The following is a 115,343-nucleotide window of genomic DNA, read 5'->3' as shown; positions in this document are numbered from 1 at the left end:
GTTCTGCATCCGCTATGCGAGTGCCGTCTCCGCGTCGACGCACGATTAACCCCAGATCCTGCAACTGACCCAGTGCGCTTTGCACTGTGCCGAGTGAAAGCTCAAGGCTTCTCGCCAGCTCGCTTTCTGATGGTAACCGTTCTCCAGGCTTGACCTTTCCTTCCCGTATAGCTGCCATCAAAGCTAGCCGCAGTGCAGTACGCTTGGTTTCTTGTGGATTGCGGTGACGCTCTTCTTTTAGTTTCTGTATTAATAAAGAGCACAGGGCAGCATCCTGATTTTTTTTAGTCATGCCGATTTGTTACTCTCCTTTTGGCTTCGCCATATTGCACGTGAAAGAACGGCGATTGTAAGTAGCAAGAATACTAGTGCTAATGGGCTCGCCAGAATTGAGATCCCTTCTACTTGATGAAGCAAGAGAGCTTGGCGTAAAGAAGTTTCAAACATTCCTCCTAATAGAAAACCGATGACAGTGCACACAATTGAAATTCGCGCACGAGTAAAAAGAATACCTAGACCCGCAAAAGCTAACATTACACCGACGTCCCAAAGCGATTGGGTCGGAAGGTAAATACCAAAGATACAAAACATGAGCACTGGCGGCAAAATCAGGCGACGTGGATAACGAGCAAACTGCACCCATAGTGATAAACCCGCCCGGCCAATTATAAGGTGGAAAATATTCGCCAAAATCATGGAGGCGAAGAGTCCATAAATAAGCTCCCCATGCATGCTCAGCATGAAAGGCCCCGGTACAACACCATGCATAACTAGGGCGCCAACAAGTAATGCTGCCGCGATATTGCCAGGAATGCCAAGTGCGATTGTTGGAATCAGGTTAGAACCAACCACAGCGCTATTGGCGCTTTCTGTAGCAATGATACCCTCGGGCTCTCCTTTACCAAAGTTATCGCCGTTTTTGGAAGCACGTTTAGCGGCTGAGTAAGATAGAAAAGAGGCTAAGGTTACGCCTAGCCCTGGTAGCATCCCAACAAGAGAGCCAGTCAATGCCCCTCGGATTAGCGTGCGCCAGTAAGAGAAAAATTCACGTGCAGAAACAGATCGGCCTGCTTTCGTATCAGCTTGATTCGAGGCGAAGTCATCTTTTTCACGCCGGGTGATGAGATCAGAAAGCTGAATAACCACAGATGAGAGTGCAAGCGCGCCGATTGCCAAAGCTGACAGTGAGAGGCCATCTTCTAATTTAAGTTGACCAAATGTGAAGCGAGAAGTGGAGGCAACGGGGTCAAGGCCTATCGTTGAGAGTAGAATACCAAAGAAGATACCTATTCCACTTTTTAAGGGTGAATCTCCTGCAATTCCAGCAATTAATGCAAATGAGAATAACAATACAGCTGTATATTCTACTGGCCCAAACTGCAATGCGAAGGCGGCAAAAGGCACAACAAGGACGATGAGTAGTAAATCAGAAATCGTATCGCCGGTAACCGATGAAAAAAGCGAGAATTTCATTGCACGAAAAGCTTCTCCGCGCTTAGCCATAGGGTAACCATCCCAGGCCGTTGCTGCTGCCTCGGGTGAGCCGGGAGAATTTAACAGAATAGCCGGAATGGCCCCACCGGATGTCCCTCCTTTATTGACTCCTACTAGGAAAGCAATGGCAGCTAACGGGGACATGTAAAAGGTTATCGGTATCAGTACCGCCATGGCGGTTACACTGCCGAGTCCAGGCAAAACACCAATCACAATGCCTAAGGCAATTCCTAAAGCGATGAACAGTAAATTCATCGGCTCTAACGCTGCTGCGAATGCCTGTAAGATAATATCTAACATGGATGACCTCAGGGCAGTTGAATATAAAAGGCATGCCATGCGAGTTGCTGAAGGGCCAGCGGCAGTAATATTGAGCCTAGTGCGCATCGGATTAAATAGCGGCGCTGGCCAGCTAATACGATGCCCGTAAAACATGATACGGCGGCGGTGACGACGAATCCTACATACATGAGTAACAACATTGTGGCAATGGCCCACGCAAACCAAGCGAGAGTTTCTAGTAATATACGGGAGCCGTTATGAGGAATTCGTCGGAGCGCCCAGTGGCGATTCTTAAACATTAGCATCGCGCCAAATAGCCCAATGAAAATGCAAGCCAGTTTAGGAAAAAAACCAGGAGAAAGCTGGCTGTGATACGTGGTCGTTTCCACACCGACTGGAATCAGCAAGAAAATAACAAACAGCGCGAAGCTGACGGTAATTGCACCTATTAAAAAATCGAAACGATCAGAAGCATCTTGTGTACAAGTTTTCTGATCTATCATGGCGCAGTCTCCTCATAAATGGCTGCCAAATCTTCATTAATGGTCATTAGTTCTGCCGTTAATTGGCTTCCAGTTAGATCCGCTAAAGGAAAACCGAGCGTGTTCATCATTAAGTCATTGAAGGCTTCGGAATGAGCGGCGGTAATAGCAGCCTCTGTTAACTTGGCGCGCAATTCTTCTGACAATCCGGCTGGAGCCCATATAGTCGCGCCTCCAGGCATGGAAACACCATATCTTTCTTGCATGGTTGGCACTTCGGGCATCGTTTCCTGAGGGGCTGCTGTCATGGAGAGAACAACATTCATTTGATCTAAGTAACGGTTATGGGTCCCGCCAGACCATGCAAAATTCACCTTATTCCCTAACAAAAAGGGAACCATTTCACCGCCGCCTTTAGTTGGCACTGCTACCCAAACAACCTGTTCACGCATGGCAATGTAATCAACAAAGGCGCGCGAGATTGAGTTCTGATCAGCATAACTCATGCTTTGTGCAGCAGAGAGTGCAAGCAAGTCTTCGAACGTTTCAATGCCTGAGCTCTTAGACGTAACGATTGCCTGGGGAAGGTCTGTAACCCTAATTATGGGGTCAAAACTACTCAGCGAATAGTTCACGTTTTCAGCAATAGGGGGCCACAGAACGGTAGACTCTGGCGCAAATAATAATGTATAGCCATCCGCTATAGCACGAGATGCAGCGGTCGTGCCGATCTTTCCGCCTGCGCCAGGCTGGGTCCTGACAAGCACATTTATATTCAATTCATTACCCAGTTCTTCGGCAAAAACACGCGCCATGGTCTCCATAGATCCCCCTGCCTGATAGGGAACAATGAGCGTGATCGGTTTTTCTGGATAGTCGGCCAGAGCAGCAAAGGGCAGAGATATCATAGTGAGAATGAAAATTGTTTGAACAAGCTTACGCATCTCAGTACTCCTGTTTATAGTGTTATTACTATGAAGTTTTGTGCGAATTTTAACCAACTTCATAGCCGGTGAAGCATAAATTGACGCCGAATGGGCATTTTTTTGCTACGCGGAGTTGGCGTGAGTGTGCTGACTTATTGTCATTACTTCACAGTAATAGAGGGCTTTGCGGGCATATGTCAACAAAAATTTGCTATTTTGACTTTTTTATCCCTATATTACTATGTAGTTTTAATTGAACTCAAAACAACTCATCAAAGGTTCCCCATGCTAGGAAGACTCGATATAGACCCTGAAATGATAGGTGAATCTAAGCTCCTAACGACACCGGGCACTGATCCTGCCTTGTTTGGCACCGCGGTGATGAGTGGGCCTGAACATGTTGAAGTGCGTAGCTACCAAACTTTTCGTATTCAATACACGACTGGCAAGCTGGGCCTGGACGATACAGGCGCGATACGCTTGGCCCTTAGGTTAATCTCAGACGCTGGGTCACTACAGACGACCGACCCAACCGCTCCAAATTACGTTACGGCGCGCTCATCCGGTGATGGACAGCTGTTTCTAAAATATGACCGTAACGGGGGACAGCGTCCATGGAATGAAACCCTTACGATTTACCAGCGAGGCGGCTACCTCAAACCTGGTGAGACGATTGAGATTGTGTTGGGCGACACGACTGAAGGTTCTCCTGGTCTCTTAATGTCGACCTTCTATGAAGGCGCAAGGGTTATCCGCGTAATGGCAGACGTGCAGGCTACGGGCAATTTTATTCCATTGCCTGATACTCATTTGGCGTTCACGGTTGGAGCAGGGCCAGCGCATCGGTATTTAGCAATTTTGCCGACGCGCCGACGCTTAAACGACGTCTTCTGCCTTGGATTAAAAGCCGAGGATCTTTGGGGCAACCCGACATCAAAAGGCAGTACACGCTTTGCTATTGAAAGCTCGTTACCCGTCGAAGGCCTTCCGAGTGTCATTGATTTCGCTTCAGCCAGTGGAGCGATGCGCATTGAACCTCTGCGAGTAGCCGCAGAAGAGGGGATATTGAGGATTTGGCTTACTGCTGAAGACGGAACCGTTGTAGAAGCTGGGCCGATGCAGGTTCTTACTGATGGACCAGCACATTTCTGGGGGGATCTACACGGGCAGACCGGCGAGACCGTCGGCACCAACTCCATAGAGCACTATTTTGATTTCGCTCGAAACAAGTCGTTTCTGGACGTGACAGCCCACCAGGCTAATGATTTCCAAATTAAGCCGGCTTTCTGGAAAAAGCTCAATCATTTGACAGAAACATTGAATGAACCCGGTGTTTTTACTGTGTTACCAGGTTACGAGTGGTCTGGCAATACAGCAGTGGGTGGCGATCATAACGTCTTTTTTAGGAAGGAAGGGGCGAGAATATATCGCTGTTCTCACGCATTGGTTGCGGAGCATGATGACCTTGACACTGATGCACATACACTGACTGACCTTTATAACAGGCTTCATGACGAGCCAGTGGACTCCGTCATGTATGCCCATGTTGGAGGCCGCTATGCCAATATTCATTTCGATCACGATCCCCGGTTAGAAGCAGCGGTGGAGGTACACTCTGCGTGGGGTAGTTTCGAATGGATATTAACCGATGGCTTCCCTATGCGTCGTCGAGTTGGGGTCGTTGCGAATTCTGATGGACATAAAGGTCGCCCCGGTGCCTCTTACCCAGGCGCTTCATTTTTCGGTGCCTATGGCGGCTTGACTTGCTTTCTGATGGAAGAAAATACACGTGATGCCGTCTTTGAAGCGATTCGTCGTCGCCATACCTACGGCACCTCGGGCCCGCGTGTAGCCATAGACATTAAGGCAGAGATGACCGCTGCTGGAACACTATTTCACCGCAACCCTATCGCTGAGCCTGATTGTGCAACCGAAAAAGTCTTTGTCTGCACTATGGGTGATATTGTGCAAATAACGGACAAAAAGGTGAAAGTTTCAGTATCAGTGGACGCCCCCGTCGGTATTGAAAGCATTGAATTGCGTCGAGGCACAAGCACGGTTGCCCTATGGCGTGGTTACGAAGACAAAAACCTTGGTAATCGTTTGCGTCTCATGTGGTCAGGCGCAGAATATCGTGGCCGTGGCCGTAATACTCGCTGGCAGGGGCGAATATTAATCAATGGTGGTTGTATAGAAAGGTTTTCACCAGTAAATCGCTTAAACCCTGAGCAAACCTTAGAACAAGTCGGGTCAAAAAGTGTGATTTTCAATACGATTACCACTGGCAATCGGATGGGATGTGATATTTGGCTTGAAGAAGAGAGCTCTGAAGTTGAGGTGACAACCAATCATGGTGCGCTTTCACTTACACTTAAAGAGATGGATGGCAAACCGGTAATAATGAGTGCAGGAGGGCTTGAGCGGAAATTAATAGCCCAGCGGCTACCTGCAGGCGGATTAGCTACTTCAGCGCACTTTCAAAAAGAAATAGAGATCGAAGAAGACGGTGATACCCCAGTTTGGCTTTGCGTTAACTTGGAGGACGGTAACCAAGCTTGGACTTCCCCTATATATTTGTTCCAAAAATAATTGCCATGGCTGCGTCGAAACTAGGCGCGGCTTATGCATTTATGTCAGCATCTCCCCCTCTGTAGGCTGCTATCCTGAGGGATGGTAGGAGAAGTTGTATCAGCGGGCTTAGCTAAAAAGTGGCAACCAAGGTCAGCATAATGGAGTTTTACACAGGCATGCCACGTGAGATGGAAGCGAATAGAATCCGGCCCATTATCGGTAAGGCTAAGATCGCGTAATGATACTCGCCAGGAATAGGCGTGTCGCTGGCTGGCCAGCAGTAACTGCTCACCGTCGTACATAACCGCCGACACTTCTGCGTTGGCGAGCTTTCCCTGATCATCACGAACACCAAGAGAAGACAGCGCCAATGCTGGAAAACTCCATGATTCTCACCATCATGAATTAGCTATTTTTTTGTTCAACTTAACTGTGCTCATACTCGTTTGAATGTACATCGTAATACCTGGGGGCCGACATGCCTGGAACGTATTGTTCAGAAATAAAATTGCTGCATCGTTGAGCAAAAGCCTCTACCACCCTCGGAAGCTGAGCTCCTTTCAAAGTTGCACATCCTATATACAATGGCCGGTGCTGCCCAGAGAGCTTCAGACGAATAACTCGTTTTCCATCTTGAGAGAAATTGGCTTTGGGACGTACATTGGCAATAGAGTAACCTAACCCATTTGCCACCATAGATCTTACGACTTCCAATTGATTTGAACATAGCCTTATATGCGGGGCTTCCCCAGCACTTGAAAATAGACTAAGAAAATATTCTCGGCTATAGGGTAAATCAAGGAAAATCATCGGAAAATCTCGAAGATCCGATATACTTATCGCCGAAAACTCGGTCAGCGGATGATGATGCCCTACAATAATATGAGGTGGTAAACCTACCAACGGAGTGAATTCCACATCTTCAAAAATATGAAGGTCATAAGTAATGGCAATATCAATCTTGGATCGTCGCAACCCTTCAATTAACTCATCGTGATCCCCTTCTATTAAGGTAACTCGCACACCAGGAAACGCCTTTGCAAAACCATATACCACTTCAGGTGCAATCATAGGCGCTAACGAGTTGAAGCACCCTACCCGCAATGGTCCTCTGACTGCATTTATCGAGTCTGACGCCAATGTATACAAATTTTTTGTCTGCTCAACGATCAGCTTAGCTTCCTGTAACACGATGCCGCCGATAGGAGTTAAAGAGACACCCTGGGCATGGTGGCGTATAAAAAGCTGCACACCCAGTTCTGCTTCTATGTGCGTTATAGCTGCAGAGATAGAGGGTGAGGATACGTGGATTTTCTCAGAAGCTTTAATTATGCTGCTTTCTTCACCGCAGGCTATAAAATATTCAAGTTGGCGATGTGTAATCCTGCTAAGCATAATATTCTCACTTCAATCAAAATCGGCTATGGTTAGAATTTACCAGCATCGATAAAAAAACAATCACTCCAAATGGGAGTCAAACAACAACTTTATCCATAAAATCACCATTCATTTTCGCCAACAACATTAACCTCTATAGTTGAGTGGACGATATTAATTTGGGAGGGAATCAGGCTTCGATACTCATCCGGCGTAAGAGGATTCTTTGAGATAATAGATATAGCTAGGATAAGATTGCCTGCTCCTAGCTCCCATATATGAAGATCTACAACTCTATCTGACGATCTTTCTTGAATTACCTGCCGCACACTTTCAAGTAAAGCTATACTTGGTCGCTTATCTAACAAGTTAGCAGAGGTTGTACGCAGCAATTTCCACGACCAACGCGCAATTAAAAAAGCGCCTACAATACCTACTAACGGATCAACCCATAGCAAACCAGTATGCTTCGCCACTAACAAAGATATAATAGCCAACAAAGAGGTGAGTGCATCAGCTAGAACATGAAGATATGCGGAACTTAGTGCATGGGATTGCCTAGATGGAGCTACTTGATCATCGTTATGTGAATGTGAATGTGAATGTGAATGATGATCATGGTTTTTGCCCAAGATGATGGCGCACACTATGTTAACCACAAGGCCAATTACCGACACAAGAATCGCCATATTAAAATCAATGGCTCGTGGCTGCAGCATGCGCGACCCGCTTTCTACCAGAATGATGCTAGCAAAACCCCCTAATAAAATAGCACCTGCAAACCCCGCCAATGCATCAACCTTGCCCGTGCCAAAAGTAAACGAGGGATCATTGGCATGTTTTCTGGCATAGGCATATGCAAAAGCACTAATACCTAATGCAATAGCATGTGATCCCATATGGAGACCATCAGCAAGCAGCGCCATGGAGCCGAAGAAATATCCTGCTACCACTTCCAAAGCCATTACCAATATCGTGATGAGTGTCACAAAGAGGATACGTTTCTCATTCGTGTTTTTTTGATCAAGCCCGAATGAGTGCTGATGTTGATAAGCTTCCAAGACACCAGAATGATGATTCATGTCAAAGCCTCAATAAATATTAAAGATGTAAAGCTCACTGCACCAATGATGGAAGCGCCATCGAAAGCTGCGGAATAAACACAAGCAACAATAGAAAGGCAAATAGCGTAATAAGAAACAGAGTATTCGCTCGAATAACACTCGTCACATCCTCGTTGCCAATTTTGGCGGCAACTAGCAGCGCTAATGCAACAGGAGGTGTTACTTGGCCTATCACCACTGTCACTATGATGAGTACACCAAAGTGTAATAAGTCGACATCCATGGCCATCAGCGCTGGCAGAAGTATTGGCATGATCATAGGAATCAATGGATCCAATACCATGCCGGCAATAAGCGCCAATAAAAGCAGCACGAGCACTCTTAACACAACTGATTCAAAAGGAAAAAGGGTATCCAGACCAGCCGCTAAAGCGCTTGGCACACCAGCCTGCGACAACGCCCAGCCGAAGGAAGTGGAGAGTCCGACCACCAGTAGAATTTCCCCTGTCAATACGGCGGAGTCCACCATGGCACGATAAAGCTGCGCAAAGCTGAGAGTGCGATAGACCAGCATGGCAAGCACTAGCGCATAAGCTACGGCAAAAGCACCGGCCTCTGAGGGAGTAAATAGCCCCACAACCAACCCACCTAATACTAGAAATGGAAGCCCCATCGGTAATAGCGCTTGCATTCCAGTTATCAAAACCCGATTCCAAGCAAAATTACTTATAGGTTTCCAGCCATGTCGCCGCGCCTGAATAGCCACAATTAGCATTAACAACAGGCCCATCAATAATCCAGGTAGCACTCCCGCCAAAAACAGTGCTCCTAATGACACACCTGTCACCGCCGAATAGAGAATCATGGGGGAGCTTGGAGGAATTAAGATGCCAATACCGGATGAGGTTGCTGTTAGTGCGGCTGCGAATGGGCCCGGATAGTTATTTTGTTTGAGCTTCGGGATCATAATCGACCCAGTACCGGCTAAGTCAGCCACCGAAGTCCCTACCATCCCCCCAAACATGATGCTTGAAGTAACATTGACGTGTGCCAAGCCACCTCGCATCCACCCCACCAAAGCTCCAGCAAATGCGAATAAGCGATCAGCAATGCCACTAGCATTCATGATGGCGCCAGCAAAAATGAACAGTGGCATCGTCACAAGAATATAGTCACTCATACCTGCCAGCGTTTGCTGGGGTAATGCTAAGCTCCAGCCACCGCTAAACATTAAATACATCAGTATGGCCGCCGTCAGGGATACAATGATGGGCACACCCAAAATGACTAACAGACAAAGCAACACGATAGAGGCACAAGCGAGTAACAACATGATGGCCCCCTCAGCGACGTAAGCTGAGCAAAAAAGCGATGGTCATACCTAAAGAGCCAAATAGCAGCCCACTGTAGACGATACTCTTCGGCGCTCTGAGCATGGCGGTTACATCGTTCCCGAAGAGATCAATGTATTGCCATGTCAGCCAGCCCAGTACACTCATCACGCCAGCACTGAACAGCGCACACAGTCTGCGCATCAGAACCAAACGAGCGGGCGAGAGAGAGCGGGTCAATAGATCGCAAGAGATCAATGCACCCCGGATACTGGCCAGCACGATCCCGAACGCCGCGACCCACACCATTAAGGCAATGACGACTTCATCTGTCCAAGGTAGCGGGCGGCCAAAAAGATAACGACTGGTGGCATTGGCAAAAACAAGTAACGCGATACTACTAATGCAACAGGCTGCGCCTGCTTCGGTTATCTTTACCAGGCCTAATCCTACTTTTGGCACTCGTAACTTCTGTCCTATGTGATAAGAAGAAGCCATTGCCAAGCGTCCCGAATTAATGATCTTCATTTGCATCTGCTCCCTTCGCTAAGCGGTGCTTAAGAAGCGAGCCATAACCGGGGCGCGCGCCATTAACATCCACTGCCTCGAGACAGTGCCAAAAGGAGGCTTGAATAGCAGATATCACGGGCTTACCCAGCTCAGCTTCCAGTGCTTCAATCACCCCCACAGTACGAAAGTTGGTGCAGCTGATAAAAATGGCGCTGGCCTCAGGATGATCAACGGATTTCACTAAGTCATACACCTCCTGCAAAGAGACTTCAGCTAATGCCTGGTCTTCATCAATCCTCAGATTGGCGTGGCGAAGCACTTCATGGCCATTCTCTTGCAGGAAGTTGATCGCTCGTTCATGCACCGCATCCACATAGGGAGTAGCGAGGGCCACTTTGTCAGCCCCCACAGCTGCTAACGCCGCCAATGTTGCCGTTGAGGCAGTAGTGACTTGCGGGCCTGGCGCCCACTGCTTGAGCTTTTCGATTAAGGCCTTGTCGTAGGCGGTTCCATGCAGGAATGACGCACTGGTACCACCGAAACAGAGCACATCAATGGGAGCAGAGCCGAGCAATTTTGCGGCCTGCTCAATTTCCGGAGAGCGCATCATTGCATCAATGCCCTCAAAGGTGACCTTTGGCAGCCGTATACGGGTAGTGTGAGTAGAAACCCCAGGAGTCGACATAGCCCACATTTCAGCCTCCATCACGATGCTTGATGCCATATAAATCAATCCAATACGCGCATCATCGCCGCTACCGTCATAGCGAAACACAGGGTTGCTCATCGGCTGTTCATGAGATGAATTCATTATCTCAACTCCAGGATATTCTGTGCCTGCTCCCAGAACGCTTCATTCAAACGCTCAGAAATAGCATCGCGGATGGGCACCGAGGCAGATTGAAAGCTGGCTAAATCAGGCTGGTTAACCGCTACCCCGGCATTGCTGAAGACCTCAACTAGCTCGGCATCACTGGTATCAGAAAGCTGGCGGGTTTGATCTGCACCCTCCTGAGCAGCGGAGATTACTCGCTCCTGCATTTCAGGCGACAGCAATGCATAACTGTTGGCACTCATGGCGAGTGTAATAGGGGTGTAAACGTGATTGGTTAGAGAGACGTAATCCTGAACCTCATAAAGAGAGAACTCTTCCAATACTGAAAGCGGATTCTCCTGCCCATCCAAAACGCCCTGGCGTAACGCTATGTAGACCTCTCCAAGTGACATGGGAGTCGGTGCCGCACCCAACATTTCAAATGCAAGAATACGTGTTGCGCTGCCAGGAGTACGCAACTTCAGACCTGAAAGATCCTCCGGCGTATTGATCGGACGGCGGTTGTTGCTAATCACACGAAAACCAAGCTCACCAAATGCCAGTACTTCAAGGCCACTCTTGTCACGCAATGAGTCGGCCAGCAGGTCGCCAAGCTCTCCATCCAAGGCATCACGCGCGGTTTGCTTATCTGCAAAGATAAAAGGCATATCGAAAAGCGCGAAATTACTGTCTAGCTCAACGATATCCGACCCGATAGGCAATACTTGCACCTGTTCGGCTCGAAGTAACTGTATCAAATCAGATTCGCTGCCCAGCGCCCCACCTTCAAAGAACTCAAGTTCAACCTCCTCTTCGGCGCTCGCCTGGAGAGCGTCCCTGAAGCTCGTTAGCATGACATTGAGAGGGTCACCCGGGGTTGTCTCAACAGCTAGTCTCAGCTTAACAACATCATCACTCGCTAATATTGAGGTCATCGGAAATGATAAACCGGAGATAAGTGCATACGTCAGGAGTTTTCGTTTTAACATGCTTTTTTTCCACAATATAGAAATTATTCAGGCATGCGTTTGCATACCAACTATAAGCATTTTTTGTGCCACTTTTTATTAATCATAAGATTTAAAACACTTAGCAAACAATAAATGCTATTGGATGCTTCCCTGCCTACACCGTTTCACTGAATTTTATTACTGCTGTTATATTTTCGGATCGTTACGGTGCATTGACTTTTATTACTTCCTTGAAACAACTGGCTGACGTATTCACCATTGAAGATGGTATTTGAATCCAAGAAAACAAATAACTGCTTAAGATTTACTTCAGGATTTCCTCGCTTGTGGCAAACCTAGCTAGTCGACGCATCATGGCGTCACACCTATGCAGTTGTTCAATAGCAATAAACTCATCAGGTTTATGCCCTTGAGCCATGCTCCCAGGCCCGCAAATGACCGCTGGTATCCCTACTTGATGGAATAATCCGCCTTCTGTGCCAAAGGCCACCGTGCTGAAGTCACTGCTGTTAGCCAGTAAGGCAATAAATTTAGCAAGAGGAGCGCTTTGATCCAGCAGTAGCCCGGGATAGGCTTGTAGGGGTTCAAAGTGAATCCCTGTGTCCGCTTTGACAGCACGCATCTGCGGCTCAAGCTCTTGGCAGGCATACTGTTTTAATTCGCTGCATATCTGTTCGCCATCAGCGCTTGGCAAAGTGCGAATTTCCCAGTCGAAACAGCAATCAGTTGGCACAATATTGAGTGCATTCCCTCCACTTATAGTGCCGGTCTGTACCGTGGTAAAAGGAGGGTCAAACCGATAATCAAGCTGCTTATCGCGGAGTTCATCCCCCATTTCCGTTAGCTTTACGATTAAGTGGGAAGCGTACTCAATGGCATTCACACCGTCAGGGGCATAGGCAGAGTGACAGGCGGCTCCATGCACATGGCAGCGCATAGCGAGTTTTCCCTTATGCCCTAAGATTGGCTTGAGCCCGGTTGGCTCGCCCACGATGCAAGCGACAGGAGGTTGAGCCTGCTCTTTGATGTACTCTAGGAGGGAGCGCACGCCCAGGCACCCCACTTCTTCATCATAAGAAAAAGCCAAATGTATCGGCGTGCGTAGAGGGGTTGCCAAGAAGGTGGGCACTGCCGCTAGCATGCAGGCTAGAAAGCCTTTCATGTCGGCACTGCCGCGACCGTAAAGCTTTCCATCATGCTCGGTCAGCTTGAATGGGGGAAAGGTCCACGCCTGCCCCTCCACCGGCACGACATCTGTGTGCCCTGACAGAACAATGCCGCCGCGATCAGCAGGGCCTATGGTGGCCCACAAGTTGGCTTTGCTACCCGAATCGTTATAGACCAACTGAGAGGTAACCCCCAACTCGTCCAAGTAGCCACGTATGAATTCAATCAAATTCAGGTTGGAAACACGGCTCACGGTCTCAAAGGCCACCAGTTTTTCTAGCAGCAACCGACTCTGCATCATGTCACTCACCGGGCACACCATAGCTGGGAGCGGCGTCGGGATTGGCCGCCCGCATCACATAATCTTCCAACTGAGGGGCATACCGCAGCCAGCTCTCATATAACGAATCAATCGGCGAATCATGCCAATCAACCCGTAAATCAATAACCGGCCACTCAATATTGGGGCGTGCCACGCGAAGGCCCGCAGAGTAGACAGGGCCAGCTTCACCACCAGCAGCCACGCCCGCCTGCATGGCTAATATCAGCCGGTCAGCAAGCTGGCCCTCCGAATTCTCGAACGCCTTTACCATCGCCTCGGGGACGCGACTATCAGCCAGTAAGTTACCGGCGGCTACGCAGCCATCGCCTTTAGCCCGTCCCACGATTCCGAGGGCTTTCTCACCGTCGAATAGGGCGCTACGCCCCCGTGAGTCGACTACCAGCAACTGGCGCCACTGAGGGTAATGCTCGTACTGTAGCAGCGTATCGATCACCTGCTGTGGTGCCATCCCCTCCTTTAGGAGCTGGATAGCCTGCATGCCTAAAGCAGGATTAGTGACATTCTGAGTCAATGCCGCGCCTCCTGGGCCTACAAAAGCGCAGCGGCTGGTGACACAGATACTAGATGAACTAACAGCACACCCGGTTTCGCCGGTTTCCTTACACACTGCAGCAATTGAGAATGTCACTGCTTCACCTCCGGAATAACCGCGATCACATCGATTTCCATCAGCCACTCAGGCTGTGCTAGCCCCGCCACTACCAGCCCAGTTGAAATGGGATAAACGCCCTTTAGCCACTTGCCCACTTCACGGTATACAGGCTCACGAAAGCGAGGATCGGTAATATAAGTTGTTGTTTTAACGATGTGAGAAAGGTGACTGCCTGCTTCCTGTAGTAATTGCTGGATATTTTTCATGGCTTGTTCTGCCTGAGCCGCAGGATCGCCCAGGCCGACAAGGTTGCCGTCGAAGTCAGTGCCGACCTGACCACGCACATAGATGGTGTTACCCACTCGCACCGCTTGGCAAAGATCATTATCTAAACTTTGATTTGGATATGTCGCCTTGGTATTAAACATTCGGATTCGTTCATGGGTTACCGCTCGGGTCGTTTGCTGCATCAGAGGCCTACCGTCGTTAATTGAATGTGCTTGCTACTGAAGCTAGCCATCTGATCCGCTTAGCGACAATCAAATTATCTGCACCTACGGTTCAATAAAAACGATCTAGTCCACAACATACCTATTGGTGCACTGAAAGTTACTGTACCGAAGCACGGCTCAAGGTCGCCGTGTTCCACCCACCCTGCTTCCGCTTTTCTTAAGCTTATCTTTAGAAAGGACGAACTGCCTCACGACTATTACGTCGGTATGCTCAAACAACCCACCTACTCAAAATATTTTCGGTACCTATCCCCTGGGGTAATTCATATGAGTGAGTTAGTTAGTTTTAAACCTGCTGAGACGCAAACATCAGTACCAATAACGGAAACCCGTATTGCTGTGCAACTAGATGGTGTACTGAAGCAGTTTGGCGATGCCACGGCATTGCACCGTGTATCTTTGAAGATATTCCAAGGAGAGTTCTTAACATTATTAGGCCCCTCTGGCTGTGGTAAAACCACCTTGTTAAATCTAATGGCAGGTTTCATTGAAGCCGATAATGGTGAGATTTTTATTGATGGTGAATTGGTTACCGAGACACCACCCTATCAGCGGGAGATAGGTATCGTGTTTCAAAGTTATGCACTGTTCCCTCACATGAACGTCAGCGCGAACGTGGGCTATGGCTTGCGTATGCGTCGCACTCCCAAGGCGGAGATTAAGCAACGTGTCGATCAGGCCTTAAAGATGGTGAAGCTGGAAGGTTTCGAGGAGCGACGACCAAAAGAGTTGTCAGGGGGACAGCAGCAGCGCGTGGCACTCGCCCGCGCCTTGGTTATACGGCCGAAGGTTCTACTTCTGGACGAACCCTTCTCGGCACTGGATAAAAACCTGAGGCTCAACATGCAGCAGGAGATCAAAGAGATCCAGCGCAAACTAGGGGTGACGACGGTTTTCGTGACCCATGATCAAGATGAAGCACTAGCGATGTCTGACCGAGTTGTTGTGATGTCAGCAGGCCACGTTCGACAGGTAGCCTCGCCACACGAAATCTATCGGCATCCTATTGATCCATTCGTTGCCTCTTTTGTGGGCGACGCCAATATTTTCCCAGCGTGCTATACCGGCCATGACGACACTATGGGTGTGGTTGAGTTCGGCAGCACTAAATTGCTTCTTCCCATTGCCAACATTCATGGTCAAGTTGGCGATGTGGTCGATTTATATGCGCGTCCTGAGAATGTTCGCCTTGTTCCCCTCAACGCAGAAGCCGATCTCGCGGGCACAGTGATTGGGCATGTATTCCAGGGCGATCACGTCGATGTATCCATTCACGTGCCGGATTGTGGCATTGATCATCCGGTCACTATTCGCAGCCCAGGGTTAGATGCCCTGGAACGCTGGCCAACGGGTAGTGGCGTGGGAATCAGCTTTGTGTGCAGAGATACCACTGCATTTACACGCGCCTCAATCTCAAAGGAGAGCACTCAATGAGCGACTGGATACGCCATACACCACGTTTGACACATCATGCCGTACTCGCGGTGTTACATGCAGCGATTGAAAAATCAGAACAGCTAGGCGTTGCGCAGAACATTGCGATTGTGGATGAAGGAGGTAACTTGCTCGCATTTATCCGCATGGATGGGGCAAAGCTTCTATCTCGTGAAACGGCGATATCCAAAGCGATATCAGCGGCCTCTCACCGGCAGCCAACCGCTCAGCTTGACCCTAACCTTGAACTCAAACTCGCTATCGCCGCAGGGGGACGACTCACCAACCTTGAAGGCGGCCACCCGTTAATGATTGGCAATGTTTGTGTTGGCGGCATTGGTGTCGGATCCGGCACCGGCCAGCAGGATATTGAGGTGGCCAAGGCGGGAGCGGCCGTACTAGTGGAAGGAGTGCAAGCTTGATGCAACACATGACCGCCATTATCGCTGAACAATATGGTTCCCCGGAGGTTCTGCAAAGCGTCACTCGGGAGATCCCCACCCCGGGAGTGGGCGAAATACTGATCAAGGTAGCCGCTGCCGGCGTTAATCGGCCAGACCTGATGCAGCGCAACGGCATGCCCACACCTCCAGGCACTACCGACATCTTCGGGCTCGAAGTATCCGGCTTGGTGGAAGCCGTCGGCCCAGGTGAAACCAACTGGAAAGTAGGCGATCGTGTGATGGCGTTGCTCAATGGTGGCGGCTATGCCAGTCACTGCATTGCTATCGCCGATCACTGCCTGCCCGTTCCTGAACAGGTTTCGCTAATCGAAGCCGCCGCACTGCCCGAAGCACTCTTCACCCTATGGCATAACCTATATGAACGCGGACGCCTTTCCCCAGGGGACAGCCTGCTTATCCACGGCGGTGCAAGTGGCTTGGGCACTCTGGCAATTGCACTGGCGAAAGCCACCGGAGCAAGGGTTGCCGCTACTGCGGGCAGCGCCGAAAAGGTGGCTGCGCTGAGCAATATAGGCGTTGATCTGGCGATTAATTATCGCGAACAGGAGTACGTCAGCGTCATTAATGCAACTTGGGGCGAAAACGCTATCAATGTGGTGCTGGATACCGTGGGTGGAGACTACATTGGCCGAAATCTGGAAGTGATGGCTCCCGAAGGACGACATGTCAGCCTCTCTTTTTTTGCGGGCGCTGAAGTATCGCTGCCATTGCCGACCGTTATGCGTAAGGGCCTGACACTGACCTCTTCAACGCTTCGCCCCAAGAGCCACCATGAAAAAACACGCTTGGCGCAGCGAGTCGCCCACCATCTGTTGCCCCTACTCGCCAGCCGACGCGTCACGTCTGTTATTTACAAGACGCTCCCCCTGGAGAGAGCGGTGGAAGCCCACCACGTATTAGAGCAGAACAGCAATATCGGCAAAGTAGTACTGACCACCAGCACACTGGAAGAGTGAGAGCATCATGACGACCGCTGCTGCCCCTATCTTACGTCTTTACCACGCAACAACCTCGCCTTACGTACGCAAAGTCATGGCGGTGGCGACACAGCTTGGTCTGGCATCCCAGGTTGAGCTGCTGGCTAGCGCCGCGCATCCTATCAATCGCGACAGTCGTATCGCGACTTTCAACCCTATCGGCAAGATACCTGCAGCCCAAACGAGAGATGGGCAGTTATTATTCGACAGCCGCGTTATCTGTGAGTATCTCGACGATTATGCCCAGGGCGGCCTATTCCCGGTGGGTGCTGCGCGCTGGGAAGCCCTGGCACGCCAAGCACTTGGCGACGGGCTGCTAGACGCTGCGCTGCTAGCCAGATATGAACGCTTAGTGCGCCCTAAAGAGCTTCAGTCTGATGCTTGGTATAAGGCTCAACTTGGTAAAGTGCAGGCGGCTTTGGCAAGTATCGATCAGCAGGTCCCTGCGCTTGCGAGCACTCCTAGTGATATTGGTTCCATTACCCTCGGCTGTGCCTTGGGCTACCTGGATTTCCGCTTTCCCGATATGGATTGGCGCAGCCACTGCCCGGAGGCAGCACGCTGGTTTAAAGACTTCGATACCCAACCCGCAATGATCGCTACACGCCCATATGAATGAGCAGCCACTAAGAGGGAATTCCATGTCAGCATCTTTGTCTCCCCACGTTATGTTTCTTAATGGCCCCAACGCCAACCTCTACGGCCTGGATCGAGACGGCACATATGGCCGTGAAAGCTTCGAGGGCATACAACAGAGCTGTCAGCGCCATGCCGGAACGTTGTCCATAACGCTGGATTTCCGACAGAGCAATCATGAGGGCGTACTGGTCGACTGGATACAGGAAGCCCGCTTGCATCATGATGCGCTCATCATTAATGCGGCTGGACTCAGTTACCGCTCAATACCGATACTCGATGCCTTGCTGGCTTTCGAAGGGCCGATTATCGAAGCCCACATGAGTAATATCTGGAAGCGCGAACCCTTTCGTCATCACTCAATGCTTTCGCAGGCGGCCACTGGTGTGATCGCCGGGCTCGGCGTCAACGGCTATCGGCTTGCATTAGACGCCACGGCCCAGTTGCTCACTCAACAGAAAGGCTGACACTATGACGGGTACACTTGTTTTCTATAGTGAATTTGACGACTTTGATCAGTGGAAACGACTACTACAGCGTGAAATCCCCTCCCTCGATGTGCAGCATGCCAATGCAGTAACAGCGCCTGAGAAGGTACACTATGCACTCGTTTGGAAGCCACCCGAAAACTTTTTCCAGCACTGGCCAAATCTTGAACTCGTGATCAACCTTGGTGCTGGCGTCGATGCGCTTGTTGATAGGCCCGACCTATCAGACATACCGGTCACTCGCCTCTCGGATCCCAACATGGCGCGGATGATGGCCGGCTATGTATTGCTTGCGGTACTCCGGTATGCCCGAGATATCCCCTTCTTCGAGCAGATGCAAAAACAGGCACGCTGGCAATATCGCCATCCCCGCGCAGCGGAAGAGATCCGTGTCGGCGTTATGGGATTGGGTGAGTTAGGCGGAAAAACGGCACAGGAGCTGGCCCGGCAAGGTTTTTCAGTCGCAGGCTGGTCCAGAACCGCCAAAGAGATCGAGAGTGTTGAGGGTCATCACGGCATGGCATCGCTCGAGAGCTTTCTTTCGCGCACCGACATACTGGTCATCATGTTACCGTCCACCCCCGATACACGTGGTCTAATGGATGATCAACACTTGGCCATGCTGCCCCATGGCGCAAGCCTGATTAATGTTTCTCGGGGAGATATCGTCGACGAACCCGCATTGATTGCACACCTATCTTCCGGCCAGATAGGCGCCGCAACGTTGGACGTGTTTGAACATGAACCGCTGCCGGATAGCCACCCTTTCTGGGCAATGGAAAATGTGCTCATTACTCCCCATCTCGCGTCAGTTGCACTGCCTAGCTCCGCAGTTAAACAGGTCGCGGCGAACATCCACCGTGTACGTGATAAACAGCCGCCCCTTCACTGCGTTGACCTAAACCGCGGTTATTAAACTCCTTTTCTCAGCGATCACTTACTTCGGCGCACTTCGCCCTTTCGACTCACCGCCAGCACTCCAGGTGCTGGCGGTATACGATCACCGACTCTCGACACTGAGTACCTTGCCGAGCCCTAGATAACGATTGGCCAAAATCATCACCGTGGCTGTTGCCAAGATGTACACCACCGACACCGCCGCTAGCGTGGGGTCAGCGTATTCGCGTACGTAGTTGTACATAGCGACCGGCAGTGTCTGGGTGCTTTGGGTCGTTACAAATAGTGAAGCAGTGAACTCATTAAACGACAGAATCGCAGCAAACAGCCAGCCACCGGCGAGCCCAGGCAACAGTTGCGGAAATGTAATCGTCGTCACAACCCGCAAGGGTGTTGCTCCCAGGCTAGCCGCCACAAGTTCGGTTCGAGGATCCAGATTGTGGATAGACACATACACACTGCGAAGCACAAACGGCAGAACTAATAGGAGGTGGCAAAACACTACGACCGCATAACCTCTTGAGAGGCTAAGCTGAGACACCAGCATCAGCAACCCAAGACCAACCATAAAGTGCGGAATAAAAAGCGGCGATAACAGTAGCCCTTCCAACAAACGCTTGCCCTTGAATTCATATTGATGAATGACAACCGCCAGCGTAGTACCCACCAGGGTAGCCAGCGACGATGCCCAAGCGGTAACAATCAGGCCATTCCACAGGCCAATTTGAAAATCGCGATACTCAAAAGCGTTCTTAAACCAGCGAAGGGAGTACCCCTGGGGAGGGAAGGCGAGAACTGAAGAGGCATTGAAGGAGGCAATAGCGACCACCAATGCTGGCAGCAATATGAATAGCAGGATTAGCGCGATAAGCCCCTGACCGGCGCGCAGCAGCCATAAATCGGTACGTGAACGCTGCATGTCAGTGCCCTCCTATTCTTTCCAGTGAGTTCGTCAGGCGCTTGGTAAGCCATAGCACCAGCATGGTGAGTACCAGACCCGCCACACTCAAACTGGCAGCGAAAGGCAAATTAAGCGATGAGAAACCTAACTGATAAACCATCGTTGAAATGGTATTAACACGCCCGCCGCCGATCAGTTGCGGCGTTGCAAAGGCACTAAATGTCCATGCAAAGGAGGTCATGGTGCCCGCAATAATACCCGGCATGGATAAAGGTAGGGTCACCGTCATAAACGCTCGCACCGGCCCCGCTCCAAGGCTTATTGCTGCCCGTTCATAGGCACGGTCAATATGGGATAGCCCAGCTGCCAACATCAGCACCATGATGGGCAAAGTGACATGCACCAGCGCAATAACAACGCCTAATTGGGTAAACATAAAACGTAGAGGGCGTTCAATAATGCCAAGCCCCATCAGCACACTGTTCAGAAATCCGCTGCTACCCAGCACGATAATCCATGAGTAGGTGCGCACCACCTCCCCCAAAAACAGCGGGGTAATCGCAACAATCAGAATCAAGGAGCGACACCATGTACGCCGTGCCCGGATCATCGCATAAGCCAAAGGATAGCCAATCAGTAACGTAAATATCGCGGTATACAGGCTGAGCACGACGGTTTCCAGAAATGCACTGGCGTACAGTGGCCTCAGTAATGCCTGGAAATTTGCCAGTGTAAAATCGCCCACTTCAAGCGAACCAGGTATGTAGCTGCGCACGCTATATTGCAGAATAGCCAGCATGGCGCAGATCAAACCAAAGGCTGTCAGCGTAGAAGGAAGAAGAAACCAATAAACAAAGCGTGGTTTTCGTTGCATAACCTTGCCGTCCCCAAAAAATAGCGAAGCACCCATCGAGTACTTCGCTATTGAGCTACAAATCAGTTCATGATGTTTTCAGTAAACCACTGACGCCATTCACCCATTTTCTCGGCACGTAATTGAGGGTCAACGTTAATGGTCTGATTCCACTCTTCAGGTGTCGCCAGAATGGCTGCTGAATCGGCCAGCTCCGCCGATAGCTCTGCATTATTGACCGTGGGACTGCCATGTTTGATCTCGGCAATGCGGGCCTGTACATCAGGAGACAACGCGATGTTAATGAATTGATAGGCAAGATCCTGATTACTCGAGCCACGAGTAATCGCCATGGTGTCGACACCCAATACGACACCCTCGCTAGGTGTTGCCAGCTCGATATTAACGCCTTCGTTAATCATGTTTTGCGCGTTCATTGAAAGCATCAATTGTACGGGCGTTTCACCCGTCGAAATTAACTGCTGACTATTGGCATCATTGGTATAAAAAGCGCGCAGATTAGGCTTTAAACTCTCAAGCCGCTCAATACCCTCTTGCCAGTTCTCAGCATCAGCCCCTGAGAGCAGCGCTGAAACAGCAATAATGTGGCTGGGGTCAAAATCGGGTAATGCAACAGAGTCTTCAAGTTCAGGACTCCAGAGATCCTCCCAGCTATCAAAACTTACCCCCTCAGGAGTTAAGTCAGGTCGGTAGGCAATGGTGTAACCATAGCCCCAGGCACCAATGTGATAGGGACTGACTCTGGCCTGATCGACCAAATGTTCCGCGTTGGGTAACCGCGTCATATCCAGCTCTTCAAACAAGCCGTCTGTCGCGTAAAGCCATCCCACATGAGAGGTAGTGAAAGTAACGTCGCTCTCAGGCTCACTGGCCAACTTGGCTTTATTAAGACGATCAATTGTGCCACCGGTGGTGTAAACCACCTCAACACCCGTTTCTTCGGTGAATTCTTGGGCAATCGCTTCATCAATTAAATCGCGAAAACTCCCACCCCACGTATCAACCACTAACACATCTTGAGCTATGGCATTTCCAGAACTAACACCAATAACAATGGCAGTGATAAATAATGATTTTTTCATTGTACGCCCCAGTTATAGTAACGATTATTGCAATGCTTAAAGCGTTGCCAAGAGAGTTATACAGCGGCTAATGCAGCTGTACGGTGAAAAGCGCGCTCACTGTAAACTAATGGTGATTTAGTATTATTTTCTAAAGCAATAACTTCGCCAATAAGTATTCGGTGAGAGCCAAAATCTTTAAAGTCGACGAGTTCGCAATCAAAACTACAGGTGGCCCCTTGTAATACCGGCGCAGCGCTGTTTAATGTTGTCCACTCTCCCACCGCAAAACGGTTTTCGCGGTATTCAGCTACAGCACCGGCAAAGATATTGGCAATCTGGGCTTGATCATTGGCTAATACATTAACGGCAAAAACACCATGTTCCATAAAGGTTGGCAACGCCCGATTATCCTGATGCACACATAGCACTACAGAAGGCGGCGTCATAGAGAGCGAGCATAAGGAAGACACTGTTAAACCGGCACGCCCTAGAGGCCCATCGGTGGTAATGATCGACACGCCAGAGGCGGTCAAACTCATCGCTTCACGAAATAGCTCAGATGTCATCATGAGGTTAATCGCCTCCAAGTACATTATCGGAAAGGCTTGCCGCTTTACGTACAAAATCTAGCGGCCCCGAGAAATCGAAACTGTTGTAGACCGCCGCGAGATGGCTAAAGTGGGGAGCCTGGGCAAATTGCACAAAGGTAAGCCGGTGCCCGGCGTAATCGGATGTCAGCAAATCACGGGCAAACGCCATCAGTTTGCGGCGATCTTCCGAGTTCCAGCGATCATTCAGTGAGTAGAACTTATCCAACCACTCCTTGGAGCCTTCGGTATGAAAGCTTGCGGCATTGGGGGTAACACACAGTTGTCCGCCGCAGAGCTCACGAGCAATGTGCATCATCTTAGGCAGCTGTGAACAGGCCAGAACGCGACCGGCATAAAGTAGCGACTGATTAGGCATCAACAGGCCCGCAGGGCTCTTCTCTGCGGTAGCAATAGAGGCTGTCAGGTGAGCATTGATACTTTCGCGGTAACAAACCAGATCGGCCAGTTTTTCCCGCACCGGTTGTAATTTATCCAACCCCGTTTGCATGGCATTCCACATCGCCGTACCGATCATCATATCGGCGACATACCTGAGGCGAAGCACATACGGAAAGGCCGAGTAACGGTGTAGTGTGTTACGGACAAACTGGGCGGATTTGGTATGCCGATAGAAGAAAACGTCTTCCCAGGGAATCAGCACGTTGTCGAAAACAACCAACGCTTCTACCTCGTCAAAGCGGTTAGCTAACGGGTAGTCCAAAGGGTCAGAACGGCCTGCAAAACCGGCTCGACAAATATGTTTGACGCCAGGTGCGCCCATTTTAACGATACAGCCAAGCGCATAGTCCGAAAGTTCTTGCGTACTCCAAGCGCCGACGGTGGGCTTTAGGAAGGCTTGATCAGCGTAGGCTGCGGCTGTCTCGAATTTTGCACCACGAATGATTATTCCCGCATCTGTCTCTTTAACAACCCGCACCATCATATCGGGGTCTTGCTTTTGCGGCGGGAGTGAACGGTCTCCTTTAGGATCAGTGTTTGCCGACACATGGAAGATATCCTGAGTAAAAACCCGCTTAATATGGCGATCAATGTTATCGGCAAAGCGAGGGTCGATTTCGGCCAGCATGTCTCGGCCATCCAGCAATGACCACATCTCGCCGATCGTCTCATCACCGACGCGGGTTGCCACCCCACCGATATCCTTTAGAAAACGATCAGTGGCATCGAGTTTGTCGTACCAGTCCTGTTTTTCGCGGGGAGGGCGATAGAAGATCGAATTTGTCTCTTTCGCTGCTCGATAAGTAAAGGCGTCTTTATGCTCTGGTTCATGCGCCATATCGTACATCCGGGATTTCACATCAATGATAGGCTTGAAAGCAGAATGCTTCGTCACATCCTTGACACGCTCGCCTTCCATCCAGATTTCACGGCCATCCCGGAGCCCTTCTCGATACTCTTCGCCAGTACGGATCATGCTACGTTCCTTCTCAGTGGTGGTTTGAGAAGAGTGTGTCGCTGGCTACTTTGTTTGTAAAAACGCCTTTTCCTTTTTGTTGCATCAGAAATTCTGAGTTAGCTTAAACCCGGCATAAAAGGGCTATTGTTAATTCAAAACACCACTATTATTCGCAAAAAAAACCCGCATCCGAGGATGCGGGGTTCGCTTGCTTTCAATAAATTTCGATATATTTAAGCGACGTCGAAGCGATCCGCGTTCATCACTTTCGTCCAGGCGGCGACGAAGTCTTTGACAAACTTCTCGTCGTTATCATCCTGGGCGTAGACTTCCGCGTAAGAGCGCAGCAGCGAGTTAGATCCGAACACCAGGTCAACACGGGAAGCGGTCCACTTAACAGCGTCGGTTTGACGGTCGCGGATCTCATAGGCATTTTTGCCCACCGGCTTCCAGCTGTTGCCCATATCGGTCAAGTTAACGAAGAAGTCGTTGGTCAACTGGCCTTCGCGGTCTGTGAATACGCCGTGCTTGGTACCACCGTAGTTAGTACCGAGCACACGCATACCACCCAGTAGCACGACCATTTCCGGCCCGGTCAGCCCCATCAGTTGAGCGCGATCCAGCAACAGCTCTTCCGGCTTCACCACATAGTCTTTCTTCTGCCAGTTACGGAAACCGTCAGCCAGCGGCTCTAGCGGTTCGAACGATTCGCCATCGGTCATTTCAGCAGAAGCATCACCACGCCCTTTCAGGAAAGGTACGCGAACGTCGTAGCCTGCGGCTTTGGCGGCTTTCTCAATGGCGAAACTACCGGCCAGAACGATCACGTCGGCAAGGCTTGCGCCGGTGTCAGCAGAAATCTTCTCGTAAACTGCTAATACGCTGGCGAGACGCGCAGGCTCATTGCCCTCCCAATCCTTCTGAGGCGCCAAGCGAATGCGGGCACCGTTGGCACCGCCGCGCATGTCAGAGCCGCGGTAAGTGCGGGCACTGTCCCAGGCGGTGCTGACCATGTCACTGATGCTCAGGCAGGCCTCGGCGATTTTCTGCTTAACGACTTCTTCGCTGTAGTCGGTGCTGCCAGCCGGAATGGGATCCTGCCAGATCAGGTCTTCAGCAGGCACTTCCGGGCCGATGTAGCGCGCTTTCGGGCCTAAATCACGGTGGGTCAGTTTGAACCACGCCTTGGCGAAGGTTTGCTTGAAGTACTCCGGATCCGCCATGAATTTTTCACAAATGGCGCGGTAGGTCGGATCCATTTTCATGGCCATATCCGCATCGGTCATGATCGGATTGTGGCGAATAGAGGGGTCGCTGGCATCAACCGGCTTGTCCTCTTCCTTAATGTTCACCGGTTCCCACTGGTGAGCGCCTGCTGGGCTCTTACGCAGCTCCCACTCGTAGCCGAACAACAGATCGAAGTAGCCCATATCGAACTGCGTTGGGTTGGTTGTCCAGGCGCCTTCAATGCCAGACGTTACGGCATTACTCGCTTTGCCACCCATGGTTGGGTTGCCCCAGCCCAACCCCTGATTTTCAACGTCCGATGCTTCGGGCTCAGCACTCAGTGCTGCCGCGTCACCGTTACCGTGACACTTACCCACGGTGTGGCCACCGGCGGTAAGCGCTGCGGTCTCTTCGTCGTTCATCGCCATACGAGCGAAGGTTTCGCGTATCTGCTGGCCGGTCTTCAGCGGGTCGGGCACACCATTAACACCTTCAGGGTTAACGTAAATAAGACCCATCTGAACCGCAGCTAGCGGATTTTCCATGGTTTCCGGCTTTTCAACGTCCGCGTAGCGCTCGTCGGAAGGTGCCAGCCACTCTTTCTCATCGCCCCAGTAGATATCTTTTTCCGGGTGCCAGATATCCTCGCGACCAAACGAGAAGCCGTAGGCAGGCAGTCCCATTGATTCGTAGGCAACAGTACCGGCTAGAATCATCAGGTCGGCCCAACTGATCTTGTTGCCATACTTTTTCTTGATCGGCCACAGCAGACGGCGCGCTTTATCAAGACTAACGTTATCCGGCCAGGAGTTGAGTGGTGCAAAACGCTGACTACCGGTACCGCCGCCACCGCGGCCGTCGGCCAGACGATAAGTACCCGCAGAGTGCCACGCCATGCGGATCATTAGACCACCGTAGTGGCCCCAATCGGCAGGCCACCAGGATTGGCTATCTGTCATCAGCGCGTGAACATCTTGCTTCAGCGCGTCAAAATCGAGCTTTCTGACCTCTTCCCGATAGTCAAAATCAGCATCCATCGGGTTCGTTTTGCGGTCATGCTGGTGCAAGATATCCAGGTTAATCCCTTCCGGCCACCAGTCTTTGTTAGACGTGCCTGTGGAGGTATTACCACCATGCATTACAGGACATTTACCACTCATAGCTCTCTCCCTCTAACTTCAGTGTGTCTTAACGGCTTTTGTCTTGGTTGCGTTCGTCTTGGGTATGTTAAAAAGAGCGGCTACCAAGTCGACTGACGGTGAGCCCCCTAACGCTTACGATAGTGCTATCGCTCTGCCTGCTGTGCAGGGGAAGGGCGCTTCACTCACTTGGTACTGTTTTAAAGCAGATCCCTCATAGGCACAATTTGCTTTTTGTGACCGATCTAATAGCTTTTATACATCGGCAGTCTGCTGGCGCTACAGTGGTTAAAATTCTTCGGTGTCGATATCTGCCTGCTGGGCCTCGCTGTAGCGGGCGCCTGCCACTTGGTCTGGCATCATCATGGCATTCAACTGAGACAAGCTGGTGACATCCAGGTGCAGCGTTTCCGCGGCTAAATTTTCGCGCATGTGGTCAGCGGAGCGAGTGCCGGGAATGGGGATAATATCGTCGCCTTTGGCCTTCAACCACGCCAGTGCCAGCTGCCCCGGCGTGACATTTAAGGCCCGCGCCAGCGACGCAAGATGTTCAAATAGTTTTAGATTATGCGGGTAGTTGTCGGCGCTGAAGCGCGGCATGTGACGGCGTATATCGCCCTCCTCTAGGCGCGCTGGATCCTGAATGGCACCGGTTAAGAAGCCTCTTCCCAACGGGCTAAACGCCACCAGGGCAGTTCCCACTTCGCGGCACGCATCGATCAGGGCGATTTCCAGGTTGCGCGTCCACAGCGAGTATTCCGACTGCACCGCGGCAATGGGATATTCGGTGACCGCGCGGCGCAGCGTTAGCGCAGAAATTTCAGATAACCCCACACCACCAATCTTGCCTTCTTCCACCAGGCGCCCCAGCGCACCCACGCTCTCTTCAATGGGGACTTGGCGATCCAAGCGGTGCAGGTAGTAGAGATCTAAATGGTCGGTACGCAGGCGCGCAAGGCTCGCTTCGCACTGTTTTCGCAGGGTTTCCGGGCGGCCATCAATGACCCGCTTGCCTGACTCAGGGTCCATCGCCATGCCGCATTTACTGGCCAGAAAGAGTTGGTGCCGCTTTCCCTCCAGGGCGCGCCCGACCACTTTCTCATTGGCCGTGGCGCCATACAGCGTGGCGGTATCGAAGTGGCGATAGCCCATATCGAAGGCCTCATCCAGCGCCCGTAGGGCTGCGCTTTCCGGCACAATGCTGCCGTAACCGTGGGAGAGGTTCATACAGCCCAGACCAATCGAGGGGGCATTTACGGCACTAAGGCGCTGAAAGAAGCTCGACATCGGTATTCCCATCATTAAAAGAATCGTTTTATAACGTTTCACCGCCAAACTGCAACGCGGCTAAATGACGATAGAGCGCGCTGGTGGTGATTAATTCAGCGTGGGTACCCGCCGCTACCAGTTTCCCACCATCAAGCACCAGCAAGCGGTCAGCGGCGATGACAGTCGCCAACCGGTGGGCGATCACGATGCTGGTGCGCCCCACCATCAGTCGATCCAGCGCCTGCTGCACCAGCCGCTCACTCTCCGCATCCAAGGCGCTGGTGGCTTCATCCAACAGCAGTACCGCAGGATTTTTGAGCAGCGCCCGAGCAATAGCGAGCCGCTGACGCTGGCCGCCGGAGAGCTGCACACCACCGGGGCCTAGGGGCGTGTCAAAACCTTGGGGCAGCGCATCGATAAAGTCGAGGGCGCTGGCATCCTGAGCGGCAAGGCGCAATCTATCGATATCAGCCTCGGGGTCTCCGTAGCGAAGATTCTCGGCCACCGAGCCGCTAAACAGCACCGGCTCCTGCGCCACTAACCCCATGGCATTGCGCAGGTCAGCGAGGTCTATGGTGCGAACATCGACACCATCGAGGCTGATACGCCCCTGGTGAGGGTCATAAAAGCGCAGCAGCAGCGCCAAGAGCGTACTTTTACCCGCCCCGGAAGGCCCCACCACCGCTACTCGTTCTCCCGGCTTGATATGTAGATCAAACCCGTTCAGCGCTGGGGTTTCCCGACCAGGGTAGGTAAAGGTGACGTTCTCCAGGGTAATCTCACCACGCGAAGGGCTTGCCAGGCTCTGCGGATGTGCGGGCGACTGGATAGCGGGCTGGGTATCGAGCAGCTCCAATAAGCGCTCGGCAGCGCCTGCCGCACGCTGTACATCCCCTGCCACCTCGGCCAGGGTGGCAATGGCCCCTGCTGCCAGCACGGCGTAAAAGATAAACGCCGATAGCTCGCCCGCACTCATGGTTCCGTTTAGCACCGCCTGACCGCCCTGCCAGAGCATTAAGCCAACCGCGGTAAACACCACTAGCATAGCGACACCGGTTAACCAGGCGCGCTGCTGGGTGCGCTCTACGGCGCTGCCAAAGGCCTGTTCAACCCGCTGGCCATAGTGGCTTTTATCCACCGCCTCGTGGGTAAATGCCTGGAGCGTTTTAATACCGCTCAGCGCCTCCTCAGCATAGCGACCTAGTTCGGCCACGCGATCCTGACTGGTGCGCGAAAGCCGCCGCACCCGGCGGCCGTACCACACGATGGGCAGCAGAGTGGCTGGGATGCCAATCAGCACCATTGCCGAGAGCCACGGTTGAGTGACCAGCATTAGCACCACGGCGCCCACCAGCATGACCAGATTACGCAGCGCCAGCGATACCGAGGAGCCAAACAGGCTCTGCAGTACGCTGGTGTCCGCCGTCAGCCGTGAGGCAATTTCCCCCGCGGCGCGGCCGTCGCTTGCGCTCTCGAAAAAGCTGGGTTCTAAAGTGAGTAAATGATCAAACACTCGCTGGCGAAGGTCGGCAGCCAAGCGCTCGCCAATCCAGGTCACTTGGTAGTAGCGCAGTGCGGAGGCAAACGCCAGCACAGCCACTACCACCAGCATAAAGGCCAGTGTTTGCGCTAGCGCCTGCGCATCCGCGTCCAGAAAACCGCGGTCGATGATTAAGCGCAGCCCATTCCCCAGCAGTAGCACGCTTCCCGATGCCATGAGTAGCGCTAGGCCAGCCAGAGCCAACCGCATGCGGTAGGGGCGCAGTAAACCCAACAAACGCAGCAGCACTCGGGGATTGGGGCGTTGATTCATAGTAGCGATTGCTCAATACATAAGGGGGGTATTCGACCATAGCAGGAGTAGCAGTGCCCTGCACAGAATCGAGTAGCAGGGGAGTTACCTCCCCCGTCCTCGCACACCACCGTACGTACCGTTAGGTAGACGATGGTTCATGAAGAACGTGTAAGCCCTCTTACCGTATCGAGTACCAAGATCAGGCCCGGCCGTCGCCTAGATGCCCGCCCACCAGTCATAGCCCCTATCCTCCCAATATCCTCCCTTGCCGCCGTGGAGCTGTTTGAAGCTTTCCACCAGTTCGACGCGCATCACGTACTTGGCCTGCTTGTAACCCAACTGACGCTCGGCGCGCAGACGGATCGGCGCCCCATTGGCCACCGGTAGCGGTTCGCCGTTGAGATCGTAGGCAAGCAGCGTCTGCGGATGATACGCCTCGATCATGTCAAGGCTCTCGTAATACAGATCCGACCCACCGTAGGTGTGATCTGCACAGTGAAAAACCACGAAGCGCGCGGTATCTGCCGGACGCACCCGATCAAGCAGATCCGCCAGAGGAACGCCGGTCCACTGCCCGATACAGCTCCAACCCTCGACGCAATCGTGACGAGTGATCTGGGTTCGCGAGGCCATCTCCCGAAGCGCCGGCAACGACAGCGTCATCGGCTCTTCGACCAGCCCGTCGATGGTCAGACGCCAGTCGGCGAATCCATTTTCGACCCAGGCACGATAGTAATCCTCCTGCGGATTGGTGGTGCCATTGGGACGAAACACCGGCGCGATCTGGCTCTCGTCGAACTCCTTGGCGAGTGCCTGGCGCGAGGCGATCAGACGCTGGGCCTTGTAAGAGAGTTGCTCGACGTTACTCAGCGCCGCGCGCACGGGTGCGCTTTCCGACAGTCGATCGCAACCGGTGAGGAAGGTGCCAGCCCCCAACGCGCACAGGCCACCCAGTAGTCGCCGTCGAGCGCGGTCAGGCTCTGGTGATGTCGAGAGTCTGGTGTTTGAGTCAGTCATGCCTCGGCTCCGATCCGTCATGCGCTTCTACCTGGATACGGTAGCGACCGCTTACCATCGAGCGCAGGTTGTTGAAAACGCCGGATACCAGCACCAGCGCGATGTGCACGACGAAAAAGCCAATGAGGGCCGTTGCACAGAGAAAATGAAAGGTGCGAGCACTCTGTCGTCCGCCGAAAAGTTCGGTGAGCCACGGCCAGGCGGCGTTGACACTGGGTGCCATGGTCAGCCCCGACAGAATCATTACTGGCAGCAACCCAAACAGCACCAGAAGATAGGTCAGCTTCTGGATACCGTTGTAGTCAGCTTCGTGATGAAAACGCAGCCGCGCATGATCAAGTAGCGTCCGCGGAATGTTCTTCAACTGCACCCACGTTGGAAACAGCGCCCGTCGTCGTTGGGGCACCAGCAGGGTATAGAGCAGATACGCTACAACCAGCGGCACGAAGATCCACGCAGCCAGAAAATGCCAGTTGCGCCCCATCGTCAGCCACTTGTCCCCCGGCAGCGTCGCCCAGCGGGGGAAGGCCCGTTCGCGTAGCTGGCCGTTGTCATCGGAAAGCCCCAGTACACCGGTGGTGTCGAACGCCTGCCCAGCGATGCGAACCACGCCCATGCGCTCGCCATCTTCGGCGGTGCGCGCATGTATCGCGATGAAAGGGTTGGCGAAATCGGATTGCTCCCCCCAATAAAGCGCGGGGTGTGCATTGAATATCTGCAAACCGCTCATCAGCAACACGACCAGGCAGACAAGATTCGTCCAATGCCACAGACGAGTCGCCAACGTATGTCGTTTGATCACTCGTGTGACCGGCGCACCGGGCACATTACCGGTCGAGTCACTATCGATCGTAGCTTTGACAGACTCAGACATGATATTGACCTCGAAACGAAGGCGTCCGGCAAACCAGACAGCGCCTGGTTGCCGGACCGCAACTTTTAGTTGGCATGCTCCATGGAGTCGCTGCTCATTTCGTCATGGCTCATGCTATCGTCGTGGCTCATGCCGTCGTCGTGGCTCATACCGTCGTCGTGGCTCATGCCATCGTCATGGCTCATGCCGTCGTCGTGGCTCATACCGTCGTCATGGCTCATGCCATCGTCGTGGCTCATGCCATCGTCGTGGCTCATGCCATCATCGTGGCTCATGCCGTCCTGACTCATCGAGTCCTGGGACATATTGTCGGTCTGGGCACTGGCGAGCGTGGTGAAGGCAAGGCCGCTGCTCAGCAGTACAGCACTCAAGGCGAGTAGATATTTGGGTGTCGTGCGGGTCATGATGCTCTCCTGATTTATCTAGGCAAACCGTGTCCGGTCCGACACGGCTTGCCCAAGATAAACAGGAATTGCAGCTCAATCATCACAGAATCATAACGTTCGGTGATAACGTTTCCGTGATGATTGACGAGGTACACTGGGCTAGGATTCACAGCTCACTTAGAGGAGATCCGATATGTCGTGCCCGATACTTTGCGTCGAGGACGATCCCGATATCGGCCGGCTATTAACGAGCATTCTCGTACAGGCGGGCCATCAGCCGACCTGGGTTTCGACCGGGGAAGAAGCCTTGCATCGATGGCGGAATGCCTCGCTCGTCGTTCTTGATCTGATGCTACCGGGCATCGACGGTCTCGCCGTGTGTCGAGACATTCGCACTCACGACGCCACCATTCCGATCATCATGCTGACGGCACTCGCCGGAACGCGGGACGTGGTCGTCGGTCTGGAAATCGGTGCCGACGACTACATCACCAAGCCATTCGACACCGACATCCTATTGGCGAGAATCCAAGCGCTTCTGCGTCGTCGAAAGGCGATGGAGGAGCGTACGTCGTCGACGCTTATGAAGATAAAGGCGCTGGAGATCGACATCGACGGTTACAGCGTCAAATTCGACGGAAACATGATTCAACTCACGACCCGGGAGTTCGCCCTACTGGTGTTCTTTGCCCGCCACCCTGGTAAGGGATTTTCCCGCAGCGAGTTGCTCGATGCCGTATGGGGCCCGGAATTCGACGGCTTTGATCACACCGTCAATACGCACATCAATCGGTTGCGCAGCAAGATTGAGCCAGACCCGGCGCGGCCCGAGTACATTCTCACCGTATGGGGCACCGGTTATCGGTTCACCGACGCCACCGTCGCCCCGGCATCAGTCTCCGACGAGAACGCCCCATGAGCCTCGGCCAATCGTTGCGCAGAACCTACCGCAGCCTGTTCGCGCGCATCGTGTTCGTCTATCTGGTGAGCATGATCGCACTCTCCACCACGACCACGCTGGTGGCGGTCGATCAGTTCAACCAGTTGGGACGCGAATGGCTGCAGCGCAATGAGATCGACATGGCCCATCACCTGACCCGCGTACTGCAGGATTCGCTCGACGACGGCGTCTACGCCCCCTCGACTCTAGCGGCCGTAGAGCAGGTCATGACCATCAATCCGGCGCTCTCGCTCTACGCGCTCGACACCGACGGCACGGTGGTTGGCGCTTACGGCCCCGACCGCTGTGGACTCGGCCGGCGAATCGACCGGGATGCTATCGACGAACTGCTTTCCGACATGCCCATGCTGCCGGTCTACGCAGACATGCCCTGCCGGGGCGACGAGGGCGTTTTTTCGGTTGCCCCGATCACCTACGGCCCGCAGCAGCAATCGGGCTATCTGATGGTGCAACTGGAGGCGAACACAGACGTCTCGATGGCCAACATCTGGCAGACGAGCAGCATCTCGCGCACGCTGCTCATCGCAGGCTGCGTGGCGTTGGCATTGACGCTGGCGGTGGGGCTCGCCCTCTTCGCTTTTCTGACGCGCCGCTTTTCCCGGCTGACCCGCACCGTCCAACACTTTGCCGAGGGCGATTACCGGCAGCGCAGTCCCGAGTCAATCGACGACGAAATCGGCCGGCTCGGGCGTGCCTTCAACGACATGGCGGCCACCATCGAAGCCCAGGTCGAGGCGCTGCACGATACCGACCGCCAGCGTCGGGAACTCATCGCCAACCTGTCCCACGAATTCCGCACGCCGATGACCTCCCTGTTAGGCTATGCCAAGCAGTTGGATCGCAGGCCTCTCGACGATGAAACACGCAGCGGTCTGGACGCCATTCGCGCCAACGTGGAACGACTGGCCCAGCTGGCCGACCAGCTCTCTCAGATGTCTCGCGCCAATATCGCTGGCCGACCGCTATGCCCAAGCACGTTCTCCTTCGCCGAATTGGCCAACGACATTCTAGGTAAATTTCACCCTCGCGCGCTGGAGAAAGGCATCGAGCTTCGTGTGGAGAACCAGGCGGCGATAGCCGAGGTCTCCGCCGACATCGAACTGATCGATCACGCGCTGACCAATATGGTCGACAACGCCATCACCGCCACCAACACCGGCGGCACGGTCTCGATCCGGATTCTCGAGTTCGACGATACCCGGCTCAAGATCGGGGTCAGAGATACCGGTGTCGGCATCCCCGAAAAAGAAATCCCCCTTATCTCACAGCGCTTCTATCGCACCACGATTGGACGTGAGCGGGGTGAAGGCACCGGGCTGGGACTCGCCATCGTCTCCGAAGTGCTGAAGCGCCACGAGTCCCAACTCGTCATCGAGAGCAAACCGGGAAAAGGCACCTGTATCTGGTTCACGCTGCCGAAGACGATACTCGATGAGAGAGCAATCCGCCCTCGCCGCCTGGGCTGACGAGTAGGCACTCGTCTCGCCCGCTATGCGGTTAATACGCTGGAGGAAACGCGACATGGACGCCGAACTGATCGGCATCGATCCATGGGCAGTCGCGCAACTAAAAAGCCCGCGATTGCTCGCGGGCTCAGTACTTAATGGCTCTTAGTAACCTAGCGTCTAGCTAAGTTGCATGGGTAGCTAAGATGCAAAGGCCTAATCAATCAACGGCAGCAGTGTATTCAGGCTATCCCGGGCATCGCCATAAAACATCCGCGTGTTCTCTTTGAAGAACAGCGGGTTTTCGATACCGGAGTAGCCGGTGCCCTGGCCGCGTTTGCTGACGAACACCTGCTTGGCTTCCCATACCTTCAATACCGGCATACCAGCGATGGGGCTATTGGGGTCTTCCTCGGCCGCCGGGTTAACGATGTCGTTGGAGCCGATCACGATCACCACGTCGGTGGTGGGGAAATCGTCGTTGATCTCGTCCATCTCCAGCACGATATCGTAAGGCACCTTGGCTTCCGCCAGCAGTACGTTCATATGCCCTGGCAAGCGGCCCGCGACCGGGTGAATACCGAAGCGCACGGTCTTGCCCGCTGCACGTAGCTTACGCACCAGGTCGCTCACTGCGCTTTGCGCCTGGGCCACAGCCATGCCGTAGCCCGGCACGATAATCACGCTATCGGCATCGTTCAGGGCACTCGCTACACCACCGGCGTCAATCGCCACCTGCTCGCCTTCGATCTCTGCCGCAGGCCCAGTGCTTCCGCCAAAGCCGCCTAGGATCACATTGACGAAGTTGCGGTTCATCGCCTTACACATAATGTAAGAAAGAATCGCACCGGAGGAGCCCACCAGCGCACCGGTGACAATCAGCAGGTCGTTGGAGAGCGTAAAGCCGACCGCCGCCGCCGCCCAGCCGGAGTAGCTGTTGAGCATGGAGACCACCACCGGCATATCGGCACCGCCAATACCCATAATCAGATGGTAGCCAATAAAGAACGCCAGCGCTGCGAGCACTAGCAGCGTCCAGAAGCCTGCGCCATTGAGGTACAAAATCGCCAATAGCAGTGACAGCACGGCCGCCCCGGCGTTGAGCAAATGGCCGCCGGGCAGTTGGCGTGGTTTACCGTCGACTTTACCTGCCAGCTTGCCAAACGCTATTACCGAGCCGGTGAAGGTCACCGCGCCGATAAAGATGGCGAAAACCACCTCAATTTGCAGAAAGGTAAGTTCGTCTGGGGCCTTGGTGGCCACCAGCGCGGCAAAAGCGGAAAACTCCTGTACGGCGCCATCCACTGCCTGCGCCGCCATGACTCGGCGGCGCTCTAAGTCCGCGCTCCAGGCCACAAACACCGCGGCTAAACCGACAAAGCTGTGCAGCGCCGCCACTAGCTGGGGCATTTCGGTCATCTCGACCTTGCCCGCTACGTACACGCCGATGCCTGCCCCAATCACCATCATCGGAATCAGCCACCAGTAGCCGCCAATACCCGGGCCTAAAGCAGTAAAGAACACCGCCACCGCCATGCCCACAATGCCGTACCACACGGCTCGTTTGGCTTTTTCTTGGTTACTCAGGCCGCCCAGCGACAGAATAAACAGCACACTCGCCGCGATTGCCGCGGCAGATACGAATCCTTGTCCTAACATATCGTCTCTCCGCCGCTTAAGATTTTTGGAACATGGCCAGCATCCGGCGTGTCACCAGGAAGCCACCCACAATATTGATTGACGCGATCAGCACCGAAATCGCCGCTAATATGCCCACGATCACGCTACTCGTGCCAATCTGCAAAATAGCACCGAGAATAATGATGCCCGAGATCGCGTTAGTCACCGCCATTAAAGGCGTATGCAGCGAATGACTCACGTTCCAAATCACCTGGAAGCCGATAAAGCAGGCCAGCACAAAGACAATAAAATGCTGCATAAATGAGGTCGGCGCCACCTGGCCAAGCAGCAGCATGAGCGCACCGCCGACAGCCAGCAATCCGATTTGACGCTTGGTTTGCGCCTTAAACGCCGCATGCTCGGCGGCTTTTTTCTCCTCCGGCGTGGGCTCCTTCTCTTTCTTTTTCGGCTTGGCCGCGCCAATCGCTTTCACTTTAGGGGGCGGCGGCGGGAAGGTGATTTCGCCACCGTGAGTCACCGTAGCGCCACGAATCACGTCATCTTCCATATTATGATTGATCACGCCGTCTTTCTCGGGCGTCAGATCGGTCAACATATGGCGGATATTGGTGGCGTAGAGAAGCGATGATTGCGTTGCCATGCGCGAGGGGAAGTCGGTGTAGCCGATCACCACCACGCCATTATCCGACACCACCCGCTCGTCTGGCTTGGTGAGATCGCAATTGCCGCCTTTCTCAGCCGCTAAGTCGATCACCACCGAGCCCGGCTTCATGGCCTCGACCATATCTTCCAACCACAGCTTAGGTGCGGGCTTGCCGGGAATCAACGCGGTGGTAATCACGATGTCCACATCGGCCGCCTGCTCGCGGAAACACTCAAGCTGCTTTTCGCGGAACTCCGGGCTTGAGGGCGAGGCGTAGCCACCGCTTTCGGAACCGTCCTGGCTATCTTCGAAATCGAGGAACAGAAACTCCGCGCCCATGGATTCGATTTGTTCAGAGACCTCGGGGCGTACGTCAAAGGCGCGCACTACGGCGCCCAGGCTGGTGGCCGTGCCGATCGCCGCCAATCCCGCCACGCCAGCGCCAATGACCAACACCTTGGCCGGGGGCACTTTACCTGCCGCCGTTACCTGGCCAGTGAAGAAGCGGCCAAAGTTGTTGCCCGCCTCTATCACCGCCCGGTAGCCGGCGATATTGGCCATGGAGGAGAGCGCGTCCATTTTCTGCGCCCGTGAAATACGCGGCACCATATCCATAGCAATAACGGTGGCGCCCTGGGACTTGCACTTCTCGAGCAGCGCTTCGTTTTGCGCTGGCCAGAAGAAGGCAATCAAGGTTTGGCCTTCCCGCAGCCGCTCGGCCTCTTCATCAGAGGGCTCTCGGACTTTAATGACCACCTCAGCGTCGTTCCAGAGCGCATCAGCCCCGTCCACGACGGTAACGCCTGCATCACGATAAGTGTCGTCATTAAAGCCCGCTGCCAAGCCAGCGCCGGTTTCTACCAAGCACTCGTGGCCCAGTTTTTGGATCTGCTTCGCGCTCTCAGGGGTCAGCGCGACGCGCGCTTCCCCCCGGGCACTCTCTTTCGGTGCGCCTATTTTCACTCTTGTTCTCCCTTGCTTAACCTTATTGCAGTGCCGCAGTTGCTCAATGGGCCCTGCACCTTTAACGGCGTCCGTGATAACGCCTTAATAGCAGTCTAGGATCTAACGGGGTGGCTGCCAGATACTATTCAACCTTTGATACAACAGGGTTGTTTAATTACAACATCCACTAGTGTGCATGATGGTTCCCTTAACGTCTAAAGTCGTTAGCAAACTCAGTAAGCACCTGGTAGAGCCACCTGTTAGCAGGATCATTGGCATAGAGCCCATGCTGAATCAACGTCATTTTTAGTGCGGGGAGCTCTTTAGGCGGCTCCACCAAACGCACCGGCAGCATAGCAACGAACCGTTCAGCCATTTGACGTGGGAGCGTCATGATCGCTTCCGTCAGCGCCACCACCCGCGCCGCGGCGATATAGTTGAGGTTTTTAGAGATGACCCGGCGGGTTAAGCCGTGTTGAACAAGACAGTTATCGATATTACTGGGGCGCAGGCCGCTAATATCCGCCAGCTCCACATGGAGCGCATCCGCAAACTGACCAATATTCAGTACATCGCCCACGCGAACATTATGGGTAGCAGCCAGGCAGACCAGTTCCTCATCCATCCAGGGAGTCTGAATCACGCCGCTTGGCAGCGCGCTTTGGCTATCCAGCCCTACCACCATATCAATTTGGCGCTGTTCCAGCCCCTCACTCAGCACATCTGGGGTAATCAGCTCAATGGAAAAGCTAATGCCCGGCGCATAGGCCAGCAGCTGACTTAAAAAGAGCGGGTACATGACCTCTTCAAAGTAATCCGTGGTGGCGAGCGTAAAGCGTCGCGTGCTGTTGGCAGGCGTAAACATTGCGGGGGGCGTAAGCCCTTGGCGTAGCATCGCTAGCGCCTGTTGCACCACGGGCAGCAGCGCGAGTGCCCGGGGTGTCGGCTGCATACCGTTTTCGGTACGCACTAGTAGCGGATCATCCAACGATTCACGCAGCCGTTTTAAGGCATGGCTCAAGGCGGGTTGGCTTAAATGCAACGTTTCTGCCGTGCGAGTGACGTGACGCTCGCGCATCAGCGCCTCAAATACCAGTAGCAAGTTCAGGTCGAAATGGCGTAGCGAGCGCATAGCTTCTCATTATTCATACCACGAATGATTAAATTCTAAACATTCATTTAATTTATCACCAGGAATTGCTTATTGTCTGCCTCTCATTCGCCCACCAGCGACTATCAGCGATAATCCAGCACTCAAGGAGAAGCACACCGGTGACCCACCCACAAGCTATGTCTGCACAAGCTATGTCCGCACAAACCATGCCCAGCCTTTATGGCGATGTGATTTCTACCTTTATGGGCGTAGCAAAAGCATCGGATCCTAAGGCAACCGATGCCGACGTGGTGGTGAGTGGCGTGCCCTTTGACCTTGCTTGTTCTGGCCGTGCGGGCACCCGTATGGGGCCGAATGCTATTCGTCAAAGTACCGCCAACCTGATCTGGGAAGGCAAGCGCTGGCCATGGGACTTTGCTTTGGAAGAGCGTCTCAAGGTGTGCGATGCGGGCAACGTTGATTACGCGTATGGTGAGCCCGAAAGTCTGGTCGATAACCTGGAGACTCACGCCAACCGTTGGTTAAGCGCGGGTAAAAAGATGCTTACCCTGGGCGGCGACCACTACATTAGCCTGCCGCTACTGCGCGCCCACGCCCGAGAGCACGGCCCGCTGGCGCTGATCCATTTTGACGCCCACACAGACACCTACGAGCAAGGCACGCGCTTTGACCACGGCACTATTTTTCACCACGCTTTAAAAGAAGGCTTGGTGGTGCCTGAGCACTCGCTGCAAATAGGTATTCGCACAAGCTACGACCGCCACAACCACCCTTACGAGGTATTGGATGCGGACTGGGTCAATGAGCACGGTGCAGCCGCTGTACTGGAGCGTATTCGCGCCAAAGTGGGTCATCATCCCGCTTACGTCAGCCTGGACATTGATGGCCTCGACCCCGCCTACGCCCCCGGCACCGGCACGCCGGTGTGCGGTGGCATGTCCACCGACCTGATGCTGAAAGTGATCCGTGGCATGGTAGGCATGGAACTGGTCGGTATGGACGTGGTGGAAGTGAACCCCGCCTACGATCACGGCGACATTACCTCTCTTGCCGCCGCGACGCTGGGGCTTGAATTTTTGTATACCCTGGCGGCATCTAAGGGCGTTTAACAGTTAGCCTCCGCCATCTCTAGGCTGATGGTATTGAGATGGCGGGGGCGGAACAGACTATCCTTGAGAGGCCGCCAGCGCTTGATCAATATCCGCCAGCAGATCGTCGATATGCTCAATGCCGATCGATAGGCGCACCATATCCGGCGTGACGCCAGCGGCTTTTAGCTCCTGCTCGTTGAGTTGGCGGTGCGTGGTAGAGGCGGGAATGGAAGAGCAGCTTTTAGCATCGCCGATATTCACCAAGCGGAGAATCAGCGCCAGCGCATCGTAGAAGCGCTCACCAGCGGCCTGCCCACCTTCAATGCCAAAACTAAGAATCCCCGAGGCATGGCCGTTCATATAACGCTGGGCCAGCGCATGATCCGGATGGTTTTCCAAGCCAGCATAATGCACCCAGGTGACCAACGGATGGCTTTCCAGATGCTTGGCAACCGCTAAGGCATTGGCACAGATACGCTCAATCCGTAGTGACAACGTTTCCAACCCCTGGAGCAGGTTCCAGGCCGCCTGGGCAGAGAGCGCCGCCCCCATATTACGTAGCGGCACCACGCGGGCGCGGGCAATAAAGGCCGCATCGCCCACATCACGGGTATAGCTCACACCGTGATAGGAGACATCAGGCTCGTTGAGCAGCGGAAAACGGCTGGCATTCTCGGCCCAGGGAAAGGTGCCCGAATCAACAATCACACCGCCCACCGTGGTGCCGTGACCGCCGATATATTTGGTCGCCGAGTGGACAACGATATCCGCCCCGTGCTCAATCGGCCGACATAAGAACGGCGTCGCCGTGGTGTTATCGACTATTACCGGCACCCCATGATGATGCGCCGCTTCGGCGAGCTTTGTTAGGTCGACCACGCCACCCGAGGGGTTACCAATGCTTTCGCAGAAAACCGCTTTGGTACGCTCATCGATCAGCGCTTCGATGCCATCAATATCGTCTTTATCGGCAAAACGCACCTGAATGCCTTGGCGCGGCAAGGTGTGGGCAAACAGATTATAGGTACCGCCATACAGCTCGCTGATCGAGACAATGTTATCGCCCGCTTCAGCAATGGTCTGGATCGCATAGGTGATCGCTGCCATTCCCGATGCCACCGCTAGCCCGGCGATACAGCCTTCCAACGCGGCTACCCGCTGCTCCAACACGGCGCAGGTCGGGTTCATAATGCGCGAGTAAATGTTTCCTTCGACTTTAAGATCAAAGAGATCCGCCGCGTGCTGCGCATTATCGAAGGAAAACGACGTGGTTTGATGAATCGGCACCGCCACGGCGTTTTGTGAATCAGGCGAATAGCCATGGTGGAGGGCAATGGTTTCTGGCTTCATGAGAACGGCTCGCTATTTTTTGTTGAGATCCGCTATTGATCCTAAACAAGCGCTGCGAGGAAGGCCAACAATCGTTCGCCCTCCGGTGCCAAGCGAGCCCACACACGTTAACCAACACTACTCACTGCGCGCCACTGCATTGTTGGCGTGCAAGCTTCCCGCATGCACAACCTTAAGCTGTATCCCTGGCTACGCTAGGCATCTAACGAAGCGTTTTATTCCTCCGCCTTGCGGCGTCTGAGGGTATTTCATGGTTGTACGCTATATGTTTAATTTAGTGTTTAAGTGAGGTTAAAGGTATCGTGCCCTCGATCAGTTGATCTGCAATATGGTGAAGCTACGGGAGGACTTTTTTATTTTCAGGTGAAGAGGAATGACACCATGATTAACCGTGAAGACATTCATCAACGACCAGACCAGGTGATTGACATCACAGGCTGGGATGTTCACCAAGATTATGAAGTCTTCCCAGTAGGCGCTCGTGACAAATCACTCCGCGTCTGTCCCGACCCCGCCCCATATGATTTCTGTGTTCCTGGACATCGATATTTATTTAAAGAAGCTATTAAAAGCGCGAAAAGCTCTGAGCCACGATACCCCGATCAATATTGGGCGGAGGTAATCGCTTTTCATATCGGCCGATTAATGGGCCTTACCCTACCACCCGTTTTTGTTGCCTTTGACTCGTCTCGAAACGAGCCAGGTACAGTCAACGAGTGGTTTATTGGCTATGCCGATAGCAGGGAAGATCGCTATGTTGCTGGCGTAGATTACTTGCAACGGCTTATACCAGCGTTTGATATAGATAAAGGCAGGCAGCATAATTTAACATCCATTATCGAACTAAGCCGTGTGCTAGAGAGAGGCGGATGGCTTACCCATGATTAGCGACAATACTGGGGACTTTGCCTATGTTTTGATGCGTTAATTGGCAACACTGATCGCCATCAAGAGAATTGGGGATTGATTTGGGGAGAAAACGGCCCAACTGCCCGTTACACGCCCTACTTTGATAATGGCACCAGCCTCGGTCACGAGTTGCAGCCCCAGAAAATGCAGCGCATGATGCGCGACCATAATGAATTCAATGCCTACCTTAACAGAGGGCAGCACCACATGCGCTGAGCCAAAGGCGACAAAAAGCGCCTGCCGCTTATTCAGGGTGTTACTCAGTATTGTCAGCAATTCCCTGCTATTCGACCAATACTGATAGAACGCTTACAACGTTGGTGCGATGATGACCTTAGAGACATCCTGAATGACTTAACTTACTTTGACACCCCACATCCCATTACCCAAGAACGTGCTGACTTCATAGCGTTTTTGACTCTGACAAGGAGAGAGCGCCTTTTACAGGCTCTGGAGAACTGATATGACCCGCTTAATCGAACACTTGGTGGAACCACACCGGCTGCTGCTTTATTGGCAGGCACGCGAGAGCAAAATGCGCTCTCGCTATCTAGTGGGAGAATTGGTCAAGCGGGACAATAACGTGGTTCTGGTGTATGCCCTGGATAGCTCAGAGATGGCAGAAGCAAAGCTTTTGGGCTTTCGAGGCTACCCGGCATTTTCTATGAGGCAAGCAGAGCACAATCATCAAGTATTGGAAGCTTTCACTCGCCGCTTGCCGCCACGCAGTCGTCGTGATTTTGGGCGTTATCTGGAACTGCGCGCTATCCCAGAGGATGCCAACATTAGCGACTTCGCTTTACTGGGTTACAGTGGCGCCAAGCTACCCAATGACGGTTTTGAACTTGTTCACCCTTTCGACAACCCACCTGAAACCTTCGAGGTATTAATCGAAATAGCAGGCTTTCGGCACGAATCACAGCTTGAGATAACAGATTTACAGGTAGGCAGCAGTGTTCAATTTGTCCCCGAACCTGAGAGCCCTGTGGATGCTGATGCTATCCGCATCGAAAGCGCTGGGTGCAAACTGGGCTATGTCCCGAGAGGAAACCTCGACATGCTGCACCGCATGTTAAAAGAAGGCGCGATCCTCGAAGGGGAAGTATTTCGCACCAACGGGACATCAGAACGCCCGCTTGTCTATATTCTGACGCGTATTTTAAGAGGCGACCTACCCTTTCAAGCGCTAAAAATGCAAGCTTAGACCCATTGATGCTGAATACTCCATTATCTGGAGCTCCCCTTGCTGCTTGCGCTTTGTATAGCGCGGGTAGGCCAGAAACAGTCCAAACACGTTTACCAATTCCACTCACTGCGCGCCACCGCGTCATGGGCGTGCAGGCTTTCAGCATGCACGACCTTGAGCTGAAACCCAGATACCCCCGGCGCTTGCCGTAGTGCTTTATCCAGCCGCCTGGCCGCGTCTTCACAGAACATCAGGTTTTGTCCATTGGCGAGGGCAAAGGCCTGTTCATCGATACGTTTTACCGCGGTTTGCAGCGCGGTACCGAGTGCTCGCTCGATACGGTCAATCGAGTTTTCAATAAAATCCGCGAGGGGCCATTCTCCGTTTTCGCTTTCAGATAACCGCAAACTGCATTCGACACTGCTGCGCTGACTATGGGGCGTTGCGAGTATCCCCTCTTCGCTGCCTAGCCACGCAGATACCGCAGATTTGGTTAACGGGATTTCCGCAAAATCTTCCTCAAAGGCCTGCTGAATCAGCTGCCTTGCCAGCGCCGCCGAGCAGGGGCAGGTGGACGAATACCCCACTGTAAGGTCGAGTTCAGCCTGAAAGCCAGCGGGCGTTAATTGGCAGCGCAAGGTGAAGGGGTAACTTTTCCACCCGGCTAAAGGGCTGATCAAGGCTTGCCGCTTAAGCGGAAGCTCGCCTTCGATGCTTAGATAAGCATGCTGCGATAAGCCATCTTGGCTGGTTAAAAATGCATTCAATATGTCCTTAACCGCTTGAAGTGTCAGCGGCGCTTCTTCAAGCGGTGCCAGCGCCAAATACAGCCGGGACATATGGATTCCCCGTGCATCAGCGTCATCCAGGCTAACCCCTGCATTGAGCTTGGCCGTCACACTGCGGCTGTCTAGTCGGATGGGGAGTGCGATGCCTTCCATGCCCACCCAGGTCAAAGCGGCCGGAGAGCGGGCGGTTTGGCTGGCTACATCAGGCAGGGTTAAAACAGTCATTGGGCTACCTCTTGGGATGCATGAAAAAAGCGGTACAACTCAGCCACTGTTTCCGGCGTCACGTTTTGGGTAATAAATACAAAGCGAGATACACGGTCTCCCACGCTGTTCTTGGGCAGCGGCGCGGATGGATGAAAAATATGTTGCACACCGTGCAGTGCGAGTGGCGTATCCCGGTCAGTAAGATGAACAATGGCTTTAATGCGCAGCATTTTATCGCCCATTAGCGACATCAAAATATCCAGCCAATTCTCCAGCACCTCAGGCTCAATAAGCTCGTTAACAATAAAGCAGAACGATTTAATGTTGTCGCTGTGGGGGGAGCCTTCGGGCTGATAAGAACCGAGCGGCGCGCCGGTGAGCAGCCTGGGCGTTAAAGGAGCGGCTTGATGCACGGCGTAACTGCCGGCTTTGAGCCACTTCTCGACCTGATACTCCTGGGAGTCCTTGTGAGCGTCGTTGTCCGTGCCGGCATAAGGGGCATGGCGGGCCAGCCCTGCCCCCACTAACAAGTCCGCCGAAAGTTCGCCGTTGATTACCTGCCACTGCTCAGCCGCTGGGTTGAGTCGAGCCAGTCGATTAGCCAACTGGGAAACCGTCTCCTCGCTGGCCAGGTCAGTTTTGGTGATTAATAGCTTTTCGGCCACCGCCACCTGCTGCTGCGACTCCCGGTGTGCATCAAGAGTCCCCATGCCGTTCGCCGCATCGACGCAGCAAACCACACTATCCAGCTTAAAGCGGTGCGCCAGCCAGTGATCCGTCATCAATAGTTGCAGCAGCGAGGTAGGCGACGCCAGCCCGGTGGTCTCGATCACTACCCGAGACGGTAGGGCTTTGTCTTGGGCCTCCAGATCTTCCAATGCTTGTTGTAGCGTGCGACTAAGGTCACCCCGTAGCGTGCAGCACAAGCATCCGCTGCTCATTTCGATCACCGCCTGCTCATCGCTTTGGGTAATCAATTGATGATCCAACCCGATGGCGCCAAACTCGTTAATCACCATCAGGGTATTGGCCATGGAGGTTTGGTGTACCCAGCGGTTGAGTAGCGTGGTTTTTCCACTGCCGAGGAAACCGGTCAGTACATTGATCGGGATTAATGGTGGCTCCCGCATAACGGCTCACTCCCACCTGGCTTTACGATAGTGGTGTTCTTTACTCTCCTGACGCTCTTTGGCTTCAATGCATAGTTTCGCCGTAGGCCTAAAAAACAGCCTTGGGAGCCCGATAGGTTCGCCGGTCTCTTCGCAGTAACCGTACTCGCCGTTCTCAATTCTTTTTAATGCCGCCTCAATGTTGCTAAGCAAGCGGCTTTCCCGATCGGCTTGGCGAAGAGCTAGACGCAACTCCTCTTCAAACGAGGCTTGATCCGCTTCATCGCTATCTCGCTCATGGGAGGCAATTGCGGTCTTGATCTCTTTTAAGTGCACCTCAAGTTCACTTCGCTCGGCGAGTAGGCGATGACGAAAGAACTGCAGCTGTTCATCGTTCATATAGTCACTGGTGGGCATGGCTAATAGCTTGGCTTCCCATGCTTTTTCAGATGACTCATTCTCCCAGTCAACGTTGACCGCCTTTTCATCCGTACTTTGGTTACTCATATGTTGCACATTCATACTTTGGTTACCCATTCATTGTTCTCGCGATATTGCCCTGATCAAGACATAACCGCACTCGTCGGTGCTCGTTCCCAGTGGTCGAGATAGCTGCTGAGATAGCGGCTATTAAGCAGGCTCAATGGTCATGAGTAGTCGCTTGCTCCCGTTTTCTAACGCAGGGCTTCTATGCACCAGGCCCCGCTCTTCGCAGCCTACCCAGCCGCTTCCTTTGATTAACGCTATGTCCCCCGGCGAAAGGCGTTGAATAGCGCTGGTATCGGTTGCGATATCAGATCGCTCGGGGTGCGGCGCGCCCAGGCCCTCGCGATTAATGGCGTGCTCGGGCAGCCATTCGCTGCCCGGGCCGAAATAGGTAATCACCATGCGCACGGGGAGGTTATCGCAGTGAAAGCGTGGGCACATGGCGCTAGTGAGCAGGCGCAGGCGAATGCCGACGGTTTGGGTGTCAAACAGAAAGGCGATGGCTTCGGCAATCGTCGCCATATCCTCAATCAGCGGGGAAGCCGCGTCCGGGGCGGGAATGTGACGGCGCAGGTCGGCGATGAAGGCTTCATCGGGGTGACCAAGCCAGCTATATTGCCAGGCACGATCCGTTTGGCATTGCGCCTGGGCGCTAAAGGCAATATCGGCGGGCAGCGGGCGCTGAAAGATCGCGATGTTGATGGCGTCTTCAAAAATACGCGGCAACACGCTGATGTCGTGATCACCGGCGGCATGGTCTGGCAACGCCAATTGAGCGGTGGGCCGCCGTAGTGGAGACGTAGTTGGAGACATAGGTGAAGACATAGGTGAAGACATAAATGACTCCATAAGCGATGTTAATGAACTAACGGGGTATAAGTTGCCCAGCGGCAAAAGAGGTTGCCACTGCTTCCACCGCGCTATTTACCTGAATGAAAGGACGCAGGCTGGAGGCGCTGACGCAACAAGCGCCAGCTTTGGGTCACGACCGTGGCCAGGGTGAACAGCACAGCGGCTAGCGTGACAATCGTCGGGCCGGTCGGAGTGTCCATCACATAAGCGGTTCTCAGCCCTGCCGTCACCGCCAGCATGGCGATCCCTGCGGCCAGAATCGCCATAGCTTCTGGCGTGCGGCAAAAAGGCCGGGCGGTGGCCGCCGGGATGATCAACAAGGCCGCTATCAGCAGCACGCCCACTACTTTCAGCGCCACGGCGACGACCACCGCGAGTGCCAAGGTGAGCACCAGCTGTTCGCGCCGGGGCTGGATGCCGCTGGCATAGGCAAGCTCGTCGCTCAACGTGGCGGTCAATAACGATGACCAGCGCCAGAAAAGCAGCGTCAGCACCAGCAATACGCCGCCGCCGATAATCCAGAGATCGGTTTTGCCGACGGCCAGAATATCGCCAAACAGATAGGCACTCAGGTCGAGGCGCACCCCGGCAAGAAACGACACCGCCACCAGGCCGATGGCCAGGGCCGAGTGCGCCATTACTCCGAGCAAGGTATCCATGGCATAGCCACGCCCACTGAGCATTGACACACAGCTTGCCATCACCAGGGCGACCGTCAGTACGCCTAAGAAGATGGAGACGTCCAATAACAGCGCTAACGCCACGCCTAGAATGGCGGCGTGGGCAGTCGCATCGCCGAAGTAGGCCATGCGCCGCCACACCACGAAACAGCCCAGGGGGGCGGCGGCCATGGCCACCAGCACACCGGCGATCATCGCCCGCCACATAAAATCATCCAGCATTGGCGGCCTCCTGATGATGGTGGCGGTAGAGGGCTAAGGTCTGGGCGGTCTGATCGCCAAACAGCGCCTGATAGTCCGGTGATGAGGCCACTTGCTCGGGCTTGCCCTCGCAACAGATAACGCGATTCAGGCACAGCACGTGGTCAGCGGTACGCATAACGACGTGGAGGTCGTGGCTGACCATCAACACGGCGCATCCGTAGGTGCGGCGCACGGTTTCGATATGCTGGTAGAATTCTGCGGTGCCTCGGTGGTCGAGCCCTTGTGTCGCCTCATCAAGAATCAGAATGTCAGGCCTTGTCAGCAGCGCCCGGGCCAGCAGCACGCGCTGAAACTGGCCGCCCGATAGCTGGCTCATCGCCGCATTGATCAAAGCCTCGGCACCGGCATCTTCCAGCGCCTTTTGCACACTGCGATGGGGATGGCAACGCGGCAAGTTGATAAAGCGCTTGACCGTCATGGGCAGGGTAGGATCCAGGTGCAGCCGTTGGGGCACATAACCGATACGCTGCTGCGGGGCGATGGTCACCTGGCCGGAGGTGGGCGTTACCGCACCGATCAGCGTTTTCACTAGTGTGGATTTCCCCGAGCCATTAGGGCCAATCAGGGTCACCACCTGTTGCCGATATAAATCGAGATTGATGTTCTCGAGGATATGCTGTCCGCCGAAACGAACGTTCAGTTGGCGAACGTTCAGAATCGCATCGTGATCAGGAGGCTGAGCAAGCCGCATAATTGAAGGTCGTCTTTTCTGCATTTGTAATGTTATAACATATCCATCTCGCATAGGCGAGTGTCGATGCCTATGTTCGAACCCAGAAAAGCCATAGTTGATGATGAGGAGAACCCTGATGAATAACCGTTTAGCTCGTTTGTCTTGGCCGCTATTAGCGGCTTTCCCGCTGGTTGCCGCCGCAGAAGTGCCGCATGTGGCGGTGGATATTCCACCCGTGTATTCGCTTGTCGCTAAGGTGATGGGGGAGCGCGGCGATCCTGAGCTGTTTATTCAGCCCGGTGCTTCGCCGCATGGTTATTCGCTACGCCCTTCTGAAGCACAATCCCTCGATGATGCGGACCTGGTGGTATGGGTAAGCGACGCGCTGACGCCCTGGCTATCCGGCGCCATCGACAGCCTGGCGGGTGATGCACGCCACCTTGAGCTAATGGATGTGCCTGGCATCACCACATTGGAATACCGCGAAGGCGCGACCTTTGCGCTCAACGATGGGGATGAACACGGTCACGGGCACTATGATCACGATCATCATGAGCATGATCACGGCGATCACGAACACCACCACTATGCAGACAGCCATGACGAAAGTGGGCACGATCATGACCACCACGGCCATGATCACAGCCATACCGGCATGAATCCCCATGCCTGGCTGGATCCTGCCAATGCCCGCCGTTGGCTGGATGCCATCGCCGAACAGTTAAGTGAGATCGACCCTGATAACGCAGCGTACTATCGCGACAACGCCGCCCAGGGGAAAGAGGACTTAACCAGCCTTCAGGAACATATTCAGGATCGTTTGGCCAGCAGCGCCGACACACGCTTTATTGTTTTCCATGATGCTTACCAGTACTTTGAGGAGGCCTTTAATGTGCACGCGGCTGGGGCCATCTCCATTGGCGATGCCTCTTCACCTAGCCCTGCGCGTATCGAGAAGCTGCAAACGCTGGTGAATGATGAAAATATCCAGTGTGTGTTTAGTGAACCCCAGTTCAATCCGCAGATGGTCAATAACGTCTTTGGGGATACGTCCGCTTATATCGGCGTCATGGATCCCTTGGGCGTAGGTCTGACGCTGGATGCAGGTCTCTACGATGCGCTGCTGGAGCAGTTGGCCGATGAGATTACGCGCTGCACTGACGGCTAAACAGCTTTTTTCTGAAACAGCTTGCCGAGTTGATAGAGGTCGTGCATATATCTATCAAACTTCGTAATAAGCAGTGACGTAACGATAAAGGCATAAATCAGCAGCATGACTGCCATGGGGTCGTTTAGCCAAGCCAGCCAAGGCATCGAGACTGGATAACCCAGCGTATAAACACTCATGGCAGCCAGTAGCTGAACCAAGAAACAGTTCAAAATAACCAGTGTAATCAACGCTGCGCGTATATTGGTATGCGGCAGCGTTGTTTTCCAAAACGGCAAGTGACGCACTTTTACGCTGTTTACATTCGCACTGCTATCGCCGTTAAAACACAACCGCGCTTTACGCCGCAACAAAGGAATCGCGTAGACGCCTTTTTCCTCTTCAGCAAAAGCCTTCAGTGCGATATCCCGATCGAGATTAGGGCTCAAGGCATTGGCTGCCGCTTGATCAAAGTCTGGCCGGGCATGGGTTTGCGTGGCGGTTTTGGCTTGGTCAGAAAGCGCTTGTAAGTGGCTTTTATCAGCCTTCGACAACTTTTTATCGTTGCCGACGTTGATGTTGTAATGAATTTCATACACCTGATACAGAGCTGCGGTCACGCCCACAAAGATCATCAAAAAGACAATATATATCAACATATTAACGGGCACCTCCTAAACGAAACCGAACCAGCTAGGCGATAAATAGCTTTGTTAGCGTTCAAACTAACTTAACGACTATGCCTATGCACAGCTGACAAGTACAGGCTCAGAAGGCCTCAAAAAAGCCGGATCAGACGACGGATCGCAACCGTGGTAGTGCTCCACAGCGTGCATTAAACCAGGGAGATGAAGACTCCTAGTCATTCATCGCCGAAGATAATGGGCGTTAAACCACTTTTGCTATTCGTCTGGCTAATCAATACCAAACCGTCACTAGGACAGTTGACCAAGGTTACATCGTCAGAGATGACAGATAGGCAGGCTGGTCGATGATATCCGCCACATAATGCAGCCTTTCCTCCCAGTCCTCTCTTGTCAGTTGACCACCGAAGCACAAGCGCAGAGCTTCAGGGGGATGGTTGTCGGTACTAAAAGCAGCGCTGGCAACCGCACTAACGCCATGTGAACGTAATTGCACCGCCAGCTCTGAAGGGTTCCAGCCAGAGTGCTTGGGCAGCTTAAGCCATAGGTGGAAAGCACCTTTGGCAGACACGATGCGCTGACGTCCCAGAATCTTCTCGGCTATTTCAAGGCGGGCAATGGCCTCGATACGGATCGCTTTAAGCATGGCATCCGCCGTCCCATCGGTTATCCACTCGGTGACCAGGGCATCAATCAGCGGGCTGGACATCACCGAGGTGGCTCGAAGCGCGCCAGCGGTTCTCTGCGCCTGCCGCTTGGTAGGGGCGTGTAGGAATCCTGATCGCAAACCGGGGCCAAAACACTTGGCAGTCCCCGTCAGATAGTAAGTGAGCTCAGGGGCCAAGTTAGCAATAGGGACGACCTTCTCTTCGCTGAGCATGGTGTAAGCATCATCTTCAATAATCGGGATGCTATAGCGTAAGGCAACATCGGCCAAAGCTTCACGACGCCCCAAGGGAATAGTCGTCGTCGTGGGGTTTTGGATGGTGGGATTAATGTACAAAACGGCCACTTGCCCCTGTTTACAGATATCCTCGAAGGAGCGAACAAGGGGGCCATCGGAGTCACGCTCCAATGAATGCAGGGTCAGCCCGAGCTGAGCCGCAATAGCCTTTAGGCCAGGGTAGACCAAGCTTTCGACACAGATTAGCTGACCTGGGACTACCAACTGCATCAGCAACCCAACCAGGCCGCTGTGAATACCGGGGCATATCAAGACCTGTTCCAGTGTCGTGTTGTCCAGCCGCCGATCCAGCCATTGGAGCGCAGCCACACGGTCATGATGGCTGCCACCAAAGGTTTGATAACGCAGCAGTGAGTAAAGATCACGCTGGGCCAACACCGAGATAGCGCTATCGCGTACTCGTTCAATCAACGTCGGTATCGCGGGCTCAATCATTAGGTTCATGGTCATCTCATAACCACTGCTCGGCTTCACTGACACTGCCTTACCTTTAATAAAAGTGCCCGAGCCCGGATGCGAGTCAATCAAGCCACGCAGCTTAGCTTCGTTATAGGCACGCGCCGCCGTCGTGTAATTGATACTCAAAGCCCCCGCCAGTTCTCTCAGCGGGGGCAGTCGCTCGCGGGGCTGCAGCCGACCACTACCGATATCTTCAGCAATCAATTCAGCGACCAGACGATAAGCTGGCTGGCTGACCTCCTTGTCTAAACGTTTTCGCCAGCGTTCCAGCTCAGATGTATGCATATCTTCCCCGTCGTTAAATAAACATTGTTACCTACTCTTCTTATCGACCAAAACTTATCACTGATGGGCTAAAGATTGCACAAATAAAAAATTGATTGCATATGTACTTAATGGTGCAAAACACACTTTTATTGCACAAATAAGGTGAAAAACACAGTTTTTTTGAAACATTAGCCTTTTATTATTTTTTTAGCCTAAAAATTTGGTCAATTTTTAGGCTTAGAGCGACCTACATGATCGACAATTGATTGGATCAATAAGCATATCAATTGGCACGTCGATTGCTCCGTATTGATCGTACCGCTTGTGTAAGCACGGCGGTTAACGACTCTCCCACTCGCAATAAACGGAGCTTAGACATGCCTACAGTGACGCAACCACTCAACAAGAAAGGCGATTTTCTGGTCGACTACGAAGAGAAGGTTTTTGAAGACGTAAAAGCGAAACCAGGCGAAAAAGCCCTGGTAACTTTTCATACGGTTGCCTTTGAGGGGTCGATCGGCTTCGTGAATATGCTGCAGGCAACGCGTTTGCTGCGTAAAGGCTTTGAAACCTCCATCTTACTGTATGGCCCTGGCGTCACTTTGGGTGTCCAGCGTGGCTTCCCGACCCTGGGCGATGAAGCGTTTCCCGGCCACATGAATTTCAACAATCAGTTGACCAAGTTTATGGCCGAGGGAGGCAAGGTCTACGCCTGCCGCTTTGCTCTTCAAGCACTCTATGGTCATGGCGAACCGTCACTCATTGAGGGCATCCGCGCGATCAATCCACTGGATGTGCTTGACCTCAAGCTGCTTCACGTGCGCGACGATGCACTGATCATCGATACCTGGACGGTCTAAGGGGAGCAGCGGTCATGGCACAAGCAAACATGACAGGAACGACCATAGTGCGGGCCGCTGCCGCTCAGCTTTCTCCCGATCTTGAGAGTGTTGGCGGCACGCTGGTCAAGGTACTGGATACAATCGACGAAGCGGCCAGCAAGGGGGCTGAGCTGATCGTGTTCCCCGAAACCTTCGTTCCCTACTATCCGTACTTTTCATTTGTCTACCCCGCCGTGGCCTGTGGCGCCGAGCACTTCCGGCTGTATGAACAGGCCGTGGTGGTACCAGGCCCGATCACTGATGCTGTCGCTGAGCGCGCTCGCACCCTGAGCATCGTCGTCGTGCTTGGCGTTAATGAGCGTGATCATGGCACCCTCTACAATACTCAACTGATCTTTGATAGCGACGGGCGTCTGTTGCTGAAACGCCGAAAGCTCACGCCGACCTACCACGAACGCATGATTTGGGGCCAGGGCGATGCCTCGGGCTTGAAGGTGGTGGATAGCGCCGTGGGCCGTGTTGGCGCCCTGGCCTGCTGGGAGCACTACAATCCGTTGGCACGTTATGCCCTGATGACCCAGCACGAGCAGATCCACTGCAGCCAGTTTCCTGGCTCGCTGGTCGGCCCAGTCTTTGCGGATCAAATTGAAGTAACCATCCGTCATCACGCCCTTGAAGCGGGCTGTTTCGTGGTTAACGCCACCGGCTGGCTAACCGACTCCCAAATCGAATCCATTACCCCCGACACCACGCTACAACGTGCTCTGCGTGATGGCTGTAACACCGCCATTATCTCGCCAGAAGGTAAGCACTTGGCCGAGCCGCTGCGCAAAGGAGAAGGCATCGTTATTGCCGACCTGGATTTCGCTCTGATTACCAAGCGTAAGCGAATGATGGATTCGGTGGGCCACTATGGGCGTCCTGAACTGTTGAGCTTAGTCATTAACGATATGCCCGCCCACTGCTGCCAGCCACTGGCCACTTCCGCTCAGGGCCATAATGCCCAAGGAGATGAAGATGAGTAAGCTCGCCGATCGCTCACGCTTGTTCACCGAACTTCAAACCCATGGCGTACGCCTGCAGGATGCATCACAAGAGCATGTCAGCCGACGGGGCGGCGCTGGCCCTTCTGACCATCAGGCAATAACCATCGATGGAATCACTATGATGGTGCCCGTCTATACCCAGTCGGCATGGCGTTCACCGTTTAGCGTAGTGTCAGGTGATGAAGGGCATAGGCTGACTGAAAACACGATTCCTATGGCCGATATTACCTTTGCAGATACGCCCCACTTCTACGACCTGCAAACCGCTGACGGCGTCCCCTACACGCATATCGCCACCTTGCATAGCCGCGATGTACTGGCCACGACGGTACTGCAAACATGCATCCGCTATGAGAGCAGGCGCAAAGCCTGCAAATTCTGCTCGATTGGTCAATCACTCCAAGCCGGGCGCACCATTGCGCATAAGTCCCCAGACCAACTGGCCGAGGTGGCTAAGGCCGCTGTCGAGCTCGACGGTGTCAAACATATGGTCATGACTACCGGAACGCCAGCCACGTCTGACCGAGGAGCCAGCGTCCTTTGCGAAAGTGCCAGGGCCATCAAAGCGGCCGTGGATCTTCCGCTGCAAGGGCAGTGCGAACCACCGAAGGATCCCGTTTGGTATGCCCGCATGAAGGAAGCTGGCATTGACAGCCTGGGCATGCATCTCGAAGTGGTCACACCTTCGCTAAGAAAAACGCTAATGCCAGGCAAGGCAGAGGTTGGCATCGAAGAGTATATGCAGGCGTTTCGCGATGCTGTTGACGTCTTTGGCCGCGGGCAAGTCAGCACTTATATTCTTGCCGGGCTCGGGGATACCCGCGAGGCCATTCTGGAAACCTGCCAACACCTAATCGAAATCGGCGTTTATCCCTTTGTAGTGCCGTTCGTGCCGATTAACGGCACGCCATTAGAAGATCATAAGCCGCCCAGCGCCGACTTTATGGAGTCGATCCTGGCGCCGTTGGGCAGACGTCTCAAGCTCGCAGCGTTGCGCTCTAGCGATATCAAAGCGGGCTGCGGGCGTTGCGGTGCCTGTTCAACGTTGTCTGAGTACGAGCGCTAACAGCACGCGAAACGCTTAATAGAGGAGTGCCCGATGATGTCAACATCCGACGCCTATTCGGCCTATTCCAACTACCGGATCAAGTGGGCGAGCCTGCCTTGGGAAACCGATGAAGCAATGGCATTGCGGCGGCGCGTTTTCTGCGATGAGCAGGCAATATTTGATCAGGACGACCGAGATGCCATCGATGAATCAGCCCACCTACTCGTCGCTTTAGGGTGCACAGGAGGATGGTATGAGCAAGTGGTGGGGACAGTGCGTATTCACGAATCAGAACCTGGACTCTGGCATGGTTCGCGTCTTGCTGTTGACCCAGCCTTCCGCGCCCAAGGCCGCCTAGGCTCCACGCTGATTCGGCTGGCCGTCTCCAGCGCTCATGCATTGGGCTGCCAACGCTTTTTGGCCCGGGTACAGGCCCAGAATGAGGCTCTTTTCCAACAGTTGCACTGGCGAAGCATTGGAGAGGAGTTAATCCTTGATCGACCTCATGTCGTCATGGAGGCCGACCTTACCCACTACCCCCCTTGCCACTCTCCTCTTAGCGGCTTTGTTGTGCCTGGACGTCAACGCCAACCTCTCGCTGAGCTGGCGCCTGGGCTGCTTAAGATCCTTTCAGCCCCCGCACTGAGACAAGCATCATGAGCCAAAAGCAACGACTCGACCTAACAGAACTGCTCCAGAAAGTGCACGATTATAGTGGTCTTGCCCATAAGGCCGATATCGCGCGGATCGCTCCCAACCTGACAGCACTGCCCGATGGCTGGCATCCCAACGGCGACGATACCGCGGCCATTCCCAGCGGCGAAGGCTACACACTGTTGGCGATGGAAGGGCTACTTACCGCCTTCGTCGCCGAGGATCCTTGGTTTGCTGGCTGGTGTTCGGTGATGGTTAACGTCAGTGATATCGCCGCAATGGGCGGGCGGCCCCAGGCAATCGTCAATGCTCTATGGAGCCATGACCCAGAAAGCGCTGAACTAATTGCCAAAGGCATGCGTGATGCCGCCGACACCTTCCGCATTCCCATCGTCGGTGGCCACACCAACCTTCGCTCCAATCAGCCGCAATTGGCGGTCGGCATCCTGGGTCGAGCCCAATGCCTGCTGAGCAGTTTTGCAGCGCGGCCTGGGCAGCTATTAGTGGCGGCTATCGACCTGCGCGGCGCCTATCAAGCGCCCTATCTGAATTGGAACGCGGCCACAACGGCGCCCGCTGAGCGTTTGCGTGACGACATCGAACTGCTTCCCTGTATTGCTGAAGCGGGCTTGGCTATCGCAGCCAAAGATATCAGCCAGGCCGGTCTCCTCGGTACCACCTTAATGCTCATGGAGAGCGCTGATGTAGGTGTGAGCATTAACCTTGACGCCATCCCGAAACCCGAGAAAGTCACTTGGGAAGACTGGTTATGCACCTTCCCTAGCTTCGGTTACCTGCTCACCACGGATAATGAGCACCTTCCCATGCTGCTAGAGCGCTTCCGTGCCCGTGGCATCGCCGCCGCGCAGATCGGCGAGATCGTTTCCTCACCTCAGCTCTGGGTAGAAACCGACAATGATCGCCAGTTGTTCCATGACCTTGCAACGACTCCATTAACCGGACTGAGTCGTCCCCAAATGCCCATTCCCCAACAGGAGCTTTGAGCATGCCAGCCATACACTTCCACGTTCGCTGGCCAGACGGCAGCGAAGACCAGTGTTACTCACCCTCCACCGTTTTAAAGGAGTACTTCCAGGTCGGCGAGCGTCTCAGCGTCGATGCTTTTGTGGAACGCGCCGATATAGCCCTAGAGGCGGCCAGCCAGCGCGTCGAACAAAAATTCGGCTTCTTCTGCTCCAGTGCCATGGATCAGTCGACGGCTATCAAGGCCAAAGCCCAGCAGTTTGGCAATAATCCGCAGGACATGGTCGAAATTATCCGCATCGACTAGCCCATCAAACATCTCATCAATCGTTGCAAAGAGAGAGCGATATGAAAGACCTACGTAAGCACTATTCTGCCATTATCATCGGTGGCGGTCAGGCGGGGCTATCCGTCAGCCACTACCTTCAACAACAGGCAATCGGCCATCTCGTTATAGAGAAACACAGCTTAATGCATAGCTGGCAGACAGCGCGTTGGGATTCATTCACCTTAGTGACGCCGAATTGGCAGTGCCAGCTACCCGATCATCCCTACGACGGGGATGATCCTAAAGGCTTTATGAAACGAGACGACGTCGTCGCTTACCTTGACCGCTTTGCCACCAAGGTTCAGCCTCCCGCCCTCGAAGGCGTTGCCGTTAATCGCGTCAGTCTGAATAGCAACGGGAAGTACGCAGTGAAGAGTTCCGCGGGTGAGTTTAGCGCGGATCAGATCGTGGTGGCCTCCGGCGGTTATCATCTCCCTATCATTCCACGTATGGCAGAGCGATTGCCCGATCGGTTGTTCCAGCTACATTCCGCGGAATACCGAAGCCCTGAACAGTTACCCGAGGGGGCGGTGTTGGTGGTGGGCTCCGGCCAATCTGGCGCCCAGATTGCCGAAGACCTGCACATTGCTGGGCGAAAAGTCTTCCTCGCTACTGGTGATGCCCCGCGCGTGGCGCGTCAATATCGCGGCAAAGATGTTGTCGAATGGCTTGATGAAATGGGCTACTACGAGATGTCGGTCGATCAGCACCCATTACGTGAGGGAGTAAGAGATAACACCAACCACTATGTCACAGGACGTGACGGGGGCCGGGAGATCGACCTGCGCAAGTTCGCTCTCGAAGGTATGGAGCTATTCGGGCTATTAGAAGAGTACCGCAATGGGGACTTTATCTTTCGCGATAATTTGCAAGCCAACCTCGATCATGCCGACAGTGTTTACTGCAACATAAACCAGCGAATTGATGCCTATATCGCCTCCCAGGGTATCGAGGCCCCACCAGCGTCCGAGTACACGCCATGCTGGGAACCGAACCAAGAGCGTTCCGAGCTAAATCTGGTCGACGCAGGGATTAGCGCCGTTATCTGGTGCATCGGCTTTCGCCCTGACTTTCACTGGCTTGATGCTTCGGTATTCAATGGTCAGGGCCATCCCATACACAAACGCGGTGTCACCCAACAGCCCGGCCTCTACTTTATTGGCCTGCCATGGCTGCATACCTGGGGCTCTGGGAGGTTCTCTGGGGTGGCGGCTGACGCTGAATACTTGGTTGAACGCATCAAAGCTTATCAGCGACAACAGGATGCGGCGTTACAACCGCTCTCGGAGCAAGCGTCAGCCTGACGCGGTTCACACTAGCCATTGGGCTGCTATCAGAGTGTTACTGCATCGTTACTCGCTTTGATCGCAGGTTTTTTCGCTTTTTAGATCGTGGCTACCCGTACCCACTACTCCCCTGAAGGCCCCAGGAAACGTGTTTCACTGACCTTCGTGATGGAAGGGTTATCTAATGCGATAAAGCGCAGTTCGATGGGATGGCTAGGTTGTGAAAGATTGTCCGCATCGGCGGTGAGTGCTAGACGCAGGCTGCGTGTTTCAAACGCCGCCACCTCTAAGGTATCCACTCCCTGCAGACGAAGCCCTGGCAACCCCGAGGCTGATACCGCGTAATGATGGGTTTGGCCATCTTGATTGCGCAGCGTCACGTTGTAGTAATTGATAATGCGACCCTCTACCGTGCTTTCAAACAATGCCTGACGGTCGCGGGCAATCTCTACATCAATGGGCACCCGGGCGTTCAAGAAACCGACTAACAGTACCACCATGGAGAATAACGCCGCCGTATAAGCCAACAGCTGGGGGCGCCAAAAACGGGTCGCTTTACCTTCCAGAACACGCTCGGTGGTGTAACGAATCAGGCCCAGCGGTTTATCAATCCGCGCCATAACGCTGTCGCAGGCATCGATACACGCCGCACAGCCAATACACTCGTATTGCAGCCCGTCACGAATATCGATACCGGTGGGGCATACCTGAACGCAGAGTTCACAGTCGATACAGTCACCGATTCGAGTTGCCTCAACACCCTTTTGAGAATGGTGACGGCGCGGCTCACCACGGGCAGCGTCGTAGGAAACAATCAGCGTATTAGCATCGAACATCGCTGACTGAAAGCGCGCATAGGGACACATATGCAGGCATACCTGATGGCGGAGCCAACCGGCATTCAAGTAGGTAAACAGGGTAAAGAAACCGATCCAGAACAGCTCTAAAGGGTGCATGTCCAGGGTAAACATATCCACCACTAACGCTCTTATCGGCGTGAAGTAACCAACGAAGGCTATTCCCGTTGCCAACGCAATCAGCAGCCAAGCCGCATGTTTGGCGGTTTTGCGCCATAGCGTATTCAAACTACGCGGTGCTTTATCAAGCCGAATGCGCCGGTGCCGAGGCCCCTCCAGGCGATGCTCAAACCAGATAAACAGAAACGTCCACACGCTTTGCGGGCAGCTGTAGCCACACCACACTCGCCCAGCCACTACCGTGATCAAAAACAACCCAAAAGCGCACAGCACCAGAATCCAGGTGAGCAAGATAAAGTCCTGTGGGTAAAACGTCGCCGCAAACAGGTGGAACTCCTGGGCTGAGAGGTCAAACCACACCAGCGGCCGATCACCCCAATTGATCCACGGTAAGCCGAAATAGAGCGCCATCAACAGCCAGTTAGAAAAGCGCCGGATACGCTGAAAAAAGCCGCTTATTTCTCGCACATAAATATGCCCGAGCTTCGGTGGCTTGCTACTGGGAGGCCGAGAGTTGGGCGACTTAGACGGAGGCGTATGGTGTTCAACCGCCGCCTCGGTAGTCAGGTCTTGCAGTGGAATGCGTTGCGTCATACCGATATCCAAAAAAGAGAGAATGGAGGTTTATGCGGTCGAGGGGCGTCGCGAGGTAGATGATTAAGCATTTGTTAGAAGGCGCGACTTTTAAGTTAGCCGCTACTATGCTCATACAGGGATGGCACAAACAGATGCAGTTTTAGAGAAATAAGGCGTATCAGTTAGCACTAGCCTCTCATACAGCTGCTTTCTGATATGCTGTTTATTACTATATTTGAGCCTGTTTTACGCTTCGCACATGCGGCACAGTGGTGCTTTCTATCAGCAGAGAGGCGCGCTGTGCCAGCTAACACTGTGATGGAGCATTCGGGCGTTTTACTCAATGCACCGACGGTTTATCCCATGAAACGCTACGAACAGTTTGCCGATGAGATAGCGACGCTGATTCGCCAAGGTGTGCTTGGCCCAGGGGAACGAATCCCCTCGGTGCGCCAGGCTAGCCGCCATCACGGCATTAGCCCTTCTACGGTGTTCCAGGCTTACTATTTACTTGAGAACCGTGGGCTTATCACTGCAAGGGCACGCTCGGGGTATTTTGTGCGTGAACACGCCCGGCGTCTGCTGGACGAACCGCGTGTAACGCTGCAGCCCACCGACCCAGCAGAGGTAGAAGTCAGCGAGTTGGTGTTCTCGGTGCTTGGCTCGCTTCAGGATGACCGCACGGTGCCCTTTGGATCGGCCTTTCCCAGTCCTGAGCTGTTTCCGCTTTCGCGCTTGAGTATCAGTATGACGCGGGGGTTACGGGCGCTTTCGCCCCAACAGGTGGTGGCTGACATGACCACCGGGCATACCGATCTGTGTCGGCAGATTGCCCTGCGCTACATGCTGGGCGGCATTCAACTGCCGATGGAAGAGCTGGTAATTACCAACGGCGCGATGGAGGGCCTTAATCTAGCCCTACAGTGCGTTACCGAGCCGGGCGACTTGGTGGCAATCGAGTCCCCAGCGTTTTATGCCAGCCTGCAGGTGTTGGAGCGGCTAAAACTTCGTGCGGTGGAGATACCCGTTCACCCACGGGAGGGCATCGACCTAGAGGTGCTGGCAGAGCGGCTAGAGACGCTTCCGATCAAAGCCTGCTGGTTTATGAGCCATCTGCAAAACCCAATCGGCGCCAGCCTGAGTAAAGAGCGCAAACAAGTGCTTTATCAGCTGCTAAAACAGCACCAAGTGCCGATGCTAGAGGATGATGTGTATGCCGAGCTGTATTTTGGCAGCACGCCGCCCGTGCCAGTCAAAGCCTTCGATGATGAGGGTTTGGTCATCCACTGCAGCTCTTTCTCAAAGTGCTTAGCGCCGGGCTACCGGGTAGGCTGGGTAGCGGGCGGTCGCTATGCTCAGGCCATCTCGCGGCTAAAGCTAATGACGACGATTTCGCCTTCCGTGCCCGCTCAGGCAGCCATCGCTGACTACTTGCAGCATGGCGGTTATGACCGCCATTTGCGCAAGCTCCGCCATGCCCTGGAAGCCCAACAAGGCAGCATGCTGGCAGCAGCAGATCGCTACTTTCCTGCCAATACTCGCATCACCCGTCCGGCGGGCGGCTACTTTTTATGGGTGGAGTTTCCCGAGCAGGTAGATTCGTTGCGGCTATTCAATACGGCGCTCGACCATGGCGTTAGCTTAGCGCCGGGCCCAATCTTTTCCGCGACCCAGCAGTTTCGCCACTGCGTGCGCCTGAGTTACGGCCACCCCTGGACACCTAACAGTGAGCGCGGCATGGAAACACTAGGCAGGTTATTAAGCCTCTTTTAGCGGGTACTCCAAACGCCATCTCCTTTCGACTGATCCGGTTTTTTAGTGAAAAACTGAGTCTGTTATGAAACACAGCGAAAGATAGACTGTTCCGATGAAGCCACACAGCGGCTATACCGGCCCACTATTTAGTTAAGACAGTGGCTGTCAGCGGAGGAAGCGCCATGTTCGGAATCGCGGCCATTGATCTGGCCAGGGTGCAGTTTGCCTTTACCATCTCCTTTCATATTATTTTTCCCGCCATCACCATCGGTTTAGCCAGCTACCTGGCCGTGTTGGAAGGGCTATGGTTAAAGACCCAGCGGGATACCTATCGTCACCTTTACCACTTCTGGTCAAAAATATTTGCCGTCAATTTTGCCATGGGCGTGGTCTCGGGCATTGTGATGGCGTACCAGTTCGGTACTCACTGGAGTGGCTTTTCCGCCTTTGCGGGCAGCGTCACGGGGCCTCTGCTCACCTACGAAGTGCTCACGGCCTTCTTTTTGGAAGCCGGTTTTCTGGGCGTCATGCTCTTTGGCTGGGAGCGCGTCGGCCGGGGCCTGCACTTTTTTGCGACCTGCATGGTCGCACTCGGCACCCTCGTGTCGATGTTTTGGATTCTCTCTTCCAATAGCTGGATGCAAACCCCGCAAGGCCACGACATCGTCAACGGTGTGGTGATCCCCGTTGATTGGATGAAGATTGTCTTCAATCCGTCTTTCCCCTATCGCCTGGCCCATATGGCGCTAGCGGCCTTTTTAAGCACGGCGCTGTTTGTCGCGGCCTCTGCTGCCTGGCTGTTGCTAAGAGGCAGACCGTCGCCTGAAGTGCGCACCATGCTCTCCATGGCATTGCTCATGCTAGCGATCACTGCTCCACTGCAGGCCGTAGTGGGTGACTTGCACGGCCTTAACACCCTGGAGCACCAGCCTGCCAAGATCGCCGCTATCGAAGGGCATTGGGATAACAGCAGCGGTGAACCTACTCCGCTCATTCTATTCGGCTGGCCCGATATGGCGGGTGAAGAGACCCGTTTCAAGTTGGAAATCCCCGTGCTGGGCAGCTTGCTATTACAGCACAGCCTGACCGAACAAATTCCCGCTCTTAAGGAATTCACCCCAGAAGACCGGCCCAACTCGACCATCGTGTTCTGGAGCTTCCGGCTGATGGTCGGGCTAGGGGTGTTGATGATTGTGCTTGCCATCGTGGGCAATACCCTGCGCGCGAAAGGTCGGCTATACGAGTCTCGCCGCTTTCTACTCTTCACTTTATGCATGGGGCCAGCGGGGCTAGTGGCATTACTGGCGGGCTGGTTTACCACCGAAGTGGGCCGTCAGCCCTGGGTGGTTTATGGGTTATTAAGAACCGCCGATGCCGCTTCAGCACACAGCGCCCTCCACCTCAGCATTAGCTTAACCGCCTTTGTGGTGGTTTATCTGGCGGTCTTCGGTGCCGGCGTTATCTACATGATGCACCTGGTGAACAAAGGCCCAGGCGATCCCTCTGCGCCCGCCTTAGGTGGCCCAGGCCATCACCGCACACCCGCCCGGCCTCTCTCGGCGGCTAACGAGACGCTGACGGCTCACTAACAATTCGCTAATAGTTATGAGGGGTGCATTATGGGAATCGATCTATCGCTCACCTGGGCCATTATCATTCTGTTTGGTTTGATGATGTATGTAGTCATGGATGGTTTTGACTTAGGTATTGGCCTGCTTTTTCTGCGCGTGCATGACGAGCAGGAGCGCGACATTATGATGAATACGGTTGCCCCGGTGTGGGACGGCAACGAAACCTGGCTGGTACTTGGCGGTGCGGGGTTATTCGCCGCCTTTCCCCTCGCTTACGCAGTGGTGCTGGAAGCGCTGGCCATTCCGCTAATCGTGATGCTGCTGGGGCTGATTTTTCGTGGCGTCGCCTTTGAGTTTCGCTTCAAAGCATCCCCCGAGCGGCGCCATGTGTGGGACAAAGCCTTTATTGGCGGCTCGCTGCTGGCGACCGTTGCACAAGGGGTTGCCTTGGGCGGCTATATTCAGGGTATCGCCTTCGATGGCGTGCGTTTTAGCGGTGGGTCGCTGGACTGGCTCACGCCTTTTTCGCTGCTTTGCGGCGTTGGTCTACTATTTGCCTATGCGCTGCTGGGCAGCACCTGGCTGATAATGAAAACCGAAGGCGCCCTGCAACAGCGGATGTACCGGATCACCAAACCGTTGATGCTCGGGCTGCTGGTGATGATCGCCCTAGTCAGTGTATGGACACCGCTGGCTTACCCGAATATTGCCGCCCGCTGGTTTTCGCTACCCAACCTGCTGTGGTTTTTACCGGTACCGCTGTTAGTCATGCTGGTAGGTTGGTGGCTATGGCGTGCTATCGCCTTTCAAGACACCGCCCTGCCCTTTGTGTTGGTCTTAGCGCTGGTATTTTTAGGCTACAGCGGTCTGGGCATTAGCCTGTGGCCAACGATTATACCGCCCGATGCGTCTATCTGGCAGGTCGCCGCCCCCGCCCAAAGCCAAGGCTTTGCCTTAGTAGGCACGCTGTTTATTCTGCCGATTATCTTGATGTACACCGCCTGGAGTTACTACGTCTTCCGCGGCAAGGTAAAACCTGGCGACGCTTATCATTAACCCCCCCTATCCCCTGTTGCATTGAGGAGTAAGACAATGAAGCCTCTCGCCAAGCGCCTGGGCTGGTTAGTCACCATCTGGCTTTCGAGTGTGGGTGTTCTATTGCTGATTTCATTGGGACTTAAGTTTGTGATGGGAATGGCGGGATTGACCAGCTAACGACCTCTTTTGCACCCATAGCTCAAAAAGAAAATGCTGAATCCTTTCTCAGCAAGGATCCAGCATTTACATCTACTTCAACAGCGGCTTGTTAACACTCAATAGCATTAACCGCTAATCCACCTTTAGATGTTTCTTTATACTTATCCAACATGTCTTTCCCTGTATCACGCATGGTACGAATCACTTTATCTAACGATATAAAGTGAGTGCCATCGCCGCGTAATGCCATCTGAGCGGCATTGATCGCCTTTACCGTTGCGATGGCATTGCGCTCGATACAGGGAATCTGAACTAACCCACCCACAGGGTCACAGGTTAATCCTAAATTGTGCTCCAAGCCGATTTCGGCCGCATGCTCTACTTGTTCGGGAGTGCCCCCCATCACATCAGCCAAGCCAGCGGCTGCCATGGCACAAGCTGATCCAACCTCCCCCTGGCAGCCCACTTCGGCGCCGGAGATTGAGGCATTTTTCTTACACAGAATGCCAATGGCGCCTGCCGCCAGCAAAAAATCCACCACGTTTTTCTCACAGGCATTGGGCTGAAACTTCATATAGTAGTGTAAGACGGCGGGGATGATGCCTGCGGCGCCGTTGGTGGGCGCCGTGACCATGCGCCCCCCTGCGGCATTCTCTTCGTTAACGGCGAGGGCAAAAATGTTCACCCACTCCATCGCTGAGAACGTTGAGGCGATCAGGCAATCGTTCTGCTCTGCCGCTTGAAGATGCTGGTGAAGCAGCTTAGCCCTGCGCTTAACGTTTAACCCCCCCGGCAATACCCCTTCGTGGGTTAATCCATTGTCGATGCATTCACACATCACTTTCCAGATACGCCACAGTTCGTTTCTGACCTCCTCCTCCGTCCGCCAGACTTTCTCATTTTCCAGCATCAGCCGGCTGACACTTAGCTGCTCTTTTTTACATAGCGCCAAGAGCTCGTCTGCCGTATCGAAGTTGTAAGGAATGGTAACGCCACCCAAATCGTCCAGTGGCATATCCACCTGGGCCTGTTCAACCACGAAGCCGCCGCCCACCGAGTAATAGGTATTTTCATACACCAAGTCGCCCTGATGCGTAAAAGCCGCCAGCTTCATGGCATTAGGGTGATGAGGCAAGCTCTCTTCATGAAAATACAGGTCACTCTCCCAAACAAACTTCACTTCTTTTTGTCGACCAAGCTGTAATGACTGACTCTCTTTAAGCGCCTGAATGGCTGGCTCAATAATCGAGGGATCTATTGTGCTAGGGCGTTCACCCATCAATCCCATAATAATTGCGTTATCGGTGGCATGTCCGATACCCGTGGCGGACAACGAGCCATAAAGATGGACTTCAAGATGCCCTACCTCATCGAGCTGGCTGTTTTCGCGCAGGGTTGTGACATACTTAAAAGCCGCCTGCATGGGCCCGACGGTATGGGAACTGGAGGGGCCTACTCCAATCTTAAAAAGGTCGAAAACACTGATAGGCATTGGAGCACCTCTTGACGTATAAACAGGGGAAAAATCAGGCGGTGCCTGACAATTTCAATAAGTTATTGATGTGATGATAAATAAAACTAATCTATCTTTTATTGATGATATTTTTATATTTATAAAATGATACTTTTAGGCACGATTTATCACAAATAACTTCTCAAACATAACAAGGGGTTACGTATCGATCTGGCAAAAGCTTAGCAACGACAGCACCCCAGTTATAAAAGCGCGCTCAAACTTTTTGCGTTTATTAACAACAGCATTAGGCAAAAGCATTGGTTACCAAAAAACTAGTTGCCAAAAACGACTGTGCGCCCTGAATAAAAGAACACGCGGCGTTCCAAGTGATAGCTAATCGCTCTAGCCAGGGTGAGGCACTCGATATCACGCCCCTTGGCAACCAGATCCTCCGGGTAATGGGTGTGATCCACAGGCTCGACACCTTGGGCAATAATCGGCCCTTCATCAAGGTCATTATTAATGTAGTGCGCCGTTGCGCCGACCAGCTTAACCCCTTTCTCATATGCCTGATGATAAGGCTTGGCGCCTTTAAAACCGGGCAGCAGCGAGTGGTGAATATTGATCGCCCGTCCGGCTAATAGTTCACACATAGAAGGGGAAAGCACCTGCATATACCTTGCTAGCACCACCAATTCAGCGTCGGTATCCGCGATGATTTCGCGTACCTGGGCTTCCTGCTGCAATTTCGTCTCGGGCGTGATCGGCAGGTAGTGGTAGGGCAAATCGTGCCATGCTGCCAATGGCTCCAGATCAGGATGATTGGAAATCACCGCTTTGATATCCAGAGGAAGCTGCCCTGTCCGATAACGGTAGAGCAGATCATTCAAGCAGTGATCGGCCTTGGAGACCATAATCACAGTGCCGGTGCGTTTGCCAGGGGCCGTCAATTCGAACTGCATATCGAATTCGCTTGCCCGCGCTGAAAAATCGGTATGAAAGCGCTCTTCATGAAACTCATCTTGCTCTGGGCGAAACTCGGCGCGAATGAAAAAGCGCCCGCCGAGCCGATCATCGAAAGAGTTGAGTTCAGTGATGTAGCACTGCTGCTCTTTTAGAAAGCGGGTGACGACGTCCACCGTTCCCAAACGACTAGGGCATTGGGCGGCCAGTATCCAGGTATCGCTCATTCGGCTCATAGTGCATGCTTCTCAGTTAGCGGCAGACCGTTGCGGAAGATCATAGCGGCCGGAACAGCGCTCCGGCCTGCCCGCTTATTGTTGTACGTTAATGCCGAATTCTGTCCCGGCATCCAGCAACCAGCGATAGCAGTAGTCGGCAAAACTGCGCCGCACCACTAACTCCCAGCGCTCGTCACTGGGGCGACGAAGAATAGTGGTCGCCTTAGCGAAGACGGTAGTGACACCTTTCCCCACCGGGAAATTGCTGGGATGAACATCGTAGATCACCGTTTTCATCAATAGCTCTCGGGCTGCTTCGCCGGAAAGCTCTAATAGCGTCTGGCCGCCGCTGACGTCGCTAATCGCGAAGTGGGCACTGCCCAATTGCTCGCGCAGCTTGGTCTCCAGTGGAAACTCTTCGCCACCTGGCACGATGACCAGCCACTCGTCCGGGGAGAGCCACTGGATAGAACGTTCACCGCTGGCATCTTGTACCAACGCCTGGGGTTGCCCAGGCAAGCTGATTCCCAGCACGTCGCGCACCGCCTCGTCGAGCACGATGGCACCACCCCGCAGGATCAAATGCCCAAGCATTGCCCGCTCGCGCAGCTGAAGCCGGCTTGGGCCGCCGGTCTGGGGCGCACCGCTGCGACGATAGCTATAGGCTAACGGGGATTCTACCGGGATAGCGGTATCAGTACGGGTGTCGAAGGTGGCCGCGTTAGACATGCTGGCGCTCTCCCTTGGGGTCGTAGAAAATGGTGCTGACGATTTCAGCCTCATGGGTTTGTCCATCCGCCATGGGCAGGTAGACCGTCTCGCCTAGTTTCTGATGGCCACCCTTAACCACCGCTAGCGCAAACCCTGAGTCCAGGATCGGGCTGTAGTAGCTGGAGGTAACATGGCCCACCATCGGCATAGGGATCGCATGCTTGGGATCAAGCACGATCTGGGCTCCCTCTTCGAGAATCACCTTCGGGTCTTTCGGCCTGAGTCCCACCAGTTGCTTGCGGTTCTCACGCTTGGTGTCACTGCGCGTCAGGGCCCGCTTACCAATCCATGAGTAGGGTTTGTCGTAGCCAACGCACCACTGCATGCCTAAGTCTTCCGGCGTAACGGAGCCGTCGGTTTCCTGACCCACGATGATGAAGCCCTTTTCAGCGCGCAGAACGTGCATGGTTTCGGTGCCATAGGGCGTCAAGCCATACTTCTCGCCATGCTTGAACAGGGTCTGCCACACATGCATGGCGTAGTTTGCCTGAACGTTGATCTCGAAGGTCAGCTCGCCGGTAAAGGAGATGCGAAAGACCCGTGCAGGCACCCCCGCCACTTTCCCAGATCGCCAATCCATAAACTTAAAGCTATCGCGGTCAAGATCGAGATCACTGATCTCAGCGAGCAGCTTGCGCGCTTCCGGGCCGGTGATCGTCATGGTGGCCCAGTGGTCAGTCACTGAAGAGAAGTAGACATCCAGTTCCGGCCATTCGGTCTGATGCCACAACTCCAGCCACTCGAGGATGGCCGCCGCGCCACCGGTGGTGGTGGTCATCAAAAAGTGATTTTCAGCCAGACAGCTGGTCACACCGTCGTCGGTGACCATGCCATCGTCTTTGCACATCAGGCCGTAGCGGCACTTGCCGACTGCCAGCTTCTCCCACTTGTTGGTATAAATCCGCGCCAGAAACTCACGCGCATCTGGCCCTTGAATATCGATCTTGCCAAGCGTCGAGGCATCGAGAATACCGACCTTCTCGCGCACTGCCAGACACTCGCGAGCCACTGCCTCCGCCATACTCTCGCGTTCGCCATTGACGGCCCCTGCGCGTTTTTGTGGATAGTACCAGGGGCGCTTCCACTGGCCGACGTCCTCGAACTCGGCGCCACGCTCCACGTGCCACTGGTGAAGCGCGGTGTAGCGTTCGGGATCGAACAAATCACGGCAGTGGCGACCGACGATGGCGCCGAAGGTCACCGGGGTATAGTTGGGACGGAACACCGTGGTGCCCACCTCGGGAATGGAGCGATTCAAGCAACGGGCGGCAATCGCCATGCCGTTGATGTTGCCCAGCTTGCCCTGATCCGTACCGAAGCCCATCGCGGTATAGCGCTTGATGTGCTCGATGGACTCGAAGCCTTCCCGGGTCGCAAGCTCGATGCCCGCCGCGGTGACGTCGTTCTGCAGGTCGACGAACTGCTTGGGGCCGCGCAGCGTGGGCTTCTCGTGAGGCACCTGGAAGAGCGCCACTGCTGGCCCCTGCTGAAGGCGCTCGGCGCTTGGCAGAGTGACCGTCTGAACGGCATGGCCCATGGCGGCCGCTGCCTTGATGCCCGCCTCGACACCTTCCGCCAGCACGTCTCCCAGCGCATAGCAGCCGTTGGCACCGCCACACGCCTGAACGCCCTTCACCAGCCCCGGCACGAAGCCGAGAATATCGTCGCGCCAGGTAGGCCGCGCGCCAGTGTGGGATGCCAAGTGAATCACCGGGCTGTAGCCGCCGGAGCTGGCGATGGTGTCGCAGGCCAACTCCTGAACCGGGCCGGTCACTTTGAAAGCGTCAATATCAATCTTGGCGACCCGCGCTGCAGTAACCCTATTGCTGCCCTTCGCCTCGATAACGGCGCTGCCCGTAATAATCTTGATGCCCTGGGCGCGAGCGGTATCGACCCAATCGCCCACCGGCGCCTCGCGGGCGTCCACGATAGCGACGACCTCACAGCCAGCCTCTTTCCAGTCCAGGGCAGCGCGGTAGCCGTAGTCGTTGCTGGTGGAGAGTACCAGCTTGCGGCCCGGTGCCACGCCATAGCGTCGGATGTAGGTCGACACAGCGCCAGCCAGTAGGTTGCCCGGCACGTCATTGCCCGCGTAGACCAGCGGACGCTCGTGAGCACCCGTGGACAGGATCACCTGGCCAGCGCGTACCCGGTGCAGGCGCGCACGTACCTGACGGTGGCCATTTTCCACCGGCGCCGTATCGCCCAGGTGTTCGGTGCGCCGCTCATGCAGGGTAACGAAATTGTGATCGTGATAGCCGTTGGCCGTAGTACGCGGCAGCAGCGTGACGTTCTCGCAGCTCGCCAACTCGTCCAGCACCCGGGCAACCCACTGATCCGCCGGCTTGCCTTCTAGGGTTTCGCGGCTGGCCAGCAGCGAGCCGCCCATCTCTTCCTGCTCATCGGCCACCATCACCCGAGCGCCGCTGCGCGCGGCGGCCAGCGCTGCCGCCAGACCCGCGGCGCCTGCGCCGACGACCAGCACATCGCAGTGCTGATTGAAGTGATCATAGTTATCCGGATCGGCTTCCATGGGGCTGCGACCCAGCCCCGCCGCCTTGCGGATGTACTTCTCGTAGGTCAGCCACATCGAGGCCGGCGCCATAAAGGTCTTGTAGTAGAAGCCCGGCGGCATGAACTGCCCGCCCAGCTTGCCGAACAGGCCCATCAGGTCGCGCTGTACGTTCGGCCAGCCATTGGTACTGCTGGCGGTCAGGCCGTCATATAGCGCCTGCTGGGTGGCGCGTACATTGGGCACCTGGGCCGCTTCACTGCTGCCTAACTGTACGATGGCATTGGGCTCCTCGGCGCCCGCAGCGACAATGCCGCGGGGCCGGGAGTATTTAAAGCTGCGGTTAACGATATCCACACCGTTAGCCAACAGCGCCGAGGCCAGAGTATCCCCGGGATGCCCTTGGTATCGCTGGCCGTTAAAGGTAAAGCTCAACGTGCGGGAGCGATCGATACGGCCACCCGTGTTAAGGCGGTACACTTGTTGCTTGGACTGGCTCATGCCCGCACTCCTTCTTGTTGGCTTACCGCAGCGCCCTCGCGGGCCTGGCTCTGGCTATCAGCGGTAATCGACGGCTGCTCGCCCATTTTGTAAGTCTCGAGAATCTCGTAGCTCACGGTGTGGCGCGTCACGTTGAAAAACTTGCGGCAACCCACCGCATGCACCCACATTTCATGGTGAACGCCACGGGGGTTGTCACGGAAGAACAGGTAATCCCCCCACTCTTCGTCACTACACGCCTCGGGCTCCTTGGGGCGCTCGATATGCGCCTGGCCCTTGGGGTGGAATTCCTCTTCCTCACGGTGTTCGCCGCAGTAGGGGCAGTAGATATAGAACATGCGAATACTCCTCTCGTATGAACCCTAGTGGGCCACGCCGGCAGCGCCGTGTTCGTCGATCAGCGCACCGCTATGGAAGCGGAACATGGAGAACGGCTCGGCGATGGGGTGCATTTCCCCCTTGGCCAGGCTGGCAGCGAATACATGCCCCGACCCTGGTGTGGCTTTGAAGCCGCCGGTACCCCAGCCGCAGTTGAAGTACAGACCCTTCACCGGCGTTTTAGAGATAATCGGACAGGCATCCGGGCAAGTATCGACGATACCGCCCCACTGACGGTTCATGCGTACCCGAGAGAAGATCGGGAACATTTCAACGATCGCCTGGAGCGTGTGCTCCACGGTGGGATAACTGCCGCGTTGACCATAGCCGTTATAACCGTCGATGCCTGCGCCAATCACCAGGTCGCCCTTGTCGGACTGGCTGATGTAGCCATGCACCTGGTTCGACATCACCACCGTATCGAGAATAGGTTTGATCGGCTCAGAGACTAAGGCTTGCAGCGGATGGGACTCCAACGGCAAGTTAAAGCCGCCCATTTTGGCCAGCACGGAGGAGTTACCGGCAGTCACACAACCGACGGTTTTGGCTTCAATATCGCCACGGTTGGTGTGTACACCGTAGATCTGGCCATCACGAATTTTGAAGCCGGTGACTTCGGTCTGCTGGAGAATATCCACGCCGTGGGCATCGGCACCGCGAGCATAGCCCCAGGCCACGGCATCGTGGCGAGCCACCCCCGCGCGCGGCTGCCAGGAGGCACCCATTACCGGGTAACGCGCGCTTTTGGAGCAGTCCATAATCGGCACTAGCTCCTGCACTCCTTTGGCGTCTAAAACTTCACCGTCAATGCCATTCAGCCGATTGGCATTCACCCGACGCTGGATATCGCGCATGTCCTGCAGGGTATGCCCCAGGTTGAGCACCCCCCGCTGGGAGAACATGACGTTGTAGTTAAGGTCTTGGGAAAGCCCTTCCCACAGTTTCATGGCGTGTTCGTAAAGCGCAGCGGATTCGTCCCATAAGTAGTTGGAACGCACAATGGTGGTATTACGGGCGGTATTACCACCGCCCAGCCAGCCTTTCTCAATCACCGCCACGTTCTTGACGCCGAACTCTTTCGCCAAATAGTAGGCCGTGGCCAAGCCGTGACCGCCACCACCGACGATGATTACATCGTACTGCTTCTTGGGTGTGGGGTTGCGCCACTGGCGCTCCCAGTTCTCGTGGTGGCTCAGCGCGTGCTTGACCAGGCCGAAGCCGGAATAGCGTTGCATAGTGGTCTCCTCAGTTCAGCCGCGCCGGGCCCTGCCGGCAAGCCGATTCAAGCAATGGATTCGACGGCTTCAGCGGCGGACTCAGCGTAGACAGGATGCTGGGCACACACGTCGGTCACTTTGGCTTGCACCTCGGCTTCAATGGAAGCCGTGTCTTTGCCTGCAGCCAGCTCGTCCAGGATGTCGCAAATCCAGTCCGCTAGTTCGCTACACTCCTCAGCATCGAAGCCGCGCGTGGTGACCGCAGGGGTGCCGATACGCAGGCCGGAAGTCACGAAGGGGCTTTGGGGATCATTAGGCACCGTATTCTTATTAACGGTGATATGCGCGCGGCCAAGGGCTGCATCCGCATCTTTACCGGTAATGCCCTGGCGGATAAGCGAAACCAAAAAGAGGTGGTCGTCGGTGCCGCCGGACACCACGTCGTAGCCACGCTCCATAAACACCTTGGCCATGGCCTGAGCGTTATCGATCACCTGCTGCTGGTAGCGCACAAACTCCTGGTTCATGGCTTCCTTAAACGCCACCGCCTTAGCGGCAATAACATGCATCAGCGGGCCGCCCTGCTGGCCTGGGAAAACCGCGCCATTAAGCTTTTTATACAGCGCTTCGTCGCCATCGGCGGAGAGAATCAAGCCGCCGCGGGGGCCGCGCAGCGTTTTATGGGTGGTGGTAGTTACCACATGAGCGTAAGGGAGCGGGCTCGGATAGAGGCCAGCGGCTACCAGGCCAGCGACGTGGGCCATATCGACCATCAACCAGGCGCCTACCTCATCGGCGATGGCGCGAAAACGGCGCCAATCCACCACGCGAGAGTAAGCGGAGAAACCCGCGATGATCATCTTCGGCTGGTGCTCGCGAGCTAAGCGCTCGACTTCTTCGTAATCGATCTCGCCGGTTTCCGGCTTGAGGCCATACTGCACGGCGTTGTAATGCTTACCCGAAAAGTTGGGTGCAGCACCATGGGTTAAGTGGCCGCCGTGGGCCAGACTCATACCCAATACCGTATCGCCCGGCGATACCAGTGCCATGAACACAGCGGCATTGGCCTGGGCGCCGGAGTGCGGCTGCACATTGGCATAATTGGCACTAAAAAGGTGGCAAGCCCGCTCAATTGCCAAGGCTTCAACCTTGTCAACGAACTCACAGCCACCGTAGTAACGGCGACCTGGATAGCCTTCTGCATACTTGTTGGTCAGCTGTGTACCTTGCGCTTCCATGACAAGTTTGCTGGTATAATTTTCGGAGGCGATTAATTCAATATGCGCTTCTTGGCGAACCGTTTCTTCAGCAATTGCTTCAGCAAGCAACGTGTCGTAACTGGCCAAACGTGCATTGGGGGAAAAATTATTCTGAAGCATTACCGCCTCCTCATTAGTCACTTTTTTATTAAGTGCTGGATATACTCTTTAATGCTGATAAACCCCGGCCGCTAACCAAAGTCCCTATCAACGCGTTCTTACCGCGATACTATCGTTGGAGTCCGGGCCCAAGATGCTTGCCGACGTCACCACGCGATGTATTTGCGACATCGGCAAGATTTAGCCAATAACACGGCTGACGCCGCCCAAAAAGCAAAGCGCCCTAGACGGGAAGTAACCGTTTAGGGCGCTTAAAACTAGGCAGCAAGGTGCTTGCCGGGGCTAAAAATCGACGATTAAATCCCCCTTCGGCCGACTGCAGCACGACAGGATATAGCCTTCTTCGACATCCTCATCGGTAATGCCGCCGTTATGCTCCATTTCCACTTCTCCCGACTTGAGCTCCACTCGGCAAGTACCGCAAATCCCCATGCCACAAGCTTTGGGGATATGCAGACCCAGCTTGGCCGCCGCCGCATGAACCGTCTCCCCCGGCTGAATACGCACACTTTTCCCTGAAGAGGCAAACTCGATACTAAACAAGTCGCTGGTGTCGACATTTTCGGCATCAACCTCTGCCTGTTCGGCCAGCTCAAGGACATCTTCACGTACCTCAACCGGCGTAGCGCCAAACGACTCCTCATGGTAGTGATCCATGTTGAAGTTGTTGACACGAAGAATATTTTTGATGGCGTTCATGTAAGGGGTCGGGCCGCAGCAGAATATCTCCCGCTCCATAAAGTCCGGCACAATGAGTTCGAACAGCGGCTGGGTAAGGTAGCCACGGTAGCCGGCCCAGGCCTCGCCGATATCCTCTTTGTTCTCGCAAATAATATGCAGCTTGAACTCGGGAATACGCGAAAACATATGCACCAGTTCACGATGATAAATCACATCGCGAGGGGCACGGGCGCTGTGTATAAATTCAACGTCAACAGCGGCGTTGGTATCAAACAGCCAGCGCGTCATGGACATCAATGGGGTAATGCCCACCCCGCCAGAGAGAAACAACACTTTTTCGGCAGGAAAATCAATGGAATTGAAGTTGCCTACCGGGCCATGCACGACCAGCTCGTCGCCCACTTTTAGGTTCGCATGCAGCCAGTTGGATACCTTGCCCCCTGGCACTTGTTTAACGGTGATTGAAAAGCTGTAAGGGATGGAGGGAGAGCTGGAAATGGTATAGGAGCGCATGATCGGCTGATTATCAATCTCCAGCTCCAGCGTCACGAACTGACCGGGCTTGAAGAAGAACAGCACGGGCTGCTCGGCCATGAAGCAGAACGTGCGCACATCCTGGGTTTCTTGAATCACCTTGACGCAACGCACCTGGTGGCGGCCGTTGGTCCAGGTTTGGGTCGTGACCGGATTGAAAAAATTAGTTGTCATTGTCGCCTCTGCCTGACCAGCCTTCATCACCATGCATCGCCGAACCGTATTTGCGATACGGTCAGCACCTTTGAGCTGCATTTTGGGGACGCGCCTGCCGACCGACTTACCTGACAGCGACTCGCACTTACCTCGTGCCACTCTTTATCGTTTAGAAACCTCTTTTTTCGTCGCCACTACGCCATCTAATGTCGCGGGCAGACAATTGGCAGGCCAGCGCCTGCAACACAATCGGAGCCTGACGTCAGGCCACATTTGAATCAAACGCCAGGTTACGCAACAGAACAACAAGATACGCAGTCTTGACTATCGGCCGATTCGCAGCCCTTGAGGGGGGAGCGGAGGTTTACGAGGATACTGGTAATGGAAAAAAATGTTTCTAATCGGATGGATGATCCACTCACTGCAGCTCGTGACTCAACGGTTCAGATGCTGCAAGAAAGAGGACGTACCTTTTCGCTTCCACAGCCGTTTTACAACGATGCCCGCCTGTTCGCTCTTGATGTGCAAGAGGTCTTCGAAAAGGAGTGGCTGTTTGCCGGCATGACATGCGAGATCCCTACCAAGGGTAATTTCATGACATTGGATATTGGCAATAATCCCATCGTCATTGTGCGCGGCAGTGAAGGCGCTATTCATGCGTTTCACAATGTTTGCCGCCACCGCGGTTCGCGCCTTTGTGTAAAGGATAAGGGTAAAGTTGCAAAGCTCGTCTGTCCGTATCACCAGTGGACCTATGAACTTGATGGCCGCTTGTTGTTTGCCGGTAGCGATATGGGCACTAACTTCAATCTCGATCAATTTGGCCTCAAACCGGTCAACGTGCATACAGCCGGAGGCTTCATCTTTATCAACCTGAGCGATGAACCGCCTGCGATTGATGATTTTCTGCAAACGCTTGAGCATTACCTTGAGCCGTACCAAATGGACAACGTCAAGGTTGCCGTCGAGTCCAGTATCGTCGAGCAAGCCAACTGGAAGCTCGTCATCGAAAACAACCGCGAGTGCTATCACTGCAACGGCGCTCATCCTGAGCTGCTGAACTCATTGCAAGAGTTTGATGACACCGAGGATCCGCGTGCAACGCCTGCCTATAAGGAACTGGTGGCATGCAAACAAGCAGATTGGGATGAGGAACAAGTTCCCTATCAGTTGAAGCGCTTTGGCAAACGCAATCGACTGACCCGCACGCCGCTGCTGGATGGCATTGTCTCCATGACAATGGACGGTAAACCCGGCTGTAAGAAACTAATGGGCCGATTAACAAGCCCTGATATGGGCTCACTGCGCATTCTGCATCTGCCCAATTCATGGAATCACTTCATGGGCGATCACGCGGTGGTATTTCGCGTGCTACCGCTTGGCCCGCAGCAAACCGTGGTGACCACTAAGTGGCTGGTTCATAAAGATGCCGTAGAGGGCGTTGATTACGACCCCGACCAACTACGTCGGGTGTGGGATGCGACCAACGACCAGGATCGCCAACTCGCCGAAGAGAACCAGCGTGGCATTAACTCCAAGGCTTACCAACCCGGCCCTTACTCCGAGACCTATGAGTTCGGCGTTATCGACTTTATCGACTGGTACGCCGCCCGCATGCTCGAGAACCTAGGATATGATGCGCCGACGTTACACTTAGCCCAAGGTTAAAACTTGAAGGATCAAGGCAGCGACGTTTACCGTCACTAGGACTTAGCCAGAGTAGCTGACAACGTGTACACATAAGAGACACCTGTGTACACTTTGCCACACTATTCCTAGACTATTCTTAGAGATCTGCTCAATGCCATCCACCGATATTCCCGCTGCCAAGGGTTCTCAAGACGTCTGGCTTGATGCGGCGTTTGAGCTACTACTGGAATCGGGCGTCGATAGCGTACGCATTCTTTCCCTGGCCAAGCGACTAAAGCTTTCTCGAACCAGTTTCTACTGGTTCTTCAAGGATCGCGAGGCACTGCTGGAGGCACTGATCGCACGCTGGCGTGAAAAGAATACCCAAGGGCTAGTGCATCAAACCGAAGCCTATGCCGAGAATATCGTCGAGGCGATGCTCAATGTCTTCGACTGCTGGCTGGATCCTAAACTGTTCGACTCTCCGCTAGAGTTCGCCATGCGCAGTTGGGCGCTACAGTCAGCGTCAGTAGTGAGTGAAATCGATGCGGCTGATGCCACCCGTATCGAAGCACTGGCGCGCATGTTCCAGCGCTACGGCTATGATCCGCTGGCGGCCAACGTTCGTGGCCGCACCATCTACCTAACCCAGATCGGCTATATCTCGATGAAGACCCAGGAACCGCTCGAGGTGCGCATGCAGCGCATCCCCGCCTATGTCGAAATCTTCACCGGCCAGCCGCCTGGATCCAGGGAATTGCAACGCTTCCATGCCCGCCATGGATATTATTCTCCAACCGGTACTTACTAGCCCACAGCAAGCCTGATCGGCTAACACCACCTACCTCCCAGCCGTGCCAGCGGTTAAACATGCTCGCCTCGAAATGTACATCATTGAACATTTAATTGACAACAATGAACATTAGCACCTAGATTTATTAAATACACAATAAAATAGAGCGCTACCCATGGTTAACGATCCGCTGCTGCAGCCCTTCCAGCTCAAGCATCTCACCCTGAAAAACAGGCTTATGATGACAGCCCATGAGCCCGCTTACCCTGAGGATGGGATGCCCAAGGCACTCTATCGGGCCTATCACGTCGAGCGCGCCAAGGCAGGCCTTGGCCTGACCATGACTGCCGGATCCGCGGCGGTAGCCAAGGACAGTCCTCCAGTGTTCAACAACATCCTCGCCTATAAGGATGAAGTAGTGCCCTGGATGCGTGAGCTGACCGACGCCTGTCACGAGCACGGCACCGCAGTGATGATTCAGCTCACCCACCTGGGCCGGCGCACCCGTTGGGATAAGGGCGACTGGCTGCCAGCGGTGTCGCCTTCTCATCGTCGTGAGGCGTCCCACCGCGCTTTTCCCAAGCAGGTAGAGGATTGGGATATTGAGCGCCTGATCCGCGACTACGCCGATGCCGCCGAGCGTATGCACGCCGCCGGTCTCGATGGCATCGAGCTACAGGCCTATGGTCACCTGATGGATCAGTTCTGGTCGCCGCTGACCAATACCCTTGAGGAACCTTATGGCGGCGATCTCGATAACCGACTACGTTTCACCTTCGACGTGCTGCGCGCTATTCGCCAGCGGGTGGGTGAAGCGTTTATCGTAGGCGTGCGCTACACCGGCGACGAGATGCTGCCGGGCGGGCTGACCTCCGGCGATGGGATGGAGATATCGCGACGCTTGAAGAGTAGCGGCTTGGTCGACTTCCTCAACGTGGTTCGCGGCCACATCGACACCGATGCAGGGCTCACCGACGTGATTCCCATCCAGGGCATGCCCAGCGCCCCGCACCTGGATTTTGCCGGCGAAATACGCCGTGAGATCGACTTCCCCACCTTCCATGGCGCCAAAATCCAGGATGTCGCCACTGCCCGTTATGCCATCGCCTCAGGCAAGGTCGACATGATCGGCATGACCCGTGCCCACATGGCCGACCCGCACATCGTGCGCAAGATCGCCGAAGGGCGGGAAGAAGAGATCCGCCCCTGCGTCGGCGCCAACTACTGCCTTGATCGCATCTATCAAGGCGGTGCCGCCTACTGCATCCATAACGCCGCCACCGGGCGAGAAACCACCATGCCCCACACCATTCCCAAGGCGGCACAGCAACGGCGAGTCGTGATTATCGGCGCAGGGCCAGCAGGGTTGGAAGCCGCTCGTGTTGCCGGTGAGCGTGGCCATTCGGTGGTGGTGTTCGAAGCCGCCAGCGATGCTGGAGGGCAGATACGTCTTACGGCGCAGAGTGAGCGACGTCGCGAGATGATGGGCATCATCGATTGGCGCCTGGCGCGCTGCGAAGCACTCGGCGTAGAGATCCGCTACAACGTCTGGGCCGAAGCCGAGGACGTGCTCACCGAAAAACCCGATGTGGTGATCGTAGCCACCGGCGGCTATCCCTTGGAAGATCAACCCGCGATGGGTAGCGACTTAGTCGTCAACACCTGGGACATTCTTTCCGGGCACGTGCCGCCGGGCAAACGGGTATTGTTGTTCGACGATGCAGGCGACCATGCAGCCCTGCAGGCGGCGGAGATCATTGCCGCCGCGGGGGCCGAGCTCGAGATTATGACGCCGGATCGCACCTTCTCCGCAGAGATCATGGCCATGAACCTGGTGCCCTACATGCGTTCCCTGCAGCGTGCCAACGTCACCTTCACCCCGACTTACCGGCTGAAGTCCGTGCAGCGCGACGGCAGTGAACTGCTCGCCGGGATCACCAGCGACTATGCCATTCATAGCCAGCAGGATAGTGGGCATGAGCGGCGTATCGACCAAGTGGTCGTCAACTACGGCATCACACCGATGGCCGATATCTATTTCGAGCTAAAACCGCACGCCAGCAACCGCGGCGAAGTGAATTACGATGACCTGATCGTGGGCGCCCCCCAGACCGTGACTAGCAACCCGGATGGCCGCTTCCAGCTGTTCCGGATCGGCGATGCCGTCGAGTCCCGGAACACCCACGCGGCCATCTACGACGCGCTCAGGTTGGTCAAAGACCTTTAATACAACCGCCGATCCACTATCTATATAGCTCCACCATCAGCGGGCAACTTTCCGGCAGAGGCAAGGCTGCAGGCCGCATATTTGAACTCCGGAATCTTGCCATAGGGATCCAGCGCTGGATTAGTCAATAGATTCGCTGCTGCTTCCCCGTAACAAAAGGGTACGAAGACCATACCCTCTGGCATGCCCGGATCCGTCCTCACTTTGAGGGTGATGGCTCCTCGCCGGGTGGTGATCGTCAGGTCATCGCCTGGCGCCATCCCAAGCCGGATAAGCTCAGCGGGCGCCAAGCTCGCCACGGCTTCCGGCTCCAGATCATCGAGCACTTTGGCACGGCGGGTCATGGAACCCGTATGCCAGTGCTCTAATTGGCGCCCGGTAGTCAGCACCGTTGGGTAGTCGTTATCTACCGGCTCATCCGGTGGCAGTGGCCGCGTGGGTGCGAATTTCGCCCGGCCGCTGGCGGTGGGGAAGGCATCGCTGAAGACTACGTCTTGCCCCGGCGCGTCCTCTGCTGGGCAGGGATAGGTCACCGACTGCTCGCGCTCCAGACGCTCCCAGGAGATATGGTCGAGTGAGGGCATGCCGCGTTTCATTTCGGCGAAGACGTCCCGCGGGTGCTGGTAATCCCAACCCAGTCCAAAGCGTTTGGCAATCTCCTGAATGATCCACCAGTCCGGCTTTGCCTGGCCCGGCAGCGGCAGCGCCGCACGCCCCATTTGCACCTGGCGATTGGTGTTGGTGACGGTACCGTTCTTCTCAGGCCAGGCGGAGGCCGGCAGGATGACATCAGCGAACTGGGCGGTCTCGGTGACAAACAGATCCTGTACCACCAGATGTTCCAGCTTGGCCAGGGCGGCCCGGGCATGGGCCAGATCCGGGTCGGACATCGCCGGGTTTTCGCCCTGGATATACATGCCGCGAATGGTGCCCGCGGTGATAGCGTCCATAATTTCCACCACGGTGAGACCCGGCGTGGGATCCAGTTTGGTATTCCACAGTTCTTCGAACGCCGCACGAACCTGATCATCATTGACCGGCTGGTAGTCGGGCATGACCATGGGAATCAGCCCGGCATCAGAAGCCCCCTGAACGTTGTTCTGCCCCCGCAAAGGATGCAGGCCGGTGCCAGGGCGACCGGTCTGGCCGCAGGCCAACGCCAGCGAAATCAGGCACCGGGCGTTATCGGTACCGTGGGTGTGCTGGGAAATGCCCATGCCCCAGAAGATCATTGCCCGCTCGGCGTTGGCATAGAGCCTGGCCACTTCGCGGATGGTCTCGGGCTCAACGCCGCACAGGCCGCTCATCGCTTCGGGGGTCATGTCGACGGTATGAATTTTCAGGGCCTCGAAGCCCTCAGTATGCTCGGCGATATAAGCCGTATCATAAAGTTCTTCACTGATGACCACATTCAGCATGGCATTAAACAGGGCCACGTCGGCGCCCGGTGAAAAGCGCACGCTCAGGTGGGCGTAGGCATCCAGCGACTGACCACGGGGGTCGATTATCACTATCTTGGTACCGCGCTTGGCGGCCTGTTTAAAGAAGGTGGCCGCCACCGGATGGTTTACCGCGGGATTACAGCCGGTAAGAATCACCACGTCGGCCTGGCTGGCCTGCATAAAGGAGGCGGTGACCGAGCCTGAACCAATACACTCCATGAGTGCCGCCACGGAGCTTGCGTGGCACAAGCGGGTACAGTGATCCACATGGTTGGAGCCAAAGCCGGTACGCACCAACTTCTGGAACAGCCATGCCTCTTCGTTGGAGCACTTGGCGCTGCCGAACCCCGCCAGGGCATCAGGGCCATGGGCCGCTTTAAGGTTTACAAGCCCGCTGGCGGCAACCTCTAGGGCTTCATCCCAGCTCGCCTCGCGGAAATGCGTCAGGGGCTGAGCGGGATCAAAGTCCGGATCGATGCCCTTGGCAACGCCCTGGCGACGAATCAGCGGGGTGGTCAGCCGGGATGGATGGCGCGGATAGTCATAGCCGAAGCGCCCTTTAACACATAGCCGGTTCTCGTTAGAGGGGCCGTCGCGCCCCTCCACATAAAGGATCTCATCGTCCTTGATATGGTAGGTGAGCTGGCAACCCACCCCGCAGTAGGGGCATACCGAGTCGACCTTACGGTCGGCGACAGCAGAATCGCCGCGACCCGCCTGGTCGACCAGGGTAGCGGGCATCAGGGCGCCGGTGGGGCAGGCTTGAACGCACTCGCCGCAGGCCACGCAGGTGCTATCGCCCATGGGGTCGTCGAAATCAAACACGATCTTGGACGCCGCCCCACGGTGAGCCAGGCCGATAACGTCGTTAACCTGTACTTCGCGGCAGGCGCGCACACACAGGTTGCACTCGATGCAGGCGTCAAGATTGACGCGCATGGCAGAGTGGCTGCTGTCCTGCGCCAGGCTGTCCGCCCGGGACGCCACATGGTGCACGGTAGCCGTCTCACGCTCTTCGCGCCTGGGCAGCTTGCGGCGCACCGCCGTGGCATCAATGGCCAGCTGGTCAGCCATGGCCCAGAAATGGCTTGAGCTGTCGGGGCTCTCTTCCCGCTCAGGCTGGTCGACCAGCAGCATCTCCATGACCATCTTGCGGGCCGTGTGCGCGCGTTCGGAGTTGGCGCTATTGACCACCATACCGGGGGCTGCTTCGCGCAAACAGCTGGCGGCCAGGGTACGCTCGCCCTCGATTTCCACCATACAGGCGCGGCAGTTGCCGTCGGCGCGGTAGCCGCTGGCATCCTTGAAACACAGGTGGGGAATGGTCTCGCCGACGCGTTTGGCTACCTGCCAGAGGCTTTCACCGGGGTAAGCGCTGACCTCAACGCCGTCCAGCGTCAGGGTAAAGCGGTTGTTTGCGTTCTGTTCGCTCATGCTGGCCTCCTTTATCCCTTGACGATGACGTTCTGGGCGGCAAGTTCACCGCGAAAATCCTTGAGCAGCCCCAGCACCGGGTTAGGCGCCGCCTGGCCGAGCCCGCAAATGGAGGCATCGATCATCACCTGGGAAAGCTGCGTCATCAGCCCGGCATCCCATTCGTTGCGTTCGAGCAGGGTGAGCATTTTTTCCGTGCCCACCCGGCAGGGTGTGCACTGGCCACAGGACTCATCGGCAAAGAAGGCCAGCAGATTGGTAGCCACCCCGCGCAGATCGTCCTGATCGGAGAGTACGATTACCGCAGCGGAACCGATAAAACAGCCGTGCTCCTGAAGGGTGTCGAAGTCGAGGGGAATATTGGCCTTGCCCGCGGGCAGAATTCCACCGGAGGCGCCGCCGGGCAGGTAGGCCGCCAAGCGGTGGCTGTCGGCCATGCCGCCGCAATACTCGTCAACCAACTCGTTGAGCGTGATCCCTGCGGGCGCTAAATACACACCAGGACGCTTGACCCGGCCTGAAACCGAGAAGCTGCGCAGCCCCACGCGGCCATGGCGGCCCTGGCTGGAGAAGGCCTCCGCGCCGCGCTGCCAGATCATGGGAATCCAGTAGACGGTCTCGACGTTATTGACCAGCGTCGGCCGATCAAAGAGCCCCTTCTGAGCCACAAACGGCGGGCGGTGGCGGGGTTTGCCCGGCTTGCCTTCCAAAGATTCGATCATCGCCGACTCTTCGCCGCAGATATAGGCGCCCGCGCCGCGGCGCAGCACGATGTAACCCGGCGCCACTAGGCCAGCAGCCTCAAGCTCGCCAATCGCCTCGCGCACCACGCTATGTAACGCTGGGTACTCATCGCGAAGATAGATATACAGCGCCTCGGCGTCTACCGCCCAGGCACTCACCAAGGCCCCTTCAAGAAACTGGTGGGGCGAGCGCTCCAGGTAGTAGCGATCCTTGAAGGTACCGGGCTCGCCCTCGTCGGCGTTGATAGCGCAGTAACGGGGGCCGGCCTCCTGGCGCACGAAGTACCACTTCTTGAAGGTGGGAAAGCCCGCACCGCCCAGACCGCGCAGATTGGCCTGCTGCATCGCTTCCATCAACACTTCTACTGTAACGCTGCCGTCGTGACAGGCCTGGAGCAACGCCATACCGCCCTCGCGGCGATAGTCGTCCAATCGCTGCCAGTCGACGGGAGCGGGGTGAAAGTGGCCCTTTTCAATCACCGACGCGATCTGCGCCTGGGTGGCGAACGGCACATGGTGGTGCCCTACTTCGGCTACCGGCGCCGTGTCGCAGCGCCCCATGCAGGGCGCCCGCAGCACCCGTACCTGCTCGATATCCACGTTCGCTTCAAGCTGTGCCTTAAGCGCCTCAGCACCGGCCAACTGGCAGGTGAGGGAGTCGCAAACGCGAATAGTCACTGCCGGCGGCGGCAACTGATCGTCGTGGATGACGTCAAAGTGGGCATAGAAAGTGGCCGTTTCGTAAACGGCCGCCATGGGCAGGTTCATGTAAGCAGCCAGGGCACGCAAATCCGCCAGCAGTAGATGGCCCCGGGTGTCCTGAATGTTGTGTAAATGTTCAATGAGTAGGTCGCGGCGGCGCAACGTGGCGTTCTGGCGTTCGTCACCCAGCAGTTCACGCAACCCCTCAAGAAGACTGGGATCGAGATCACGGCCGCGGGGCTTGCCGCGGAAGCGGCGCTTGGGGGTCACGGTCTGGACGGTCATGGGGTACTCATTATTATCTTGATCGGTTTTATACCGGATGAACAAAAACGGCACCCCTCGGGGCGCCGTCTAGGGTCGCACTAACCTGCCCTCAGGCAGGGATTAGGTCTTGTTGCTCATTGCTTATCGAATAAGTTATTAAGCCACGCTGCCATGGGGGTCAATGACGAATTTCTTAGCAGCGCCGCCATCGAAGTCGGCGTAGCCCTGGGGTGCCTGATCCAGAGTGATCATCTGGACATTCACCGCATCGGCAATATTGACCTTGCCAAACAGAATAGCCTGCATCAGTGGTCGATGGTACTTCATCACCGGGCACTGTCCAGTATGGAAGCTGTGGGACTTGGCCCAGCCAAGACCAAAGCGCATGCTCAGAGCCCCCTGCTTGGCGGCCTCGTCCTCCGCACCCGGGTCTTCGGTCACATAGAGGCCCGGAATACCGATTTGACCACCTGCACGGGTCAACGACATCGCCGAGTTCAGCACGGTCGCGGGCGCTTCTTTGCCGTGGTTGCAGCCACAGGCGTGGGCTTCGAAGCCGACGCAGTCGACAAAGGCATCGACCTCACGCTCGCCGAGGATCACCTCGATCTTGTCGGCCATGTCGCCGTCCTGGGTCAGGTCGATGGTCTCGCAGCCAAAGCTGCGCGCCTGGGCCAGACGCTCTTCGACCATATCACCAACAATCACGCAGGCCGCACCCAGCAGTTGAGCGGAAACCGCTGCAGCCAGCCCCACAGGCCCAGCACCGGCGATATAGACGGTGCTACCAGGGCCGACACCGGCGGTCACACAGCCGTGGAAACCGGTGGGAAAGATATCGGAGAGCAGGGTCAGATCCTTGATCTTCTCCATGGCCTGATCGGCATCCGGAAACTTCAGCAGGTTAAAGTCAGCGTAGGGAACCATGACATATTCAGTCTGGCCGCCGCCCCAGCCGCCCATATCCACATAGCCATAGGCGGCGCCGGGGCGAGATGGATTGACGTTGAGGCAGATACCGGTGCGGCCTTCTTTACAGTTGCGGCAGCGACCACAGGCAATGTTGAACGGCACAGAAACCAGGTCGCCTGGTTGAATAAACTCGACGTCGCGACCGCACTCAACGACCAGGCCGGTGATTTCGTGACCAAGCACCAGGCCCGATGGTGCGGTGGTGCGGCCGCGTACCATATGCTGGTCGCTGCCACAGATGTTGGTGGTAACTACCTTGAGAATCACGCCGTGATCGCACTTGCGATTGCCTAGGGCGAGTTCAGGATAGGCAATGGACTCAACGGCGACCTCTCCCGGCCCCTTGTAGACCACTCCGCGGTTGGCTGCATTCATGGCTGGCTCCTGTGGCTTATTGTTCTGTTCATGATGGTTGATTGCGCTATCCCACCCTATCCCCTCCGCGCCTGGAGACTTACCCCAAAAAGGCACTCACGTATCTATTCAAGACATCCTAACCAAGATGGATAGATAGAGGTCGCTTTCACGACACTCCTTCTTTGCAACAGGCTCAACAATTCCTAGGGTTTGCACGAAAAGTCGCTGAGCGAAGGCCAGACTAGGCAAAAATCGGCGAAAAAACGGAGTTTACGGAGTGTAAATGAGTATTTTGAGCCGACTTTTAACAACGTATGGGCGAGCGCAAGCAGTTTTCGTACAAAGCCTAGAGTCGGCGATGTGATGCATACCCGACATCTAACAAGAGCCACCAAGGAAACCTGATGAATAACAACGACGACCCGGTTCTGTCGCCCGGACAGGACAATACTCAGATCTTGGGGTTGGACTTTCATAACCCCGTTTTTCCGCTTTCCGCTCTAGCCATCCTACTGTTTATTATCTACGCGCTGGTCTATCCAGATGCTGCTAACACTCACTTAGGGCTTGCCAAAAACTGGTCGATCGAACACTTCGACTGGCTGTTTATGATTGCTGGCAATATTTTTGTGGTGTTTTGCCTTGTACTGATCTGCTTGCCACTCGGGCGGATTCGGCTAGGCGGCAAGGATGCAAAACCGGAATACTCTCGCACCTCTTGGTTCGCCATGCTGTTTGCGGCGGGCATGGGTATCGGCCTGATGTTCTGGAGCGTTGCTGAGCCAGTAGCCTACTACACCGACTGGTATGGAACGCCCTTGAATGCACCGGCGGGGACGCCTGAGGGTGCCAGCGCCGCCATGGGGGCGACCATGTTCCACTGGGGACTACACCCCTGGGCCATTTATGGCGTGGTGGCACTGTCACTGGCCTTCTTTTCCTATAACAAAGGCCTGCCACTGACGCTTCGCTCCGCCTTTTACCCGATCCTTGGCGAGCGAACCCGCGGCTGGGCAGGCCATATCATCGATATTCTTGCCGTTCTGGCCACCATCTTTGGCCTGGCCACTTCGCTTGGCTTTGGCGCTACCCAAGCGGCTGGAGGCCTCGCCTATTTGTTCGGTATTCCCAATACCATCGGCACACAGCTGGCGATAATCCTAGTGGTCACGGTGATCGCGCTGTTCTCGGTATGGCGGGGAATCGACGGTGGCGTTAAGCTGTTCTCGAATATCAACATGGTCATTGCGGCGGCGCTGCTTCTGTTTGTGGTTATAGCGGGGCCTACCTTGATGATTCTGACAGGCATTGGCACCACGGCGCTGGACTACGTGGGCCACCTTCTGCCGCTGTCGAACTGGATTGGCCGCGAGGACGACACCTGGTACCACGGCTGGACGATCTTTTACTGGGCGTGGTGGATCTCCTGGTCTCCGTTTGTCGGCATGTTCATTGCCCGCGTATCCCGGGGACGCACGGTGCGTGAATTCCTGATCGCGGTGCTGCTGGTACCAACGCTGGTCACACTGGTCTGGATGAGCGCCTTTGGCGGCACGGCGCTTTATCAAGCTGAAAATGGCGTGGGTGAACTGGCCAACGGCATTAGCGATGTCTCTCTGGCCATGTTCCATATGCTGGAGCAGCTGCCCCTGACCAGCATTACCTCGACGCTGGCGATTATTCTGGTGCTGGTCTTCTTCATTACCTCATCAGACTCAGGCTCGCTGGTGATTGATAGCATCACCGCCGGCGGCAAGACAGATGCACCCAAGAGTCAACGAGTGTTCTGGGCGACGCTGGAGGGTATTATTGCGGGTGTGTTGCTGTATGGCGGAGGGAGCACAGCACTCAGCGCCCTGCAGGCGGGCGCAGTCGCTACGGGACTCCCCTTTACGCTGGTGCTGTTACTGATGTGTTTTAGCCTCTATAGGGGGCTCCACAAAGAGTGGCGCGAGCTCAACGCGGTGCCCAGAATCGCGAGCTAATCAACGCTAAACCGCCCGCCTATCCGGCGGGCGGTTTCCTTTTGTGTCAGCCGGGAGTAAGACAATGCAGTCAAGCCCTTACCAGCGCGGTCTGCTCATGGTGGTGCTGGGCGTCATATTTCTCAGCTTCGACGGGTTGCTGATCCGCCTAGCGCGCGCCGACGGCTGGACCATCGTGTTCTGGCGCGGTCTATTGATGTTCTGCGTGCTGGGGCTTTTATGCTGGGCAGGCAAGCGGCTGGCAACACTGAGCAGCAACCCGCTCTCCTCACTGGCCTCGGCGCTGCTGCTGGGCCTGATCTCCAGTCTGTTTGTGCTGGCGGTGATGAACGCCAACGTGGCCAATGTAGTAGTGATTCTAAGTACGGCGCCGCTGTTTGCGGCGCTGTTTTCGCGGATTTTCCTGGGCGAAAACGTCGCGCTGCGTACGCTGGTGGCCATTGCTGTCTGCATGCTGGGCATGGGTTTGGTGTTCATGGGCGAGGGGGCCATGGGGATGCTGGTAGGCAACCTGTATGCCTTGGCGGCCGCGGCAGCTATCGGTGGCAACCTGACCCTGCTGCGCCGCTTTCCAGCCATTGACCCTATGACGGTGATTGCCGGTGGCGGGCTGCTCTCCGCGGCGGTTGCCCTACCCATGGCCTCGCCGCTGGATCTGGATGCCCAGCGTTATGGCGTACTGGCGCTGATGGGGCTGGTGCAGATGCCCTTGGCCACGGTGCTGATCAACAGCGCCACCCGTTACCTGCCGTCGACGGAAGTGGCGCTGTTCTATCTGGTTGAAACTGCTTTGGGCACGCTGTGGGTGTGGTGGTTATTAGGTGAAACCCCCACGACCTCGACGCTACTCGGTGGTGGTGTGGTTATCCTGGTGCTGGTAGTGCATGCCTGGATAGGCTTGCATCTGGAAAGGCAGCGTCTGCGGCTTTATCCGGGTTTTATCGGCCAATAGAAAAGCCCGCCTTAAAAAAGCGGGCTTGAGTGATGATTAGCGGCGTGATGCGCAGGCTAGTTCAGCGCAGCACATCCTCCTCCTTGAGCAGCTTGTAGATCGCCTCGGCGCCCTGTTCGGGGGACACATCGGTGAGCACCTGCCCGCCTTTGCCCTCCGACTTGGAAGCTGCCGCCTTGAAGCGATCCCTGGCCGAAGCGGCTTTGACAATTTTCAGACGCTTAGGCCGTTTACGTGCAGGGGACAGATGCCACTGGGCCAGCTCGCTGTCGGCTTCAGGGGTAGTGGGCGTGATCGCAAAGGTGGCTCGACGCGCCGGGCCGAAGGCGCTCTGGCGCGCCACCGGCGCTGCTTCATCCACGCTGATGATGGCGGGCAAGCGCACCTTGAGACGGCGACGCTGGCCCCTTGGCAACGCCTGAAGCAGCGTTACCACGCCATTTTCCACTTTTTCTACCGACGCCAAACTATTAACCAATGGCCAGTCGAGATGTTCTGCCAACGCATAGGGCAAAAGCCCAGAGCCTTCACCGCGCTCTGCGCGGGCGCCGGTGATCACTAGCTGAGGAGAGGTTGCGGCCAGGTGTTTCGCCAGGGCCAGAATGGCATCGCTACCCTCAGGCTGCTCGAGCAGGGTCATGGACTTGAGCCCCATGCCCAGGTAGCCACGCAGAGCTGCTTCGCTGCTATCGTCCTGGGAACCCGCGTGGAGCATGCTGATCCGGGTGCCCGGCAGCTCGGCCTCTATGGCCAGCGCAAGCTCCAGGCCCCGGGCATCCTGTTCAGCGCGCCTCGCGCGACCGGTTGTGGGATGACGGCCTATGGAAACCAGCACCGCCACATCGATTCCCTGTTGTTGTTGCTTCTGGTGTAGATCAGGCTGCATTGCGCTGCCCTCCCCGCTGCTGTTCCACCATGGCCACTAGCGCGGCCAGAATTTGCGTGCTGTCGCCAATCACCGCTAGGTCGGCGCGCTTGATGATGTCGCACCCCGGATCGAGATTGATCGCCACCACCTTGTCGCAGCGCTGAATGCCCTGCAGGTGCTGGATAGCGCCTGAAATACCCACCGCCATATAAACTCGGGCGGTTACCCAGGTGCCGGTCGCGCCCACCTGACGATCGCGGGCCATAAAGCCGTCGTCCACCGCGACACGCGAGGCCCCTTCGGTAGCGCCGAGGACTTTCGCGGCATGGTGGAAGGCGTCCCACTGCTTGACGCCGTTGCCACCGGAGAGGATGAACTCAGCCTCGGCCAGCGCCACGCCGGCGGGATCCACCGCCACCTGCCCCAGATCTTCAATACGCGATAGAGTGGTGGGAATTGACGCGGCCAGGGTCAGGTGCTCGGCCGCATGCCGCGTCTCGTCCACCGGTTCGGCGCACTCGGCCAGCGCCAGGGCAACCCGCGGCAGAGGCCGCTGGATATCCAGACTCCCAGCGGCGCCACGGGCCGTGCAGCGCCAACCCAAAGAGGCCTCATTATCAGCCTCCACCTGCCACACCCCGGTGGCAGCGCGTTCACCCAGGCGCAGGGCAAGCCGCCGCCCCAGATCGGCTCCGCCCAGGGGTGAGTCTGGCAATAGCCAGAAGCGCGGCGTCATCTCCCGCTCGACGGCGCTTAAAGCCGCCAGACGCGCTTCAGGGGCAAACCCTGCGTAAAACTCATCATCAAGATGCACGACGCGATCGATACCGGCTTCGCCCAGCGTCTGCTCCTTAAGCTCGCCGCCACCCTCGCCCTTATACTCACCAAATAGGATCGCCACCACAGCGCCGGGCTGTTCGGCGTCGGCATCCGCCACACGCCGGGCCAGGCCCAGCAGATCCTTGTCATGTCCGGAGAGACGCCCGCCGGTCAGGTCGGGCACCACGGCCACCAGGAAGGCAGGCTGATCAATGGTCACCGTACGGCGGCTATCGCGGGCCGCCGTGCTGGCCGCGGTGGCCTGCCCTCCTTGCTGGAGGCCACTACGATCAATCCGTTTGACGCCATTGGGGCCGATAAAACCGATGGCACGAGGATCCTTGCGCACCACGCCGCTGGGGCCCATCCATTCGCTAACCGCTCCGCCGCCCCTGTTTACACCCAGGGCGGCTAGCACCGCGGCGTTGTCGGGGTGCAGACGGTTTCGGGCGATCCACTCACGACGTGGGTCGCGGCGAATAATCTCACTCATACGATCACCTCTTCAGCAGTCGTCGATGCAGTGGTTCGGCGGGATGCGCCGGACACATCGTCAGCGGAACGCTCAACCAGTGCATCGGCCACCAGTTCGGCGATATCGCGCACTTCGGCGCTGGCATCCACCACGCCTTCCAGCATGGCGGTACACTGCGGGCAGCCCACCGCCACCAGCTCGGCGCCGCTCTCCTTGACATCGTTCATGCGCATATCGGGAATCCGCCGTTCACCGGGAATATCGGTAATCGGTGCCCCGCCACCGCCGCCGCAGCAGCGCGAGCGGAAGCCGGAGCGCTCCATCTCCTTGACCTCGATGCCCAGCGCCTTAAGCACGTTGCGTGGTGCCTCGTATTCACCGTTATAGCGCCCCAGGTAACACGGGTCGTGATAGGTGACGCTGCCGCCTTTCCAAGGGGCAAAGGTCAACCGACCAGCATCAAACAGTTCGGCGATAAAGGTACTATGGTGACGTACCTCGTAATGTCCGCCTAGCTCTCCATACTCATTGCCCAGCACATGAAAGCTGTGGGGATCGCAGGTAACAATCTGCAAGAAGCGGTACTGAGCCAGGGTGGCAATATTGCGTTTCGCCAGGGATTGGAACGTCGCTTCATCGCCCAGGCGCCGCGCCACGTCGCCGCTATCGCGCTCTTCAGTCCCCAACACCGCGAAGTCTACCTCGGCGGCGCGCAGCACTTTGACCAATGCGCGCAAGGTGCGCTGGTTGCGCATATCAAAAGCGCCATCCCCTAGCCACAACAGCACATCGACCTGCTTAAGATCTGCCATGAGCGGTAGGTTAAGATCCGCCGCCCAGTTGAGCCGCGAGCCAGGATCGAAACCGCCTGGATTGTCGGTAGCGATCAAATTGTCGAGCACCTCGGCGCCTTTATTGGGCGTTTTGCCACGCTCCAGGGTCAGGTAGCGGCGCATATCGACAATCGCATCCACGTGCTCGATCATCATCGGACACTCTTCCACGCAGGCGCGGCAGGTCGTACACGACCATAGGGTATCGGCGTCGACTAGGGCCTTCCCCTGCAGCGCCACAATGGGCCCATGGGGAGAGCCTGCGTGTTCACCTACCGGCTTACCGGGGTAGGGGGAGCCGGCATAGGCGGCATCGCTGCCCCCGGCCATGCCCACCACCATGTCCTGGATCAGCTTCTTGGGGTTCAGCGGCTGACCGGCGGCAAATGCCGGGCACACCGCCTCGCAGCGACCGCACTGCACGCAGGCATCAAAGCCCAGCAGTTGGTTCCAGGTAAAGTCGGCAGGCTTTTCTACCCCGAGGGGCGCCGCTTCATCCTCCAGGTTTAGCGCCTTAAGGCCCGTTGAGCGGCCAGCGCCGCCTTTTTTCGTGGAGAAGCGCTCGGCGCGGCGATGGAAAGCCAGATGTAAGGCGCCAGCGAAGGCGTGCTTCATGGGCCCGCCCCAGGTCATGCCAAAAAACATTTCCCCCAGGCCCCAGGCCACGACGCCCGCTAATACCAGCGCCAGCAACCAGCTACTGCCCCCTTCAAGCAGACCTTCGGGCAGCAGACCTACCGTGGGCAGCGTGACCAGGAAGACGCCTATCGAAAACGCCATCAGACTTTTGGGCAGGCGCATCCAGGGGCCTTTGGAGAGCCGAGCTGGGGGGTTAAGCCGTCGCCGCGCCACGAAGAGGCTACCGACGAACATGGAGGCACTAGCCAGTAGCAGCAATCCGCCTAGCAATGGGTTGGCAATACCCAGACCGTGCACCAGGATCATCAGCACGGCGGCGGCCACGAAGCCACCGGCGGTGGCCACGTGGGTGTTGGAGATCATTTTGTCACGCCCCACTACATGGTGCAGATCCACCAAATAGCGGCGCGGCAGGGCCACCAACCCCTTGAACAGGCTCACCCGCGAGGGGCGCCCCTGACGCCACAGGCGTATACGGCGTACAGCGCCGATTACTGCCAGGGCCAGGGCAGTAAAAATCAGTATCGGCAAGAGCGTTTCGAGCATGGTGCTCACCTCATCTTTGGTGCCATTGGCTTCGGCGGCGGGGCTGCTCTGGCGCCCCGCATTATTGTTGGCTTTCGCCTAAGTCAAAAGTCCTTGCAGATTCGCAGGGCGTCGTAAATGGCCGCATGGGTGTTACGTGGTGCCGTGCAGTCGCCCAGGCGGAACAGCAGGAAGCCATCTCCTGACTCGCTCAGACAAGGCTGCGGCTGGATTGCATAGAGTGCTTCCAGATCCACCTGCCCTCTGTTGCGGGACTGCTCTTTAAGCGCGTAATAAAGCGCCTCATCAGGGCGTACACCGTTCTCAACGACCACCTGATCCACCACGCGCTCTTCCAGAGCCCCGGTGTACTCGTTTTCGAGCACCGCCACCAAGCCATCGCCCTCGCGGTAAACCTTATGCAGCATCAGGTCGGAGGACATGATCACCTCCTTCTCGTAGAGGCTGCGGTAGTAGGTGGGGAAGGTGGTACCGCCCACCGCCGCGCCGGGCTTGATATCGTCGGTGACGATCTCCACCTTGGCGCCCTTGTCGGCGAGAAAATCCGCTGCCGAGACGCCGGAGAATTCGCAAATGGCGTCATAAATCAGCACGTTCTTACCTGGCGCCACTTTGCCTGAGAGAATATCCCAGGTGCTGACCACCAGGCTCTCCTCGGCATTCTCCGAGTAGCCCCACTCGGGGTGCTGGCTAAGGAAGGGCTGGCCACCGGTGGCAAGCACCACGATATCCGGGCGCAGATCGAGCAGCGTTTCCTCATCGGCGCGGGTGCCCAGACGCAGGTCGACTTTTAGCCGCGCCAGCTCCAGCTGGAACCAGCGGGTGATACCGGCGATCTGGTCACGCTGGGGCGCCTGGGCGGCAATCGTGATCTGCCCACCCAAGGCGTCAGCGGCCTCAAACAGAGTGACATCGTGACCGCGCTCAGCGGCTACCCGCGCTGCCTCCATACCGCCGGGGCCACCGCCCACCACGACGACTTTGCGTTTGGCGCCCTCGGTTTTCTCGATGATATGCGGCAGCCCCATGTACTCCCGGGATGTCGCGGCGTTTTGAATGCACAGCACGTCGAGGCCCTGGTACTGGCGGTCGATGCAGTAGTTAGCGCCCACGCACTGTTTGATCTGATCAATCTGGCCCATCTTGATCTTGGCGATCAGGTGAGGGTCGGCAATATGTGCCCGGGTCATGCCCACCAGGTCTACGTAGCCCCCTTCGAGGATGCGCTGGGCCTGATTGGGATCCTTAATGTTCTGGGCGTGGATCACCGGCACGTTAACCACTTCCTTGATCCCCGCTGCCAGGTGTAGGAAAGGCTCCGGCGGGTAGGACATATTAGGGATAACGTTGGCCAGGGTGTTGTGAGTGTCGCAGCCAGAACCGATAACGCCGAAGAAATCCACCATACCGGTGGCATCGTAGTAGGCGGCGATCTGCTTCATATCGTCGTGAGAAAGACCATCCGGATGGAACTCGTCGCCGCAAATGCGCATGCCGACGCAGAAGTCGTTACCCACTTCAGCGCGTACGGCTTTAAGCACTTCCATACCGAAGCGCATACGATTCTCGAAGCTACCGCCCCACTCGTCCTCACGCTTATTAACTCGTGGGCTCCAGAACTGATCAATCAAATGCTGGTGCACGGCGGAGAGTTCAACGCCGTCGAGGCCCCCTTCCTTGGCTCGGCGCGCGGCCTGAGCAAAGTCGCCAACGATACGCCAGATCTCTTCTTCCTCAATGGTCTTGCAGGTAGAGCGGTGCACCGGCTCACGGATACCAGAGGGTGATACCAGGGTCGACCAGTCGAAACCGTCCCAGCGGGAGCGGCGCCCCATATGGGTAATCTGGATCATGATCTTGCCGCCATGCTTATGCACAGCATCGGCCAAATTCTGAAAGTGCGGAATAATGCGATCAGTGGACAGGTTTACCGAGCTCCACCAGCCCTGGGGGCTATCGATGGAAACCACCGATGAGCCACCGCAAATACACAGGCCACAACCGCCTTTGGCCTTCTCCTCATAGTACCTGACGTAACGCTCAGTGGTCATACCGCCGTCGGTGGCATGCACCTCAGCGTGAGCGGTACTGACCACACGGTTGCGGATGGTCAGCTTGCCGATCTCGATCGGCTCGAAAATTGCCTCGAATGCCATGATGATCTCTCCTCATTCCCCAGGCTAGCGGAGCTCGTCGGTTAGCGGCTTGACGGTGAAAATGCCTACATCGCAGCCTTCCTCGGCGGCACTCTGAGTCTGCTCAGCAACGGTACGCAGTGAACTTCCGCGGGCAGCGAGGATTTGATCCATGGCACCGGCGAACCAACCGGTGAACATGTACTCTTCCTTGTTCCCGGTTTTGCCAAGCTGGTAAACAAAAGCGCTGTGCTCAAGTCGTACTTGAGCAGTGCCCGAGTCGAGATCAATCTGTTCAGTAATGAATAGCCCCCAACCACGCTGGGAAAGGCGGGTCATGTAGTGCTCAAATACCGCCTCTCCACTAATGTCGTGTAGCTCAGCCTCTTTCTCACACCAGTGCCAGGCGCTCTTGTAACCTGCGTGATAAAGAATTTCGGCATACTTCTCAGCACCTAGCGCCTCTTCTACGGCTACGTGATTATTGATAAAGAAGTGCCGTGGCACATAGAGCATAGGCAGCGCATCGGTCGTCCAGACGCCTGTTTCGCTATCCACTTCGATGGGCAGTGCGGGGGCCAGTTTGGTCACGGTTGTATTCCTCGGATCGTTGTTATGTCAGGTTATCGGCGGGGCTACCCCGGGAGCATGCCTACGAGGAGGCGCTATGAATCCATCCTTGGACGCTACCGACGCCATCCCTGGCGTCGGACCTCCTCTACGGCATGCTCCCGGCGCCCCTCACTTCGGAGACAGCCGCCTGCGCTTAGTCAGGCGCCCCACACGTCCTTGAGCACGCGCACCCAGTTCTCGCCCATGATCTTGCGCACCTGAGTCTCACTTAAGCCACGCTTAAGAAGTGCCTCGGTGAGATTGGGGAACTCCCCAATGGTGCGGATCCCTTTGGGATTGATGATCTTGCCAAAGTCAGTGAGGCGACGGGCGTAGCCCTTGTCATGGGTCAACCACACGAAAAACTCTTGACCATGCCCTTGGGTGAAATCGGTACCGATGCCGATAGCGTCCTCACCGACGATATTCATGACGTACTCGATCGCCTCGCAGTAGTCTTCGATGGTGGAGTCAATGCCCTTCTTGAGGAACGGCGCAAACATGGTGACACCAACAAAACCGCCGTGGTCGGCAATGAACTTCAGCTCTTGATCAGATTTGTTGCGCGGATGCTCTTTGAGGCCGGAGGGCAGGCAGTGGGAGTAACAGACTGGTTTTTTGGACTCGAGAATGACTTCCTCGGAGGTTTTGGCGCCAACGTGGGAGAGGTCGCACATCATACCCACGCGGTTCATCTCGGCGACGATCTCACGGCCAAACCCGGATAAGCCGCCATCCCGCTCGTAGCAGCCGGTACCCACCAGGTTCTGGGTGTTGTAACACATCTGCACGATGCCCACGCCCAACTGCTTGAAAATCTCTACGTAGCCAATTTGGTCTTCGAAAGCATGAGCATTCTGAAAGCCAAAGATGATGCCGGTCTTGCCCTCCTCTTTCGCCCGCGTGATGTCAGCAGTGGTACGAACAGGGCGCACCAGGTCGCTACACTCCGCCATCAGCTGGTTGGATTTGACGATATTATCGACCGTGGCCTGAAACCCCTCCCACACGGAGACGGTGCAGTTGGCAGCGGTAAGACCGCCGCGACGCATGTCCTCAAGCAGCTCGCGATTCCATTTGGCGATGATCAGACCATCAATGACGATGGCGTCATTGTGCAGTTCAGAGGGGGTCATAGCTAAGCTCCAATATTGATTAATGTAGCGAGCATAGCGCTGACGTTGGATTAGACTGCTCTTGGAAACGACGGCGGAAATTCCAAAAGCGTCATGGTGTCGTGAACACGACAACTACCCGCGCACCCGCTCACTTCGCAGAGGTGGAGTACGTTAGAGATAGCAGCTATTAAAAAACCTGCTGTCCACCTCCGGGCAGCAGGTTTGGAATAGTGGTGACGAAGTACCTATCAGCTCAGTAGCGGCACGCTGGCAAAGGTAGGCTCACCCTGAGCATGGGCAAGCGCCTGCTGGGCACTCGAAAGAGGTTCGCTTTTGTAAGGCTCGCCCCCCCATCGCTGAATTAACGATGGCGACTTAGCAGGGTTATTTCCTTGACGGTCGTGCACACCCAAGCGCTCATTTCTCGGCGGCACACCAAAATATTCTCGATAACACTTGGAAAAATGAGGCGTGGACACAAAACCGCAAACAGAAGCAATCTCGATAATCGACAGAGGCGTTTGCTTGAGCAACTGACGAGCGCGCACTAAACGCAGCTTGAGGTAATAGCGAGACGGTGAACAAAGCAAATAGCGCTGGAACAACCGCTCCAACTGGCGCCGTGAAACATTCACATAGCTTGCCAGTTCGTCGAGCTCGATGGGCTCTTCAAGGTTGGATTCCATCAACGCCACAATTTCTAACAACTTAGGCTGAGTGGTGCCCAGCACGTGCTTAAGAGGTACCCGCTGCTGATCCTGCTCGTTACGCACGCGTTCATAGATAAACATCTCGGAAATGCCTGCCGAAAGCTCGCGCCCATGGTCGTGAGCAATCAGGTTGAGCATCATATCGAGCGGCGCTGTGCCGCCTGAAGCGGTGAATCGATCACGATCAATAGAGAAAAGGTGCGGGGTCAGAATAACGTTGGGGAACGCTTCCTGCATGGAGGCCAGACACTCCCAGTGCACACTGGTTTCATAGTGATCCAGCAATCCGGCCTGCCCTAGCGCCCAACTGCCCGTACATACCGAGCCTAATCGTTTTAACTGGCGTGACTGCGACTGAAGCCAGCGTATGTGGTCACGGGTAACGCTGTGCTGCGGACCTACCCCGCCACAAACGACCACCCACTCAAGCGAGAGCGGGGTCTGCATAGAGGCATCAGGAGTCACCTGCAGCCCATCGCTGGCGCGTACGGGCAGACCGTCTTGGGTCAGGGTAAACCAGCGATACAACTCACGACCGGCCAGTTGATTGGCCATCCGTAAAGGTTCTATCGCCGACGCCAGGGAAATCAGTGTGAAATTATCTAATAGTAGAAAACCAAGGGTTTGCGGTTCGCCCGCACGATTGGTATTTGCTGCCGGGTCTTTTGCTAGATTTGATGTCATGGTTTTACCCTCCGTCACCTTTTAATCATCTTTTTTTTTCTTATTAGTATGTAGGCGTCGCTGGCGTCTTTTAGTTTCCCTTTACTAGCGTGAATACTCACTAGTTCAGGGGTGGCATTGCTCTTTGGTCGTATATTGGCACGAATAGGGCGGATAGCGACAAAACGATTGCGCGAACTTGGCTCTCCGTCGCAAATGCAACACTGGAGGTCGTTTCCGAAACCTTTGTAAAGTCACGGAGGATAATGCAATGCAGCCTCTCGCCAAGCGCCTAAGCTGGCTAGTAGCTTACTCAGCTAAGGGGCCTCGGCATCTTCAGCAACAGGTTTGATGGGGTCACCGTTTTCATCCAGCAGTTGATGATCGTAAGCGGCCTGAAGGCCAGTATCTTCAACCTCTGTCGGTTGCGGCTCTTCTTCTGTCAAATAGTCGATGTGGCCCGGATAAAGCGGTGATAGCACCGCGACCAGGATGCCGACCACAGAAAAGATCGAAAACGCATCCGCATACCCAAGCCTGTCGACCAGCACACCAATCACCGGCGAGCCCACCGCCTGCCCAAGCGCGCAGGCCATAAAGGGTAATACCGGCCCCATCGATAACCGCCCAGGCAGCAGTCGGATGCCGGTCATCAGGTACAGCCCCGTTAAGCTCATGTAAGCGAGACCGAAAACCATCGCGGAAAATATCGCCAGCGCTAATTGACCAGGGCTAGCGGCCAGCAACGCCAAGCTTGAAGACAGCATCATCAACATCAACGCCTGGGTGATGGGTGGATTATTACGGTCGGCCAAATCACTTATCACGGCACCGCCGAGCCCGGCGATACCTACCGCGAACCATAGCCATCCGGTGTGCCCTGGAGAGAGCGCGCCAAGGGTAACCGCCAGATCGGGAGCAAAAAGCCAGTACGGCGCAGATACAAAGCCCATTGCGAAGGCAAAAATCGTAAGCCGAATGAGGCGCGACCATTGCGACCTAGTGATGGGCGGTGGTGGTGCAGCATTAGCTGGAATGACCCGTGACACTGAAGGGATGAAGTACCATGCCGCCACGACCCCCATAGCGGTAAGAGCAGCAAATATCGTGTAGGTCAGTCGCCATGCATCCGACAAGAACACAACGGTCGGTACCGCCACGATAATACCGATGCTAGTACCGGCATTCATAATCGAGCTGACGCGCCCATGCATTGCACGGCTCACCAGCGCCTGCATCGCAGCGGTCAGCGCGGGCATCATTAAACCAGTGCAGATCCCGCAGATAAACACACCAATACCAAGCGATAGCGCGTCTGACGACTGGCTGATCAATGCTAAACCGCCAACACCGAAAGCCCCTGAGAGAATGGCTAAGTTGCGCGCACCGAGCCGATCAGCGGCAAGCGGCGCGACCAGTGTGGAAAGCACAAAGCTAATAAACGGCAGCGCCCCGATAATGCCGACCAAGTAAGACGTCAGCGAAAGCTCGGCACTGATAGAAGGTACAAACAGACCAAAGGCAAAACGTGCAAGCCCGTAACTGATCGCTACCAGCGCGGCTCCAAATAGGGCAAACCCCATGTTCGACAACGCTTTCATGCGGAGTCCTCCACTGCCATTGGCTGCATGTATACAAGGTCGCTATGAGCATTGTCTTCGCAACTTCCGCGATGAGCAATGCAGATTTTGAACAGGTAGCGGGTAATCTCCAGTGATCATCAGAACGATAAGTGGAGTTAAGCAGGCAGCCTTTGTTGAATGTCCGCTTTCAGGCTTACGGAAGCCTCCACCAAGGACTACCAGCCATATCTTCCCTCACTCACATAGGTGAGAGAATGACCACTGAACATAATTGCCACGCGGCGTTCCAGGGCTTACAACTATACGGCGAGATAAAGTTAATAATTCAACAACAGGAAGATTAACGCTATGTCGATTGAGCTTTGGCTATCGTTTGTGTTGGCTTCGTTTTTGTTCATCGCGTCCCCCGGCCCCGCCGTTGCTCTACTGATAGTGACCGGTATCAATCAAGGCCGCAAAGCTGCTCTGGCGATGTTGCCTGGCTTTTTCTTGGGTGACCTGGTGGCGATGTCACTTTCGTTTGCCGGCGTAGGCGCGTTGCTGATGGCATCGGCGGAGCTATTCGCCATGGTTAAATGGCTAGGGGTTCTCTATCTGCTTTATCTAGGCATCAAGATGTGGCGTGAATCTGGCCAATTGAATGACCTGGAAGCCTCTGGGGTGAACGTTCAGCAAAGCACCGCAAAAGCATTCTGGGTGACGCTGCTAAACCCCAAAAGCATTCTATTCTTCATGGCATTCATGCCGCAGTTTATTAACCAAACCCAACCTCTGGCGCCCCAGCTGGCGATTCTGTTTGCTACGTTTCTTGTGATTGGTCTTATCTCAGATCTCGGCTACACACTGTTGTCGACCACTAGCCGACAACTCATGACCGCTAGGGTTCGCCGCCTGCTACACCGCTGCGGTGCCGGTAGTTTGATTGGCGCTGGAGTGTTGATGACTGTGATGCGCCGCCCGGCGGGGTAAATTAATTTGGTGTTCTGCCCTGCGACAACGCACGCTCTTTGTCATCGCAGGGCGAACGGTGTTACAGCGTGAGACCAAGCAACAGATACATGGCCAGGGAAAGCAAGGCGACGGCTAGCGCGAAGGGAATTTGCGTTTTGATATGGTCGATGTGATCAGAGGCAGCCCCTGTCGAGGCGAGCACGGAGGTATCCGAGAGGGGCGAACAGTGATCCCCAAAGACACCGCCCCCCGCCACAGCGGCCACTGTGGCATACACCAGCGGTGTAATCATATCGCCGCTAAAGTTAAAGGCGAGCGGCACAGCGAGTGGCATCATGATAGCGAAAGTGCCCCATGAAGTGCCGGTGGAAAAAGCGATAACGGCGGCAATAAGGAACGTCATGGCCGGAAGCAAAGCAGGTGTTAGCCAGCCAGCGGTGGCTTCGACGATATAGTTGGCCGTGCCCATGTCTTTGGAAAGTTGATTCAACGAGTAGGCTAACGCCAGAATGATAATGGCTGGCATTACTCCCTTCATCCCTGCCATCGAGGTTTTCATAATGTCGTTGAAGGGAATGCCCTGAAGGCGCATAACGATACCGAGAAACACGGAAGCCGCCAGAAATGCCTCCATGGTCTTGGCCGAGTCCATCACGATAAAGGTGCCCACCGCAACGCCGATCACTACCAGCACCGGGGCGAAAAAATTCCAAAACAGGCTGGTACGTGCTCCTTCATAAGGCGGAATTTCCGTCAGTTCCTCACCCACCAGCGGTTCTGCCCCATCGCGTAGCACTTTGCCCTCTTCCTGAGCCCGACGCTCAGCTTCACGCATCGGCCCGAAGAGCGGAATGACGCCCACGATCACCAGCCCGACCACCAACACCGATAGCCATGCATAGAGATTGAAAGGTATGGCATGCAGAAATACCCCCATCGCCTGGGCAGCATTTTCGATGGGGCCCATGCCGATCAACAAACCGGAGATAAACACTGCCCAGCCAGTGATAGGCACCATTACACTCACCGGGGCCGAGGTGGAGTCAGCGATATACGCCAGCTTTTCCCGCGAGACCCGGTAACGATCCGTCAGTCCACGCATAGTACTGCCGACAAACAGAGGGCTGAAGTAGTCGCTGAAAAAAACGAACATGCCCATCACCCAGGCAACCAATTGAACCCGCACCCGCGATAAGGCACGGCGTTCCACCCAGGCGGTAAAGTTCTGAATCGCCCCGGTGCGCTGGAAAAAAGCGATCACCGTGCCAATGAATAGCTCCAACAGCAGTATCCAGGAGAAGCTGGTGGTGCCCAGGGTTTCCTTGAGCAGCGTCGGAAACCCCATCAATCCATTGCCCAGGGTAATCACCCCAACGAAACAAGCAACAGCCAGCGAGAAAACCGTATTACGGGTGACAAATGCCAGCACGATGGCCAATGCCGCCGGCATGACGGACAGCAGCCCGATATGATCTTGAGGATCCATTGTCATCTCTCTTTTTTTATAGTGGTGGGTGGAGTCAGGTTTCGTTTTTTGCCTTACGGCGCTCCATTTCACTGGTCAGGTAGAAACCCAACCGACGTACAGGATCGGGCGGCATCCAGCTCGCTTTGCCGAATAAAGATGCAATATCCTCAACCGGTTGGCCGAGCGCGTAGCGAGCTAAAGCATCACCCAGGAAGGTACCCTTGACGATACCGCCGCCATTGCATCCCGCTGATACATATAACCCGGGCTGGATCTCGCCCCAGAGCGGTGCGCCGTTATGAGTCAGCCCGGTGGTACCTCCCCAAACCTTGTCGAAGCGCACTGGGGTAAGTTCGGGGTAGCGGGCCTCAAGGCTCACTTTCAGTTCGGCCTCGATACGGGCGTTATCGGCTTCGCGTTCATAGCTGTAACGTGAGCGGATCATCAAACGTCCGTCAGCGGTGGTGCGCAGCGTACAGCCTAAGCGGTGTGCAGGTAGCAGCCCCCAGGTCGTCTCGGCGATGCGTTGGCGCTCGGGCTGCGGTAAAGGATCGGTAATGGCGGCATAGGTATAAATAGCGGTTAGCCGCGAAGGGTCTGCACCCAAGGCCCTAGAAAAAGCGTTATTGGCCAGGATTACCTGTCCAGCCGTTACTTCGCCTTCGGGTGTAGTCACACGCCACTTCTTGCCATCAGGCACTATTTGAGTCGCGGGCGAGTGCTCATGCAGCTCGATGCCGGCTTCCAATGAATCTGCCAAACCAACAATCAATGCTGCAGGCTGGACGAGATAGCAGTCCGGTGAATAAATACCCTGTGTGTAGTAGCGCGTACCGATTCGCTCAGCGAGTTGGCTGCCGTTCAAGGTCTGGCAAGACAGACCGGCAGCTTTCAGAAACTCCTCATACTGGCTCAAGGCACGTTGGCCTATCGTGCTACGGGCAGCGCGATAGGTGCCGCTACGCTCGAGTTGGCAGTCAATGCCTAGGCGTTCGACACGCTCGCGCAGTAACGCCATGGTTTGTCGGCTTAACGCGTTCAGCTTCTCCATGCGCTCAAGCTCTTCGGGGCGAGCATCGTTGGCTAGAGCAATTTCCAGCATAAAGCCGGAGTTACGCCCTGGACTCCCTTCACCTACCTGGTCAGCTTCGAGGATTTTGATGCGGTCTTCAGGGCGCGCCTGCTGCCAGGCCGAGGCTGCCGCAAAACCGGTATAACCAGCCCCGATGATGACGACATCTGCCTCAGATTGACCACTTAAGGCGGGGCGCGGCTGGCGCTCGGTTAGCCAAGCGTTCCAGCCGCAAGGGCGTTGATGGCTTGGGTGCGTAGTGTGTGGCATAGAGAGTTAATCCAGATACAGCAGGCCATGGGCCTGATTGACCATGGCAGCCACTTCTTCCTGCATGCCTTGGAGTACGTCCAGCTTATGGCGCTTCGTCATACGCGATTTGAGCATCGAACAACTCATGGCACCCAGGGGGTGGCCGCTATGATCGAGGATAGGAATGGCCAGGCCGCTGTATTCCGGAAGTAAAGAACCTTCTACTCCACGGGCGTAACCATGTTTCAGTTGATGGGCAATTTCGGCTTCGATGTCAGCGATGGCAATCGAGTATTCGTCTATCAGACGCTCAGCGTTATGGTTGAGTATTTCGCTTCGCTCATCAGCCCCCAGGTAGGCAAGTAAGGCAATCGACGCTTGGCCAACGCCTAGCGGCAAACGTCCACCCGTCGCCCTAACGAAGCTGCCCACGGGATAAGCGCCGTTCTGCACTTCCAGGCAAACGGCATGGACGCCATCGCGAGCGAACAGATAGAAGCTGTCTCCCCAGCGCTGCGCGAGTGTCAGCAACCTTGGTCGGGCCAAATCACGCAACCCGGCACCATTTCCCGCTTGGGCGCCAAGCACCAGCAGCTCATAACCCAGCAGGTAACGCCCACGAATGGGAGAAGATCGTAAAAATCCCTGCTGCTTGAGACCTTTTAACAACCGATAGAGAGTAGGACGGCTGAAACTCAATTCATTCAGATAATCGTCTACACTTGCACCCCGGTGGCCGCCACGTGCAGTAACCTGCAATATCTGCATGGCATGAACGAGAGTGGTAGGGCCTGATGAGGTGATGCTTTCATTTACCGGCATTATGTTTATCGTTATTTGTCTATGTGAGCTAAAACATAACAAGACAAATTCACGAGTTCATCTCACTAAATGAGACAAAGCCGCTTTAGCGCATACGAGGTAGAGGTTGGCATAGGTCAACATATGACGACATTCAAAATCAAAAAACTCATACAAAAGCTACCGATAATTGTACAAAAATGATCTTCTATAGCCTTGCGCCCAATGGATGAAGGGCGACAACCGGCTGAGTGTTAGACTGGTGTTAGCTAACCCGGCTTCTTCTAATATGTTCCTGAAAAGGCGAATTGATGACCACCGTTGCCGTATTTGTTGATATTCAAAACGTCTATTACACCGTGCGCGAAGCATATGGCAAAAACTTTGATTACAACAAATTCTGGGCACGAGTAACCGCTAACAGAGAGGTTATTAAAGCTGTTTGCTATGCCATCGATCGAGGTGACCAAAAGCAGCGAGAGTTTCAAAACATACTCAGAGCGATTGGTTTTGAGGTGAAATTAAAGCCTTTTATTCAGCGGTCAGACGGTTCCGCAAAAGGCGATTGGGATGTAGGCATCGCGCTTGACGCCATGGAGTACGCAGAACAGGCAGATGTGATCGTGCTGGTATCCGGCGATGGTGATTTTGATCTACTAGTCCAAAAAATCCGTGCTAAGCATGGCAAAAAAGTCGAAGTTTATGGCGTTCCCCAACTGACGGCAGCATCGCTAATAAATGCGGCCAGTGAGTTTATAGCGATAGATAAAGCGCTTCTATTAAATTAATTATAGTTCGAAAAGAGTCTACGCTGCTGTTGATAGCTATTTCGATAGAAGGCTGCCGCGAAGAAATGGGGATTGACCAGGTTTCCGACCGGTAGCACATCTATCTAGACGCTATACAAAAATATCAACCAATTCAAAACGTTTATCCATCGTTTATTAGATTGTGGAAAATAAGCGAGGCGAACCTTTCAAACGCATACTTTAGTCTAAACCCCCCATCATATTTACCCATACCGAACCGGCATAGGCTATGCACAGAAGCATGCTGCCAGTTAAATATTCTAACGCTCTGGCCAGCCAATACTCTGTTGAATAACTATGATGATATGTTCCGATGCCCTACGTTCACGATACGCTGACACGCCTTAATAAAAGCAGCCCTGCACAGTCAGAATTTTATCAAGCCACTGAAGAAGTGCTCGAATGCCTGCGCCCGCTACTTGAGCAAAGTGATTACTATCATCACCACAGCATTATTGAGCGAATAGTCGAGCCCGAACGACAAATCATGTTCCGGATAAGCTGGGTAGATGATGCTGGGAAAGTGCGGGTCAACAAAGGCTATCGCGTTCAGTTCAACTCTGCCCTTGGCCCTTACAAGGGTGGCTTACGATTCCATCCCAGCGTTACCTCGGGCACCATCAAATTTCTCGGCTTTGAGCAAATTTTCAAAAATGCGTTAACCGGTTTGCCAATCGGCGGCGGTAAAGGCGGCGCCGATTTTGACCCCAAAGGAAAATCAGATAACGAGATCATGCGCTTTTGTCAGGCGTTTATGAGCGAGCTCTACCGCCATATTGGTCCTCACTGCGATGTACCTGCAGGCGATATCGGTGTCGGCACGCGTGAAATTGGCTATCTCTTTGGCCAGTACAAACGACTCACTGGCCACTATGAGGGCGTGCTAACAGGTAAGGGGCTAAATTGGGGAGGCTCGCTAGGCCGTAAAGAGGCCACCGGCTACGGTGCGGTGTACTTTGCACAAAACATGCTGGCTGCCCGGGGAGAAGAGCTGCGCGACAAGACCTGCCTCGTTTCCGGCGCTGGCAATGTAGCCATCTATACCATTGAGAAGCTATACGAACTGGGTGCTAAACCAGTCACCTGCAGCGATTCACGTGGCACCATTCACGATGAAAACGGTATTGATTTAGGCTTACTCAAACAGCTCAAAGAAGTGCAGCGCACCTCTTTAGAAGCCTACTTACATGAGCACCCTGACGCGCACTACATTTCTGCCCGTGACTACCCTCAGGGCGGGAATGCCGTATGGCGTATTCAAGCCGATGTTGCGTTCCCCTGCGCGACGCAGAATGAGCTGACCGAAAGCGATGCGGAAATTCTGCTCGCTAATGGCATAACGTGTATCAGTGAAGGGGCCAACATGCCTTCTACCAAAGAGGCCGTCGACCTTTTTCTAGACTCTAAAATTGCCTATGGGCCCGGCAAGGCGGCCAATGCAGGTGGCGTTGCTACCAGTCAGTTAGAAATGGCACAAAATAGCAGCATGGAGCAGTGGCCACTGGAGAAAGTCGACCAAAAATTAAAACAGATTATGGCCAATATTCACCGCCAGTGCGCCGATACAGCCGAAGAGTTTGGTGATAAAACCAATTTGGTACTAGGCGCCAATATTGCAGGTTTCAGAAAGGTGGCTGATGCTATGATTGAACAAGGGGTCACCTGATCGTCTTTATTTTATAAATCGCTTATACTATAAAAAGCACGCAGTCCTTCCTTTATTGGGGAAGGGCTGTTTTTTATTGGTTTAAACTTATTGCTTTCTAAGGAGAGTAATCATGGGACAACGTCCTGCTATTATTATTAACCGTCTTGATGCCGAACGCCTCCAGCGCTTGATCGACAATGCATCCGAGAAAGACATGGCCGTGGCTCAGCTACTTGAGGAAGAGCTAGCACGAGGTGAAGTCTGCGATCCCGAGGATATTCCAGATGACGTGGTCAGCATGAATAGCCAGGTTCGCTTCACCGACCTCACCCGCGGGCTTAAGATGATTCGCACCTTGGTCTATCCGCACTCCCTGGAAAGCGTTGCGGACGGCATTTCGGTCATGGCACCTATTGGTGCTGCATTGATCGGCCTTAAAGTGGGCGACATCATCGAATGGCCGTTACCCAACAATACCGAAGCACGGCTCCGCATCGATGCTATTTATTGGCAGCCCGAACGCGAAAAGCAATTCCACCGATAAGTCGCGATAAAGAGTGAGCTGGCTCCGCTAGCTCATGATTAAGTCAGCTATTTTCTTCGCCCACTTAATCCACATAAAGAGGGTCTATTCAGGGCACCCTCAGCTTTCACATACCCCCTTCGGAAGACTATAACTAAGCGGCTCTTTATCGCATTAAACACACCGTCCCTGCTATTAGTCATAGCCATGGTACTTTTCACAATTCTTCCAGTGATAATGTACACATTGGACGGTTACCTTAAAACCTGAATTGGCAAAGCATTACAGCGCTCATAGACGCCATTACGCCAGGAAGTGGACGCAGCGACTTCCTATCAAGAGAGGATCGTCTCAGGCCAAACGACAAAAAAACGTGATACGATAATCTTTTGTATTCGTCATATTTTCTGTCGTTTTTAGCGACAACCTCACCGCAAAGGGAATCAACTTTCACCATGTCGTCAGCTAAAGACTGCGTCGCTACGCTTATTGATGACTTCCAGAAGCGTCGGCCAATTCGCGCCGGTTCATTGATTATTACCGTCTATGGCGACTCTATCGTTCCGCGGGGCGGCACTGTGTGGTTAGGCAGTCTATCGAAACTGGTGGAGCCCATCGGTATCAATGAGCGGCTGGTGCGTACATCGGTTTACCGGCTGACCAATGAAACCTGGCTACGGGGAGAGAAGATTGGTCGTCGCAGCTACTATCGGTTGAGTGGCCCTGGTCGGCGTCGTTTCGAACAAGCCTTCAAGCGTGTCTATCACGGCACCCAGCCAGCTTGGTCGGGACAGTGGACATTGGTATTGCTGACACAGCTTCCCCCAGACCGGCGCCAGCAGATTCGTGACGAGCTCGAATGGCTAGGCTTTGGTAGTTTTGCTCAGGGTGTGCTGGCGCATCCCACGCTGTCATGTGCAGAGACCATGGCGGCTTTGCAAGAACTAGATGCAGCAGACGATACGATTGTAATGCAAACGCAGACCATGGAGCCCATGACCAGTAAGCCGCTGCGTCTCCAGGTCAGAGAGAGCTGGAACCTCGACGAATTAGCCGAGCTCTACCAACGTTTTCTGGTTAAGTTTCGCCCCCTTTGGAACGCGCTCAACACAGAGAACCATTTGGGCCAAGAAGAGTGCTTCATTGCCCGAACTTTGCTTATTCACGAGTATCGCAAGGTTCAATTACGCGACCCCCTCCTGCCTGAAGAACTACTCCCCACGGCGTGGGAAGGACGCTACGCCCATCAGCTCTGCCGCAACCTTTATCGTTTGCTCTACGAACGTGCAGAACGCTGGTTGGATCAACATTTGGAAACCGCCGAGGGCCCACTACCCGCCCCTGGCCCCAGCTTCTACCAGCGCTTCGGCGGGCTGGATTGAACGCCTAACGAGACTGCTTAATCAGCCGTCACATCGGGCATAACGCACCTTATGGCTGTGGCGACTGATCCAGCGTCTGCTGCTTGGGTTGAGTATCACCAGCCAGCAAGGTTGGACGATCAGCATCGAGTTCTGCCAGCGGCTCACAGGGCTCCAGGCTGTCCCGACAACGGCCCACTAAGCGCTGATACTCCTGGGTACCCTGCTGTTTCCAGGCGAACTCTTCATCACTCAGCGCGCGCTTAACCTTTGCGGGTGCCCCCATCACCAGCGACTGGGGCTCACACTCGAAGCCCGCCTTAACGAACGCTGCTGCCGCAACGATAGACCTCTCAGCAATGTTGGCGCCATCCATCACCACGGCGTTCATACCCACCATGGCATCACGCCCAATCACGCACCCATGCAGTACCGCGCCATGGCCGATATGGCCATCCTTCTCAACTTTGGTGACGCAGCCAGGAAAGCCGTGCATAACACAGGTATCCTGAAGGTTGGATCCCTCTTCCAGCACAAGACGGCCGAAATCGCCGCGCATCACCGCGCCAGGGCCTACATAACAGTTGGGGCCCACGATCACATCCCCGATCAACACTGCCGTTGGGTGGACATAAGCCGTCGGGTGAACCACTGGCGTCACCCCTTCAAGTCGATAGTAAGGCATAACGTTCTCCGTTAGCTTGGTTGGCCGTGTGGGGTGTTGCCCCCACCGCCAGTTCTTCGAACTGCTCGGCCACTGCTTTATTAGTTGTGTAGCCACCTAGAGTTATCGCGCCTTTGCTGCACTGATTGCGTCATGGGGCGCTCCTCCACTCACTCTTTTTTGATACACCATATAAACAAAGACTATATTTTGCGTAACAAAACATCAAACACTTTACCTGTAACCGCCTACTGAAGAATCGGCACACCACTATCTAAGAACTCGACGCACCCTGCTATAACTCAGTTTTTTTAGACGACCTTGGTTTTTTTATACCATCGTCTAACAATTATCTTATATTCACCAAAAATTCACACAAGTTATTGTTAATAAGGAATAAACCACCAACAACATCAACAAGCGACACATTACAACCACCCATACAATATTGATGTGTATCAAAATAAATCTATACTCGGCAGAGATCCATCCTGTACACCACAGGCCGAACGGTCACTGGCGGGCACCGCCGACCGCGAAAAGGGCATGCGCGCCTTCCAAGAAAAACGATCTGCCTCTTTTAAAGGGCACTGACACAAGGACATTACCCATGAGCCAAGCGCCCCTGCTTTACAGCGTCGAAGACGGCGTCGCCTGTATTACGCTGAACCGCCCCAACAGCCTGAACAACTTCAATACCGAAATGCATGCCGAGATGCGCAAGGTGCTAAAAGCCGTGCGCCAAGACTCAAGCGTTCGCGCTTTGTTACTGACGGGCAACGGCCGAGGCTTCTGCGCTGGTCAGGATCTTTCCGACCGTAGCGTCGCGCCCGGCGCAGAAGCCCCCGACCTCGGCGAGTCGCTTGAGAAACGTTACAACCCCATGCTGCGCGCCCTTAAAGACATGCCGTTCCCCACCATTTGTGCGGTGAACGGCGTGGCCGCAGGTGCCGGTGCCAACATCGCCCTGGCCTGCGACATCGTATTGGCCGCGCGCTCGGCAAGCTTTATTCAGGCCTTCTGTAAGATCGGCTTGATTCCAGACTCCGGCGGCACCTGGACATTGCCTAACTTAGTGGGCATGGCCCGCGCCAAGGGCCTGGCGATGCTGGGCGACAAGCTGCCCGCCGAGACCGCCGAACAGTGGGGCATGATCTGGCGCTGCGTCGACGATGAGGCGCTTCAAGAAGAAGCCATGAGCATGGCTCGCCACCTGGCCACTCAACCCACTCATGGCCTAGCGCTGATTAAACGCGCCCTACATGCCAGCAGCGATAACAGCTTCAACGAGCAGCTCGACCTGGAACGCGACCTGCAACGCCTTGCTGGGCGCAGCGAAGATTACCGCGAAGGCGTCAGTGCTTTTATGGAAAAACGTCGCCCCACCTTCAAGGGAGAGTGATATGCCAACCCTTCTCTCTACCGCCACTATTAGCATCATCAGCACAGGCGCCATTAATGCCTTGACCGATAGCCGTTTGGTTATCGAGGCTATCGTCGAGAAGCTTGAGGCCAAGCGTCAGGTGTTTGCTCGGCTCGAAGCCCTATACGAGGAAAGCTTTCATGCGTGATTCCCAACTGAACCCGCAGCAACTGGCGGAAGCCTGCGCCGAGGCAATGTTTTCCCGTGACCACGCCAGCCAAGGGCTGGGCATGCGTATTACTCGCGTGGCCCCCGGCTTCGCCGAACTGACCATGACCGTGCGCCAGGACATGGTGCAGGGGCACGGCAACTGCCATGGCGGGTTTCTGTTTGCCCTCGCCGATTCCGCCTTTGCGTTTGCCTGCAACAGCTACGATGAAGCCACCGTGGCCGCTGGCTGCAGTATCGACTACCTCGGCCCCGGCCAGCTGGGCGACGAGATCACCGCCACCGCCGAAGAGCGCAGCCGCCGCGGGCGTACCGGCATTTACGACATTACGTTGCGCAATCAGCACGGCGATACCGTTGCCTTGTTCCGCGGGCGTTCCTACAAAATTCGCGGCAGCGTACTCCGCCTGGAAGACACCGCTGCTGGAGATAGCCAATGAAAGGCGCGTTGATCATTGAGCGCTTATAAGCCCATTACTAAAGCCATTCCATAGACCATGGTGCATTTAGAAACTAGTCCAATAACAACTAGCTTGATCGGAGACCCCTGATGAATCAGCCCGCAACGCGTATCAACACCGCGACTCTCGACCCCTTGGAAACCGCCAGCGTCGACGAGCTGCGCGCCACTCAGGTCAAGCGCCTGAAGTGGAGCCTGAAGCACGCCTACGACAATGTGCCCTTCTACCGCCACTCCTTCGACAAGGCTGGGGCGCATCCCGACGATATCCAGACGCTGGCGGATCTCGCCAAACTACCTTTTACCACCAAGGCCGATTTGCGCGACAACTACCCGTTCGGCATGTTGGCCACACCGATGAGCGAGATCGTTCGCATCCATGCCTCCAGCGGCACCACCGGGCAACCGACGGTGGTCGGCTACACCCAGAACGATATTGATGTGTGGTCTGATGTGATGGCGCGCTCGATCCGCGCCGCCGGCGGCAGCCGCAACGACAAGGTGCATGTGGCGTATGGCTATGGTCTGTTCACCGGTGGGCTGGGCGCGCATTATGGTGCTGAACGCCTGGGTTGCGCGGTGATTCCCATGTCGGGCGGCCAGACCGAGAAACAGGTTCAGTTGATCCGTGATTTCGAGCCGGACATCATCATGGTCACCCCCTCGTATATGCTCAACATCGCGGACGAAATGGAGCGCCAAGGCATCGACCCGCATACGCTGCCCTTGCGTACTGGCATCTTCGGCGCCGAACCTTGGACCGACAGCATGCGCACAGCCTTAGAGCAGCGCCTGGGCATCGACGCCCTCGATATTTACGGTCTCTCTGAGGTAATGGGCCCGGGCGTAGGCATGGAGTGCCTGGAGACCAAAGATGGCCCGACCATCTGGGAAGATCATTTCTACCCCGAGATCATCGACCCGGTCAGTGGTGACGTCCTGTCAGGCGGCGAATACGGCGAGCTGGTGTTCACCACCTTAACCAAAGAAGGCCTACCGGTGATTCGCTACCGCACCCGTGACCTGACCCGCCTACTACCGGGCACCGCGCGCCCCATGCGACGCATCGACAAGATCACTGGCCGCAGCGACGACATGCTGATCATTCGCGGGGTGAATGTGTTCCCCACCCAGATCGAAGAACAACTGCTCAAAATCGCGTCGCTTTCTCCCCACTACGAGATCGAAGTCAGCCGCCAAGGCAATATGGACATGGTGCTTGTTCGTGTAGAGGCGAATCATCATGACATCGCCCGCGACCCCGTGGCTTGTGAAGAAGCCGCGAAACAGCTCCAGCATGCCATCAAGACGCACATTGGTATCAGCACCAAGGTCGAGGTGTGCCCGGTAGAAAGTGTTATGCGCTCGATGGGTAAGGCTAGGCGGGTAAAAGATCTTCGCTGATTCAGCCTCTCTAGCGCCTAGCCGCCGTTTAGCGCCACCCCCCTCTTGTCAGGCAAAGCCCTTTAAAAAACTCCTTTAAGGGGCTTTTATGCGCCTAAACAGTCAATTTTAGCTAGAAAAATCGGCACATCAAGAATCATTTATAATTAGCGATTTTTCCTTTATAAACCAATAGCCTTGGATTTATACGTTATCATAAAGTCTTAAAGTGACACACAAAAATACTTATTGATAAAATATTTCGTATCACTATACTTTAGGAAAGATAAGCCACACCCCCTGATATATCGACGCCGCGGAGGTCTCTATGTACGCGCAGCTCGTTGAAACCGGTTCTAACAAACTCAAAACGCTTGATGAGATGGGTCCTGAGGAACGCCAGTTCCAGGAGCGCATCAATGATGAAATCAAAATAGAACCCAAAAATTGGATGCCGGACGCCTACCGCAAGACGTTGATCCGTCAGATCTCTCAACACGCGCACTCCGAGATCGTCGGTATGCTGCCGGAAGGTAACTGGCTGACACGTGCACCAACCCTTAAGCGCAAGTTGCAGCTAATGGCCAAGATTCAGGATGAGGCGGGTCACGGCTTATACCTCTATAGCGCCATGGAAACCCTGGGTGCCGACCGCGACGAAGAGATCGACAAGCTCCACGACGGTCGCGCCAAGTACTCCAGTATCTTCAACTACCCAACACTCAACTGGGCAGACATGGGTACCGTCGGCTGGTTGGTCGACGGCGCAGCCATCGTCAACCAGGTGCCGCTTCAACGCACCTCCTATGGCCCCTATGCGCGCGCCATGATTCGCGTGTGCAAGGAAGAGAGCTTCCATCAGCGCCAGGGTTATCAGATTCTGCTGACCATGATGCAAGAAGGCACTGACGATCAGAAAGCCATGGTGCAGGACTCTATTAACCGCTTCTGGTGGCCAGCACTGATGATGTTCGGCCCGTCCGACGAAAACTCTCCTAACAGTGCCCAGTCGATGGCCTGGAAGATCAAGCGCCACAGCAACGATGAGCTGCGCCAGCGCTTCCTCGACCAAACCGTACCGCAGCTAGAACTGCTGGGCTGCACCGCCCCTGATCCGGATCTCAAATATAACCAAGAGACCGGTCACTATGAATTCGGTGAAATCGACTGGCAGGAATTCTTCGACGTGGTTAAAGGCAACGGCCCCTGCAACCGCGAGCGTGTCGAAGCTCGCCGTAACGCCATTGATAACGGTGCCTGGGTGCGTGAAGCAGCCGTGGCTCATGCCGCCAAGCGTCAACGCCGAGCGGCCTGATTCTTAAGACCTGATTTTTGATTCTTAAAACAATCGAGAGCCCTGCGACACGGGGCTCCTTTGACTACAGAGGCTTTCCTCATGGCTGACTGGCCCCTCTTCGAAGTTTTTATACGCAGCAAGCACGGCCTTAATCACAAGCACGTTGGTAGCGTACACGCCGCCGATCGCCGCATGGCCATTGAAAACGCCCGCGAGCTTTACACCCGTCGCAATGAAGGGGTGAGCATCTGGGTGGTTCCGGCCAGCGAAATCACCGCCTCTTCTCCCGACGAGAAAGAGCCGCTGTTTGACCCGTCTAACGACAAGGTCTATCGCCACGCATCCTTCTACAAACTGCCGAAAGAAGTCGGCCACATGTAAGGGAGGCAGCAATGCAAAACATATCTCATCAAAGCGCGGCTCATCGAAGCTCGGCTCAGAAAAACATAGCTCAAAAAACACACCCCCCGTTGATCGATTACCTGCTACGCCTTGGCGATAACGACTTGGTACTCGGCCAGCGCCACGCACAACTGTGCGGTAAGGCACCCGCGCTGGAAGAGGAACTGGCCTTAATGAACGTGGGCCTCGACCTCTTCGGTCAGGCCCGCAACTGGCTGGGCTATGCTGCTGAACTGATGACTGCTGAACTGGAAGGCCAGGGCCATGATGCCGACTATTTAGCCTTTCGCCGCGATGCCCAGGATTTTCGCAACCTGTTGCTCGTTGAACAGCCCAACGGTGACTTCGCCGACATCATGGGGCGCCAGTTCCTGTTCGATGCATGGCACGTCCACCTGCTTGACGGCCTGTCTCACTCCAGCGACCCACGCATTGCTGAAGTGGCCGCCAAGTCGCTTAAGGAAGCAACGTACCACTTACGTCGCTCCTCTGAATGGGTGATTCGCCTGGGCGATGGCACGGAAGAGAGCCACACCCGCATGCAGCGAGCGCTCGACAACCTCTGGCAGTTCACCGGTGAGCTACTGCAGGGCGACGAGGTTGATCAGGCCATGCTGGAAGCCGGTATTGCGCCAGCCCCAGAGACGCTGGCCACCCGCTGGAAAGCCACCGTGGAAGAGGTGTTTGAAGAAGCCACGCTGGAGCGCCCTTCCTACGAAGCTTGGATGTATACCGGCGGTAAAGTCGGGCATCACACCGAGCACCTGGGCTTTCTATTAGCGGAAATGCAATACCTGCCGAGGGCCTATCCCGATGCGACCGTCTGGTAACTATCCATCTGCGCTTAGCGATAATTGGCCCTCCAGCGACTTGATCGGCAGCGACCGCAGCGGATTGCCGCCAGCCGGTGACGAAGGCGATATCAACGCCGTGCTGGCGGTTTTACAGGAAGTGCCAGACCCGGAAGTGCCGGTGGTCAGTGTGGTTGAGCTGGGCATTGTGCGCGATATCGCTTGGCTTGATGGACGGCTGGTGGTCAATGTGACCCCAACATACTCCGGCTGCCCGGCCACAGAAGTTATCGAACAGCATATCCATGAAGCGTTGGTGGCCGCTGGCTATTCAGACCCGCTGATTCAGCGCCGCCTGTCGCCCGCCTGGACCACCGATTGGTTGACCGAAGCCGGACGCGAAAAGCTGCGTGCCTACGGCATCGCGCCACCGGTAGAAAGTGCTAGCAAACGTAGCCTGACGGGTCAGTCTGACCCGGTAGTGCCCTGCCCTTTATGTGGCAGCAACGCGACCGAACGCGTCAGCGAATTCGGCTCTACGGCTTGCAAGGCGCTCTACCGCTGCCGCGATTGCCTGGAGCCTTTCGATTATTTCAAGTGTCTGTAAAACGACGAGACCATTTCCC

The 115,343-nt window shown here is 55.2% G+C and carries 103 protein-coding genes (1 of these 103 running past the window's edge); 42 read left to right on the top strand and 61 right to left on the bottom strand.

Annotated features, from left to right (window positions below; translation table 11 throughout):
• The 4 genes in view from HZS52_RS07510 to HZS52_RS07495 are tightly spaced (at most 8 nt apart) and all read right to left on the bottom strand, a layout consistent with a single transcriptional unit that may run on beyond the window.
• On the bottom strand, positions 1–292 hold the 5' portion of the coding sequence (locus tag HZS52_RS07510; RefSeq protein ID WP_009286024.1) for a GntR family transcriptional regulator. The gene continues 476 nt to the left of window position 1, outside the view; the window shows 292 of its 768 coding nt (coding positions 1–292); the start codon lies at positions 290–292; its stop codon lies off the left edge, out of view.
• On the bottom strand, positions 289–1,794 hold the full coding sequence (locus HZS52_RS07505; protein ID WP_035537878.1) for a tripartite tricarboxylate transporter permease: 1,506 nt from the start codon (positions 1,792–1,794) through the stop codon (positions 289–291). The genes HZS52_RS07510 and HZS52_RS07505 overlap by 4 nt, the downstream gene beginning before the upstream one ends.
• An 8-nt stretch (positions 1,795–1,802) precedes the next feature.
• Positions 1,803–2,279, bottom strand: coding sequence for a tripartite tricarboxylate transporter TctB family protein (locus tag HZS52_RS07500; protein ID WP_138801152.1), 477 nt, complete (start codon positions 2,277–2,279; stop codon positions 1,803–1,805).
• Entirely contained in the window at positions 2,276–3,202 is a 927-nt protein-coding gene (locus HZS52_RS07495; protein ID WP_190374450.1) for a tripartite tricarboxylate transporter substrate binding protein, read from the bottom strand. The genes HZS52_RS07500 and HZS52_RS07495 overlap by 4 nt, the downstream gene beginning before the upstream one ends.
• Before the next feature lie 120 nt (positions 3,203–3,322).
• On the opposite strand from HZS52_RS07495, the gene HZS52_RS07490 reads away from it, so the two are divergent.
• Complete coding sequence (locus tag HZS52_RS07490) at positions 3,323–5,773, top strand: DUF3604 domain-containing protein (RefSeq protein WP_190374449.1); 2,451 nt, start codon at positions 3,323–3,325, stop codon at positions 5,771–5,773.
• Between the two features lie 408 nt (positions 5,774–6,181).
• Here HZS52_RS07490 and HZS52_RS07485 read toward each other — a convergent pair whose 3' ends face one another.
• The 9 genes from HZS52_RS07485 to HZS52_RS07445 all read right to left on the bottom strand — a co-directional run bounded on the left by HZS52_RS07485 (position 6,182) and on the right by HZS52_RS07445 (position 14,352).
• Positions 6,182–7,150: a LysR family transcriptional regulator gene (locus HZS52_RS07485; protein WP_027958275.1), complete on the bottom strand. Its 969-nt coding sequence runs from the start codon at positions 7,148–7,150 to the stop codon at positions 6,182–6,184.
• A gap of 104 nt (positions 7,151–7,254) precedes the next feature.
• Positions 7,255–8,214, bottom strand: a complete 960-nt coding sequence (dmeF, locus tag HZS52_RS07480; RefSeq protein ID WP_138801157.1) for a CDF family Co(II)/Ni(II) efflux transporter DmeF — start codon at positions 8,212–8,214, stop codon at positions 7,255–7,257.
• Positions 8,215–8,248: 34 nt separating this feature from the next.
• Positions 8,249–9,529 (bottom strand): TRAP transporter large permease, encoded by a 1,281-nt coding sequence (locus tag HZS52_RS07475; protein WP_138801158.1) that lies wholly within the window; start codon positions 9,527–9,529, stop codon positions 8,249–8,251.
• 10 nt (positions 9,530–9,539) lie between these two features.
• Positions 9,540–10,055 (bottom strand): TRAP transporter small permease, encoded by a 516-nt coding sequence (locus HZS52_RS07470; protein ID WP_171051197.1) that lies wholly within the window; start codon positions 10,053–10,055, stop codon positions 9,540–9,542.
• On the bottom strand, positions 10,042–10,848 hold the full coding sequence (locus tag HZS52_RS07465) for a maleate cis-trans isomerase family protein (RefSeq protein ID WP_190374448.1): 807 nt from the start codon (positions 10,846–10,848) through the stop codon (positions 10,042–10,044). Before HZS52_RS07465 ends, HZS52_RS07470 begins: the two co-directional genes overlap by 14 nt.
• Positions 10,848–11,786, bottom strand: coding sequence for a TRAP transporter substrate-binding protein (locus tag HZS52_RS07460; protein ID WP_223828126.1), 939 nt, complete (start codon positions 11,784–11,786; stop codon positions 10,848–10,850). Before HZS52_RS07460 ends, HZS52_RS07465 begins: the two co-directional genes overlap by 1 nt.
• A 340-nt stretch (positions 11,787–12,126) precedes the next feature.
• Positions 12,127–13,290, bottom strand: coding sequence for an acetylornithine deacetylase (argE, locus tag HZS52_RS07455; protein WP_190374446.1), 1,164 nt, complete (start codon positions 13,288–13,290; stop codon positions 12,127–12,129).
• Between the two features lies 1 nt (position 13,291).
• Positions 13,292–13,939, bottom strand: coding sequence for a DUF1028 domain-containing protein (locus HZS52_RS07450; protein ID WP_423250070.1), 648 nt, complete (start codon positions 13,937–13,939; stop codon positions 13,292–13,294).
• Positions 13,940–13,956: 17 nt separating this feature from the next.
• Positions 13,957–14,352, bottom strand: coding sequence for a RidA family protein (locus tag HZS52_RS07445; protein ID WP_223828082.1), 396 nt, complete (start codon positions 14,350–14,352; stop codon positions 13,957–13,959).
• Between the two features lie 351 nt (positions 14,353–14,703).
• On the opposite strand from HZS52_RS07445, the gene HZS52_RS07440 reads away from it, so the two are divergent.
• Genes HZS52_RS07440 through HZS52_RS07415 form a run of 6 tightly spaced genes read left to right on the top strand, consistent with a single transcriptional unit; the run spans position 14,704 to position 19,351 of the window.
• Positions 14,704–15,870, top strand: coding sequence for an ABC transporter ATP-binding protein (locus HZS52_RS07440; RefSeq protein WP_190374445.1), 1,167 nt, complete (start codon positions 14,704–14,706; stop codon positions 15,868–15,870).
• Positions 15,867–16,292 carry a GlcG/HbpS family heme-binding protein gene (locus HZS52_RS07435; protein WP_138801164.1) on the top strand — a complete coding sequence of 142 codons (426 nt, stop codon included), beginning with the start codon at positions 15,867–15,869 and terminating at the stop codon, positions 16,290–16,292. Before HZS52_RS07440 ends, HZS52_RS07435 begins: the two co-directional genes overlap by 4 nt.
• Positions 16,292–17,290: an NAD(P)H-quinone oxidoreductase gene (locus tag HZS52_RS07430; protein WP_212751700.1), complete on the top strand. Its 999-nt coding sequence runs from the start codon at positions 16,292–16,294 to the stop codon at positions 17,288–17,290. The genes HZS52_RS07435 and HZS52_RS07430 overlap by 1 nt, the downstream gene beginning before the upstream one ends.
• Before the next feature lie 7 nt (positions 17,291–17,297).
• Positions 17,298–17,930: a glutathione S-transferase family protein gene (locus tag HZS52_RS07425; protein WP_223828081.1), complete on the top strand. Its 633-nt coding sequence runs from the start codon at positions 17,298–17,300 to the stop codon at positions 17,928–17,930.
• 22 nt (positions 17,931–17,952) lie between these two features.
• Positions 17,953–18,414 (top strand): type II 3-dehydroquinate dehydratase, encoded by a 462-nt coding sequence (locus HZS52_RS07420; protein ID WP_212751701.1) that lies wholly within the window; start codon positions 17,953–17,955, stop codon positions 18,412–18,414.
• A 4-nt stretch (positions 18,415–18,418) separates the two neighbouring features.
• Positions 18,419–19,351, top strand: a complete 933-nt coding sequence (locus tag HZS52_RS07415) for a 2-hydroxyacid dehydrogenase (protein ID WP_138801166.1) — start codon at positions 18,419–18,421, stop codon at positions 19,349–19,351.
• Between the two features lie 84 nt (positions 19,352–19,435).
• Here the strand turns inward: HZS52_RS07415 and HZS52_RS07410 are convergent, their stop codons facing one another.
• The 11 genes from HZS52_RS07410 to HZS52_RS07360 all read right to left on the bottom strand — a co-directional run bounded on the left by HZS52_RS07410 (position 19,436) and on the right by HZS52_RS07360 (position 31,903).
• A complete protein-coding gene (locus tag HZS52_RS07410; RefSeq protein ID WP_190374444.1) occupies positions 19,436–20,251 on the bottom strand; it encodes an ABC transporter permease in 816 nt (271 codons plus the stop codon).
• A 1-nt stretch (position 20,252) separates the two neighbouring features.
• The gene (locus HZS52_RS07405; RefSeq protein ID WP_138801168.1) at positions 20,253–21,107 is read right to left on the bottom strand and encodes an ABC transporter permease; all 855 of its coding nucleotides are present in this window, start codon (positions 21,105–21,107) and stop codon (positions 20,253–20,255) included.
• 62 nt (positions 21,108–21,169) lie between these two features.
• Entirely contained in the window at positions 21,170–22,189 is a 1,020-nt protein-coding gene (locus tag HZS52_RS07400) for an ABC transporter substrate-binding protein (protein ID WP_190374443.1), read from the bottom strand.
• Positions 22,190–22,245: 56 nt separating this feature from the next.
• A complete protein-coding gene (locus tag HZS52_RS07395) occupies positions 22,246–22,740 on the bottom strand; it encodes a flavin reductase family protein (RefSeq protein WP_138801170.1) in 495 nt (164 codons plus the stop codon).
• 4 nt (positions 22,741–22,744) lie between these two features.
• The gene (locus tag HZS52_RS07390) at positions 22,745–24,196 is read right to left on the bottom strand and encodes a 4-hydroxyphenylacetate 3-hydroxylase family protein (protein WP_138801171.1); all 1,452 of its coding nucleotides are present in this window, start codon (positions 24,194–24,196) and stop codon (positions 22,745–22,747) included.
• A 215-nt stretch (positions 24,197–24,411) separates the two neighbouring features.
• Positions 24,412–26,565, bottom strand: a complete 2,154-nt coding sequence (gene katG / locus HZS52_RS07385; RefSeq protein ID WP_190374442.1) for a catalase/peroxidase HPI — start codon at positions 26,563–26,565, stop codon at positions 24,412–24,414.
• 267 nt (positions 26,566–26,832) lie between these two features.
• The gene (locus HZS52_RS07380; RefSeq protein ID WP_190374882.1) at positions 26,833–27,831 is read right to left on the bottom strand and encodes an aldo/keto reductase; all 999 of its coding nucleotides are present in this window, start codon (positions 27,829–27,831) and stop codon (positions 26,833–26,835) included.
• Between the two features lie 28 nt (positions 27,832–27,859).
• Positions 27,860–29,626 (bottom strand): ABC transporter transmembrane domain-containing protein, encoded by a 1,767-nt coding sequence (locus HZS52_RS07375; RefSeq protein ID WP_190374441.1) that lies wholly within the window; start codon positions 29,624–29,626, stop codon positions 27,860–27,862.
• A gap of 198 nt (positions 29,627–29,824) precedes the next feature.
• The gene (locus HZS52_RS07370; protein ID WP_190374440.1) at positions 29,825–30,625 is read right to left on the bottom strand and encodes a molybdopterin-binding protein; all 801 of its coding nucleotides are present in this window, start codon (positions 30,623–30,625) and stop codon (positions 29,825–29,827) included.
• Entirely contained in the window at positions 30,618–31,499 is an 882-nt protein-coding gene (locus HZS52_RS07365) for a cytochrome b/b6 domain-containing protein (protein ID WP_190374439.1), read from the bottom strand. The genes HZS52_RS07370 and HZS52_RS07365 overlap by 8 nt, the downstream gene beginning before the upstream one ends.
• A gap of 65 nt (positions 31,500–31,564) precedes the next feature.
• Positions 31,565–31,903, bottom strand: a complete 339-nt coding sequence (locus HZS52_RS07360) for a pentapeptide MXKDX repeat protein (protein ID WP_190374438.1) — start codon at positions 31,901–31,903, stop codon at positions 31,565–31,567.
• Between the two features lie 175 nt (positions 31,904–32,078).
• Between HZS52_RS07360 and HZS52_RS07355 the strand changes: the two genes are divergently transcribed.
• The gene (locus HZS52_RS07355; RefSeq protein ID WP_138801177.1) at positions 32,079–32,804 is read left to right on the top strand and encodes a response regulator transcription factor; all 726 of its coding nucleotides are present in this window, start codon (positions 32,079–32,081) and stop codon (positions 32,802–32,804) included.
• Positions 32,801–34,312: a sensor histidine kinase gene (locus tag HZS52_RS07350; protein ID WP_190374437.1), complete on the top strand. Its 1,512-nt coding sequence runs from the start codon at positions 32,801–32,803 to the stop codon at positions 34,310–34,312. The genes HZS52_RS07355 and HZS52_RS07350 overlap by 4 nt, the downstream gene beginning before the upstream one ends.
• Before the next feature lie 195 nt (positions 34,313–34,507).
• Here the strand turns inward: HZS52_RS07350 and HZS52_RS07345 are convergent, their stop codons facing one another.
• The 3 genes from HZS52_RS07345 to HZS52_RS07335 form a co-directional block, all read right to left on the bottom strand.
• Positions 34,508–35,950 carry an NAD(P)(+) transhydrogenase (Re/Si-specific) subunit beta gene (locus HZS52_RS07345; protein ID WP_190374436.1) on the bottom strand — a complete coding sequence of 481 codons (1,443 nt, stop codon included), beginning with the start codon at positions 35,948–35,950 and terminating at the stop codon, positions 34,508–34,510.
• 16 nt (positions 35,951–35,966) lie between these two features.
• Positions 35,967–37,538, bottom strand: coding sequence for a Re/Si-specific NAD(P)(+) transhydrogenase subunit alpha (locus HZS52_RS07340; RefSeq protein ID WP_009286033.1), 1,572 nt, complete (start codon positions 37,536–37,538; stop codon positions 35,967–35,969).
• A gap of 190 nt (positions 37,539–37,728) precedes the next feature.
• The gene (locus HZS52_RS07335) at positions 37,729–38,652 is read right to left on the bottom strand and encodes a LysR family transcriptional regulator (protein ID WP_190374435.1); all 924 of its coding nucleotides are present in this window, start codon (positions 38,650–38,652) and stop codon (positions 37,729–37,731) included.
• A 173-nt stretch (positions 38,653–38,825) separates the two neighbouring features.
• Between HZS52_RS07335 and speB the strand changes: the two genes are divergently transcribed.
• Positions 38,826–39,743 (top strand): agmatinase, encoded by a 918-nt coding sequence (gene speB / locus HZS52_RS07330; protein WP_263366013.1) that lies wholly within the window; start codon positions 38,826–38,828, stop codon positions 39,741–39,743.
• Positions 39,744–39,800: 57 nt separating this feature from the next.
• Here the strand turns inward: speB and HZS52_RS07325 are convergent, their stop codons facing one another.
• Positions 39,801–41,075: an O-acetylhomoserine aminocarboxypropyltransferase/cysteine synthase family protein gene (locus tag HZS52_RS07325; RefSeq protein WP_190374434.1), complete on the bottom strand. Its 1,275-nt coding sequence runs from the start codon at positions 41,073–41,075 to the stop codon at positions 39,801–39,803.
• Between the two features lie 381 nt (positions 41,076–41,456).
• Here HZS52_RS07325 and HZS52_RS24365 point away from each other — a divergent pair, with 381 nt between their 5' ends.
• A complete protein-coding gene (locus HZS52_RS24365) occupies positions 41,457–41,963 on the top strand; it encodes a hypothetical protein (RefSeq protein ID WP_223828080.1) in 507 nt (168 codons plus the stop codon).
• Between the two features lie 36 nt (positions 41,964–41,999).
• Here HZS52_RS24365 and HZS52_RS24360 read toward each other — a convergent pair whose 3' ends face one another.
• A complete protein-coding gene (locus tag HZS52_RS24360; RefSeq protein ID WP_223828079.1) occupies positions 42,000–42,260 on the bottom strand; it encodes a hypothetical protein in 261 nt (86 codons plus the stop codon).
• 187 nt (positions 42,261–42,447) lie between these two features.
• On the opposite strand from HZS52_RS24360, the gene HZS52_RS07315 reads away from it, so the two are divergent.
• On the top strand, positions 42,448–43,188 hold the full coding sequence (locus tag HZS52_RS07315) for an HIRAN domain-containing protein (RefSeq protein WP_190374433.1): 741 nt from the start codon (positions 42,448–42,450) through the stop codon (positions 43,186–43,188).
• A 92-nt stretch (positions 43,189–43,280) separates the two neighbouring features.
• On the opposite strand, the gene folE2 is transcribed toward HZS52_RS07315, so the two are convergent.
• The 6 genes from folE2 to HZS52_RS07285 form a co-directional block, all read right to left on the bottom strand.
• Positions 43,281–44,183 carry a GTP cyclohydrolase FolE2 gene (gene folE2 / locus HZS52_RS07310; RefSeq protein WP_190374432.1) on the bottom strand — a complete coding sequence of 301 codons (903 nt, stop codon included), beginning with the start codon at positions 44,181–44,183 and terminating at the stop codon, positions 43,281–43,283.
• Positions 44,180–45,295: a CobW family GTP-binding protein gene (locus HZS52_RS07305; protein ID WP_141440509.1), complete on the bottom strand. Its 1,116-nt coding sequence runs from the start codon at positions 45,293–45,295 to the stop codon at positions 44,180–44,182. Before HZS52_RS07305 ends, folE2 begins: the two co-directional genes overlap by 4 nt.
• A gap of 6 nt (positions 45,296–45,301) precedes the next feature.
• Positions 45,302–45,781: an RNA polymerase-binding protein DksA gene (gene dksA / locus HZS52_RS07300; RefSeq protein ID WP_190374431.1), complete on the bottom strand. Its 480-nt coding sequence runs from the start codon at positions 45,779–45,781 to the stop codon at positions 45,302–45,304.
• 123 nt (positions 45,782–45,904) lie between these two features.
• The gene (locus HZS52_RS07295; RefSeq protein WP_190374880.1) at positions 45,905–46,573 is read right to left on the bottom strand and encodes a DUF1826 domain-containing protein; all 669 of its coding nucleotides are present in this window, start codon (positions 46,571–46,573) and stop codon (positions 45,905–45,907) included.
• A gap of 107 nt (positions 46,574–46,680) precedes the next feature.
• Positions 46,681–47,514 (bottom strand): metal ABC transporter permease, encoded by an 834-nt coding sequence (locus tag HZS52_RS07290; protein WP_190374430.1) that lies wholly within the window; start codon positions 47,512–47,514, stop codon positions 46,681–46,683.
• Complete coding sequence (locus tag HZS52_RS07285; RefSeq protein WP_190374429.1) at positions 47,504–48,247, bottom strand: metal ABC transporter ATP-binding protein; 744 nt, start codon at positions 48,245–48,247, stop codon at positions 47,504–47,506. Before HZS52_RS07285 ends, HZS52_RS07290 begins: the two co-directional genes overlap by 11 nt.
• A 118-nt stretch (positions 48,248–48,365) precedes the next feature.
• Here HZS52_RS07285 and HZS52_RS07280 point away from each other — a divergent pair, with 118 nt between their 5' ends.
• A complete protein-coding gene (locus tag HZS52_RS07280) occupies positions 48,366–49,397 on the top strand; it encodes a zinc ABC transporter substrate-binding protein (protein ID WP_190374428.1) in 1,032 nt (343 codons plus the stop codon).
• Here HZS52_RS07280 and HZS52_RS07275 read toward each other — a convergent pair.
• Positions 49,394–50,035 (bottom strand): hypothetical protein, encoded by a 642-nt coding sequence (locus HZS52_RS07275; RefSeq protein ID WP_159177553.1) that lies wholly within the window; start codon positions 50,033–50,035, stop codon positions 49,394–49,396. The two genes, HZS52_RS07280 and HZS52_RS07275, sit on opposite strands and share 4 nt — an antisense overlap.
• Positions 50,036–50,330: 295 nt before the next feature.
• Positions 50,331–51,728, bottom strand: a complete 1,398-nt coding sequence (locus HZS52_RS07270) for an aminotransferase-like domain-containing protein (RefSeq protein ID WP_138801200.1) — start codon at positions 51,726–51,728, stop codon at positions 50,331–50,333.
• 359 nt (positions 51,729–52,087) lie between these two features.
• Here HZS52_RS07270 and HZS52_RS07265 point away from each other — a divergent pair, with 359 nt between their 5' ends.
• From HZS52_RS07265 to HZS52_RS07235, 7 genes are read left to right on the top strand one after another with little or no spacing between them, the layout of a single operon-like run.
• On the top strand, positions 52,088–52,570 hold the full coding sequence (locus HZS52_RS07265; RefSeq protein ID WP_022521498.1) for an MSMEG_0572/Sll0783 family nitrogen starvation response protein: 483 nt from the start codon (positions 52,088–52,090) through the stop codon (positions 52,568–52,570).
• A 14-nt stretch (positions 52,571–52,584) separates the two neighbouring features.
• Positions 52,585–53,577 (top strand): Nit6803 family nitrilase, encoded by a 993-nt coding sequence (locus HZS52_RS07260; RefSeq protein WP_223828078.1) that lies wholly within the window; start codon positions 52,585–52,587, stop codon positions 53,575–53,577.
• Positions 53,570–54,664: an MSMEG_0568 family radical SAM protein gene (locus HZS52_RS07255; protein WP_035581372.1), complete on the top strand. Its 1,095-nt coding sequence runs from the start codon at positions 53,570–53,572 to the stop codon at positions 54,662–54,664. Before HZS52_RS07260 ends, HZS52_RS07255 begins: the two co-directional genes overlap by 8 nt.
• Positions 54,665–54,697: 33 nt before the next feature.
• Positions 54,698–55,306 carry an MSMEG_0567/Sll0786 family nitrogen starvation N-acetyltransferase gene (locus HZS52_RS07250; RefSeq protein WP_022521495.1) on the top strand — a complete coding sequence of 203 codons (609 nt, stop codon included), beginning with the start codon at positions 54,698–54,700 and terminating at the stop codon, positions 55,304–55,306.
• Positions 55,303–56,304: a sll0787 family AIR synthase-like protein gene (locus tag HZS52_RS07245; RefSeq protein WP_190374427.1), complete on the top strand. Its 1,002-nt coding sequence runs from the start codon at positions 55,303–55,305 to the stop codon at positions 56,302–56,304. The genes HZS52_RS07250 and HZS52_RS07245 overlap by 4 nt, the downstream gene beginning before the upstream one ends.
• Positions 56,305–56,306: 2 nt before the next feature.
• Entirely contained in the window at positions 56,307–56,591 is a 285-nt protein-coding gene (locus tag HZS52_RS07240) for an MSMEG_0570 family nitrogen starvation response protein (protein WP_022521493.1), read from the top strand.
• A gap of 41 nt (positions 56,592–56,632) precedes the next feature.
• A complete protein-coding gene (locus HZS52_RS07235; protein ID WP_138801203.1) occupies positions 56,633–57,916 on the top strand; it encodes an MSMEG_0569 family flavin-dependent oxidoreductase in 1,284 nt (427 codons plus the stop codon).
• A 104-nt stretch (positions 57,917–58,020) separates the two neighbouring features.
• On the opposite strand, the gene ccoG is transcribed toward HZS52_RS07235, so the two are convergent.
• Entirely contained in the window at positions 58,021–59,469 is a 1,449-nt protein-coding gene (gene ccoG, locus HZS52_RS07230) for a cytochrome c oxidase accessory protein CcoG (RefSeq protein ID WP_190374426.1), read from the bottom strand.
• A gap of 345 nt (positions 59,470–59,814) precedes the next feature.
• Between ccoG and mapR the strand changes: the two genes are divergently transcribed.
• From mapR to HZS52_RS07210, 4 genes are all read left to right on the top strand, one after another.
• Positions 59,815–61,224 carry a GntR family transcriptional regulator MpaR gene (gene mapR / locus HZS52_RS07225; RefSeq protein ID WP_041159115.1) on the top strand — a complete coding sequence of 470 codons (1,410 nt, stop codon included), beginning with the start codon at positions 59,815–59,817 and terminating at the stop codon, positions 61,222–61,224.
• A 164-nt stretch (positions 61,225–61,388) separates the two neighbouring features.
• Positions 61,389–62,795 carry a cytochrome ubiquinol oxidase subunit I gene (locus HZS52_RS07220; RefSeq protein ID WP_190374425.1) on the top strand — a complete coding sequence of 469 codons (1,407 nt, stop codon included), beginning with the start codon at positions 61,389–61,391 and terminating at the stop codon, positions 62,793–62,795.
• Between the two features lie 30 nt (positions 62,796–62,825).
• Positions 62,826–63,833 carry a cytochrome d ubiquinol oxidase subunit II gene (gene cydB, locus HZS52_RS07215; protein WP_190374424.1) on the top strand — a complete coding sequence of 336 codons (1,008 nt, stop codon included), beginning with the start codon at positions 62,826–62,828 and terminating at the stop codon, positions 63,831–63,833.
• A gap of 36 nt (positions 63,834–63,869) precedes the next feature.
• Positions 63,870–63,992 (top strand): DUF2474 family protein, encoded by a 123-nt coding sequence (locus tag HZS52_RS07210; RefSeq protein WP_082116842.1) that lies wholly within the window; start codon positions 63,870–63,872, stop codon positions 63,990–63,992.
• Between the two features lie 91 nt (positions 63,993–64,083).
• Here HZS52_RS07210 and HZS52_RS07205 read toward each other — a convergent pair whose 3' ends face one another.
• From HZS52_RS07205 to HZS52_RS07170, 8 genes are all read right to left on the bottom strand, one after another.
• A complete protein-coding gene (locus tag HZS52_RS07205) occupies positions 64,084–65,466 on the bottom strand; it encodes an L-serine ammonia-lyase (RefSeq protein ID WP_027958309.1) in 1,383 nt (460 codons plus the stop codon).
• Between the two features lie 296 nt (positions 65,467–65,762).
• Positions 65,763–66,629: a formyltetrahydrofolate deformylase gene (purU, locus tag HZS52_RS07200; protein ID WP_022521486.1), complete on the bottom strand. Its 867-nt coding sequence runs from the start codon at positions 66,627–66,629 to the stop codon at positions 65,763–65,765.
• A gap of 75 nt (positions 66,630–66,704) precedes the next feature.
• Positions 66,705–67,340 carry a sarcosine oxidase subunit gamma gene (locus HZS52_RS07195; RefSeq protein WP_159177560.1) on the bottom strand — a complete coding sequence of 212 codons (636 nt, stop codon included), beginning with the start codon at positions 67,338–67,340 and terminating at the stop codon, positions 66,705–66,707.
• Positions 67,333–70,395 carry a sarcosine oxidase subunit alpha family protein gene (locus tag HZS52_RS07190; RefSeq protein ID WP_190374423.1) on the bottom strand — a complete coding sequence of 1,021 codons (3,063 nt, stop codon included), beginning with the start codon at positions 70,393–70,395 and terminating at the stop codon, positions 67,333–67,335. The genes HZS52_RS07195 and HZS52_RS07190 overlap by 8 nt, the downstream gene beginning before the upstream one ends.
• Positions 70,392–70,733 carry a sarcosine oxidase subunit delta gene (locus tag HZS52_RS07185; RefSeq protein WP_022521483.1) on the bottom strand — a complete coding sequence of 114 codons (342 nt, stop codon included), beginning with the start codon at positions 70,731–70,733 and terminating at the stop codon, positions 70,392–70,394. Before HZS52_RS07185 ends, HZS52_RS07190 begins: the two co-directional genes overlap by 4 nt.
• Positions 70,734–70,757: 24 nt before the next feature.
• Complete coding sequence (locus HZS52_RS07180) at positions 70,758–72,008, bottom strand: sarcosine oxidase subunit beta family protein (protein WP_190374422.1); 1,251 nt, start codon at positions 72,006–72,008, stop codon at positions 70,758–70,760.
• Between the two features lie 47 nt (positions 72,009–72,055).
• A complete protein-coding gene (glyA, locus tag HZS52_RS07175; protein WP_022521481.1) occupies positions 72,056–73,369 on the bottom strand; it encodes a serine hydroxymethyltransferase in 1,314 nt (437 codons plus the stop codon).
• Between the two features lie 282 nt (positions 73,370–73,651).
• Positions 73,652–74,758, bottom strand: coding sequence for an FAD-binding oxidoreductase (locus HZS52_RS07170; RefSeq protein ID WP_190374421.1), 1,107 nt, complete (start codon positions 74,756–74,758; stop codon positions 73,652–73,654).
• A gap of 363 nt (positions 74,759–75,121) precedes the next feature.
• Between HZS52_RS07170 and HZS52_RS07165 the strand changes: the two genes are divergently transcribed.
• The 3 genes from HZS52_RS07165 to HZS52_RS07155 all read left to right on the top strand — a co-directional run bounded on the left by HZS52_RS07165 (position 75,122) and on the right by HZS52_RS07155 (position 79,389).
• Positions 75,122–76,408 (top strand): aromatic ring-hydroxylating oxygenase subunit alpha, encoded by a 1,287-nt coding sequence (locus tag HZS52_RS07165; protein ID WP_138800648.1) that lies wholly within the window; start codon positions 75,122–75,124, stop codon positions 76,406–76,408.
• Positions 76,409–76,541: 133 nt separating this feature from the next.
• A complete protein-coding gene (locus HZS52_RS07160) occupies positions 76,542–77,180 on the top strand; it encodes a TetR/AcrR family transcriptional regulator (protein ID WP_027958318.1) in 639 nt (212 codons plus the stop codon).
• Between the two features lie 157 nt (positions 77,181–77,337).
• Positions 77,338–79,389 (top strand): NADH:flavin oxidoreductase, encoded by a 2,052-nt coding sequence (locus HZS52_RS07155; protein ID WP_190374420.1) that lies wholly within the window; start codon positions 77,338–77,340, stop codon positions 79,387–79,389.
• Positions 79,390–79,409: 20 nt separating this feature from the next.
• Here HZS52_RS07155 and fdhF read toward each other — a convergent pair whose 3' ends face one another.
• The 3 genes from fdhF to fdhA all read right to left on the bottom strand — a co-directional run bounded on the left by fdhF (position 79,410) and on the right by fdhA (position 85,324).
• Positions 79,410–82,265, bottom strand: coding sequence for a formate dehydrogenase subunit alpha (gene fdhF, locus HZS52_RS07150; protein WP_190374419.1), 2,856 nt, complete (start codon positions 82,263–82,265; stop codon positions 79,410–79,412).
• Positions 82,266–82,276: 11 nt separating this feature from the next.
• Positions 82,277–83,995 (bottom strand): NAD(P)H-dependent oxidoreductase subunit E, encoded by a 1,719-nt coding sequence (locus HZS52_RS07145; RefSeq protein ID WP_190374418.1) that lies wholly within the window; start codon positions 83,993–83,995, stop codon positions 82,277–82,279.
• 138 nt (positions 83,996–84,133) lie between these two features.
• Positions 84,134–85,324 carry a formaldehyde dehydrogenase, glutathione-independent gene (gene fdhA / locus HZS52_RS07140; RefSeq protein ID WP_190374417.1) on the bottom strand — a complete coding sequence of 397 codons (1,191 nt, stop codon included), beginning with the start codon at positions 85,322–85,324 and terminating at the stop codon, positions 84,134–84,136.
• A gap of 386 nt (positions 85,325–85,710) precedes the next feature.
• Here fdhA and HZS52_RS07135 point away from each other — a divergent pair, with 386 nt between their 5' ends.
• Positions 85,711–87,291, top strand: a complete 1,581-nt coding sequence (locus HZS52_RS07135; protein ID WP_190374416.1) for a BCCT family transporter — start codon at positions 85,711–85,713, stop codon at positions 87,289–87,291.
• Between the two features lie 64 nt (positions 87,292–87,355).
• A complete protein-coding gene (locus HZS52_RS07130; protein WP_190374415.1) occupies positions 87,356–88,243 on the top strand; it encodes a DMT family transporter in 888 nt (295 codons plus the stop codon).
• Between the two features lie 61 nt (positions 88,244–88,304).
• Here the strand turns inward: HZS52_RS07130 and etfB are convergent, their stop codons facing one another.
• From etfB to HZS52_RS07090, 8 genes are all read right to left on the bottom strand, one after another.
• The gene (gene etfB / locus HZS52_RS07125; RefSeq protein WP_190374414.1) at positions 88,305–89,129 is read right to left on the bottom strand and encodes an electron transfer flavoprotein subunit beta; all 825 of its coding nucleotides are present in this window, start codon (positions 89,127–89,129) and stop codon (positions 88,305–88,307) included.
• Positions 89,119–90,423, bottom strand: a complete 1,305-nt coding sequence (etfA, locus tag HZS52_RS07120) for an electron transfer flavoprotein subunit alpha (RefSeq protein ID WP_190374413.1) — start codon at positions 90,421–90,423, stop codon at positions 89,119–89,121. The genes etfB and etfA overlap by 11 nt, the downstream gene beginning before the upstream one ends.
• The gene (locus HZS52_RS07115) at positions 90,420–92,423 is read right to left on the bottom strand and encodes a (Fe-S)-binding protein (RefSeq protein WP_190374412.1); all 2,004 of its coding nucleotides are present in this window, start codon (positions 92,421–92,423) and stop codon (positions 90,420–90,422) included. Before HZS52_RS07115 ends, etfA begins: the two co-directional genes overlap by 4 nt.
• An 83-nt stretch (positions 92,424–92,506) precedes the next feature.
• Positions 92,507–94,579, bottom strand: a complete 2,073-nt coding sequence (gene dgcA / locus HZS52_RS07110; protein WP_190374411.1) for a dimethylglycine demethylation protein DgcA — start codon at positions 94,577–94,579, stop codon at positions 92,507–92,509.
• Between the two features lie 24 nt (positions 94,580–94,603).
• Complete coding sequence (locus tag HZS52_RS07105) at positions 94,604–95,149, bottom strand: DUF5943 domain-containing protein (protein WP_159177570.1); 546 nt, start codon at positions 95,147–95,149, stop codon at positions 94,604–94,606.
• 179 nt (positions 95,150–95,328) lie between these two features.
• On the bottom strand, positions 95,329–96,306 hold the full coding sequence (locus HZS52_RS07100; protein ID WP_190374410.1) for a dipeptidase: 978 nt from the start codon (positions 96,304–96,306) through the stop codon (positions 95,329–95,331).
• A 230-nt stretch (positions 96,307–96,536) separates the two neighbouring features.
• Positions 96,537–97,682 (bottom strand): choline metabolism transcriptional regulator GbdR, encoded by a 1,146-nt coding sequence (gene gbdR / locus HZS52_RS07095; RefSeq protein WP_138800660.1) that lies wholly within the window; start codon positions 97,680–97,682, stop codon positions 96,537–96,539.
• Positions 97,683–97,978: 296 nt separating this feature from the next.
• Positions 97,979–99,262, bottom strand: coding sequence for an MFS transporter (locus HZS52_RS07090; protein ID WP_138800661.1), 1,284 nt, complete (start codon positions 99,260–99,262; stop codon positions 97,979–97,981).
• A gap of 330 nt (positions 99,263–99,592) precedes the next feature.
• Between HZS52_RS07090 and HZS52_RS07085 the strand changes: the two genes are divergently transcribed.
• Positions 99,593–100,213 (top strand): LysE family translocator, encoded by a 621-nt coding sequence (locus tag HZS52_RS07085; protein ID WP_190374409.1) that lies wholly within the window; start codon positions 99,593–99,595, stop codon positions 100,211–100,213.
• Between the two features lie 61 nt (positions 100,214–100,274).
• On the opposite strand, the gene HZS52_RS07080 is transcribed toward HZS52_RS07085, so the two are convergent.
• Genes HZS52_RS07080 through HZS52_RS07070 form a run of 3 tightly spaced genes read right to left on the bottom strand, consistent with a single transcriptional unit; the run spans position 100,275 to position 103,809 of the window.
• The gene (locus HZS52_RS07080) at positions 100,275–101,681 is read right to left on the bottom strand and encodes a Na+/H+ antiporter NhaC family protein (protein WP_141440487.1); all 1,407 of its coding nucleotides are present in this window, start codon (positions 101,679–101,681) and stop codon (positions 100,275–100,277) included.
• A gap of 34 nt (positions 101,682–101,715) precedes the next feature.
• Complete coding sequence (locus HZS52_RS07075; protein WP_022521460.1) at positions 101,716–103,005, bottom strand: NAD(P)/FAD-dependent oxidoreductase; 1,290 nt, start codon at positions 103,003–103,005, stop codon at positions 101,716–101,718.
• Between the two features lie 6 nt (positions 103,006–103,011).
• Positions 103,012–103,809 (bottom strand): IclR family transcriptional regulator, encoded by a 798-nt coding sequence (locus HZS52_RS07070; RefSeq protein WP_223828077.1) that lies wholly within the window; start codon positions 103,807–103,809, stop codon positions 103,012–103,014.
• Between the two features lie 290 nt (positions 103,810–104,099).
• Here HZS52_RS07070 and HZS52_RS07065 point away from each other — a divergent pair, with 290 nt between their 5' ends.
• The 4 genes from HZS52_RS07065 to paaX all read left to right on the top strand — a co-directional run bounded on the left by HZS52_RS07065 (position 104,100) and on the right by paaX (position 108,150).
• Positions 104,100–104,576: an NYN domain-containing protein gene (locus tag HZS52_RS07065; RefSeq protein ID WP_022521458.1), complete on the top strand. Its 477-nt coding sequence runs from the start codon at positions 104,100–104,102 to the stop codon at positions 104,574–104,576.
• A gap of 334 nt (positions 104,577–104,910) precedes the next feature.
• Positions 104,911–106,263, top strand: a complete 1,353-nt coding sequence (gene gdhA, locus HZS52_RS07060; RefSeq protein ID WP_190374407.1) for an NADP-specific glutamate dehydrogenase — start codon at positions 104,911–104,913, stop codon at positions 106,261–106,263.
• Between the two features lie 112 nt (positions 106,264–106,375).
• Positions 106,376–106,789 (top strand): nucleoside diphosphate kinase regulator, encoded by a 414-nt coding sequence (rnk, locus tag HZS52_RS07055; protein ID WP_022521456.1) that lies wholly within the window; start codon positions 106,376–106,378, stop codon positions 106,787–106,789.
• 434 nt (positions 106,790–107,223) lie between these two features.
• Positions 107,224–108,150: a phenylacetic acid degradation operon negative regulatory protein PaaX gene (paaX, locus tag HZS52_RS07050; protein ID WP_022521455.1), complete on the top strand. Its 927-nt coding sequence runs from the start codon at positions 107,224–107,226 to the stop codon at positions 108,148–108,150.
• 49 nt (positions 108,151–108,199) lie between these two features.
• On the opposite strand, the gene paaY is transcribed toward paaX, so the two are convergent.
• The gene (gene paaY / locus HZS52_RS07045) at positions 108,200–108,814 is read right to left on the bottom strand and encodes a phenylacetic acid degradation protein PaaY (RefSeq protein WP_022521454.1); all 615 of its coding nucleotides are present in this window, start codon (positions 108,812–108,814) and stop codon (positions 108,200–108,202) included.
• 589 nt (positions 108,815–109,403) lie between these two features.
• On the opposite strand from paaY, the gene paaG reads away from it, so the two are divergent.
• From paaG to paaD, 8 genes are all read left to right on the top strand, one after another.
• Positions 109,404–110,195: a 2-(1,2-epoxy-1,2-dihydrophenyl)acetyl-CoA isomerase PaaG gene (paaG, locus tag HZS52_RS07040; RefSeq protein WP_190374406.1), complete on the top strand. Its 792-nt coding sequence runs from the start codon at positions 109,404–109,406 to the stop codon at positions 110,193–110,195.
• A 1-nt stretch (position 110,196) separates the two neighbouring features.
• The gene (locus HZS52_RS24355) at positions 110,197–110,364 is read left to right on the top strand and encodes a 3-hydroxyacyl-CoA dehydrogenase NAD-binding domain-containing protein (RefSeq protein WP_223828076.1); all 168 of its coding nucleotides are present in this window, start codon (positions 110,197–110,199) and stop codon (positions 110,362–110,364) included.
• Positions 110,357–110,824 carry a hydroxyphenylacetyl-CoA thioesterase PaaI gene (gene paaI / locus HZS52_RS07030; protein WP_138800668.1) on the top strand — a complete coding sequence of 156 codons (468 nt, stop codon included), beginning with the start codon at positions 110,357–110,359 and terminating at the stop codon, positions 110,822–110,824. Before HZS52_RS24355 ends, paaI begins: the two co-directional genes overlap by 8 nt.
• 110 nt (positions 110,825–110,934) lie before the next feature.
• Positions 110,935–112,248 carry a phenylacetate--CoA ligase PaaK gene (gene paaK, locus HZS52_RS07025; protein ID WP_190374405.1) on the top strand — a complete coding sequence of 438 codons (1,314 nt, stop codon included), beginning with the start codon at positions 110,935–110,937 and terminating at the stop codon, positions 112,246–112,248.
• 307 nt (positions 112,249–112,555) lie between these two features.
• Positions 112,556–113,542 (top strand): 1,2-phenylacetyl-CoA epoxidase subunit PaaA, encoded by a 987-nt coding sequence (gene paaA, locus HZS52_RS07020; protein WP_190374404.1) that lies wholly within the window; start codon positions 112,556–112,558, stop codon positions 113,540–113,542.
• An 81-nt stretch (positions 113,543–113,623) separates the two neighbouring features.
• A complete protein-coding gene (paaB, locus tag HZS52_RS07015; RefSeq protein WP_022521442.1) occupies positions 113,624–113,905 on the top strand; it encodes a 1,2-phenylacetyl-CoA epoxidase subunit PaaB in 282 nt (93 codons plus the stop codon).
• Between the two features lie 11 nt (positions 113,906–113,916).
• Positions 113,917–114,756, top strand: coding sequence for a 1,2-phenylacetyl-CoA epoxidase subunit PaaC (gene paaC, locus HZS52_RS07010; protein WP_190374403.1), 840 nt, complete (start codon positions 113,917–113,919; stop codon positions 114,754–114,756).
• On the top strand, positions 114,740–115,324 hold the full coding sequence (paaD, locus tag HZS52_RS07005; protein WP_223828075.1) for a 1,2-phenylacetyl-CoA epoxidase subunit PaaD: 585 nt from the start codon (positions 114,740–114,742) through the stop codon (positions 115,322–115,324). The genes paaC and paaD overlap by 17 nt, the downstream gene beginning before the upstream one ends.
• The last annotated feature ends 19 nt before the right edge of the window (positions 115,325–115,343 follow it).

It is taken from the genome of Vreelandella titanicae, from assembly GCF_014697095.1.
In the GTDB taxonomy this organism is placed as follows: Bacteria; Pseudomonadota; Gammaproteobacteria; order Pseudomonadales; family Halomonadaceae; genus Vreelandella; species Vreelandella titanicae.
Note: the sequence above shows the minus strand (reverse complement) of the source record. Positions and strands in the feature narration are given on the sequence as shown.

Coding starts and splice junctions, on each gene's coding strand:
- HZS52_RS07505 (WP_035537878.1), bottom strand. CDS start 1,794: ATGTTAGATATTATCTTACAGGCATTCGCAGCAGCGTTAGAGCCGATG.
- HZS52_RS07500 (WP_138801152.1), bottom strand. CDS start 2,279: ATGATAGATCAGAAAACTTGTACACAAGATGCTTCTGATCGTTTCGAT.
- HZS52_RS07495 (WP_190374450.1), bottom strand. CDS start 3,202: ATGCGTAAGCTTGTTCAAACAATTTTCATTCTCACTATGATATCTCTG.
- HZS52_RS07485 (WP_027958275.1), bottom strand. CDS start 7,150: ATGCTTAGCAGGATTACACATCGCCAACTTGAATATTTTATAGCCTGC.
- dmeF (WP_138801157.1), bottom strand. CDS start 8,214: ATGAATCATCATTCTGGTGTCTTGGAAGCTTATCAACATCAGCACTCA.
- HZS52_RS07475 (WP_138801158.1), bottom strand. CDS start 9,529: ATGTTGTTACTCGCTTGTGCCTCTATCGTGTTGCTTTGTCTGTTAGTC.
- HZS52_RS07470 (WP_171051197.1), bottom strand. CDS start 10,055: ATGAAGATCATTAATTCGGGACGCTTGGCAATGGCTTCTTCTTATCAC.
- HZS52_RS07465 (WP_190374448.1), bottom strand. CDS start 10,848: ATGAATTCATCTCATGAACAGCCGATGAGCAACCCTGTGTTTCGCTAT.
- HZS52_RS07460 (WP_223828126.1), bottom strand. CDS start 11,786: ATGACCTCAATATTAGCGAGTGATGATGTTGTTAAGCTGAGACTAGCT.
- argE (WP_190374446.1), bottom strand. CDS start 13,290: ATGATGCAGAGTCGGTTGCTGCTAGAAAAACTGGTGGCCTTTGAGACC.
- HZS52_RS07445 (WP_223828082.1), bottom strand. CDS start 14,352: ATGTTTAATACCAAGGCGACATATCCAAATCAAAGTTTAGATAATGAT.
- HZS52_RS07440 (WP_190374445.1), top strand. CDS start 14,704: ATGAGTGAGTTAGTTAGTTTTAAACCTGCTGAGACGCAAACATCAGTA.
- HZS52_RS07435 (WP_138801164.1), top strand. CDS start 15,867: ATGAGCGACTGGATACGCCATACACCACGTTTGACACATCATGCCGTA.
- HZS52_RS07430 (WP_212751700.1), top strand. CDS start 16,292: ATGCAACACATGACCGCCATTATCGCTGAACAATATGGTTCCCCGGAG.
- HZS52_RS07425 (WP_223828081.1), top strand. CDS start 17,298: ATGACGACCGCTGCTGCCCCTATCTTACGTCTTTACCACGCAACAACC.
- HZS52_RS07420 (WP_212751701.1), top strand. CDS start 17,953: ATGTCAGCATCTTTGTCTCCCCACGTTATGTTTCTTAATGGCCCCAAC.
- HZS52_RS07415 (WP_138801166.1), top strand. CDS start 18,419: ATGACGGGTACACTTGTTTTCTATAGTGAATTTGACGACTTTGATCAG.
- HZS52_RS07410 (WP_190374444.1), bottom strand. CDS start 20,251: ATGCAGCGTTCACGTACCGATTTATGGCTGCTGCGCGCCGGTCAGGGG.
- HZS52_RS07405 (WP_138801168.1), bottom strand. CDS start 21,107: ATGCAACGAAAACCACGCTTTGTTTATTGGTTTCTTCTTCCTTCTACG.
- HZS52_RS07400 (WP_190374443.1), bottom strand. CDS start 22,189: ATGAAAAAATCATTATTTATCACTGCCATTGTTATTGGTGTTAGTTCT.
- HZS52_RS07395 (WP_138801170.1), bottom strand. CDS start 22,740: ATGATGACATCTGAGCTATTTCGTGAAGCGATGAGTTTGACCGCCTCT.
- HZS52_RS07390 (WP_138801171.1), bottom strand. CDS start 24,196: ATGATCCGTACTGGCGAAGAGTATCGAGAAGGGCTCCGGGATGGCCGT.
- katG (WP_190374442.1), bottom strand. CDS start 26,565: ATGAGTGGTAAATGTCCTGTAATGCATGGTGGTAATACCTCCACAGGC.
- HZS52_RS07380 (WP_190374882.1), bottom strand. CDS start 27,831: ATGTCGAGCTTCTTTCAGCGCCTTAGTGCCGTAAATGCCCCCTCGATT.
- HZS52_RS07375 (WP_190374441.1), bottom strand. CDS start 29,626: ATGAATCAACGCCCCAATCCCCGAGTGCTGCTGCGTTTGTTGGGTTTA.
- HZS52_RS07370 (WP_190374440.1), bottom strand. CDS start 30,625: ATGACTGACTCAAACACCAGACTCTCGACATCACCAGAGCCTGACCGC.
- HZS52_RS07365 (WP_190374439.1), bottom strand. CDS start 31,499: ATGTCTGAGTCTGTCAAAGCTACGATCGATAGTGACTCGACCGGTAAT.
- HZS52_RS07360 (WP_190374438.1), bottom strand. CDS start 31,903: ATGACCCGCACGACACCCAAATATCTACTCGCCTTGAGTGCTGTACTG.
- HZS52_RS07355 (WP_138801177.1), top strand. CDS start 32,079: ATGTCGTGCCCGATACTTTGCGTCGAGGACGATCCCGATATCGGCCGG.
- HZS52_RS07350 (WP_190374437.1), top strand. CDS start 32,801: ATGAGCCTCGGCCAATCGTTGCGCAGAACCTACCGCAGCCTGTTCGCG.
- HZS52_RS07345 (WP_190374436.1), bottom strand. CDS start 35,950: ATGTTAGGACAAGGATTCGTATCTGCCGCGGCAATCGCGGCGAGTGTG.
- HZS52_RS07335 (WP_190374435.1), bottom strand. CDS start 38,652: ATGCGCTCGCTACGCCATTTCGACCTGAACTTGCTACTGGTATTTGAG.
- speB (WP_263366013.1), top strand. CDS start 38,826: ATGTCCGCACAAACCATGCCCAGCCTTTATGGCGATGTGATTTCTACC.
- HZS52_RS07325 (WP_190374434.1), bottom strand. CDS start 41,075: ATGAAGCCAGAAACCATTGCCCTCCACCATGGCTATTCGCCTGATTCA.
- HZS52_RS24365 (WP_223828080.1), top strand. CDS start 41,457: ATGATTAACCGTGAAGACATTCATCAACGACCAGACCAGGTGATTGAC.
- HZS52_RS07315 (WP_190374433.1), top strand. CDS start 42,448: ATGACCCGCTTAATCGAACACTTGGTGGAACCACACCGGCTGCTGCTT.
- folE2 (WP_190374432.1), bottom strand. CDS start 44,183: ATGACTGTTTTAACCCTGCCTGATGTAGCCAGCCAAACCGCCCGCTCT.
- HZS52_RS07305 (WP_141440509.1), bottom strand. CDS start 45,295: ATGCGGGAGCCACCATTAATCCCGATCAATGTACTGACCGGTTTCCTC.
- dksA (WP_190374431.1), bottom strand. CDS start 45,781: ATGAGTAACCAAAGTACGGATGAAAAGGCGGTCAACGTTGACTGGGAG.
- HZS52_RS07295 (WP_190374880.1), bottom strand. CDS start 46,573: ATGTCTCCAACTACGTCTCCACTACGGCGGCCCACCGCTCAATTGGCG.
- HZS52_RS07290 (WP_190374430.1), bottom strand. CDS start 47,514: ATGCTGGATGATTTTATGTGGCGGGCGATGATCGCCGGTGTGCTGGTG.
- HZS52_RS07285 (WP_190374429.1), bottom strand. CDS start 48,247: ATGCGGCTTGCTCAGCCTCCTGATCACGATGCGATTCTGAACGTTCGC.
- HZS52_RS07280 (WP_190374428.1), top strand. CDS start 48,366: ATGAATAACCGTTTAGCTCGTTTGTCTTGGCCGCTATTAGCGGCTTTC.
- HZS52_RS07275 (WP_159177553.1), bottom strand. CDS start 50,035: ATGTTGATATATATTGTCTTTTTGATGATCTTTGTGGGCGTGACCGCA.
- HZS52_RS07270 (WP_138801200.1), bottom strand. CDS start 51,728: ATGCATACATCTGAGCTGGAACGCTGGCGAAAACGTTTAGACAAGGAG.
- HZS52_RS07265 (WP_022521498.1), top strand. CDS start 52,088: ATGCCTACAGTGACGCAACCACTCAACAAGAAAGGCGATTTTCTGGTC.
- HZS52_RS07260 (WP_223828078.1), top strand. CDS start 52,585: ATGGCACAAGCAAACATGACAGGAACGACCATAGTGCGGGCCGCTGCC.
- HZS52_RS07255 (WP_035581372.1), top strand. CDS start 53,570: ATGAGTAAGCTCGCCGATCGCTCACGCTTGTTCACCGAACTTCAAACC.
- HZS52_RS07250 (WP_022521495.1), top strand. CDS start 54,698: ATGATGTCAACATCCGACGCCTATTCGGCCTATTCCAACTACCGGATC.
- HZS52_RS07245 (WP_190374427.1), top strand. CDS start 55,303: ATGAGCCAAAAGCAACGACTCGACCTAACAGAACTGCTCCAGAAAGTG.
- HZS52_RS07240 (WP_022521493.1), top strand. CDS start 56,307: ATGCCAGCCATACACTTCCACGTTCGCTGGCCAGACGGCAGCGAAGAC.
- HZS52_RS07235 (WP_138801203.1), top strand. CDS start 56,633: ATGAAAGACCTACGTAAGCACTATTCTGCCATTATCATCGGTGGCGGT.
- ccoG (WP_190374426.1), bottom strand. CDS start 59,469: ATGACGCAACGCATTCCACTGCAAGACCTGACTACCGAGGCGGCGGTT.
- mapR (WP_041159115.1), top strand. CDS start 59,815: ATGAAACGCTACGAACAGTTTGCCGATGAGATAGCGACGCTGATTCGC.
- HZS52_RS07220 (WP_190374425.1), top strand. CDS start 61,389: ATGTTCGGAATCGCGGCCATTGATCTGGCCAGGGTGCAGTTTGCCTTT.
- cydB (WP_190374424.1), top strand. CDS start 62,826: ATGGGAATCGATCTATCGCTCACCTGGGCCATTATCATTCTGTTTGGT.
- HZS52_RS07210 (WP_082116842.1), top strand. CDS start 63,870: ATGAAGCCTCTCGCCAAGCGCCTGGGCTGGTTAGTCACCATCTGGCTT.
- HZS52_RS07205 (WP_027958309.1), bottom strand. CDS start 65,466: ATGCCTATCAGTGTTTTCGACCTTTTTAAGATTGGAGTAGGCCCCTCC.
- purU (WP_022521486.1), bottom strand. CDS start 66,629: ATGAGCCGAATGAGCGATACCTGGATACTGGCCGCCCAATGCCCTAGT.
- HZS52_RS07195 (WP_159177560.1), bottom strand. CDS start 67,340: ATGTCTAACGCGGCCACCTTCGACACCCGTACTGATACCGCTATCCCG.
- HZS52_RS07190 (WP_190374423.1), bottom strand. CDS start 70,395: ATGAGCCAGTCCAAGCAACAAGTGTACCGCCTTAACACGGGTGGCCGT.
- HZS52_RS07185 (WP_022521483.1), bottom strand. CDS start 70,733: ATGTTCTATATCTACTGCCCCTACTGCGGCGAACACCGTGAGGAAGAG.
- HZS52_RS07180 (WP_190374422.1), bottom strand. CDS start 72,008: ATGCAACGCTATTCCGGCTTCGGCCTGGTCAAGCACGCGCTGAGCCAC.
- glyA (WP_022521481.1), bottom strand. CDS start 73,369: ATGCTTCAGAATAATTTTTCCCCCAATGCACGTTTGGCCAGTTACGAC.
- HZS52_RS07170 (WP_190374421.1), bottom strand. CDS start 74,758: ATGACAACTAATTTTTTCAATCCGGTCACGACCCAAACCTGGACCAAC.
- HZS52_RS07165 (WP_138800648.1), top strand. CDS start 75,122: ATGGAAAAAAATGTTTCTAATCGGATGGATGATCCACTCACTGCAGCT.
- HZS52_RS07160 (WP_027958318.1), top strand. CDS start 76,542: ATGCCATCCACCGATATTCCCGCTGCCAAGGGTTCTCAAGACGTCTGG.
- HZS52_RS07155 (WP_190374420.1), top strand. CDS start 77,338: ATGGTTAACGATCCGCTGCTGCAGCCCTTCCAGCTCAAGCATCTCACC.
- fdhF (WP_190374419.1), bottom strand. CDS start 82,265: ATGAGCGAACAGAACGCAAACAACCGCTTTACCCTGACGCTGGACGGC.
- HZS52_RS07145 (WP_190374418.1), bottom strand. CDS start 83,995: ATGACCGTCCAGACCGTGACCCCCAAGCGCCGCTTCCGCGGCAAGCCC.
- fdhA (WP_190374417.1), bottom strand. CDS start 85,324: ATGAATGCAGCCAACCGCGGAGTGGTCTACAAGGGGCCGGGAGAGGTC.
- HZS52_RS07135 (WP_190374416.1), top strand. CDS start 85,711: ATGAATAACAACGACGACCCGGTTCTGTCGCCCGGACAGGACAATACT.
- HZS52_RS07130 (WP_190374415.1), top strand. CDS start 87,356: ATGCAGTCAAGCCCTTACCAGCGCGGTCTGCTCATGGTGGTGCTGGGC.
- etfB (WP_190374414.1), bottom strand. CDS start 89,129: ATGCAGCCTGATCTACACCAGAAGCAACAACAACAGGGAATCGATGTG.
- etfA (WP_190374413.1), bottom strand. CDS start 90,423: ATGAGTGAGATTATTCGCCGCGACCCACGTCGTGAGTGGATCGCCCGA.
- HZS52_RS07115 (WP_190374412.1), bottom strand. CDS start 92,423: ATGCTCGAAACGCTCTTGCCGATACTGATTTTTACTGCCCTGGCCCTG.
- dgcA (WP_190374411.1), bottom strand. CDS start 94,579: ATGGCATTCGAGGCAATTTTCGAGCCGATCGAGATCGGCAAGCTGACC.
- HZS52_RS07100 (WP_190374410.1), bottom strand. CDS start 96,306: ATGACCCCCTCTGAACTGCACAATGACGCCATCGTCATTGATGGTCTG.
- gbdR (WP_138800660.1), bottom strand. CDS start 97,682: ATGACATCAAATCTAGCAAAAGACCCGGCAGCAAATACCAATCGTGCG.
- HZS52_RS07090 (WP_138800661.1), bottom strand. CDS start 99,262: ATGAAAGCGTTGTCGAACATGGGGTTTGCCCTATTTGGAGCCGCGCTG.
- HZS52_RS07085 (WP_190374409.1), top strand. CDS start 99,593: ATGTCGATTGAGCTTTGGCTATCGTTTGTGTTGGCTTCGTTTTTGTTC.
- HZS52_RS07080 (WP_141440487.1), bottom strand. CDS start 101,681: ATGGATCCTCAAGATCATATCGGGCTGCTGTCCGTCATGCCGGCGGCA.
- HZS52_RS07075 (WP_022521460.1), bottom strand. CDS start 103,005: ATGCCACACACTACGCACCCAAGCCATCAACGCCCTTGCGGCTGGAAC.
- HZS52_RS07070 (WP_223828077.1), bottom strand. CDS start 103,809: ATGCCGGTAAATGAAAGCATCACCTCATCAGGCCCTACCACTCTCGTT.
- HZS52_RS07065 (WP_022521458.1), top strand. CDS start 104,100: ATGACCACCGTTGCCGTATTTGTTGATATTCAAAACGTCTATTACACC.
- gdhA (WP_190374407.1), top strand. CDS start 104,911: ATGCCCTACGTTCACGATACGCTGACACGCCTTAATAAAAGCAGCCCT.
- rnk (WP_022521456.1), top strand. CDS start 106,376: ATGGGACAACGTCCTGCTATTATTATTAACCGTCTTGATGCCGAACGC.
- paaX (WP_022521455.1), top strand. CDS start 107,224: ATGTCGTCAGCTAAAGACTGCGTCGCTACGCTTATTGATGACTTCCAG.
- paaY (WP_022521454.1), bottom strand. CDS start 108,814: ATGCCTTACTATCGACTTGAAGGGGTGACGCCAGTGGTTCACCCGACG.
- paaG (WP_190374406.1), top strand. CDS start 109,404: ATGAGCCAAGCGCCCCTGCTTTACAGCGTCGAAGACGGCGTCGCCTGT.
- HZS52_RS24355 (WP_223828076.1), top strand. CDS start 110,197: ATGCCAACCCTTCTCTCTACCGCCACTATTAGCATCATCAGCACAGGC.
- paaI (WP_138800668.1), top strand. CDS start 110,357: ATGCGTGATTCCCAACTGAACCCGCAGCAACTGGCGGAAGCCTGCGCC.
- paaK (WP_190374405.1), top strand. CDS start 110,935: ATGAATCAGCCCGCAACGCGTATCAACACCGCGACTCTCGACCCCTTG.
- paaA (WP_190374404.1), top strand. CDS start 112,556: ATGTACGCGCAGCTCGTTGAAACCGGTTCTAACAAACTCAAAACGCTT.
- paaB (WP_022521442.1), top strand. CDS start 113,624: ATGGCTGACTGGCCCCTCTTCGAAGTTTTTATACGCAGCAAGCACGGC.
- paaC (WP_190374403.1), top strand. CDS start 113,917: ATGCAAAACATATCTCATCAAAGCGCGGCTCATCGAAGCTCGGCTCAG.
- paaD (WP_223828075.1), top strand. CDS start 114,740: ATGCGACCGTCTGGTAACTATCCATCTGCGCTTAGCGATAATTGGCCC.